Below are 99,472 nucleotides of genomic sequence, written 5' to 3'. Positions count from 1 at the left end.
GCGATCGGCGACGCCGACCACGGCGCCAACATGCACCGCGGGATGACCGCGGTGGGGGGGGGGGGGGGGGGGGGGGGGGGGGGGGGGGGGGGCGGCGGGGGGGGGGCCCGCCCCCCCCCCCCCCCCCCCCCCGACCGGATCGACGGCCTGCAGATGAGCGTGCAGTCCTGCGCCACGCCGTGGACGAAGGCGGGCGGGGGCTGGTCGTGCGGCGGCGCCGTGACCGACTTCTACGCCGGCCCGATCGTCATGGACGAGGCGCTCGCCGGCGCCGCGAGCCTGCGGCCGGGTGGGGTGGACCACCTGCTGACCACGGTCTCGTTCCCGTCGACGGCCGGTGACGAGCTGCGCCGGCAGTCCAGCACCTTCACCTTCACCTTCACCGCGACGCAGCGCGACGGCGCCGCGCGCTGACCCGGCGACCGCGCGGCGGGTACCGGGCCCACGGGGGGCCCGGTCCCCGCCCGCGCGGCTGTCCGCAACCGCCCGTTGCGGACGGTCCCGATCCGGTGCGCGGGCCTGTCGGCGCGCCGCGCGGGACGCCGGATGGCAGAGTGACGCAGGTGAAGACCTGGCTCGACAGCTGGCCGGTGTACCGCCAGCTCACCGGCTCCGACCCGCTGGGCCGTGGCAAGGCCGCGCGCAGCAAGGCCACCGAGGCCACCGTGTCGCGCACCGCCACCGCTGACCGCGTCGTGAAGAGCGTCTGCCCGTACTGCGCCGTCGGCTGCGCGCAGAACGTGTACGTGAAGGACGAGCAGATCGTCCAGATCGAGGGCAACCCCGACTCGCCGGTCAACCGCGGGCGGCTGTGCCCCAAGGGCAGCGCGAGCAAGCAGCTGGTCACCAGCCCGACCCGGGTCACCACGGTCAAGTACCGCCGTCCGTTCGGGACGGAGTGGGAGGACCTCGACCTCGACACGGCGATGGAGATGATCGCCGACCGCGTCCTGGAGGCACGCCGCAAGGGCTGGCAGGACGAGGACGGCGGGAAGCGCGTCAACCGCACCATGGGGATAGCGAGCCTCGGAGGGGCGACCCTCGACAACGAGGAGAACTACCTCATGAAGAAGCTCTACAGCGCCCTCGGCGCCATCCAGATCGAGAACCAGGCGCGCATATAGCACTCCTCCACGGTGCCCGGTCTGGGTGCCTCGTTCGGTCGTGGTGGCGCCACGAACACCCAGCAGGACCTCGCGAACGCCGACTGCATCGTCATCGAGGGCTCCAACATGGCCGAGTGCCACCCGGTGGGCTTCCAGTGGGTGGCCGAGGCCAAGGCGCGCGGCGCGAAGATCGTGCACATCGACCCGCGGTTCACCAGGACCAGTGCGATAGCCGACCTGCACGTGCCGCTGCGGATGGGCAGCGACATCGCCTTCCTCGGCGGCCTGATCAGGTACGTGCTCGACAACGAGCTGTACTTCAAGGAGTACGTCACCGCCTACACGAACGCCGCCGCGCTCATCGGCGAGGAGTTCGTCGACGCGGAGGACCTCGGCGGCCTGTTCTCCGGCTTCGACCCGGAGACGAGCACCTACGACGAGACCAGCTGGCAGTACGAGCTCGAGGAGCCGGCGCAGTCGGGTGCCGACGACCCGGCCGAGGCCGCGGAGCAGGACCGGACCGACGACGACCCGTCGGTCACGAGGGCCGACCGCGCGCAGGCGGCCGGCAGCGGCGGGCCGCCGATCCCGGGCAAGCCCAAGCGCGACGAGACGTTGCAGCACCCGCGCTCGGTGTTCCAGATCCTCAAGCGGCACTACGCCCGCTACACCCCCGAGATGGTGTCCGAGGTCTGCGGCATCGAGCCGGAGGTCTTCGAGCAGGTCGCGCGGTGGGTCACCGAGAACAGCGGCCGCGACCGGACGACGGCGTGGGTGTACTCGGTGGGCTGGACGCAGCACAGCGTCGGCGCGCAGTACATCCGCACCTGCTCGATCCTGCAGCTCCTGCTGGGCAACATCGGCCGCCCCGGCGGCGGGATCATGGCGCTGCGCGGGCACGCCAGCATCCAGGGCTCGACCGACATCCCGACGCTGTACAACATCCTGCCGGGCTACCTCCCGATGCCCCACGCGCTGCAGCACGACGACCTCGACGACTACGTCGCCGACGCCGCCGGCAAGGCGGGCTTCTGGGGCAACAAGCGCGCCTACATGACCAGCCTGCTCAAGGCGTGGTGGGGCGACGCGGCGACGGCGGAGAACGACTTCTGCTTCGACTACCTGCCCAGGATCAACGGCGACCACAGCTCCTACCGCACGATCGCCGACATGATCGAGGGCAAGGTCTCCGGCTACTTCCTGGTCGGGGAGAACCCCGTGGTCGGGCACCCCAACGGCCGGATGAACCGGTTCGGCCTGGCCAACCTCGACTGGCTGGTCGTCCGCGACCTGCAGTTGATCGAGTCGGCGACCTTCTGGCAGCAGGCGCCGGAGATCGAGACGGGGGAGCTTTCCCCCGATTCGATCGGTACCGAGGTCTTCTTCATGCCCGCGGCGACGCACGTGGAGAAGGAAGGCACCTTCACGCAGACCCAGCGGATGCTGCAGTGGCGGGACAAGGCGGTCGAGCCGCCGGACGACGCGCGCAGCGACCTGTGGTTCTACTTCCACCTCGGCCGCATCCTCCGCGAGCGGCTGAAGGACTCCACCGACCCGCGCGACCGCCCGCTGCTGGACCTGACCTGGGGCTATCCGGTGCACGGCGAGCGGCTCGAGCCGGACGCCGACGCGGTGCTGCGCGAGATCAACGGCTTCGGCCCCGACGGTCAGCTGCTGAACTCCTACATGCAGATGAAGGACGACGGCTCGACGACCGGCGGCTGCTGGATCTACTGCGGCGTCTACGCCGACGGCGTCAACCAGGCCCGTCGGCGCAGGCCGGCGGCCGAGCAGGGCCCCGCGGCCCCCGAGTGGGGCTGGGCCTGGCCGCTCAACCGCCGTGTCCTCTACAACCGTGCCTCGGCCGATCCCGACGGCAAGCCGTGGAGCGAGCGCAAGAAGTACGTGTGGTGGGACGAGGCGGCCGGCGAGTGGACCGGTCTCGACGTCCCCGACTTCGAGAAGAACAAGCGCCCCGACTACGTGCCGCCCGACGACGCTCGGGCGCAGGACGCGCTGCGCGGCGACGACCCGTTCGTCATGCAGGGCGACGGGAAGGGCTGGCTCTACGCGCCGGCCGGCCTGGTGGACGGGCCGCTGCCGACGCACTACGAGCCGGCGGAGTCGGTCGTCGGGAACGCGCTGTACGAGGTGCAGGCGAACCCGACGATCGAGCGGATCCCGGGTCCGTGGAACCGGGAGAACCCGTCGCGCAGCGACGTCTTCCCGTTCCAGGTGACCACCTACCGGCTCACCGAGCACCACACCGCGGGCGCGATGAGCCGCACGCTCCCCTACCTGGCGGAGCTGCAGCCGGAGTTCTTCGTCGAGGTGAGCCCGGAGCTGGCCCGGCTGCGCGGACTGGCCAACGGCGAGTACGCGACGCTGGTCAGCGCCCGGACGGCGATCGAGGCGAAGGTGCTGGTCACCGAGCGGATGCGGCCCATCAAGCTGCGCAACGGCACGGTCGTGCACCAGATCGGCATGCCGTACCACTGGTCCTACAGCGGCATCTCCACCGGGGATTCGGCCAACGACCTGCTCGGCATCGTGCTCGACGCCAACACCCACATCCAGGAGGACAAGGTCAGCACCGCCGACATCGTGCCGGGACGACGCCCGCGCGGCCCGGAGCTGCTCGACTTCGTGGAGAGCTACCGCCGGCGGGCCGGGGTGGAGTCGGGCCGGGTGGGGCTCAACGGCCGCGACCCGGTGGCCGCCGAGGCCGGCGAAGGATCCACGCAGTGACCGGCGGGATCGCGATGATCAGGTCAGCTGATCGTTCCGGGTCCTGGCTCAGCGCCGGTCGTGAGCCAGGACCCGCCATGGTGAGCCAGGACGACGTGCGGGAGGGAGTGCGATGACGATCAGCTCGGCCAGCCCGGCCTTCACCGGCCGCGACCCGGAGAACCGGCTGTTCGGCCCGCTGCCCGACGTCACGGCCGAGGCCGGCTACGAGGAGGAGCACCCCAAGCGGGTGGGCTTCTTCACCGACACCTCGGTCTGCATCGGCTGCAAGGCCTGCGAGGTGGCGTGCAAGGAGTGGAACACGCTCCCGATGGACGACTCCCACGGCGTCCGCGATGCCCTGGGCCTGTCCGGCATGTCCTACGACAACACCGGGCAGCTGGGCGCGAACTCCTGGCGGCACGTGGCGTTCATCGAGCAGAGCCGCGCCGTCGACCTGCCGATGCCCACGTTCGGCCGGCCGGGCGACGACCGGCAGGGCAGCGGACCGTCGCCGGCGGTCGCCGGGGACGACGTGAGCCTGGCGAACGCCCAGCAGAGCGTGCTCAACGCCGAGGCGCTGAGCGAGTTCGACCCGCAGACCGGCCAGACCGGCGCGGACAAGCAGATCCGCTGGCTGATGAGCTCCGACGTCTGCAAGCACTGCACGCACGCCGGGTGCCTCGACGTCTGCCCGACGGGGGCGCTGTTCCGCACGGAGTTCGGCACCGTGGTGGTGCAGGGTGACATCTGCAACGGCTGCGGCTACTGCGTGGCGGCCTGCCCCTACGGCGTGATCGACCAGCGCAAGGACGACGGCCGGGTCTTCAAGTGCACGATGTGCTACGACCGGCTCACCGACGGGCTGCAGCCGGCGTGTGCCACGGCGTGCCCGACGCAGTCGATCCAGTTCGGTGACCTCGACGAGCTGCAGGAACGCGCCGACGCACGGCTGGCGACGCTCAAGGCGCAGGGCGTGGAGACCGCCCGGCTCTACGGCCGGGACGAGAACGACGGCGTCGGCGGTGACGGGGCCTTCTTCCTGCTGCTCGACGAGCCGGAGGTCTACGGCCTGCCGCCGGACCCGATCGTGACGACGCGGGACCTGCCGGCGATGTGGAAGGCGGCCGGCAAGGCCGCGGCGATGATGGTCGGGGTCGCCGTCACGGCGATCCTCGGCTCGCGGCGGAGGTGACATGACCGGCGGTATCACCAGCCCGGGCTCGGGGTGGCGCCAGGCCGACCAGGGCCCGGCGGTGCAGCGGACGGGCAAGAAGCGCCGCAAGCGCGGCGGGGGCCGGGGTCGCGGCGAGGTCGCGATGGTCGACGACGTCGAGTTCACCTCGTACTACGGCCGGCAGATCGTGAAGACGCCGGTGTGGAAGACGCCGGACGTGCCGCTCTACCTGTTCCTGGGTGGGGCGGCCGGCTCGTCGGCGATCCTCGGCGCGCTGGCCGACGTCACCGACCGCCCGGCGCTGACCCGGGTGTCGCGGTACACCGCGGGCGCCGGGTCGATCCTGTCGGTGGTCTTCCTCATCCACGACCTGGGCCGGCCGGAGCGGTTCCTGCACATGCTGCGGGTGCTCAAGCCGACGTCGCCGCTGTCGGTGGGCACCTACATCCTGGCGCCGTTCAGCGCGGCGGCCGGCGCGACGGCGGCGGTGGAGCTGCTGGGCTGGTTCCCGCGGCTCAAGCGCTTCGGCGGTGCGGTGGCCGCGGTGTTCGGTGGCCCGCTGGCGACCTACACCGGCGTGCTGCTGGCCAACACCGCGGTGCCCTCGTGGCACGCGGCGCACACCCAGCTGCCGTTCGTCTTCGGCGGCTCGGCGATGGCCGCCGGTGGGGGCATCACGATGGTGTTCACGCCGGTGGAGGAGGCGGCGCCGGCGCGGAAGATGGCGATGGCCGGGGCGGCGATCGAGCTCGCCGCGATGCACAAGGTCGAGAACGACCACGGCATCCTCAGCGAGCCGTTCCACGAGGGGCGGCCCGGGAAGCTGATGCGCGCAGCGCAGGCGTGCACCGCGGTGGGTGCCGGGCTGACGGCGGTGGCCGGGCGGAAGCGGTGGGGCGCGGTCGCGTCCGGGACGCTGCTGGCGGCCGGCTCGCTGCTCACCCGGTTCGGCGTCTTCGAGGCGGGCATCGCCAGCACCAAGGACCCGAAGTACGTCGTGATCCCGCAGAAGGAGCGGCTCGCCGCCCGGCAGCAGGAGCACGCCTCGACGACCACCCGGTAACGGGTACCCGCCCGGCTGCTCCGGTCCGGCCGCGGAGCCGGCACCGGCCTGTGCGCGCGTCTACGATGCCCTGGCTCACCCGGAGCGGCCGGAGGACCCGGCGCGAGGCCGTGCAGCGGGTACCTCGACGAGACCACCGGGGCTGGAGGATGCCGTGCGGATACTGTCCGTGGTCACGCTCGGCAGCGCCACCGGACGCTTCGGTGGCCCGTTCGAGACAACCCTGCACCAGGCGCAGATCATGGCCTCGTGCGGGCACTCCGTTCGGCTGCTGTTCGGTACCGAGCCGGGTGACGAGCCGGTGCTGGAGGCGACCCCGGGCCTGACCGCCGTGCCGGTACGCGTCCGGCCCCTCACCCGACGGTGGCCCTTTTCCTCGCTGTTCTCCTGGGCGGCTCTCCGAGAGGCATGGCGGCAGTGCGCGGACGCCGATGTCGTGCACGTGGCCATGGCACGCGACCTGGTTCCGGGCGCCGCGGCCGTGGCGGCGCTCCTCCGCGGCCGGCGGCTGGTCCTGCAACCCCACGGCATGCTCACGACGACCTCGGCCGGTGCCGGGCCGGCGGACGCGCCGGTCGGCCTCCTGCTGCGCCGGGCCCATCGGCTGATCGCGCTCACCGACCGCGAGGCGGGGGAACTGGTCACCCGGTACCGCGTCGACGCGGACAGGGTGACGGTGCTCGGCAACCCCGTCGACCCGCGGGCGGCCGCGCAGGAGCGGCCGCCCGGGCACCGGCTCGAAGCGCTCTTCGTCGCCCGGTTGCACCCCCGCAAGCGACCGGAGGACTTCGCGGCCGCGGCACGAACCGCCAGCGAGGCCGGCTGGCCCGAGCGGTACGTGCTGCTGGGGCCGGACGGGGGCATGCTCCACCGCCTCCGTCCCGACATCGAGGCGATCGACACCCTGGAGTACGCGGGTTCCGTCCCCGGTGCGGCAGTCGCCGCACGGGTGGCACGCACCGGCGTGTTCGTCCTCTGCTCGGAGGAGGAACCCTGGGGCAACGTCCTCGTCGCGGCGCTGGCCATGGGGGTGCCCTGCGTCGTCACCGCCTCGAGCGCCCTGGCCGACCGCCTGGCCGCTGCGGGTGCCGCCGTGGTGGTCCCCGACCGGGACGCCGCGGCGCTCGCCGCCGCCGTCCACGAGGTGCTCGGGTCCGCCGACCTCCGGGACGACCTGGCCCGGGGTGGCCGCCGCTTCATCGCCGACCACCTGTCCCCGTCGCGTCAGGCCGGCACCCTGCTCGAGGTCTACACCCGCTGATCGACGGCTCGGCCACCGCGACGACGCAGGACGTGCCCGATGACCTCGAGCTCTGCGGTGAAAGCCCGCCGCAGCACGACCACGGCGGCTGCGGTCACGAGCCCGCCGGCGCCGCCTGCCAGGAGCAACGTCCCGAGCACGAGGTCCCAGGAACGGGTGAGCGCGGCGACCGCGTACACCGCGCCGAACACCACCACGGCCAGGGGCAGGTACTTCAGCGCGTACAGGCGGATCACCATGCCGACCAGCCCCTCGGCCACCCGGCCGGAGAAGTGCAGCATGACCAGGAAGTGCGCCAGGATGGCCACCGACGCCCCGATCGCCACCCCGTCGATTCCCCACCGCGAGCCGATCAGGCAGCCGGCGACGACTTCTGCGGCGTACAGCCACTGCCGCCACGCGGCTCGGTAGACGGCGCCGGTGGCCCGGGTCAGCGAGCCGCTGATCTTGTACGAGGCCCGCGGCACCAGGACGAGCGCGAACACCTGGAGCGGCAGCACGACGGCCGACCAGCTGTCCCCGAGCAGGACCGCGACCACCTCGGGCGCGAGCACGAACAGGATCGCGCTGCCCGGCACGCCCACCAGCGCGACCAGTGAGCTGGCCCGCAGGAACGCCGTCCTGAGCCGGTCCCCGTCGTGCTGCACCTTCGACATGGCGGGGAACAGGACCTTGTCGACGGCGCCCCCGATCAGGTTGGCCGGCTGGGCGAGCAGCTGGTAGGCCCGCCCGTAGATGCCGAGCGCGTACGTGCCCAGGACGTTGGCGGTGATCAGGTTGTCGGCGTTGAGCGCCGTCCAGTTGCCGAGCTGCGAGAGCGAGTAGCCGCTCCCGAACGTCAGCAGGGGGCGGACCTCCCGGCCCATCGCCCGGATGCCGAGCGGACGCAGGGCGGGGCGGGCCACCACGGTGTACCCGACGGCGGTGATCGCGGCGCTGGCCACGGCTCCCCACACGATCGACCACGCCCCGAAACCCAGGGCGGCGAGCAGGACGCTCACGCCCATGGCGCCCGGCCCGGCCGCGAGGGCGTCGACGACCGACATGGCCCGGAACTGCAGGCGGCGCTGCAGCAGCCCCGTCGGCACGGCGGCGAGCCCGGCGAGCGGCAGCGCGACCGCGAGCAGGTGCAGCAGATCGTTCTCCCGCGGGAGGCCGACCAGGCCGTTGATCCACGGGGCCAGCACGAACAGGAGCCCGCCGAGGCAGGTCCCGAGGGCCAGGGAGAAGCACCAGGCCGCCGTCTCCTGCTCGGTCCGCAGGGTCGCGCGCTGCACGACGGCCGGGCCCACACCCAGCTGGCTCACCAGCGTGGCGAGCCCGACGACGAGCGCCGCCGCTGCCGCGGCACCGAACTCCGCGGGGGTCAGCAACCGGGCGAGCAGCACCATGGTGGCGACCGACAGCAGCGCCTGCGACACAGCGCCCCCGAAGGACCACACGAAGCCGCGCGCCGTCGTCCGCGTCAGCGAGTTCGCCTCGGGCGCGGCTCCGTCCGGCGCCGGGGCCCTCCGGCGGCTCGTCACCGACCGCGCGCCAGCCGGCGGACGACCCGCCGCGCCGCGCGGAGGTAGCGCCCGGCGGGCGAGGCGAGCAGCCGCTTGGCGGCCCTGCGCGGCAGGGCCGCACCGTGCAGGCGCACGTACCAGACCAGCTGCACGGTCGCCGCCCGGAGCCGGATCGCCGGGGTCGGGGCGGCCAGCAGCGCCGCGACGGGCAACCCGGTCACCGCCGGGTGGAACGCCGCGTTCCCGACCGGTCCGAGCAGCCACTCGCGGATCGGGGTGTCGTAGGCGCCGCCGGCGTCGGGTGCCCCGCGGAAGGTGTACGAGTCCAGCAGCGGGGGGACCGGGCCGGCGTACTCCTGCAGGAACTCCAGGTCGACCACCCGCAGGCCGGCCCGCGGGTCGGACAGCAGGTTCTGGGTGGACAGGTCAAGCAGGAACAGGCCGCGTTCGTGCAGGTCCCGTGCCAGACGGGCCAGCGCACGCGCGGCCGGGAGTCGCAGTTGCACGTCCCCCGAGGTCGGCAGCTGGCGGAGGACGTGACTGCGGTCGTCGGTGTAGAGCGGCGTCACGAACCACCGCTCGCCGGCCTCGAGCAGCTCCGGCATCCCGGGGATGTCGCACAGTTCGGTGCGCGCGCGCAGCTCCCGCTCGAAGAAGCGCACGGCGCCCGGCCGGAAGACCTTGCACACGCTGGCCCCGTGCACGGGGTGGTCCACGATCGCCACCTGCGCCCGGCGCGCCTCGCCCGAGAGCATCCGCAGGACCGGGTACGGGAAGGCGCACCCGTCGACCAGCCGCTGGGAGAGCCCGCGCACCTCCGCCTCGAAGCCCGGATCGCCCAGTGCCTCCAGGTAGTCCAGCGCCTGGCCGCCGTTGTCGGAGGAGTGCACCGGGTTGTACCGCGCCTCTCGCGGGACGTCGCGCAGCAGCCGGTCGCGCAACCGTTCCTTGGCGGCGGGGATGCGCACGTTGACCTCCCGCCCGCCACCGGCCGGTCGCACCAGCCGGGGTGCCACGTCGTAGGCGACCAGGTACACGGACGGCGCTCCGCCGCTGACCGGCCACGGTCCCTGCTCCCAGTTGCCCCCGCGCAGCCGGTGCGCGGCCGCTTCCCGCTGCGCCGCGTCGAGCTGCACCACGTCGAGCACCTCGAAGCCCTGCCGGTCCAGCTCCCGGCACGCCTGGGCGACGCTCCCTGCCGCCCGCTCCCGCAGCACGAAGACGGCGAGCCCCCGCCACACCTCGTCGACCTCCGCGTGGTCGCCGAAGAACCGATCGAGGAGCCACGGGTTGGTCGGCACCAGCCGTTCCAGCGTGTCCAGCGGCGGGCGCAGGCCCTTCCCGTGCAGGTACAGGTCCAGGGCGTCCAGCGTGGGGAGGACGGCGATGCCGAGCTCGGCCGCGAGACCGGCCAGCACCGCCTCGTAGTCGTGGTCGGTCGTCTGCCGGGGCCGCTCGGACCGCACGCCGTCGGGCAGGCCCGAGGTCCAGCCCTTGTGGTAGACGGCGTGGTAAGCCAGGGAGTCGAAGTACACCTCGGGGCCGGGCACCTTCACCCCGCCGGGAGAACGCACGGCGCCGGCCAGGACCCGCCGGGCGAAGCGCGGCGGGTAGTACGGGATGCCCTCGTAGTCCGTGCCCGGCAGTCCGCTGACGGTGTAGACGTCGAACTTCTGGCTGCCCCGGAGCGGCCGCCGATCCACCAGGAGGGTCGAGACGTACGCCAGGTCCTCGTCGGCGACGAGGATGTCGACGTCCTCCCCCTCGTCGACGTGCGGCAGCGACTCGAACCAGCGGAGGACGACGTAGGACACCTGCTGCTCGTCGAGCAGCCGGAAGAACGAGACCAGGTCGATGCCGGGCGCCAGGTAGCGGCGGGCGGGGCCGCCGGAACCGAGCAGGAGTTCTCGCGCCGCTCGTCGAGCTTTCGTAACGGCCGTGACCACTCGTCGTCCTCCCGGTGCGGGCGGGCCCGTGGCGGCCCGGGTCGTGGTGGGCGGAGGACCCGGCAGGTGCGCCCTCACGACGGGGCGGGCACGGCCACGGCCGCGGGTGAGTGGACCAGCGACGGCCTGTCCGCGTCGACCGGCCGGCCGCCGGTGACCCACAGGATGCCCAGGAAGAGAGCGGGGAGGGGGTTGGCGAACAGGTACGTGGCCGCGGGGAAGGCCTCGATCAGCCCGCAGGCGGCGAAGACCAGCAGGATGATCCGCCCGGGCTCGGGTCTGCGGAGCTCCCGGGACAGGATCCGGAGGAAGAACGCGAGGAACAAGGCGAGCCACACGAGACCCGCGACGCCGAACTTCAGCAGCAGGTAGGTCGTCAGCAGGTGGACGTCGTCGACGCGCTCCAGGTCCCGCCCCGAGGCGGTCAGCGTGTCCGCGTCGGGGGAGCCGGACAGGTCGACGGTCGCACCCGGTCCCAGGCCGATGAGCTGCGCGGCCAGCGACTCCTCGGCTCCCTCCCGGACCATCGCCGTCTCGTAGCTCCGGTGGGAGAGCGTCACCTCCTCGCTGTCGGTCGAGGTGCCGGTCAGCAGCGGGACCAGCCCCAGCCAGACCGCGGCCATGCCCACGACGACCGGCGCCGCGTACACGGCCGCGAGGCGGAGCGCGGGAGGCAGCACGGTGAGGAGGAGGACGACGGTGCCGAGCGCCAACTGCCCGAGCGTCGCGTCGCTCACCGGCTTGGTGTCCACCGACGCCCAGTAGACGAGCCCAGCGGAGGTGGCGAGCGCGAGCAGCAGGTGACGGCCGCGGTGGTGCCGTTCCCGGATGGCCAGGTACAGCAGTCCCAGCGCGGTGGGCACGGTCAGCGCGGCGAAGGGGTTGAAGCTGCGGTCCAGCACCGCTGCGGCCGCGCCGAAGAGGAAGACCACCGCCAGCAGGGCCCGGGTGTGGCCGTCGGTCCAGTCGCGGGCGAGCAGGCCGGCGCGGGCGATCACCAGCAGGCCCGCGAGCATCGCCAGGCCCTGGGTCAGAGCATCGAGGTCCAGGGGCCGGGAGGAGAAGAACACCTCCATGGTGGTCGTGGCACCCAGCAGCACGGCCAGCGCCACCCACCACACGGGGTACTGCCCCGCTCGGGTGCGGGTACCCAGGGTGACGAGCGCGAAGGCGACGTAGGCGATGGGCAGCACGACGCGCTTGGCCACGCTCGTGACGGCGAACGTCTGCAGTCCCTCCCCGCCGCCGACGAGGACGAGGGACGTGGCGGCGGACAGCGCCAGGAGCCACCAGGTGACGCGGATGATGTTGTCCGGGACCGACCGGCGGCCGACCGACCCGCCGGTCGCGGCGTCACCGGGCGGGCTCGTCGGCCCGTCCGCCGGCGACGTCGCGTCGGGTGCCGGTGCCCACCGCCGGGCAGGTGCGCTCATCGGTCGCCGCCGGCCGTCACCGGCGCCCGTACTCGTGCACCAGCACCCCGAAGCGGGACGCGACCACACCGACGCCGTAGAAGAACCGCTGGAAGGGGCGCGCCTGGACGCCTCGGCCCCGCAGCACGCCCCACGCCAGGCCGCCCGCCCCGGCTGCGATGCGGACGCCGCCGAAGGCGAGCAGGTAAGGGACGCCGTGCCGCCGGCGGAGGATCCGGCCGTGGGCGATGCCCATGCGCGTCCAGCGCCGCCGGATCCAGCGGGCGGTCAGGCGGTTGCTCGGTGCGTCCTCGTAGACGATCGCCGAGTCGCAGAACTCGATCAGCTTCCCGGCCTCGGTCAGCCGGCCGAAGAACTCGGTGTCGCTCCCGCCGGTCGAGGAGAAGCTCTCGTCGAACGTGGGCGACCCGGCCGACCGCCAGCTGGCGTATCGCAGCAGGGTGTTGTTGGTCGCCGCCGTCCAGTGCCGGGTGCCGGACGGGAGGGCGGGCATCCGGAGGAAGCCGCCGCGGACGATCCACCCGGGGGCGTCGGGCGGCAGCAGGGTCACGACGGGGCCCGAGACGACGTCGGCCGGGGTCGAGTCGGCGTACGACACCAGGGCGGACAGCCAGCCGGGCGCCACGAACTCGTCGTCGTCGACGAAGATCAGCGACTCGTACGCGCCCCCGGCGAAGATGCGGAGCGTGTGGTTCCGTGCCGCCGCGATGCCCGGTGTCGGTTCGACGGAGTAGCGCACGGCGGCCCCGAACGGCTCGACGACCGCGCGAGCGGACCCGGCGGGGTCGTTGTCGATCACGTAGAGGTCCGTGACGAAGGGGGCGGCACCGGTCCGGCAGCGGTCGAGTTCCGGCATCAGCGACTCGAGCAGCCGGGTGAGGTCCTGGGCTCGCTGGTACGTGGCCACGCCGATCATCACCCGCCGCCCCGGGTCGTCGGACCGCGGCTCGTCGCCGGCCCTCACCATGGCACGTCGTTCAGGACGACACCGATGGTCCGGACGCCGAGGAGGTCGAGGGCGTCGCGGCTCTCGACCAGCTCGTCCCTGCCGGTGTGACCGTGCCGGACGCACAGGATGACCCCGTCCACGTGCGTGGCCAGCGCGCCGGCGTCGGCGACCGGGAGGAGCGCCGACGCGTCGATGATCACGACGTCGTGCTTCCACCTCAGCTCGTCGATCGCCTTGGCCGTGTTCTCCGACGCGAGGAGACCACCGGGGTTCTCCACCGCCGGTCCGGCGACCACCACGGTCAGGGGCAGGTCGGCGTGCCTCTGCAGGATCTCCGCGAGCTCGGCGGTGCCGCCCAGGACGTCGGAGAGGCCGGGGCCGGCGCCGATGCGGAGACGGCTGCCGACCTCCGGATTCCGCAGGTCCGCGTCCACGAGGGCGACCTGACGTCCGGCCTCGGCGAGGCTCAGCGCCAGGTTGACCGCCGTCGTGGTCCTCCCGTCGGCCTCGGCGGCGCTGGTGACCATGATGGTCTTCGGTGGGTCATCCGGGTGCAGGCGCTGCAGGGTCGTGCGCACCTGGCGATAGCTCTCGGCGACCGCACCCCTGCCGAACGGGTCGATGACGTGCCGGGTCGGCAGCCCCGGGTCGTGCGGGACCGAGCCGATGACCGGCTTCCCGGTCAACCGGGCGGCCTCCTCCACGGTGCTCACCGTGGAATCCAGACGCGCGCGTAGCACGGCCGCACCCGCGCCGGCCACCGTGCCGACGATCAGACCGAGCCCCACGTTGCGCACCGGTTGGGGGGTCTGCGCAGCGGTGGGCAGGGTGGGGGCGTCCGTCACCGTGACGTCCACCGGCGCCGGGCCGCCCACGGCGGGCGCCTCCAGGTCGGACACGAGGCGGCGGAACTCCTCGGCCAACGCCGCGGCGATGGCCTGCGCCCGCTGAGCGGACGTGTCGGTGACGGACACGTCGATGAGCACCGTGCCGGGGACGGCGGAGGCGGTGACGCCGTCGTTCAGTGCGCCGGCCGACATCGGCAGCCGCAGTCGCTCGACGACCCGGCCGGCCACCTCGTTGCCCTGCAGGAGCTCTGCGTACGACTCGACGCGGCCCTCCGACAGCTGGCTGCCCTGGAAGGCCGATGCCGTCGTGCCGGCGTCCCGCGTGGAGACGAAGAGCTGCATGTGCGAGGTGTACTGCGGAACCTGCAGGAGGGTCAGCAGCAGCGCCGCGACCACCCCTCCGACCAGACCCAGGACGGGAAGCCACCAGGCGGCACGCAAGGCCGCCAGCCCTTCTTTCAGTTCCACGCCGTTCCCCGTCCGTCACACGCGACAGCGCCCGTAGCCACGTCGCCGCGGTGAGCCAGTGCGTTCCTGGAGGGGAGGAACATAATTCACCAGCGGCCCTGCGAGGGGGTCTCGTGCGCGCCTCTCGCCGCATCCCATCCGGGGGAGCGCCCAGGCCGTGGTCGCGGGACCGCGTTCACGTCGCATCCGCGGTGGTGGGCGGGAACCGCGGCCCCACGACCGTTCCCGCCGGCTGGCCGAACACCGTGGCATCCGGGACGACGCCTGCCACCACCGTGCCGGCCTGCACGAGCGCGGACACCCCGACGTGGCTGCCGCCCAGGACGATGCAGCGGGCGGTGATCCACGCCCCGTCCTCGATGACGACCGGCCGGGTGATCAGCGCCATGTCCCGACGGTGTGCGTGGGACCCCGTGGTGATGAAGGTGCCCTGGGAGACCACCACGTCGGAGCCGATGGTCAGCCGGTCCTGGTTGTGGAGCCAGACGTCCTCACCGATCCAGCTGCGATTCCCGATGACGAGCTTCCAGGGAGTCCGGACGCGGAGCCGGGGGCGGAGGATGACGCCGTCACCGATCTGCGCACCGAAGGCGCGCAGGGCCGCGCGCCGCAGCCGCGTGCTGATCTGCCACGGATTGCTCACGAGCAGCAGTTCCACGGCGCCCCAGGCGTACACCTTCCAGGCCGGCGCGTCCCACCGTTCCCCGGCACCGGGCGCCTTCGCCAGATCGATCACCCTCGGTCGAGGCACCGCGCGAGGATACGGTGTGTCCCTTCGAAAATGGGCACATTCCGGTGCCGCAGCAGAAGGATGGGCCGATGCCGCGTCGTCGGGACAACCGCGCCACCGCTGGGCACGTGCTCGTGCTCGGGCTGAACTACGCGCCGGAGACCACCGGGATCGCTCCGTACACGACAGGGCTCGCGCGCCACCTGGCGGCCAGCGGTCTCGAGGTGACGGTGGTGACCGGGTACCCGCACTACCCGGAATGGGCCAGGCGCCCCGACTACCGGACGGCCCGGCAGGTGGAGGTGGAGCACGGCGTCCGCATCGTGCGCGTCTCGCATCCCGTGCCACGGGACCCGACCGGCCCGGCGAGGATCTGGATGGAGGTGGTCTTCGCCGCCCGCGCGGCGGTGCAGCTGCTCCGGCGCCGTCCGGACGTCGTGGTCGTCGTCACCCCGGCGCTCCTCTCTCTCGTACCTGCGGTCCTCCTGCGCCCCCTGCGCGGTTACCGGGTCGGGGCGGTGGTCCAGGACCTCTACGGCGCCGCGCTGTCGGAGACCGGCCTGGGCGGCGGTGCGCTCACCCGGGCGACGGCCCGGCTCGAAGGGGCCCTGCTGCGGCGGGTGCGCGGTGTCGCCGTCATCCACGAGGTGTTCCGCGCGCGGCTGACCGCCGCGGGCGTACCCGGTGACCGGATCGAGGTCATCCCGAACTGGGCGCACGTGACCATGCCGACCGGGGACGACCGCGACGCGATGCGCCGCGAACTGGGCTGGGCGGCGGACGAGGTCATCGCGCTGCACGCCGGCAACATGGGCGTGAAGCAGGGCCTGGGTGGCCTGCTCGACGTGGCCCGGCTCGCCGAGCAGCGGGGCAGCAGCGTGCGCGTGGTGCTGCTGGGCACCGGTTCGCAGCGTGCGGCACTCGAGCGGGACGCGCGGGGGCTGTCCCGGATCTCCTTCCTGGACCCGCTGCCCGACGGTCGGTTCGAGCGCGCCCTGGCCGCCGCCGACTGCCTCCTGCTGCACGAGAAGCCGGGGGTGGTGGAGATGTCGGTGCCGAGCAAGCTCACCACGTACTTCGCCGCCGGCCGGCCCACGGTCGCGGCCACCGACGCCCGCAGCGGCGCCGCTGCGCTCATGGCCGCATCGGGAGCGGGGATCACGGTGCGGGCTGGTGACCCGGCGGTCATCCTGGCCGCGATCGAGGCGATCACCGCGGACGAGGCGGACGCCGCCAGGTTCGGCGCGGGCGGGCGCCGCTACGCGGAGGCCCACCTGGGGAGCACGGCGTCCCTCGCCCGCCAGGAGGCGTGGGTCCGCTCGCTCGCCGGGGCGCCCCCCGGTCAGTCGCCGGCGTAGACGGCCAGGTCCGGCTGCTGGCTGCGCACCGCGTCGGCGAAGGCGCGGGCGATGATCTGGTGGCCGGCCTCCGTGGGGTGCACGCCGTCGGAGGACATCTGACCCGGGTCGCCGGGCAGCCAGGACGACGGCGCCAGCGCGTCGAAGTACACCGCGCCGCTCTCCGTGGCCGCCTGGCGGAGGGCCTCGTTGAGCGCAAGGATCTCCGGCGGTACCAGGTCCGACGTCCAGATCGGTCCGATGACGAGGAGATGTGCCTCGGGGAGCCCGGCCTTGAGCGTCGTGTACAGCGAGCGGGCCGCCGCCCCGACGGTGCCCGGCGCGCTACCCATGTCGTTGCGGGTCCCGTTCACCACCACGATGTCGGGGGCGACCGCGATCACCCCGCTGGCCCGGGACATGTAGTTGGTCTCCGCGGGGGTGGCGTAGCCCGTCCCGCCCACCGCGAAGACGTCGGCCGGGGCCCACCCGAGCATGCGGGCGGACACCCGGGCGAACCCCTTGGTGGCGCTGTCCGTGCCGGTCCCGGCGGCGTAGGAGTCGCCGAGGAACGCGACCGAGAGCGGCTCCGCCGGCTCCTCCTGCGCCACGGTCGGTGGCGCGACGAAGGAGGGGGAGGGCCGTGCGGCGAAGGCGAGCGGCGCTAGGACAGCCGTCGCGACGAGCCCGACGCCGACCGCGACCGCCGCCCACAGCGGTGCTCGGCGCAGCCGTGTCGCCGAGCGTCTCCTGACCCGGCCCGGCGACCCGGATCCCCCGGACGCGTCCCGGCGTGCCCTGTGCTCCATGGCGGGAAGGTACGCGAGGTCCCGCGGGAAAGGGACTCATCGGCCGCCGGTTCCGGTCCGTCGACGGTAGGGTCCCGCGCGTGTCGCCGTCGCCGCCCGAACGCAGGCGCCGGCCGATCTTGCCCGTCGTCGCTGCCTGCGCCGGGCTCGTGGCCGTCGCGGTGCTCTCGGTCGTGCTCTTCACGCGGATCGTCGACGGGGAGGACGCGGGGCCGGCGGTCGGGGCGACGGATGTCGCCTCCCGTACCGATGACGGCGCGCCGCCCGGCACGGACATCCGCGACTTCGGGGCGGTGTGCGACGGCCGGCACGACGACCGGTCGGCGCTCCAGGACGCGGTGCGTGCCGCTGCGGACAGCGGCGGCGGGGTCGTCGTCGTGCCGCCGGGCCGGTGCCGGATCGTGGCCACGTCCGAGGACGCCTTCGTGCGTCTGGGCGACGACGTGACCCTGGTCGGGGCAGGCGCCTCGCGGTCCTTCCTGGAACTCGACGCGGACGACGACGGCTACCGGGAGCTGCTGCGCACCGACGGCTCGAACATCTCGGTCTCCGACCTCACGCTCACCCGGGCGGGCGGTGTCTACGGGGTCCTGGTGCGGATCGAGGAGGGGCGGAACATCAGCCTGCGCCAGCTCCGCATCGACGGTCGCCGCCGCGACTTCCCGGGCAGCACCGTCCACGGCCTGACGGTGGCGGACCGGGGTTCGATCGAGAACGTGCTCCTGCAGAACATCGAGGTGCGCGATGTGCAGTACGGCTTCCTGCAGACCAACCAGGCCGAGACCGAGCTGACCGGCGTCATGGTGGACCGCTCGGTGTTCGAGGGGAACTCGGCGGAGGACCTCAGCTTCAACGCCCCGAACGGCGACATGACGGCCGTGACCGTCCAGAACAGCCGGTTCACCGGTGGCGGCGGCTTCGCGGTCTCCCTGGCGAACGTGCACGGTGCGGTCCTCCGCGGCAACACCTTCGACGGCTATGCGAAGGAGTTCGTGCACATCGAGGACCGCAGCAGCGAGGTGCAGGTCGTCGACAACACGTTCTCCGGGAAGCAGCGCAACACCGACGAGTGGTACAGCTACGTCATGGTGATCAACGCGTCGACCGACGTCACGATCGCCAGCAACCGGTTCGAGATCACCGAGTGGGACGAGCGCTTCCGCTGCGTCTACGTCGGCCCCGGGGGGTCGGGCTTCCCGGCGCCGACGGAGATCAGCATCGTCGACAACGAGGTGGATGCGCACGGCGCCGTCACGCTGGTGGACACCTACGGAGGTGCCGACGTGACCGTCCACGAGTAGCGGACGGTCACCTCGTCACCGGGCGCCGGTCAGGCGGGAGCCGACTCGCTCGCCGCGCGGCGCTCGACGCGCCGTTGCAGGAGCCGGACGAGGGGATCGCTCAGGTGCGGGTCCCCGAAGTGGAACAACGCGGTCGCCCGGAGCTGATCCGGATCGCAGCGGTCGTTCCCGTGCAGCGTCCGGTAACCGCAGAAGACGTAGAGGTTCCCCGGGGCCAGCTCCAGCCGCTGCGGAGGGCGCACGGCGCGGAAGCGGTGCGAGCCGACCAGCCGGACCGTCGCGGGATTCTGGTAGAGCGCCTTGTCGGCCAGGTTCGCCAGGGCCCGGCGCCGCACCGGCCGGCGATTGGGGTAGTACAGGAAGTCCCCACGGTTCCCGGTGGTCGGGATGGCGATGGGCAGCAGCGCGGTGATCGCGAAGCTGTCGAAGTGGAACCGCAGCGACTGGGTGGCCCCGGTGCCCCTTCAGGCACCGCAGGGCGGGGTGGACCGCCTCCTGTGGTGACGGTGGGCTGTCGACGGATTCCTGGTACAGCGCCGACAGCAGACGGTGCAGCTCCGGGGACCGGCCCAGGTCGCCGATGGCCGTCCCGGTGAGGGCCTCCAGCGTCAGGTAGCTCTCCGTAGTTTGCTTGCCAGTCACCGGCAGGCCCACCAGAGGTCACTTGTTCGCTATGTTGCGCGGGTCCGGCGAGGACTCGCCGGCCAGGCCCCTCCGGTCCCGGCGACGGGACGCATCCGGAGGTGACCGGTCCGTCTGGCGGGGCACCGCTCGGCGTGACTGTGCGTGAGGGGGCGTGCGTGACTACGGTCGGCCAGGCGAAGGCGACGGTGCGATTCCGGCGCGGGGCCATCCGGTCCGCGTGGCTGCGCGGCGCTGGTACCGAGGCGCGGAGGGCGTGGCGGGGCGCATACGTGCGCCGGATCGCCGTGGGCGATGCGCTGGGTGCGCTCGTCGCCGCGCTGGTGGGCTACCAAGTGCGCTTCCGTTCCGGTGAGCGTGTCGTCCTGGTCAACCCGGGCGCGCTGAAGCTCATGGTCGTGGTCCTGCCGTTGCTCTGGGTGGCTCTCATGCTGCTGACCCGGTGCTACGAGGAGCGCTTCCTCTGGGTGGGGCCCGAGGAGTTCCGGCGGGTGTCCTTCGCCGCCATGCTGCTCCTGGCAACGGTCGGCACCATCTCCTGGGCGTTCCAGCTCGAGCTCGCGCGGGGGTTCGTGGTCATCGCGGTGCCCCTGGCCACCGTGCTGACGCTGGCGCAGCGGTACGCGCAGCGTGCAGTCCTGCACCGGCGACGAGCGCGGGGGCACTTCCTGCAGACCGCGATCATCGTCGGGCACCGGAACGGTGTCTCGGCGCTGCACGAGCAGATCAACCGCGAGCTGACCCACGGCTACCGGGTGATCGGGTTCTGCATGCCTGGCGGGCAGCGCTCGGCGTCCGGCTACGAGGGCCTGCCGGTGCTCGGGGACCTCGATCACGTCGTGGAGGTGGTCAAGGAGCACGAAGTGGACACCGTGGCCGTCCTGCCGTGCCCCGAGCTCGACGGACCCGCGCTCCGGCGGCTGGGGTGGGGGCTGGAGGAGACCCGCGCCGAACTGCTGCTGGCCCCCGCCATGACCGAGATCGTCGGGAGCCGGGTGCAGATCCGTCCGGTCTCCGGGCTGCCGCTCCTGCACATGGAGCGGCCCGAGCTGCGGGGGGTCCGCCGGCTGACCAAGGAGACGTTCGACCGCACCGCGGCGGCGGGCGCGATCATCGTGCTGCTGCCGGTCCTGCTGGGGATCGCCCTGCTGGTCGGCCTCACCAGCAGGGGTGGGGTCCTCTACCGCCAGGACCGGGTCGGCCGCCACGGGCGCACCTTCCGGATGCTCAAGTTCCGCACGATGGTGGCCGGTGCGGACGGCATGGTGCAGCAGCTGGCCGCGCGGGACGACGGCAACGGAGTGCTGTTCAAGCTGCGGGACGATCCCCGCGTCACCCGGGTGGGGAGGTCGCTGCGCCGCTACTCGCTGGACGAGCTGCCGCAGCTGCTGAACGTGCTGGCCGGCGACATGTCCCTGGTCGGACCGCGCCCCCCGCTGTCGTCCGAGGTCGAGCAGTACGGCTTCGACATGCGCCGTCGGTTCCTCGTCAAACCCGGGATCACCGGGCTGTGGCAGGTCAGCGGGCGGTCCGATCTCACCTGGGACGACTCGGTGCGGATGGACATCCGCTACGTCGAGAACTGGTCGCTGGCGTACGACTTCATGATCCTGTGGAAGACGGTCGGTGCGGTCGTCCGCGGCTCCGGTGCGTACTGAGGTGGCAGACCGGCCGGCCCGGCTGCTCGGTCTCGCGCTGATCGGGTGCGCGACCGTCGTCAGCACCTCCTGCGCCGCCGGGACGCAGCCGGAGGGGGCCGGCACCGCCGCCGATCCCCCGGCCGGGTCGTCGGTCGCCGGGCCCTCCGTCGCCGGGCCGTCAGCGACCGGGGGCGCCACCGCCGCACCCCCCTCGGGATCGGTCCACCCGGTGACGACGGTCGTCGTCAGCGACGACCCGGTGATCTCCGCCGGCGGGCAGCCGGCCGCCGATGGCTGGCCGGCAGTGCTCGCGTCGTCCCTCGCCGCCGCAGGCACCCCGCTGGAGCTGGCGGTCGCAACCGCGGACGACGGGGGGTACGCGGGGGATCCGCCCTTCGCGGACCTGGTCGAGCGAGCGGTCGTCGACTCCACCCAGGTGGTCGTCTTCCACGAGACCGAAGTCGGCCCGGCGTCCGCGGACGCCGTCGGCGAGGGGGCGGAGGAGGCGTTCGCGGCGGTCGAGCGGCGGGCACCTGACGCGGTCGTCGTCGTCGTGGCCCCGTGGGCGCCCGGCGGTGCGCCCGCGTCCGACGACGAGGTGCACGACGCCGTGCGCGCCGCGGCAGACGGCGCCGAGGTGTCGGTGACCTACATCGACCCGGCCGGCGAAGGCTGGGGCCAGGGCGCGACGCAGCGCCAGATCGCGGACCGGGTGCACGAAGACGTCGCCGACCTGGTCGCAGCGCTCGCGCACTCCGGCGCCTTCGACTGATGGGTCGTTGCGTCACTGTGGATAGCCGCTGGTCGGCGCGCTGTGACGGCGGGCCGGAGGCGCGGTCCGGGCAGGATCGGCCGGCGTCAGACGGTCCCGGCGATCCCTAGGCTGCGCTCCGCCCATCCGGCCTTCCGGTCACGTGGCCACCCGGTCGTTCGGCCGCCTCTTCCAGGGGACTCCCATGCAGCAGAACCGCGTGCAGTCAGTGTCCGGATCCTCGCGGCGGGCACGGGTCCTCGTGCTGCTGGTCGCGCTGGTCGTCGGCCTGGGATCGGTGCAGGCCTTCGGCGCGGGTGAGGCGGGCGCAGCCGAACCCGTTCCGCAGATGTACCAGGGGCCGCCCTTCGCCGACGCCGGCCCGGCGCCCACGGAGGACAAGCCGCAGAGCAAGCTGTGGTTCAACGACGGTGCCTGGTGGGCGCTCATGCGGACCAGCGGCAACGGCGCCGACGGCAATCCCGACGTGACGATCCACCGCCTGCTGCCCGATCACACCTGGCAGAACACCGGCACGGTCGTGGACGGGCGAGCGGCGAGCACCGGGGACGCGTTGTGGCAGGGAGGGACCCTGTTCGTCGCGAGCCGGGTGACCAGCGGCACGATCCAGGCGGCGCGGCTGAGCTACGACGCGGGCACGCAGACGTACGCGATGGATGCCGGCTTCCCGAAGTCGGTCGCGACCGGATCCGTCGAGTCGGTCACGATCACCCGGGACAGCCTCGGGCGGCTGTGGGTCACCTACACCGACGACGACCAGGTGTGGGTCGCCCACTCCACGACGGACGACACGACCTGGACGGCGCCATTCCCGGTTCCCGTGTCGGACAACGACATCAGTTCCGACGACATCTCCGCGATCGTGGCCTTCAGTGGCCGGATCGGGGTGATGTGGTCGGACCAGGGCTCCCAGGTCATGCGGTTCGCCGTGCACCAGGACAGCTCCCCGGACGCCAGCGGGTGGACGATGGAGACCGCCCTCAGCGGTACCCGGAGCGCGGACGACCACGTCAACCTCAAGGCGCTCGTCGAGGACGACCAGGGGCGGGTGTACGCGGCCATCAAGACCTCGCGCGGCGACTCCTCCAGTGACTCCTCGTCCGACCCGAGCATCCGCGTGCTCTCCCGGTCCTCGTCGGGCACGTGGACGGCGACGACGGCGGCCACCGTGGGGGAGAACCTCACGCGCCCGCAGCTGGCGCTGGACGCCACCAACCGCCGCCTGTACGTGGTGATGACGACGGAGAGTGGAGGCGACGTCTACTACCGGCACGCGCCGCTGGGCGCGAGCCTGTCCTTCACGCCTCGGGCCACCCTCCTGACGTGGCCCGGCGCGTCGCTCAACAACGCGACGACGGCCAAGGCCCCGGTCACCGCCGCGTCGGGGCTGGTCGTGCTCGCCAGCGACGACGACGAGACCGACCGCTACTACCACGCCGAGCTCGCGCTCAACGGTGCCGCGGCGGACACCACGGCACCGTCCACGCCCTCCGGGCTGACCGCCACCGCGAACAGCTCCGGTCAGGTGACGGTGAGCTGGACGGCGTCCACGGACGACGTCGGGGTCACCTCCTACCGGGTCACGCGGAACGGCACGGTCGTGGGTCCCACGGTGACCGGCGCGACATCCTTCGAGGACACGATGGTGGCCCCGTCGAGCACGTACAGCTACACGGTGTCCGCCGTCGACGGCGCCGGGAACAGGTCGGCCGAATCCGTCGCCGTGTCGGTGACCACGCCGGCGGCGCCGGTCGGGGTGCCGGCGAGCAGCTTCACGTCGTCGGTGGCCGGTGGTGAGTCGCCGGTGGAGGTGGCGTTCACGGATACCTCGACGGGGTCGCCGACGTCGTGGGCGTGGGATTTCGGGGACGGGTCGACGTCGACGGAGCAGCACCCGGTGCACACGTTCGTGGCGGCGGGGTCGTTCGTGGTGACGTTGACGGCGTCGAACGGGGCCGGGGCGGGTGCGCCGGCGTCGCAGACGGTGACGGTGACCGAGCCGGCGGGTCCGCCGCCTGTGGGTGGGGAGGTCGTGGCCGGGGCGTCGGCGCAGGCGGTGAGCACGGCGGCGGTGACGTCGGTGACGATCGGCAAGCCGGCGGGGGTGGCGACGGGGGATGTGCTGATCGCGCAGTTCACGGCCAACGACGCGCCGTCGGTGACGTCGGTGCCGGCGGGCTGGTCGGCGGTGGTGGAGCCGTTGGCGATCCGGTCGTTGGCGACGGTGTTCGTCTACTACCGGGTGGTCGCCGATGCGGCGGCGGAGCCGGCGTCGTGGACGTGGCAGCTGTCCTCCGCGCAGAAGTGGAATGCGGTGGTGACCGCGTTCGGCGGGGTGGATGCGGGCAACCCGTTCGACAGCGATGCCGGAATCCGGGTGAACAGCTATCGGAGCAAGGCGCTGAACGTCCCGGGGGTCACGACCCTCACGCCGGGGGCGATGCTGGTCGGTGGGGCGGGCGCGGACAGCGGCAGCGTGGCGATCACCGAGGCGGCCGGGTGGACCGAGGCGGCGGAGGGCTCGGGGGCGCAGGTGAGCCAGCTGGCCTACCAGCCGCGGCCGCAGGCCGGTGACACCGGTACCGCGGCGATGACGCTGAGCACCTCGCAGTACGCCGGGGGCTGGCAGCGCGCCCTCCGCCCCGCCGCGCCCGGTGAGGAGCCGCCCCCCGTGACCGGGGAGGTGCCGGCGAGCAGCTTCACGTCGTCGGTGGCCGGTGGTGAGTCGCCGGTCGAGGTGGCGTTCACGGATACCTCGACGGGGTCGCCGACGTCGTGGGCGTGGGATTTCGGGGACGGGTCGACGTCGACGGAACAGAACCCGGTGCACACGTTCGTGGCGGCGGGGTCGTTCGTGGTGACGTTGACGGCGTCGAACGGGGCCGGGGCGGGTGCGCCGGCGTCGCAGACGGTGACGGTGACCGAGCCGGCGGCGCCGGTCGGGGTGCCGGCGAGCAGCTTCACGTCGTCGGTGGCCGGTGGTGAGTCGCCGGTGGAGGTGGCGTTCACGGATACCTCGACGGGGTCGCCGACGTCGTGGGCGTGGGATTTCGGGGACGGGTCGACGTCGACGGAGCAGCACCCGGTGCACACGTTCGTGGCGGCGGGGTCGTTCGTGGTGACGTTGACGGCGTCGAACGGGGCCGGGGCGGGTGCGCCGGCGTCGCAGACGGTGACGGTGACCGAGCCGGCGGGTCCGCCGCCTGTGGGTGGGGAGGTCGTGGCCGGGGCGTCGGCGCAGGCGGTGAGCACGGCGGCGGTGACGTCGGTGACGATCGGCAAGCCGGCGGGGGTGGCGACGGGGGATGTGCTGATCGCGCAGTTCACGGCCAACGACGCGCCGTCGGTGACGTCGGTGCCGGCGGGCTGGTCGGCGGTGGTGGAGCCGTTGGCGATCCGGTCGTTGGCGACGGTGTTCGTCTACTACCGGGTGGTCGCCGATGCGGCGGCGGAGCCGGCGTCGTGGACGTGGCAGCTGTCCTCCGCGCAGAAGTGGAATGCGGTGGTGACCGCGTTCGGCGGGGTGGATGCGGGCAACCCGTTCGACAGCGATGCCGGAATCCGGGTGAACAGCTATCGGAGCAAGGCGCTGAACGTCCCGGGGGTCACGACCCTCACGCCGGGGGCGATGCTGGTCGGTGGGGCGGGCGCGGACAGCGGCAGCGTGGCGATCACCGAGGCGGCCGGGTGGACCGAGGCGGCGGAGGGCTCGGGGGCGCAGGTGAGCCAGCTGGCCTACCAGCCGCGGCCGCAGGCCGGTGACACCGGTACCGCGGCGATGACGCTGAGCACCTCGCAGTACGCCGGGGGCTGGCAGCGCGCCCTCCGCCCCGCCCTCCGCTCCGTCGTTTGATCCGTCGCCGTCCCCGCCGGGATCGTCCCCGGCGGGGACGTCGACGGTGCCCGCCGGATCCGCGTCCGCGCTGCCGACGGCACGATGCCACCCCGCCTGCTCGACGGCAGGCGGGGTGGCATCAGGCGTCGGGGGTCAGGCGTCGATGCGCACCAGCCGGCCGCACCGCTCGTCGTCGAGCAGCTTGATGTCGGCGTCCACCATGATCTCCACCAGCTCGGGCGTCAGCACCTTCGGCTCCCAGCCCAGTTCGTGCTTGGCCTTGGAGTAGTCACCGATCAAGGCGTTCACCTCGGTCGGCCGCTCATAGCGCTTGTCGTGGACGACGTAGTCCTCCCACGCGAGCCCGACGTGGAGGAAGGCCATGCGGACGAAGTCGCGCACCGTGTACGCCGTGTTGGTGGCGAGCACGTAGTCCCTCGGCTCCGACTGCTGCAGCATGCGCCACATGCCCTCGACGTACTCGGGCGCGTAGCCCCAGTCGCGGACCGCCTCCAGGTTGCCCAGGTACAGCTTCTCCTGCAGGCCCGCCTGGATCCGCGCGACGGCACGGGTCACCTTGCGGGTGACGAAGGTGGCCCCGCGCCGCGGCGACTCGTGGTTGAACAGGATGCCGTTGACGGCGTAGGCGTCGTAGGCCTCCCGGTAGTTGCGGGTGGCCCAGTACGCGTAGAGCTTGGCCACGCCGTACGGACTCCGTGGGTAGAAGGGCGTGTCCTCGTCCTGCGGTGGCGGCGTCGCGCCGAACATCTCGGACGACGACGCCTGGTAGATCCTGGTGCGGACGCGGGCCGCGTGGACGGCCTCGAGCAGCCGCATCGCGGCGATGCCGGTGACGTTGCCGGTGAACACCGGCTGGTCGAACGAGACCATCACGTGCGACTGGGCACCGAGGTTGTAGACCTCGTCGGGGTTCACCTCCCGCAGGAGGTTCGTGAGCGCGGTGCCGTCAGCGAGGTCTCCGTAGTGGAGGAACAGGCGTCGGTCCGGGGCATGGGGGTCCTGGTAGATGTCCTCCAGACGTTCGGTGTTGAAGCTCGATGACCGGCGGACGATGCCGTGCACCTCGTAGCCCTTGTCGAGCAAGAACTCGGCGAGGTACGAGCCGTCCTGGCCGGTGATGCCTGTGATCAATGCGGATTTCGACATCGCACGTACCTCTGGCTGTCGGCCCGGAACCGGTACATCCGGCTCCTGAGGGGCGCTAGCCTGGCAGCCCGGCGGCGGAAAGGGAACGGCCTTGTCCACGACTGTTCATTCTCGAGACACCTCGACGTTCATCGCCGGCCACCGAGGCCTCGTGGGCGGTGCCGTGCTGCGGCACTTCCGGGCGGAGGGGTTCACCAACCTCGTGACGCGGACCTCCGCCGAGCTGGACCTGCGCGACCGGACCGCGGTCGAGGAGTTCTTCGCCGCGGAGCGGCCGGCCACCGTGGTGATGGCGGCGGCCAAGGTCGGCGGCATCCTGGCCAACAGCGCCTACCCGGCCGACTTCATCTCCGACAACCTGCGCATGCAGGTCAACGTGTTGGACGCCGCCGCCCGTCACGGCACGACCAGTCTGCTGTTCCTCGGCTCGAGCTGCATCTACCCCAGGCTCGCGCCCCAGCCGATCCGTGAGGACAGCCTGCTCACCGGGCCGCTCGAGGAGACCAACGACGCCTACGCGATCGCCAAGATCGCGGGGGTCCTCCACGTGCAGGCGCTGCGCCGGCAGCACGGCGTCCACTACATCTCCGCCATGCCGACCAACCTGTACGGGCCCGGCGACAACTTCCACCCGCAGCACTCCCACGTGCTGCCCGGGCTCATCCGTCGGTTCCACGAGGCCAAGCTCGCCGCCGCGCCGTCGGTCGTCGTGTGGGGCACCGGCGCACCGCTCCGGGAGTTCCTCCACGTCGACGACCTCGCGCGGGCCTGCCTGTTCCTCCTCGAGCACTACGACGAGCCGGAGCCGATCAACGTGGGGGTGGGCGCCGACCTCTCGATCCGCGAGCTCGCGGAACTCGTCGCCGACGTCGTCGGCTACGAGGGGCGTCTGGAGTTCGACACCTCGAAGCCGGACGGCACACCCCGCAAGCTACTCGACGTCTCGAAGCTGCACGGCCTGGGCTGGCGTGCCCGGATCGATCTCCGGACGGGGCTCGAGGAGACCTACGCCTGGTACCAGGAGCAGCTCGCCGCCGGCGCTGTCAGGGCCGCGTGAGCAGCGCCGGCGGTCCGGTACCTACGCGCCGGCCGGGTTCGTGACCTGATCCGTGCGGCGGGACGCCGGCGGCCGCCATCCGGTGGTGTCCCGGCGGAACGGCTCCGCGAGCGCCGGCTCGGCCGGCTCGACGAGGACGCCGCGGGTGGCTGCCAGGTCGGCCGGGTCGACGGTGATCGAGCGGAACACGCCGTGGTCCAGGGCCGGTGCGAGGTCCGGGCGGGCCGCGTACACCTCCGCCTCCGCCGTCCGCACGACGAAGACGCACGGGGTGCTGGCGGGGGAGCCGAGGTAGGGCTGGGAGGTCGCGCCCGCCATCGTGTGCCAGGGCAGGCCCATCGCACGCACCAGCCGGTGCACCCGGTCGTCGAGGATGGTGACCATGCCGGGGATCCCGCAATTGCGGGCGTACCGCCAGATGCCGTGGCACAGGGCGACGCTGACCTCCGCGCCCGCGGCGCCGGCGCGGTACCGGGGGTCCACGGCGAGGCTCGCCACGTCCCACACGGTCCCGGGCTCGAGGCCGACGGCGCCCAGGCTGTCGGCCACGGGCAGCCGCCAGGGGCCACCCGCCACGTCGACCAGGGTCTTCACCGGGCTGTCGCCGGCGGTGATCAGCCGAGCGGTGCCGAGGGCGGCGCCGCTCTCCTCGTCGATCACCGCGACGAACCGCGACCGCGCCTCGTAGTCGCCGTACTCCTGCTCCAAGAGCTCGGGCGCGTTGCCGAAGGCCTGCAGGAAGACGTCGGCCTCGACCTGGCGTGCGGCGTCCCGTTCGGCGGGGGAGTGCGCCACCAGCAGACGGAGGGCCATGTCAGAAGGACTTCGCGACGACGGTGCGGGCGGCGAAGAAGTCGGCGGTGAACGCCACGGCGACGTCGGGGTCGAACGCCTTGCACGTGTAGATGTCGACGGAGAAGAACAGCCGCGGCTGCTCCCAGGCGTAGAAGTGCGCGCCCGAGGTCTCCCAGTGGATCCAGCCGGCCCAGCCGTAGAGGTCGGAGCGGTGCGTCACCGGCTCGAGGAGCTGGACCATGTCCACCTCGCGGGAAAGGGCCGAGAGGTACGTGCGGATCTGGGCGTCGTCCACGGGCGCGGCCGGGTAGCCCTCGATCACGAGTCGCTGCCGGAGGATCTCCGGAGCGAGGTCGCGCCAGGCGACGGGGGAAGCGAGCAGGTCAGGGGCAGGGGAAGGCGGCGTCACCCGCTCATAGTCCACAAACAGCAACGCTGCGTGGTGATCGTGGTCGGCGTGTCGCCCGGTCGCGCGTCACCCCGGAGTGTCCTCCTCACCCGGCGGAGTCAGTCGGGGGTCCACCCCCGGCTGAGCTGCGGGATCAGGGCCGCGTCGACGAGCCCGGAGTCGGAGGCGGCCAGCCAGTCCAGGAAGTCCTCGACCGGCATGGGGCGCGCGAGGGCGTACCCCTGCGCGACGTCGCACCCGAGGCGGGCAAGCGTGGCACTCGTCGCCAGCGTCTCGACCCCCTCGGCCACCAGGCTCAGGCCGAGGGCGTGGGCCAGCGCGACTGTGCTCTGCACGATGGCCGCCGCCCGCGGGTCGCGGTCGACGTCGGCGGTCAGGCTGCGATCGAGCTTGAGCTCGTCGGCCGGGAGGTGCCGCAGGTAGGCCAGCGAGCTGTACCCCGTGCCGTAGTCGTCGATGGAGGTGCGCACGCCCGAGGCGCGCAGGTCGGCGAGCACCGTGCGGCCGCGCTCGGGATCGGCCATGAGGGTGTCCTCGACGAGCTCCAGCGTGAGCGCCCGTGCGGGCAGGCCGTGTCGGTGCAGCGCGGCGGTGACCTTGCCGGCCAGGTCGAGGTCGGTGACGTTCGCCGCCGACAGGTTCACCGACACCGGCACCTCGCGCTCGGGCCACCAGCGGGCGGCCGCGGTGAGCGCCAGTTCGAGCACCCGGTCGGTGAGCGGTCGCAGCAGCCCGGCCTGCTCGGCCGCCGGCAGCAGGTGGGCGGGGGAGAGCAGCCCCCGGGTGGGGTGGTTCCACCGGACCAGCGCCTCGGTGCCCACGATCCGGCCGTCGCGCAGATCCACCTGCGGCTGCAGGAAGACGCAGATCTCGTCCCCGTCGAGGGCGGTCCGCAGCTCCTCCATGGTGCGCAGGCGGTCGCTGCCGGCGGTGCCGGTGACGGGGTCGGGCACGTAGACGTGCACCCCCTCGCGGGCGCGCTTGGCGCTGTACATGGCGACGTCGGCGCAGTGCAGCAGCTCCTCGACGGTCGCCGCCGGGGCCGGCGTGGTGGCGACGCCGATGCTGACGCCGACGTGCAGCCGGACGTCGGCGACCGTGAACGGCGCGAGCAGCAGCTCGCGCAGCCGTTCGGCGAGCGCCCGCGCCTCGTCGGCCGCCGCGGCCGGCATCAGGACGGCGAACTCGTCGCCCCCGAGCCGGGCCAGGACGTCGCCGGCGCGCAGGGAGCCGAGCAGCCGCGGCCCGATCTGGCGGAGCAGGTCGTCGCCGGCGGAGTGGCCGAGGCTGTCGTTGATCTCCTTGAACCCGTCGAGGTCGAGCAGCAGGAGGGCGGCGGGCTGCTCTGGCGTGGCCGAGGCGACGACCCGCTGGGCCCGTTCGATGAGCGCCCGGCGGTTGGCGAGGGCGGTGAGCTCGTCGGTGCGCGACTCCAGCTTGACCTGGTTGTACCCGCGCACCTCGCGGAAGGTGACGGCGATGCGGACGACGCCGGCCAGCACGCACCCGATGGCCAGCCAGCCGGCGACGTCGGGCACGGGCTGCGACCAGGGGCTGAGCACGACGAGGCTGGCGACCAGGCAGGCGAGCGGCACGGCGAGCAGCCGCCAGCCGGTGCGGGAGCCGCCGCTGCGGAGGAGCCGGGGCGGTTCGACCGCGCCCGCGGCGGCCGCGGCGGCCAGGACGACGGAGAGGAGCCAGCCGAGCTCCAGCGGCCCGCCGTCGACGTAGGTGCCCTGCACCTTGAGGCCGAACAGGATGAGGTCCGACAGGCAGATCAGGCCCAGCGCGGCGCCGAGCAGCACGAAGGTGCGGTCGAGGCGCACGCCGAGGATGCCGCCGACGGCCATGACCATGCCGATGAGCAGGATCGTCGTGATCGGTGCCGCGAGGTCGACGGCCGCCACCGGTCTCTCGCCGGGGGCGGTCAGCAGGTAGGGGCCCAGGAGGAAGGCGACGCCGGCGGCGAGGCTGCCGAGGGCGGCCACCACCCCGTCGAGCCACATGCTCGGGTGGAAGCGCGGCACCCGGGTGCGGATCAGCACGACGACCGGCACGTACATGGCCAGGTAGGCCACCAGCATGACCGCGTGCGAGAGGGTGGACGACGGTTCGTTGCCCTGCAACCCGGCGGAGAGCACGCGCAGCACGTTGCCGAGCGCGCCGAGGGCCAGGGCGACGGCGAGCGTGCCCCAGGCGATCCGCTCCGACCGCACCCGCCGGGCCGCCATGACGCAGACGGCCGCGGCGGCGAGGTAGGGCAGGTTGTAGAGGACGACGTCGTAGGTCCGGTCCCACGCCGCGCCGGCCGGGCGCGGCCCGATGCCGGTGGCGAAGAGCGCGACCAACCCGATGGTCAGGAGCAGCGCGCGGCCGGGGCGCCGCCGCAGGGCAGCGTCCTGGTCTGGCTGGTGCATGGCAGGGGCATCGGCCTCGGGACGGCGCGGGTTCACCCGTCCCGAGGCCCGGATCACCCGGAGGGGGGAGCCGCCGCGCTGTCGACCGGGCAGCGTCACGGACGCAACCTCGGCTGCCGATGAGATAGGTGTGGGGCAATCCGATGAGCATGCAGCGGTAGTGCCGTGGACGGTGGATCACGATGCCGACCCGGCGACGATGAGCGCCACGGTCGTCCTCCGCAGTTCCGGAGCCGAGAGCTACGGCCGCCACGCCGCGCCGGCGTCCGCGTACGGACCGGCCGACGTCCACCGCTTGGCGCCCGTGCCACCTCCCCGTCTCCGTCCGGCGGTGCAGGCCGAGGCCGAGGATCCGGCGGGGGCGGCTGCCGACGACGCGGCGGAGCCCGAGGCCCGGGACCGGTCCTCCCGTGAGGGGTCGATGACGAGCACCGGCTTCTGGGCCCGGCTGCGCCTGCTGCCCAGGGTGGCGTAGCGCGCCGCGCAGGTCTGCCGGTCAGCGCGGCTGCCGGCGGAGTCGCCCGATCGAGGGTGCCGATCCGTCGGCACGTGCGTGATCTACCTCACGGCACCATGTCGCACAGCCGATCGGATCACGGCTCGTGGTAGGCGCCCGGCCTTCTTCGAGCGGTGAGCCGAGGCGTGGCGGGCGAGTCGTCGGTGGCGGGTCGTCCGGATCCGCGCACCGTCCACGAGATCGACAGGGCACAACTCGTTCGTTCGCGCCTGCATGTGTGCCGTGCTGCTGCATTCCCACCGCAGCCCACCACGCTTCTCGGTTCGGCGCAGACCGTGGGATCTCGCGGTCGAGCCACCTCGGACCAGCCGGCACGTCCTCGCACCACTGCTCCTACCAGCCGGTTCTCCTCGGGGTGGGTGCGCCGGCCCGGACCGGGTGGGAGCGCCCGAAGGGGGCTCCGCAAGGGCGGGGAGGCGAGCGAGGGGAATGGTCGATGAATGCGCGAGGGGCTCGGGGGAAATGCGACGAAAAAGGCTCGTGCGGCAGGAACTGAGAGTAACGATGCCAGGCTCGCGCGGCCCGGCGCACGGTCGACTCGGGGGTGAACCCGCACGTCACGCGGCTGTGGCTGAAATGTGGCAGTAACTCAGCGTAGTCAGTTGAGCGCACAAAGATCGCACCGGTAAAGCCTTTCCCGACCACCCTTCCCCGTCATACGTTCTCGGCGCCTGCTCTCGTTGCCGCGGTGAGGAGGAACGTGCGGGATGAAGATCCGTGAGCCCGAGGCGCACTTGCCGGGTCGCTCGCGGCAATCGGGGGGATCCGGTGGGAACTGCAGGAATCGAGGGCGCTCGCACGCATCCTGTGGACGGCCTCGGCCCCGCCGCGGAAGCGCGCACGACGTTCGCGCCGGAGATCCCCCGGCAGTACCGCTTCGAGTCCAACGCCGCGGTGCTGGCGCCGGCCGAGACCCCGCGCACAGCGCCGGAGCCCGGCAGGGGCGCCCATCGCCGGCAGGCGCGCGTCACGGCGGTCATCCCGGCGCACAACGAGGAAGTCGGCATCGCGCAGACGATCGCGAGCCTCCGCCGGCAGACCATGCCACCCCAGCGCATCCTCGTTGCGGCCGACAACTGCACGGACGGCACGGTCGAGATCGCCCGGGCCTTGGGCGTCGACGTGCTGGAGACCCGGGGCAACACCGCCAAGAAGGCGGGCGCGCTGAACCAGGGGCTGGCGCTGGTCCTGGCGGCGCTCGAACCCGACGACGTCGTCCTGTCGATGGACGCCGACAGCCGGCTCAGCCCCGACTTCATCGAGCGCGGGATGCGCTACTTCGAGGCCTACCGGAAGCGCGGTGGCATCAGCGGCTCCTACGAGGCCGCTGACCACCCGTCGCGGATCGGGCTGCTGCAGAAGATCGAGTACGCCCAGGGGCTGCGGACGGTGCACCGCCGCGCGGGCCGGATCCACGTGCTCTCCGGGGCGGCCACCATGTTCACGGCGGAGGCGCTGCGGGCCGTGGCTGCCGCCCGCGGCTCCGCGCTGCTGCCCGGCGTGCCGGGGCAGGTCTACCACGAGGCGTCGCTCACCGAGGACTACGAGCTGACCGTCGCCCTGCAGCGGCTCGGGTACGACCCCCGGTGCGCGCCGGACTGCACGGTGGTCACCGACATCATGCCGACCTGGTCGGACTGGCGGACACAGCGGCTGCGCTGGCAGCGGGGCACGCTCGAGACGCTCATGACGTACGGCTTCGTCGAGCACACGCGCAAGGCGTGGCTGGTCCAGCTGTGGACCTACTTCCGCAGCCTCGTGCCGCTGCTCATGATCGCTGCCTGGTCCTACGCGCTGGCCCTCGAGGAGCCGTCGCTGCACCTGGTCTGGCTGGTGATCATCCCGGTCTTCGTCCTCGACCAGGTGCTGGCGTCGTGGAAGGCGGGCCGGCGGGGCCGCATCTACGCGGCGTTCCTGCTCCCGATGGTCGTCTACGACATGGCCCAGTCGATCGTGAACTGGCAGGCGCTGTCCCGCGCGCTGCACGGCGCCGAGCCCGAGTGGATCACCTGATGGACGCCGGATTCCCCGCTCTCCTGGAGCAGGTGAGCCACGACGGGTTCATGGGCGCCACCGCCGTCCTGACGGCGGTCACGGTGCTGATGCTGTCCCTGGCGGTGCGACGCATCCTCCCGAAGAAGGACCGTGACGGCACCCTGCCGGCGCGCGAGGAGGGACGGCGATGACCGTCACCCCCGCCGCGCCCTCGGGCACCTACCGGGCACCGCACTGGCACGACGCAGTGCTGCTGTCCCTCCCCGCACGCCTGGTCCGCCCGGCGAGCCGCCGGTGGATCGCCCGGCTCCCACTCGTCCTGACGGCCGTCGTGCTCGCGGTCCTGGCGCTGCGGCTGCGCAACGGCGCCTCGGCCGACGAGGCGCTCGCCGTCAACACCGGCCGGGACGTCATCGGGCAGTGGATCGCGCAGGCAGCGGCCGGCGTGCCCGTCGAGGCGCTGCCCGGCGCTCCCTTCCTCTACCCCGTGCTGGCCGCCGCGCTCGACAGCGTCGGCGGGCTGTTCCTCGTTCGCGCGTTCGGGCTGGCCTGTGTGGTCGCCGCGATGGTGCTGCTGTCGGGCGCGGTCGCGGCGTGCTTCCCGCACCGGGCGGGCGTCCTGACGGCGGTCGCCTTCGCGCTGAGCGCGCCGGTGGTGTTCGTCGCGGGGCTCGGGACGGCGGACGCCGTGGCGCTGGCCGGCCTGGCGGCCGCCCTCTGGGCGATCGCGGCGCGCGGCGGCGCCGCATCGGCGCTGGGAGCCGGCGCCCTGCTCGCCCTGGTGCCGGTCCTCCAGTACTCCACCGCCCTCCTCGTCCCGTTCGCCCTGGTCGCGGGGTCGGCCCTGGCCGGTGCCGGTGCGCTCCGCCGGACGGCTCTCGTCGGCGGCACGGCGGTGCTCCTGACGGGCATGGTGCACCTGCTCGGAGCGGGGCCTGGCACGCGGGCGTGGACCGACCTCCTCGGCAACGTGCCGCTCAGCCCGCACCCGTGGACCGGACTGGTCGGGTGGCTCGTGCTCGACATCGGGATCCTCGTGCTGGTGGCCGGCGCCGGGGCGGTGCGGCTCGCCGGCACGGGCAGGTCGAACGCGCTGCTGGCGGCGGTGCTGCTCGCCGCGAGCGCGGTGTTCCCGGCCGCGCAGCTGTGGACGGGATCGGCGGTGGCGTTCGACCGCAACCTGGCGTACTCGGCGCTCTTCCTGGCGCCCCTCGCCGGCCTCGCGCTGACCCGGCTGTCGCGGGGCACGTGGCGGCTGGGGCCGGTGCTGCTGATCCTGCCCGTGCTGGTGCTGTTCGGCGTCTCCCGGTCGGGGGCGGTCTACGCGGCCTGGCCGGACGTGCGGCCGGTCGTCGCCGAGATCCTCGACGACCCCGCGGCGGGGTCCTACCTGGCCAGCGGCACCGCCGCGGCGGCGCTCGAGTACTACACGAACGACCGGCCCGCGGTGCAGTGGGCCGACACCTACGGGCTCTACGCCCGCGGCGAGGACGCCGTCCGGGTGGCCATCGAGGACCTCGACTACGAAGCGATCGTCCTGCACACGGCCAGCACCGGCTCGCCGGCCGAGGACGCCATGGAGGAGGTCATCCTCACGGCGCTGCACGACAACTACACCGACTACGAACTGGTGGCGACCATCCCGGCCTCGGGCGTCGCCGACGCCGACGTCTGGCTGCTCTACCGGCAGGTGGCCCGGTGAGCCGCCGGCGGCGGATGCTGCTGGTCGCGCTGGCGGTCGTCCTGGGGCTGACCTTCACCGGCTACCGGGTGGTCTCGGACGTGTCGGGGAGCGAGGTGGCGTCGGCCGCACCGGCGTCGGCGGGTGAGCCGGTGGAGCTCCGCCCTCTCACCAGCGACTGCTCCGGCGGGTACGTCGTCCTCAGCTTCGACGACGGCCCGCGGCAGCACACCGGCGCACTGCTGGACCGGCTCCGCGACCTGGGCCTTTCCGCCGTCTTCTTCTGGAGCGGGCACAACATCGAGGGCCGGGGGGAGCTCGTCCGGCGAGCCGTCGCCGAGGGGCACGTCCTGGGCAACCACACCCAGTCGCACGCGAACCTCACCACCGGGGAGCTGCCCTCCGGCGAGCAGGTGGCGCCGTGGGGCGACGCGCAGATCCGCGAGGAGCTGCGTCGGGCCAACGAGCTGCTGGTGGCCGAGGGCGCCCCGGTGCCCGACCTCTACCGGCCGCCGTACGGGGCGGTGAACCAGCAGGTGGACGACGTCGCGCAGGCGCTCGGGCTGCGGCTGGTCATGTCCTTCGGCCGGGACGCGAGCGACAACCTGGTCGACTCGCACGACACCGAGGGGATCTCCGCCGAGGAGATCGCGGCCAACGTCGTCGGGCCGATGCGGGACGGCTCGATCATCACCATGCACGACGGCCTGGGGCAGGCGACGCTCAACTCGATCGAGGCCCTCCAGCCGATCGTCGACGCGATGAACGAGCGCGGGCTCTGCGCCACCACCGAGGTGCGGCCCGATGCGACCGGCCGGATGCTGGAGCCCGGGCCGACCGCGGTTCAGGTGCCGAGCTCGGCGCCGAAGGCCTCGGCGAACGGGTAGCCCTCCGCGCTCTCGATCGTCATGTCCCACACGTAGGCGCCACGCACCCGGACTCCGGCGTCGGCGAGGGCGCGGTAGGCGGCGAGGTACTCCTCGACCGGCATCTGCCCCGGGTCGCCGAGCGCGGAGCCGGCATAGGTGGTGCCGATCGTGAACCGGGACGGTTCGAGTCCGCGGTCGACCAACCGCTGCGCTGTGGCCACGATGTCGGCCCGGCGCTTCTCGGGGGTCTGGGGGAAGTCGTAGAACTGCGGCCCGTAGAGGTCGCAGACCCGGCCACGCCACGTCCGGCCGTCCACGGTGGCCTCGCCCTCGGCCAGGGCGAAGTCCTCGTACAGGCGCAGGCCCGGCTCGGCGGAGACGGTGACGGCGAAGTCGGCTCCCCGGCTCGCCTTGAGCCGGGCGCTGGCGCTGACCAGAGCCCGTAGGTCGGTGCCGGCGCCGCCCTGCTCGAGGTCCCAGTCGACGCCGACGCAGCCGTAGGTGTCGCAGATCCGCTCGATGCTGCTGACGACCTCGTCGACCTGCTCGTCGGTGCGCACGACGATCCCGCCGTCCTCCGCGCCGCCGACGGAGAGCAGGACCGCGGCGCCGCGGGCCTGCACGGCCGCGATGTCGGCGCGCATCTGCTCGGGGGTGACGCCGCTGCCCTGGTCGGGGGCGAACTCGAGCCGGCCGGTGCCGGGCTGCGCGCTGGTGGCGAAGGCGAGGAAGAAGACGGTGACGCGGTGGCTGGCAGTGGTCAGCCGGGGCGAGCCGTCGGCCCGCCAGTACTCGGCGACGACCGCCCGGGGGAGGGGATCCACCACGGATGCCCCCTCGGGCTCACCTGTCGAGCGCACTGCGGTGACCACTCCGATCGCGACGGTCAGCGCGACGACGCCGACGAGGAACGGCACCGCCTTCCGGCGGCCAGGAGAGAGCACCGGCACCCCCTCCTGCAGTCGTCCGCGCCCGGGGGTGCCCGGCAGGTGTGCGCGGGCACCCGCTGGGGCCGATCCTAGGAGCCCTGCCGGGCGACCCGGATCCTTCGGGAGGTCGCGTGCCCCCTGTGCCGCGCGGCCCGTGCCGTCACTGGCAGACGGGGACGGCGAAGTCGGTGTTGTGCAGGTACGGGCCACCGGGCGGATCGCCGTTCATGTAGGAGTTCGCCGGCGTCCAGAGGCCGTTCCACGGCTCGGTCTCGACCAGGTACCAGAAGCCGTCGGGGCTGACGCTGGGCACGCTCGGCGCGTAGTAGCGGCAGCGCACCAGGATCCGGGTGTGCGGCGGGATGGCCGGGCCGCGTCCCGAGAGCGTGCGCGGGTCGGCGAAGGTGTTGGCGCCGATGCTGCCGGCCTCCTCCTCGACGAGCGTGCCGTCGCCGGTGCTGGGCAGCGGCACGTCGACCAGGTCGGTGGTGGTGGCGGAGTCCGCCGCGGTGCCGCGCTCGCCGATCACGAAGGCGGTGAGGGCGGAGGAGAGGACCGCGACGAGGACCAGGGAGGCAGCCATCAGCGCCCAGGTGGGCAGCCGGCGCCGGGGCGGTGCCGGGTCGGCGCCCTCGGCGGCGGGCTCGGGAGCCGGATCGGCCGGGGCCACCGGAGCGGCGGGGGCACCGCGGTAGGGCCCGCAGGACTCGACGAGAGCGGGCACCCCGGCCGCCTCCGGGTAGCCGGGCATCTCGGCCCGCGCCCACGTGTCGAGCTCGCGGACGGCGCCGGTCACCTTGGTGCGTGGGTAGCTGCTGGCCATCCAGTTGTCGAGCGTGCGCGCGCTGACCAGCCCGCCGGAGCGCTGGACGAGCTGGTCCTTCCCGCCCGCCGCCGCGATCAGCCAGCCCACCTGCGCCACGAAGGGATCGAAGGCCGGGGTGGTGGCCGCCGGCTCCCGCGGTTCGCCCGTCGACCCGCTCATCCGGCCACCCCCGTAGCTCCCAACCGGTTGCCGGGCAACCTAGCGCAGCGGGGAGCGTTGACGCGCAGACGTGCGCAGATGGTGCTGCGCTCAATCTGCGGGCGGCTTGCCCCCCGCCCTCGTTGCCGTGGCGGCGCGCTGCGGGTTCAGTACGAAGTCGTACCGCATGGCGGAAGGGGCGGAGTGTGCACGCCGTCCTCGCCTCGGCCGAGCTGACCAGCACGGGGGTGGTCAGCTCGGCCCAGCGGACCGATGGGAGCGGCGCAGTGGCCCTGACCCCGCCGCTGCGCCCACTCGGCGGGGGACGGCCGGGTTCGTGCAGCTGTCGCCGCATGCGCCGGGCGCCCGTGGGCGGTCAGCGCAGCCGGCTGTCGATCGACTGCTGCCAGGCCAGCTCGTCGATGACGGCGCGCTTCTCGACGTCGTCGAAGCGCACGTCCTTCCACCGGCGGCGCTGCTCGTCGCCGAAGGCGCCGCCGCGGTACCACTCGCCCTTGCGGGTCAGGAACCAGGAGCGGCCGTGGTAGTCCGGCCCCTCGAAGGCCCAGCCGGTCAGCCGGGTGAGCCCGGTGCGCCGGGTCTCGGGCTCACGCGCGTAGGGGAGCAGGTAGAGGCAGACGTCGGTGAACTGGGCGGCGGTGAGCCGGCGGAGCACGTGGACGGCGGAGCGGACCTGCTGCTCGGTGCGTGCCTCGTCGCGGGCGTAGAGCAGCCAGACGGCGTCCTCGTCGGCGAGCTCGAGCAACGTGGTGCGCTGCCGCAGGCGCTCGGCCTCCGCGGCGGCGGCCTCCTCCTCGCGGCGCTTCTCCTCGGCGACGGCGGCCGCGCGGGCGCGCAGGCGGGCGTTGGCGAGGTCGCGGTCGCACACTCGCCAGCCCTGCCACAGATCGGAGTGGTCGGCGCAGACGGCGCGGGTGCATTCGGTGCACTCGCCGATGGCGGGCTCACCGCAGCGGCAGGTGGCGGCATCCTCGTCGCGGGTCTGGATGTAGACGGTGCCGCAGCGCTGGGGGACGGCCGGCGCCGGTACGGCGTCCGTGCCGGAGGGGGCACCGACGAGCTGGTCGACACGGGCGTCGGCGTCGCACCGCCAGTAGCCGGGGAGGATCTGGGTGCGCGCGGCCGTCGCCCCACAGGAGGGACAGGGCACGCCGCGAAGCGTAGGAGTTGGCGCCGCGGCGGACGGCGTATCTGAGCCGTGTCGGACGCGCCCGTCCCCCGCTGTCACAGCCGCCCCGGCCGTTCGCCGCCGGGGACTTCCGCCGGTCGGCTAGGGGGCCCGAGGGTCTGCGCCGGCACCGGCATGGGTGTGGAGAAGTTGGATGCGGTGCACCTAGCTGTCGTGACCGGACAGGTTGCTCTCGCGGCGAGGCGGCTGATCGGCGGCTGACCTTCGAAAGCGGAGTGGCTGCGGGCAGTGTTGTAGTGCTCCAGCCAGCTGTACAGGGCGGCGGTGCGCTGGTCGTTGCCGCTCCAGCCGGTGGCGTAGGCCCACTCGGTCTGCAGGGTACGGTTGAACCGTTCGGCCTTGCCGTTGGTTTAGGGGCGGCCGGGCTGGATGAACCGGCGGCCGATGCCCAGCTGGGTGCAGGCGGCGATCCAGGCTGCGCCGCGGCGGTAGCTGAGCGCGTTGTCGGTCAGTACCCGCTCGACGGTGAGGCCGTGCCCGGCGAACAAGGCCGCCGCCCGGGTGAGGAAGCCCGCGCAGGTGCTGGCCTTCTCGTCGGGCAGGATTTCGGCGTAGGCCAGCCGGGTGTGGTCGCCGATGGCCACGTGGACGTAGTCCTAGCCCAGGCCGCGACCGCGAACCTCTTCGCTGCGGCCGTGCACCCGCCAGCCACCGCCATCAGGAATGCGGCCGAGCTTCTTCACGTCGACGTGCCGCAGCTCCCCGGGACGTTCGCGTTCATACCGGCGGTCGCTGTGCCGCCGGCCGCGCAGCGATTCCCCGGTGAGCCATCCACCTCGGCCAGCCGCGGCATGCCGGCGCGGGCCAGGACCACGGCGATGGTCGAGGCCGCGATACCCAAGATCGCCGCCAGCCGCACCGGCCCAGCGTGGTGCTCGGTACGGGCGGCCGCGATCGCCGCGGCCGTCTCCGGAGCTGCTTGGCCACCTCACCGGGCCGGTGACCGGCCAGGACACGAGCGACCATCAACTTGCGGGCACACAGCGTCGTGCGGGCATTAGCGTGGGCCACGGAGACCTCCGGTTCGGATAGGCGACGTCAAGCACCGCCACTCCTTCCGGAGATCTCCTTCGTGATCAGGCCACCACGCCGACTGTCAATAACGTCCGTGGTCCATACACGTAGGGCAAGCCCGGCACATCATTTCATCGAGGTGCTAGCGCGGTCCGACGCCCGTTCACGGTTCGCCCTTGACGAGGTACAGAGTCCGTCAGCGCGGATGCTCGCGCGCTGGGCGCGAGGCTGGTTGGCGCGCGGCATGGTGCACCTCAGGCCGGAAAGGTGCGTGCATCGGCCTCACGGCTGCCGGTGACAGTCGCCACGCTGGACACGCGCGCAACTGACGGCCCTTGTCTCTCGGGTGTCCCGCAAGATCGCCGGTCCACACCTAGTCTGGCGTTGGTGAAGAGTGGATCGGCCATGCTCCGCGTCATCGCGGTGGTAGCCACTGGCAGCCTGCTCCTGGCCGGGTGTTCAGACGCGGAGCCCGCAAGCGACGTATCCGTCCGCCAAGGAACAGCGGCCATCGACGGTGTGCCTACCTCGCCCTCTCCGAGTGGAGACGCGACCACCGACCAGAACCACGTGTCGGAACCGTCGAGATCCCCCGCGACTGACGACCGCAACGTGGAATCGCGTGGACGGAATGACATAGGCATACCGCCCTCGGATGGTGAGCTCTCCGCACCGGAGTTCCCTATGTCCCCTCAGTTCCCGGCCCAGGCTGCGAAGCCAAAGGACGAACCCCGGGCGGAGGAGTACGTCTATCTCCGCGGTGTCAACACGCAAGGCGGTGGCGGTTCGCAACACGACCCTAGTCGGGTCCCCGGCACGCGAAGCACTGACTATCACTGGAACAGCGCCCGATTTTACGACTACCTCTACTCGCGCGGTCATCGGATGGTTCGCCTGGATTTCCTTTGGGAGCGGGTGCAGCGTTCCTTCCGGGCTCCTCTGCACCCGGAAGGAATCGCGGAGTTGCAGCGAGCGGTGCAGACGGCGAGCGACGCGGGTCTCTTGGTGCTCCTGGACATGAAGAACTACGGTAGGTACTGGTTGCCGAACGACGAACAAGTCATGTTCGGAGCGGGCATCTCGGCGGAAGACTTCGCCGATGTCTGGCAGCGGCTAGCGACGGTATTCGCGGATGATGGGGCTGTCATCGGATTCGGACTCATGAATGAGCCGTGGGGCCTACCGCCCAGTCCGTCGGGCAGTGAATCGACAGTATGGAAGCGATTCAGCCAGGCGGCCGTAGATGCCATTCGCACAACGGGCGACACGCGCGCCATCTTCGTCGCTGGTGACGAGTGGGGTGGCGCGTGGAACTGGTCTGGGATCAATGGAGAACCGTGGATCTCCGACGCAGTGCAGAACATTGTCTACGAGGCCCATGTGTACTTCGATTCCGACACGTCTGGAACATATGCCAATTCGTACATCGACACGGAAATGGACGCTGTAGCACGAGGCTGGCCTACGCTAGAAGCTCGTGTTCGTTCAGAGGTCGAAAATTTCACCACCTGGCTCGACACATATGACCAGCAGGGGTTCATTGGCGAAATCGGCTGGCCGAGCGGCCCAGAGGCCGAGTCGTGGAACGACGTCGGGAACATGGTTTATGAGCTGCTCAACGAGGCGAACGTTGGAGCGGCATACTGGGCCGCGGGTGAGTGGCTGTCCGAGGGGGCGCTGATGTATCGCCTGGACGCGTACGATCGCGCATATCTGCGGCCGCAGACACAAGCGGCGATCATAGAGGCTCCCTCGAATCTCTCCATTCGGCGATAGTGTTGCGCGGATAAGGTGCGCGAGAGTGGGAGCCGATTGCGGACACCATCGACAGGCGACCTTGGGAGCAGTACCCCCTCGCTATGGCTCGGCCTATTGCGCATCGTGCTGACAGGGTGGACGCAGAGTTTAAGGGATAGCCGCTAGACGGACGACTCCCCGCCTTGGCCATCTGCGGCGGCCACTGTCCGTAGACGCGCAGTTCCATTCCAGACTGTTGGCCTGGCATTCGAGACGTCGTCTCATCTCCGATGGCAGTTGTCAGGGCAGGGCACGGCGAACTCCAGCCCCTCGCCCGGATAGTGGGCGTAGACGAGCATCAGTGCGATCCGTCCACGGAGCGATCGGCACTCCGGTGGCGTCGTCGACCCCCGAGGCGAAGAGTGGGGCGCCGTTGTTCCGGCGCGTGCGCTCCCCGATCGAGCGGCGCTTGCAGTGCGCGCTGTCGATATTGTCGCTAGGCGACTGGCAGTGCATGGCCTGAAGGGCCTTCGGGCCCAGGCGGGGCAGTCGTGCGCGGTTCAACGTCACCTGGCCCAATGTGGGAGGGATGGCGTCGCGGCTCCACGATCCTCGGCCGGTCGCAGCGCCCCCCATAAAGAGTCAACGGCGACATCGATCGTCTCCACCTGCTCCGTCCCTGGGCTAGTCTGCAGCCGTCTAGGGTGAGTGGACTGTCTGCTCACCCGCATGACGCTCGGCTGTCGTCACAGCTGCGGCGACTATGGGGGGGCAAACTGTACTCGGATGTGACAGTCGTAGGTGCCGGCGCTGTGGGGATCGTGGTCGCGCGTCACCTGGCGCGTGCAGGATTCAGCGTCACGCTGCTGGAAGCCGGTGGTGCTCACCAACGTGCGACTGTCGAGACCGTGCATCCCGAGCGGTCGCACCGAGGGGTGGTCGAGGGCTGGGCGACAGGATTGGGCGGTACGACTCAGCGCTGGGGTGGCCAGCTCTGGGCCTGGGAAGATTACGAATTCCAGCCCCGACCGTTCATAAACGCGCCAACCTGGCCAATTGGTCGCGAAGCCCTGCAGCCATACTACCTGCAGTTCCTAAAGCTTGTGGGCGCCAGTGAGGGATTGCAAACGACGCTCCTGGGTGGTCGGCCCGACGCGGGATCTCCGATCAGCTTCACAAAGTACTCAGCCTGGCTGCCATGGGCGACGAGGAACTTCTACAGGGCCTCACGACATGAGCTTCGAAAGCTGCCGGTCGCGATCGTCACCGATCGATTCGCGACCCGCATCGAGTCGAGCAGCCCGGAGCGTGCCACGGTTTGGGCGGAGGGTCGAGACGGCTCATCCCTACGAGTATCGAGTCGGCTGGTCGTGCTGGCCGCCGGCGTACTAGGCAACGTTCGTTTGCTGCAGTTGAATGGGCTTTCGGACTCCCCGTGGTTGGGGCGCGGCTTCATGGACCATGTGTCGGGGCGGTACGCATCCTTCTCTGTTCGTGATCCGCTCCGGTTCGCGCGAACGGCCGGCTCCAAGTACCTGGGCAGAACGCTCTTGACGCCACGGTACGTGACGCAGCCGTCGTACACGAAGCGGAACGGACTGGTCAACGCCTTCGCTCACTGGGAATTCGACCTCTCACCCGATACCACGCACTTCATCGCGCGCAACCTGCTGCGAACGTTCCAGAGGGGCAAGCTCCGTGTAAGCCGGGCCGACCTTGGCGTGCTGCTGCGGTCCGGGCCACGGGATGCAGCGTCGGCCGCCTACTCTGTGGCCGCTCTCCGGCGACGTCCGGTACCCCGTGGAGCGCGAGTACATCTGGTGGTCGATGTGGAGCAACCGCCACGCTTCGACTCCAGTGTGGATTTCAGGGATAGACCGGACGGCTCGCTGTTGCGGACTTCATGGACAGTTGGCTCGGAAGAGCAGGAGGCGTTCCATCGCTTCGGTCAGGACGTCCTCGGCTCACTCGACGTCGCGCAGCTCGGACTCGAGCAAGCTCCGTCGCCGGATGATGCCCATCAACTCACGGACACGTATCACATGATGGGTGGGGCACGCTTCGGTTCCGACGTCTCGGAAGGGGTCGTTGACGCAGACTCGGTGCTCTTCGGAGCGAAGAACGTGATCGTCGCCGGCGCCAGCGCCTTCCCGACCGGAGGCGTGGCGAACCCCACAATGACGGCCGCAGCACTCGCGTTGCGCGCCGTCGACCGCGCCCAGGAGCGGATATGAGTCTCGTGAGCACGCGTCTGAGTTTCGGCATGGCAACCCTCATGCGCGAGCCCGCGCGCGGACGTAGGCGGACGATGCTCTCGGAGGCCTACGACCTCGGTTTCAGGCACTTCGATGTCGCTCCCCTCTATGGTCTTGGAGCGGCCGAGAGCGAGTTAGGAGAGTTCGCGGCTCACAGGCCCGATTGCATAATTACGACTAAGGTCGGTCTGGCGCCAGGGCGATTTGGGCAGGTTCTCTCCAGCGTCCAGCGCCCACTCCGCTGGGGGCTGCAGCGGTCGCCGAGACTCCGTCAACTGGTGAGGGCGCGTGGCGGTAGCGGCGGGACCAACGTCACTCTGACGCCAGAGAGCGTCCGGAGCAGCGTCGAGTCGAGCCTGAAGCGGCTCCAGGTCGAACGCCTGGATTACTTGCTTTTGCATGAACATCCTGCCAAGGAAGTCGCGGACGATGTCTGGGACGTGGTGCAGAGATTGATCAGCCGCGGCGATATCGGATCATTCGGTGTTTCTGGGTCGCCCGCTGTCATCAACTCGAGCGACGTCAACTCCCACCCCCCGATCAGGGTGATCCAAACGTCGGACTGGCTAAGGCCGGAGGTGAAAGTCGTGCGTCCCGACGTCCAATGGCGCCACTATGGCGTGATAGCTCCACACATGGACACGGTTACCTCACTGCTCGGAGATCGCGTGAGGTCGGATGCCATCGAGCGAGTGCTCGACCGAGCCCTACGCACCGAGTCGGACGTGGTCAACGTTCTGGTATCCCTATCTGTTACGGCCCGGAAAAACGCCATGGCCCTGATCGGCACGACACGCCCCGACCATCTTCGGTCTATAGCGAGCTTCGTCGACGGGGGCTTGCCGGATCCCGCTGCGGCCGGCCGAGCGCGTGCGCTGATTGCGGGCGCGCAGGATTAGGCGACCCGGAAGCAGCACCCCGACGAGTCATGTGAGGCTCCTCAGAGTCGGTGCGCCCTCAGGAGCCAAGTAGGATCCGCCAGTCAGGTCTGCCCCCGGGAAGACACCAAGCCAACATGCAGTGCTCGGTGACGAGCCTTTAGGAGATCACTGGTGACCAACGGCGCTGGCGCCGAGGCGACCATGCAGGGTGCAACTCCCGTCCCGCGCCGTAGGCGGTCCGCGAGCGGCCCCAGTCGAAGGCTAGTAGTCGCCTTCATGGCAGCGTTGCTCCTCCTGCCAGCCGGAATCGCTTTTGTGGTGGCATCGCTGCGACCGGACACGTATGCGGCGCGGGCCGAATTCCTGCTAGACGACGGAACTGGCAGCGGCACCGTGGAGCAACAGACGGCGACGTTGCTCAGCCTACTCAGCACTCGGTCGGTACTGGCTCCGATCGCGGAAGGCCACGGGATCACCGTAGAGGAACTCGAAAACAGTATCGAAATCGAGCAACTGGAGGCGGGCAACGTCGTCCGGATTACGGTCGCCGACGAGGACCCCGATGTCGCCCGGGCAATAGCCGAAGACTTGGTCGATTCATACAGCGACCTCGTCGCTGGACTGCGGGGCGGAACGGCGGAACTAAATCTACTTAACGAGCGTCTTGCCGACTTGGTTGCCCGCCAAGGAGTTATTCGCACCGAGTTGCAGCAGCTGGCGAGTAGCTCGGCTCAAGCAGACGTCGAACGGGCGCGGCAACTCCAGTTGGAAAGCGATCTGCTGCAACAGCAGATCTCGGAACTCCAGGGTCGAGCCGTCGACTTGGAAGCCGAGGTGCTGGCTGCGCGGGACGCCATCAAGCTGATCGGCTCTCCGTACGTGCTGGACGCCCCAGTGGCCCCTCAGCCGGTGCGTGCCGCAGCTATCGGACTTCTGATCGGCATTGTATTGACAGTCGGCACGGCGTTGGTCGTCGGCCGGTCGCATACGACGCGTACATGAAGGGGCGGCGGCCGCGATTGCAGAAAGGGACTACGGATCCCTCGTTGACGGCCGTGGTGCCAGCGGCGCCGGGTACTACGACGGGCACGGCCGCCACTTCTGCGCGCGCGAGCCTGTCGGTCGCCGGCTGGACTCTGGTCAGCCGAATAACCGGTTTGCTGAGGGTGGCGGCGATCGCAGCCGTGCTCGGTCCTACGTACCTCGGCAACATCTTTCAGGCGACTAATCTCCTACCGAACATCGTCTTCGATCTGCTTGCTGGATCTCTCTTCACCTCGTTGCTGGTGCCAGCCCTGGTCAGCCACTCCGACAAGGGGAACCGACAAGCGCTGGAGCGGCTGGCCGGGGGCTTCCTGGGCGTGGTCCTTGCGCTCTTCTTCGTCATTACCCTCGTGCTTGTCAGCTTGGCCCCTCTGGTGGTGGGGCTCTTCTCGCTGGGGGTGGACGACCCCGCGGTGGCCGCCGCGCAGGGGCGGACGGGGACCTTCCTACTCCTGCTCGTAGCGCCCCAATTGTGTCTGTACGGGCTGGTGGGAACAGCCTGGGCGGTCCAGAACGCGCAGGGCCGATTCGCCTTCCCTGCCGCAGCGCCAGCTATAGAGAACGTCTTGACGATCGGGGTCATGATTGGTTACGCGATGCTGTTCCAGCAGACGGATCTTGAGTCCGTAGAGACCGGCCAACTGCTATGGCTCGGGCTCGGCAGCACCTTGGCCGTCGCGGTCCATGCAGCGGTGCAGTGGTATGGCGCACGTAGGTCCGGAGTGACCCTGATTCCGCACCTACGCATGCGGGACCCCGAGATCATCCGCATCCTCCGTCTGTCCGTTCCGTCGCTCGGCTTCACGGGTTTGAATGCGGCTCGCATGATGACCGTCTTGATCGTCGCATCAAGTGTGCCAGGAGGTGTCGTCGCCTTCCAGATCGCATATAACTTCTACAGTCTTCCGGAGGCGCTTGTCGCCCGTCCTGTAGCCCAGTCGTTCCTCCCTGAACTGTCTCGCAGTAACGCGGCCGAAGTTAGCGTGCGGTTCGTTCGGACGCTAACCGCTGGCGGCTCGCTGGCCGTCTTCTTCATAGTCCCCGCCGCCGCAGGCCTGCTGGCTCTCGGAGACGCGTTGGCCGCGGTAGTGTCTAACGGGAACATGGACAGCGCGGACGGTCGCGATCTAGTCCAAGCGGCGATCATAGGTCTCGCGCTGGGGTCCTTGGCTCAAGCGCTAATCTTCGTCGGCAGCAGTGCTTTCTTCGCCCGCCAGACTGCTCGGACGCCCTTCTGGGCAAATTGTCTTCGCGCCTTGATGGCGATGGCTGGCCTTATCGTCTACTTCGTCCTCGACGAGGAAATATCTCTTCTAGTTGTAGGCCTCATCGTGTCCGTCGCCGACCTAGCTGGGCTACTACTGATGGTGCTGCTCTTGGGTCTGCAGGGACTCGCAGATGTCAGAGCGTTAGGCGTCGGCCTCATGCGCGCATCGATGGGGGCGCTGCTTATGGGCCTTGCCGCTGATCTGGCTGTCGACCGTCTGGGGAGCGTCGGGACGCCCAGCGCGTTCTCTTTGGTTGTCGGGGTCGCGGTCGGGCTCGTCGTGTATGTCACGTTCCAGTGGGTGACCCGCTCCCCTGAGATCCGTGTCATGTCCAGTGCGATCCGCTCAAGCGCCAAGTGACGGACGAGGTGGGTTGGGTGGTCGTGCAGGCTCGGTCAGATGGTTGAGCAACTTCGGACGTCGGGCACTGAGGCCTTCAGGTATGTGGCGAGCCGGCCTAGCATCGTGGCTGTCAGCTTGGCGGCGGCCGCCATTCTTGGCGTCGTGGTTGGGACGGTACCCCTAGCCGGAGTGGCGGTTGTTGTCGCTGCTGCGGGCCTGTGGCTGACCGCGGAAGTGGCAGCCAAGCCACATTGGGCGGCCCTCATATACGCGGGAGCGACCCCGCTTTTGGTCGGTCTTCAACGGGGTCTGCTTATCCCTGTCGTGCGTCTCAACGAGGCGCTCCTCGCGCTACTCTGGTTTGGCGTCCTCCTCGGGCCCGTGAGGCGCTGGGCGCTGGGTGGCTACCATCGACCGCTCATTCACACGCTCGATATCGCGGTGGTCGCACTGGCGTTCTTCAGTTCCGTCACCACGTTGCTGTGGATGTATGGACGGGGGGTCGCGGCAACGCTCGACGATCTGTTGTACGCGCTCAACATCTGGAAGTACGCCGCCGTCTACTTCCTGTTCCGCCTCGCCGTGAGGACGGAGCAGACTGTCCGGCGAGTCGTAGACATTGTCGTATGGGCCTGTGTCCCAGTGGCCATTCTCGGCTTGCTGCAGGCGCTCGGCGTCGAGCAAGTCCTGTCCCTGCTGCAGCCTTTCGCGTCGGAGGAATTCCCAGAGACCATCGCGAACCGCCGCGCTTCGTCCACCATCGGGGCGCCGATCCCTTTCGCAGACGTCATGGTCATTGCGCTGGCGCTGGCGGTGGGCCGCATTGTCTTCATCGGTTCACGAACGCCTCTAGACATCAGTATGCCGTTCCTGTTCGGCCTCGCGGCCGTCGCGTCGGGGCAGGTTTCGGGGGTGCTGACCTTGGTCATCGCGGTACTCGCTATCGGAAAGTTGCTGAACCGACTGGGGTTGGCCGTCGGTGCGCTCGCCCTCGGCGGAGTGGGAGCGGCCGTCCTTCTTGCGCCGGTGATATCCGCGCGACTGGCGAGCGATGGCGGGGGGATCCCATCAGCCTGGACCGGTGAAAGTGGGCGGCTGGGCAACCTGGCGACGTACGTGTGGCCCGAGCTCAGTAGCGGGCTGAACTGGTTGTTCGGTGTACGTACGGCGGCCCGCATCCCCGCGCCCGAGAGCTGGCGCGACTGGATCTACATCGAGAGCGGCTACGCATGGCTGCTCTGGAACGGCGGCGTGCCCTTGCTGCTCGCCTTTGTAGCCTTTGCGTATTACGCGTTCAAAGCTAGTCGGCCTGCCGGAAGGAAGGCACCTCCAGGCATCGCATCCGTACGCCTCGCAGCGGTCTCAATACTGACGGCGTTCGTCGTCCTGATGGCTGTGGATACGCATCTGACCCTTAGGGGGGCTGCCGACATGCTGTTTCTTCTGCTAGGAATATGCGTGAGCGTGGGTGGTGTCGATGCCCTTGAAGTCGACGGCCGTCCAGAGGCCACCATGTCGCCTTCGGTGCCGAGGTGAGGGCCCGTTCGGTGTCAACAGTTTGATGGAGCCCGGCGCCGTGTCGCGTGGCCGGTCTTGTTAGGAGGTCTGCGGTGAAGCACTGGCACCGAGCGAACTCACCTTGCCGGCTCATGCTCGTGTACTCGCCTGGAGGGCATCGGCGCGAGTTGGAGCTTGCCGTTCGCGGCCTGCGGCCGCGCGTGGTCCTCTGTGCAACTTTCGCACCCGCTCAAGCGGTGACGTTCAAGGAAGCGCCGGCGCAACAACGGACGGTGGTGTTGATGCATCCAAGGCGACGAATAGGTCGACTCCTAGTCAACGCCATCCAGTCGGCGTATTACCTACTCTCGTTCCGTCCGTGCATCGTGGCTAGCAGTGGAGCGGATGTGGCCGTGCCTAGTGTTATCCTGGGCAAGTGGGTTTTCCGGCGGGCCACTCTCTTTATTGAGAGTGCTGGGACTCTGGGGCCAACGCTGACAGGGCGTCTATGCAGGCGTGCCGCGGACTTGATGATCGTGCAGTGGCCCGAGCAGGCGAAGGCATACCCTGAAGCGTCTTTGCTTGAGGAGCCCTTGATATGAGCTTCATGGTCCTCGTCGGGACGACTCCCTTCGGCTGGGACGGGTTGGTCCGAGCCGTGGACGCTGTGGCAGACGAGTTGGGTCACGTTGGGATTGCCCAGGTCGGGAACGGTGCGTACCGGCCGAGCGCACTCAAGTCCGTCAGGTTCATGCGCCATAGCGAGGTCGTGAAGCAGATGGAAGACGTCGACTTAACCATCCTTCATGGTGGTCTGGGCAGTATCGGGGATGCGCTGAGGCATGCCCAGCGCTTCGTCGTAGTGCCGCGTGACCGAGGGGTCGGAATGCGAGGCCGACAGGAAGCGCCGAACGATCAGTGGCCCGTTGCTGAACGTCTAGGTGCGCGCTACGACTTCGTATGCGTCAGGCTGGCACACTTGCGCGAAGGAATTCTGACTGCACTCGCATCGGACGCCAGGGAACCCGTGTCGCCCCCGGTCACGGCGCATGCTTGTATCCGCGATTGGCTCGATACGCGAGGAGTGAAGTTGTCGTGAGCATGCGACCGGTTGTCGTGGTCATAGTCACGTACAATAGTGGCAAGGTCATAAATGAGGCGCTAGCAGGTCTTGCTGGGTACAGCGTCCAAATAGTCGATAACGGGTCGGTGGACGACACCCTAGAGATAGCGGCGAAGTACGATAATGTCTCCGTGCTGAGATCGCCGCGGAACCTGGGCTATGGCGCGGCGGTGAATGTCGGAGCGGCATTGCACCCCGAGTCGGATGTGTTTGTGCTGAACCCGGATGTAGTCGTGCCGGCGGGTGCGATCGAGCGGTTGGCCGAGTGGTCTCAGATGACCGGGACCGGTCTGGTTGCTCCGCGGTTGGTGAACTCGGATGGTTCCCTCCAGTTCTCAGCTCGTAATCCGCAGCATCTGCTCGTAGTACTCGCCAGTCGGACGCCTCTGGGTCGCACGAGAGTTGGGAAGCGCCTGAGGGATTGGCATCACCTCCCGTCGATGGCGGAGCGGCCGCAATCGGTGCCCTGGGTTACCGGTGCTGCGATGTTGGTGGTTCGAGAGGCGTTCGAGGTAGTTGGAGGCTTCGATGTCTCGTACTTCATGTACCACGAAGACCAAGACCTGTGCCTCCGGCTCTGGCGCGCGGGCTGGAGGGTTGTGTACGTACCAGAGGTGGTCTTTCAGCACGGTCATGCCAGGGCTAGCCGGACAAACTGGCTCGCGGCCAAGCGCCACCTGGTGAGTACGCTCAAATTCTATCGGCGCCACCCGAGTGTACTGCTCGGACCGCGGTTCGCGGCGGTTGGGACGGCAGCTTGGACTTCCCCCAGGGGCTCTGGCGGCGACGAGGCACCTAGCCTCGGAAGTGTAACCGTAGGAACTGCGAAAACCATGGATGACGCAGACGGCTGAGTGTACTCGGAACTCTCGGGGGCATTCGTGCATGCCAGATGATCGACCGCGCAGCGACATTGTCGCCGGCGACCCATCTGATTTGAGCTGCTCACAGGATCCCTGGATTGACATCCGTTTCGGTCGCATGGCTGCACCTTCCGGAATGCCGTCCCGAGCCGGGCGTCTTATGCGCAGCCCACTGGGATTGGGGTCGGATGCGTCGGGGATGCGGTTCCCCTCGGGGGGGGGGCATTAGTCGCTTCTTGGTCGGGTAGCCGACCGGCCCCGTCGACGACCCGGTCCCCAAGCCGGCAGCGTGCTCGGACATCAGTCAGTTTCAGATCCCGGGCGTGACAGGCTCTCGTCACTCGAAGAACGGGCATGAAGCCAGCAGGGTTGGCCCGTCCCTAGATGAAGGTCATCGAACTACTCGCTCTAGTCGGGCGCTCCTCCAACCCCATATGGTGCTTGTCGGCTGGGCCGCTGTCGAAGCTAGCCGGTCAGCGAGGGACGTCGGGCAGGGCCTCGTCGGCGAACTCGTCGGCGTTCTGGCCGAGCGAGTCGTTGCGCAAGTACTGCCACATGCGGCCGGCGGTCACGTCGTCCAGGTAGACTACGCTGGCCTCTCCCTCTGTGCCGAGGCCCATCACCGGCGCGGTGAAGAACTCGATGTCGCCGGGGGTCACGTTGCGCATCGAGTAGGCGAGGCTCACTAGGTCGGCGTTGCCCAGGGTGTCGTCGACGCTCACCGCGCTCGTGATCGCGAGCATGGCCGCGTCGAGCTTCGGCGGGCTGGAGAAGGTCTCGGAGCTGAACAACTTGTCGAACATCGCTCGTAGGTACTGCTGCTGCCGCTTCACCCGGTCGAAGTCCCCGCCGGGCAGGCCGTAGCGCTGCGCGAGGTACCAGCGGGCCTGGTCGCCGTCGAGGTGGTTGACGCCCTCGGTGAAGGTGTACGGGCCGTTCTGCGTCGTCTCGGCGACCACCACGTCCACGCCGCCGAGGTCGTCGGTCACCTGGATCAGGCCCTCGAAATCGATGGCGACGTAGTGGTCGATGCGCACCCGCGTGAGCTGCTCGACGGTCTGCACGAGCAGTGACGGACCACCGAACGCATAGCTCGCATTGATCTTGTTCATGCCGTGGCCGGGGATCTCCACCCACGAATCGCGGGGGATGGAGATCAGCTGCGCGTGCTGTCGGTCGGCGGAGAGGCGGGCGAGCATGATCGCATCGGATCGGCCGCCGGGGTCGACGCCCTGCTCACCTTCGCTGCGGGTGTCAGACCCGACCAGCAGGAAGGTGACCGGCTCCTCGCCGGCGCTTTGCTGCGGGGTGGCCGGCACGGGGCGCGCGTCCTCCTCGATGTCGGCGAAGACATCGGAGACGCGATCGATGTTGCCGGCCCAGCGGTCGGCGAGGAACCAGAAGCCGCCGCCGATGAGCAGTACCAGCGCGAGTGCCAGGATCCCGAGGCCGATCAGCACCCGCCGCAGCCCGCGGTGACGGGGGCGTCCCTCTGCCATCTCGTCCGCGTGGTCGCCGTCGGCCACGAGGGGGATGGGGGAGGTGTCACCCGTACGCCCGCTGTCGCGCACGCCGCTGTCGCCGCTCTGCATCGCCTGACCCCCGTCGCCGTCGAACCCGGCCGAGGGTACGGCGACGTAGGAGAGGGCGGGGTTGGCCCTGCCTCGCGGGGGTGAGGCTCAGGCCAGGCCGCGCTCGCGATCGGTCGGCGCGCGCTCGGGGGCGGGGATGCAGTGCCCGATGGCCGGGTGCCCGGATGGGCGCGGCCTGCGTTGGGCCCCCTCTGCCGCGGCCGCGCCCGGGAGCGGCCACGCCTCGTCGGCGGCCGGCTCGTCGTCCGGGCCGGCATGCAGGGTCGTGGCTGCGGCGTCCTCGTCGTCTGCCAGGCGGATCCCGCGCCCGATCACCAGGGCCACGGCGATGCCGGCCGCCACCCACAGTGTGATGAGGATCAGCACCCAGCTCATGGGCTCTTCCTTGGTGTCGCCGGCTCGTCGCCGGATACGCGGGAAACTACCCTGCTTCGTGACCGTGATCACCTACCCCGACGGTACGCCTGCATACCGGCCGGGCGGATCACAGCTGCGCATCGTCAGCATCCCCCGGATCCGGTGAATGTGCCGGGCGGGGGGCGGCCAGCGCCTGTGTGTCGCGCTACCGCTTCTGGACGTGACCGCCGCCGCCGGTGCTCACCGGTAGCGACCCCCCGCGCAGCCGCCGCTCCAGCGGCTTCTCGACAACAGTGAACAGCACGTAGGCGCTGGCGATGGATCCGACCAGGGCCAGCACCGAGGCGCCGAGGGCGCCCGGCACGGTGGTGGGCTCGAGCACGTAGTCCACCGCCCGGATCACCAGCTGGTGGGTGAGGTAGAAGGCGAACGACCACTCGCCGAGCTTCACCAGCACCGGGTGGCGGAACACCGACCGGCGCCCGTCGAGGTCGGCCTGCGCGGCCGTCGCGATGGTGAGCGCGAACGGGATGAACGGGATCGCCACCCAGATCAGGTAGGCGGGCGCGAACGCCGCAACGACGTAGGCGACGGCGACCAGCGCGAGCGAGCCGCCGAGCCCGATGCGGCGGACCCGGGCGCCCTCCTTGATCCACAGCGCGATCAGGATGCCGAGGCAGAACTCCCACAGCCGCTGCACCGGGAAGATGAAGATCGCCCAGTCGGCCACCGTCTCGCCGTGGGTGAGCGGCGCCAGCACGATCGGGGGCACGATCACCAGCACGCAGAGCACCCCGGCGACCCACCACCGCGCCCGCTGCGACAGGCGCATCGCCTGCACGATCAGCAGCGGGAACAGCGCGTAGAAGAACATCTCGCAGGAGATCGACCACGTGACGCCGTTCCCGGCCCAGTAGTAGTCGGAGTCGGGGATCCACGCGTGCAGGCCGAGGAACTGCGGCGCCATGTGCAGCAGCAGCGTGCCGGTCTCCTCCGGGCGGGCCAGTGCGTTCAGCGGGATGAACGCGATCACCGCCACCCAGTACGCGGGCGCGATCCGGGCGAACCGCCGGCGGTAGAACGGGCCGGCCCGGTCACCGGGGCGGTGGGTCCAGGTGAGCACGAACCCGCTGAGGATGAAGAAGAAGCTCACCCCGGCCGCGCCCGGCTCCAGGTACGGGTAGACCGTGTCGGCCACCGGCGTGAACTCGAACGTCGCGATCAGGTGCGAGCCGAAGACCAGCAGCGCCGCGACGAACCGCAGGCCGGTCAGCGAGTCCAGCCGCGCGGTCGGCTTCGCCGGGGTCGGGCCGGACGACGACGCCCGCGGACGCGCCGGCAGCGCCGCCGCGCGGCGCGACTGCCGCTCACCCGCCCCCTGGCCCGCCGGCCGCGTGGCGGCGCTGCGCGATGTCGTGCCGGGGCGCGGTGCCGACACCGCTAACCCACCCGAGGTGCGCCGGGCACCTCGGGCTGCTCGTCCACGACACGCCCGGGGAAGATCATCGCTACCGACAATAAGGGCTGCTCGGCGTCCCCGCTGCGCATCGGGGAACACGGGGCATGAACACCTCGTTTCCACGTGCGTGGCGGTGACCCTGCGGTCACGAGCTCTCGATGAGTAACCTCGGGCGGCCCGCCCGGGGCTGCCCGGGTCGGGCTCGTGCCGGGGGGAGCAGGCCGTCGTCCGGGGCACTGCCGCCCACCGCGCCGAGACCAGGACCAAGAGGGAACCGCAGTGACTCGAGGACGACGACGGCTCCCGCTCGCCCTGGCGGTGGCGGCGTCGCTGGTCCTGAGTGCCTGCGGCTCGGGCGACTCCGACGACGGCCAGGAGGAATCCCCGCACGCCACCGCGCAGCCGACGTCGACCCCGATCGAGAGCACCGCCATCCCGCGGGCCGAGCTCGATCCGGTCCCGACGACGGGGGACCGGTTCACCACCTCCCGGTCGAGGTCCTCCGCCACCTCGGGATCGACGTCGTCGGACCAGCCGGCGGAGCCCGAGCAGGTGTGGAGCTACGCCGACGGCGACTTCTCCGACTGGAGCGAGGTGCAGGCTGCCCGGCCCGAGCAGGTGCGGGTCGTCGACGAGCCGGTCCGCCCCGGGTACGAGTACTCCGCCGCCTTCTCCGCCCGCCCGGGCGACTTCACCTTCGGCGTCGACACCACCATCCGCGGGGAGGTGCGCTCGACCATCGAGGAGGCCGGCGCCCCCCGCGAGGGCGACGTGCAGTGGTACTCGTGGTCGACGTACTTCCCCGAGGACTTCCTGTGGGACGGCGGCGGCGAGTTCCTGATCTACACCCAGTGGCACCAGACGGCGAACGAGGGGTCGCCCAACGTCGACCTCTGGGTCACCCCGGGGCCGCAGCCCGAGATCCGGCTCTCCGTGCGCGGCGGGCTGCAGGGCCGCGAGTCCGCGCAGTACGTCGCCACCTACGACCTCGGCCCGCTGGAGCGGGGCGAGTGGCTGGACCACACCGTCCGCATCGAGTGGTCCACCGACCCGGAGAAGGGCGGCGTGCAGGTGTGGATCAACGACGAGCGGCTGGTCAACGCCGTCGCGGCGACCCTGTTCGAGGGGCAGAGCGTCTACTTCAAGCAGGGCATCTACGCGGCGAGCAACACCCGGCGCGAGCACACCCTCTACTTCTCCGACGCCCGCTGGGGCGAGTCGCGGAAGAGCGTCGCGCTCGACGCGGCGGCGGCCGACTGACGGCTACTGCGCCGTGGACGCCGGCGAGCCCAGCGGGTTCTTGCCGGTCGGGGCGTCCTCCAGGACCTCGACGGCCTCGTCGCCGGCCGTGCCCTCCTCCGGCGGCGGGGTCCTCGGCACGACCCGGACGGCGACCAGCCAGCTCACCAGCGACATCGTCGCGGCGGCGATCACCAGCCCCGCCATCAGGCCCGTGCGGCCCCAGACGGCGGTCAGCGCGACGGGCAGGAGCACCGCGATCGGCGCCACCGCGATCCGCACCTTCAGTGCGGCCCCGGTGTTGCGCGAACCGCGCATCGCCAGCAGCGCTCCGTGCGTGATGCCGAACAGCACCATCTGCACGCTCACCGCGGCCACCAGCCAGCCCGAGCCCCACGACTCGCCGAACAGCGCCTGCCCGACGCCCTGCGGCAGCAGCACGAGCACCGTGCCGTACACCACGGCGACCCCGGCCAGCGCCAGCGAGGCGAACCGGCCGATGCGCAGCGCCCGGTTCCGGTCGGACTCCACCGCGCTCGCCACCATCGGCAGGCAGATGACGCTCGCGGCGGCCACGGTGATGTTGAGCGGGCCGTTGGCCACCTGCGCGGCCTTCAGCGAGCCGAGCAGCGCGGTGCTCGCCACCAGCGGCAGCACGAAGATCGTCAGCTGGCCGGAGCCCGAGGAGAGCGCGAAGTCGCCGAGCAGCGGGCCGGACACCGGCCACATCGCCCGTAGCCGCGCCCGCAGGTGCAGGGGCTCGCGGCGCAGCCGGAAGGCGACCAGGCCGATCACGTCGGCCAGCAGCGCGCCGAGGATCCACAGGCCCAGGACGACGGCGGTGCCCGAGATGACGTCGGTCAGGGCCAGCACGGTGGCGACGATCATCACGACCAGCCAGACGCCGTCCAGCAGCACCGCCCGGCCCGGCCGCTGCTCGAAGAAGCCGACGTAGCGGAGCGCGTCCTGCACCAGCAGGGCGGGCAGCCCCAGGAAGAACACCACCCAGGCGACGTCCAGGGGGGTGGCCAGCAGGAGCAGGCCGACCGGGATGCCGATGGCCCCGACCGCCGCCGCCGACGCCACGGCGACCAGATGCACCGGCGCGCCCTTGAGCACGTTGCGCTGGGTGATGAGCAGCGGGTCGAGGACCGCGGCGCGGGTTCCGCCCAGCAGCAGCCAGTAGATGCTGTAGATGATCGCGAACTCGCCGAAGACGCTCGCGCTCACGCCGGAGGCGATCGCCACCGACAGCAGCATGTTGCTGGCGCTGGAGATCGCCTGGTCGGCGACGGTGAGCCCCCGGCTGACCAGCTTCCCCCCGCGCAGGGCGCGGCCCAGCCGTCGGATCACCATCGGGCGGCGCGGAGGGTCAGCGGCACGGCAGACGAGATCGGCGGATCAGGGGGTCAGCCGGCGCGGCGGCCGAGCGCCCGGTAGGTCCAGCCTGCGGCGGTCCACTCGCTGCGGCTCAGCGCGTTGCGGCCGTCGAGCACCCGCTTCTGCGACACCACCCGGCCGAACGCCACCGGGTCCAGCTCGCGGTACTGCTTCCACTCGGTGAGCACCAGCACGGCGTCGGCGCCCTCGGCCGCCTCCTCCGGTGTGGCCGCGTAGTCCAGCTGCGGCCACTGCCGGCGGCTGTTCTCGATGGCGGCCGGGTCGGTCACCCGGACGACGGCGCCCTGCAGCTGCAGCTGGGCGGCGACGTTCAGCGCCGGGGAGTCGCGGATGTCGTCGCTGTCGGGCTTGAACGCCGCACCCAGGACGGCGACCTTCTTGCCCAGCAGCGAACCGTCGCAGACCTCGCGGGCCAGCTCCACCATGCGGATGCGCCGGCGCATGTTGATGTTGTCGACCTCGCGCAGGAACGTCAGCGCCTGGTCGGCGCCGAGCTCCCCGGCGCGGGCCATGAAGGCGCGGATGTCCTTGGGCAGGCAGCCGCCGCCGAAGCCGAGGCCGGCGTTGAGGAACTTGCGGCCGATCCGGTCGTCGTAGCCGATCGCGTCGGCGAGCAGCTTCACGTCGGCGCCGGTCGCCTCGCACAGCTCGGCCATGGCGTTGATGAAGGAGATCTTGGTGGCCAGGAACGAGTTGGCGGCGGTCTTCACCATCTCGGCGGTGGCGTAGTCGCTCTCCACCTTGGGCGTGCCCCGCGCGACGATCGTGGCGTACACCTCGTCCAGCAGCTTCCGGGCCGTCTCGGCGTCGGGCCCGACCGGCAGGCCGTAGACCAGCCGGTCGGGGTGCAGCGTGTCCTGGACGGCGAAGCCCTCGCGCAGGAACTCGGGGTTCCACGCCAGCAGGGCGCCGGGCACCTTCTCGTCGATCAGCTCGGCCAGCCGGGCCGCCGTCCCCACCGGCACGGTGGACTTGCCGACGACGAGCTCGCCGGGGGAGAGGACCTCGAGCAGCGACTCGACGGCGCCCTGCACGTAGCGCATGTCGGCGGCGTACTCGCCGCGCTTCTGCGGGGTGCCGACGCAGACGAAGTGGACGGCGGAGCCGGCCGCATCGGCCATGTCGGTGGTGAAGCGCAGCCGCCCGGTGGCCAGGGTGCGCTCGAGCAGCTCCTCGAAGCCCGGCTCGAAGAAGGGCGCCTGGGCCTTGGCCAGCGAGTCGATCTTCGCCTGGTCCACGTCGATGCCGACGACGTCGTGACCCAGCTCGGCCATCGAGGCGGCGTGCACCGCGCCCAGGTATCCGCAGCCGATGACCGAGATCTTCACGCAGTGCTCCTGTAGTCCGAGTGGGGGGAGTGGTCGGGCAGGTCTGGCCCCGGCGTTCCCCGTCCGTCCGTTGCAGGCCTCCGTCATGTTCGACCACGCACCACCCGGAACGCCAGCCGGACGGCGACGGGGAGGGACAGAATCCACCGTGCAGGTGGCGGTGGCCCCGCGGCCGTGTGACGGCAGCCATACCCAGGCGTCGCCCGGCCGGGGGGTCGCGGCGGCGTGGCATTGTCGGAGCACCGGTACGCGTGGAACGCTCGCGTCGGACCAGCGGGGACCGTATCGCCCGGAGCGAGCGGCCCGTGGCGTGGAAGGGGTCGGGGTGGGTGACGCGCTGACCAGGACCGTGCCCCGCTCGCTGCTCGTCTGCGTGCTCGCCGTCGTCGGGCTCACCGTGGCGGCGTCCTACCAGCCGGTCCCGGTGCTCCTGCTGGTGGTCGGCGTCCCGGTGCTCGTGTGGGGCTGCCAGCACCCCAAGCGCTTCGTCGCGGCCGCCGTCCTGATCAGCCTGTTCAACAAGTCGGCCGCCCAGGTGAGCGGCATCGCCCAGGTGGACTACCTCGACGAGGCGGCGATCGGGGCCACGCTGCTCGTCTGCGTCGGGCCCCGGCTGCTCCGCGGCGAGCCGCTCCGGACCTTCCCGGGGCTGGGCTGGTTCGCCCTCTACGGGGTACTGGGGGTGGTCAGCGGGCTGGTCGCGAACGTGCCGCTCGTCGTCCTGGCCTCGGGCGCGGCGCTGGCCGGCAAGGGCATCCTGCTCGCGCTGGCCGTGGCGCAGCTGCGCTGGTCCAGCGCGGACGTGCGCCGCCTGGCCAAGGGCGGCGTCGCCGTCCTGCTGGTCATCATCGCCTGCTGCCTGGTCAACCTCGCCATCCCGCAGACCTGGCAGAGCACGGTCGGCAACATCGACCAGCTCAGCTACCGCGCGGCCATCCCGTCGCTGATCGGGCCGTTCGTCGAGCCGGGCACGCTCGGCATCATGGCCGCCCTGGGGTTCCTCGGGGTCGTCGCCTGGAACACCAGCATGGGCGCGACCCGCTTCACCTGGCTGCTGTCGGCCGGCATGGCCCTGGTCGCCGTCCTCTCCTTCCGGCGCAAGACCTGGCTGGGGATGATGGGCAGCTTCCTGTGGCTGAGCTCCCGGGCCGGCCGCGCCGGCGTCTTCCCGGCGGCGCTCACCGTCGTCGCCGGCATCGTCATCGTGTTCTGGTCGACGCTGCTGAACGCGCTGCAGGGCATCGTCGCCACCTACGTGGACCAGTCCGAGGGCACCGCGGCGCGCACGCTGATGACCCGCGACTCCTTCTTCGTCGCCCAGGACTACTTCCCGCTGGGCGCCGGCTTCGGCCGGTTCGGCTCGGACACGGCCTCGGAGTTCTACAGCCCGCTCTACCTCGAGCGCGGCTACCAGTACGTCTGGGGGCTCTCCGAGCGCACCGGCAACGCGATGTTCCTCACCGACACCATGTGGCCGGCGGTGCTGGGGGAGTCCGGGTTCCTCGGGATGCTGGCGTTCCTCGCCGCGCTCGTCGCCGTGTGGCGGACCGCGAGCCGGCTGTCGCGCGACGCCGAGCCGGTGGCGCGGTTCCTCGGGCTGACCGGCATCGCCTGGCTGGTCCAGTACCTGCTGGAGTCCACCGGCAACCCGGTGTTCGTCTCCCCGCCCTCCTACATCCCCCTGTTCGTCCTGATCGGCCTGCTGGGATCGTTCGGTGCACGGTCCGCCGAGGAGGACGGGGCCGCCGGCGAGCGGCCGGGCCGAGCGCATCCGGACCGGCGGCGTGCGGAACCGGCGCGCGCGGACATGGCGAACGTCACCTAGCCCATCCCCGTCCGCTGCCGGCAGCCACCCCAACCGGCGAATCGGCGCGCGCGGGAAAGGCTCCGTCCCCGCGCCCCATTACGCTGCGGGAGTGCCACCACGACGGGATCGAACCGAACCGGCAGGTGAGAGGGTGGAGCTGTCCGCGGCGCTCAGCGGCAAGCGCGCCCTCCTGGTCGCCTCGACCGGTGGTCACCTCGCGCAGATCGTCCGGTGGGCCGAGCGCTTCGCCCTCCGGCCGGACTCGGTCTTCGCCACGTTCGAGTCCGAGCAGAGCCGGTCGCTGCTCGGCGGGCGTCGCGTGGTCGCTCTCGACTACGTGCCTCCGCGAGGCCTGGCACCGGCGGTCCGCGCTGCCGTCCGGCTGCACCGGGAGACCCGCCGGGAGCCCTTCGACGTCGTCCTGAGCACCGGTGCCGCGGTCGGTCTCTCCGCCTACGCGATCGCGCAGCTGCGGCGCCTCCCGTTCGTCTACATCGAGAGCGTGTCCCGCTTCGACGGGCCCTCGGCCACCGGCCGCATCCTCGAGCGGCTGCCACGGGTGCAGCGCTACTGCCAGCACGCCACGTGGGCCGACCGCCCCGGCTGGCAGCTGGGCCCCTCGCTCCTCGACGACTACACCGCCGTCCCCGCTCCCGACGGCCCCGCCCCGAGCGGCGGGGGACGCCGCGTCTTCGTCAGCCTCGGCACCATCAAGCCGTTCCGCTTCGACGCGCTGGTCGACGCGGTGCGGGACGGGGTGCGGCCCGGCGACACCGTCACCTGGCAGCTGGGCGCCACGACGCGCGACGACCTGCCGGGGGACGTGAACCAGGAGATGCGCGCCGAGGACTTCGACCGCCTGGTGGCCAAGAGCGACGTCTTCGTCACCCACGCCGGCGTGGGCACCCTGATGCGCGCCCTCGAGCTCGGTGTCCGGCCCGTCGTCGTCCCGCGGCTGGCCGAGCGCGGCGAGCACGTCGACGACCACCAGCTGCAGGTGGCCCGTGAGCTCGCCGGGCGCGGGCTGGTCCTGCTGCGGGCGCCCGGGGAGCTGACCGCCGCGGACCTCGACCCCTCCGGCGTGGTGATCCGCCGAGCCGGGGACATGTCGGCGTGAGCCGCCCCCCGCGGCCCGCGCTGCGCGTCACGCAGATCGGCAACGCGTCGCAGGGGCGCGGCGGTGTCTCCTCCGTGGTGCGCACGATGAACACCTGGAGCGGGGACGACCTCGTCGTGCGCGAGTGGCCCTCCTACTGGCACGGCGACCGGCGGCGGACCATCGCCACGTTCGCCCGGACGGCGTTGAAGGTCCTGCTCAGCCGGGCGGAGCCCACCGACGTCTGGCACTTCCACCTGACCCAGCACGGCTCCTTCCTCCGCGAGGGGCTGCTGCTCGGCATCGCCCGCCGGCGCGGGATCTGCTGCACCGCACTGGTGCACGGCTCGCAGTTCGTCGCGTTCGCCGAGGGCAACCGCCGGCTGGCCCGGCTGGTGCTGCGCTGGCCCGCGATGGTGTTCGTGCTCACCGATCCGGCGGCCGAGGTCGTGCGCTCCCTCGGCATCGACGCCGTCCGGGTGGCCAACTCCGTGCCCATCGAGGAGAGCCCGGTCGCCGACGGCCGCTCGGGGTTCGTCTTCGCCGGCGAGGTCGGGCAGCGCAAGGGCGCCGACGTCCTCCTCGACGCGTGGTCGGAGGCGCGGCTGGACGGCCAGCAGCTGATCCTCTTCGGCGACCTCGCGCCCCAGTTCCGGCTGCCCGCCCCGCTCCCCGACGGAGTGGTGTTCGAAGGGCCCGTCGCGCCGGAGCAGGTGCGCGCCCGGCTGCGGACGGCGCTCGCGCTCGTGCTGCCCAGCCGGGCGGAGGCCATGCCGATGATCATCCTCGAGTCGATGAGCCTGGCGACGCCGGTCATCGCCAGCGACGTCGGCCAGATCGCCGAGGTGGTCGACGACACGGGGATGGTCGTGCCCCCGGCCGACTCCGAGGCGCTCGGCGCGGCGCTGCGCCGGATGGCCGATTCCCCGGAGCTCGCCCTGTCGCTGGGGCGCCGCGCCTGGGAGCGCGTGCGGGCCCGGCACTCGAACGACGTCGTGCGGCGCAAGTTCGTCGAACACTGGCGCAAGTGCGTCGGCCATGGCCCGTCCGGGTGAACCCTCCCCCCGGATCCCCCGCACGATATCTAGCCTGGACGGCCCAGCAACTGCTTGAGTCGGCAGAACCGGGAATGTGCGGGCCCGCGCGACGTCCGCGACCGCCTGGAGCTCACGCCCGTGAGCGTCGATCACCGGAGACGAGGAAGTAGTGGAACTCAGAGACACCATCGCGGCCTTCCGCGCCGGGTGGTTCCTGCCCGTGATCGGGGTGCTGGTGGGCGGCGCGGTCGGGGCCGGTACCGCCCTGGCGATGACGCCGACCTACACGTCGGGGACCCAGCTGTGGGTGACCTCGACGGACGCGACCACCACCACCGCCGCCTTCCAGGGCAGCCAGTTCTCCCAGAACCGGGTGGCCTCGTACGTCCAGCTCCTCACCAGCGAGCGGCTGGCCAACGGCGTCGTCGACCGGCTCGACCTGGACCTGGCCGCGCCGGCCGTGCAGGGGAAGATCGAGGCCTCGGTCGTGCCCGACACGACCGTCCTCGACATCGTGGTCACCGACACCTCGGCCGAGCGGGCGCGCGACCTGGCGGCCGCCGTCGCCGCCGAGTTCACCGACCTGGTGGAGGAGGTCGAGGCGACCACCACGACGCCGACCGATCCCGAGGTCGAGCCGGTGACGAGCATCCCGGTGAAGGTGACCGTCCTCGACACGCCCGAGGTCGCGCAGGAGCCCGCCTCCCCGAACCTCGTCGCCAACACCGCCGTCGGCGTGCTGGTCGGCCTGCTGGTCGGCCTGGCGCTGGCCTACGCACGGGTGCGGATGGACCGCTCCGTGCGCGACGGGACGGTCGCCGCCGCGGCGGCCGGCGCCCCGGTGATCGGGACCATCGCCCGCGATCCCCACCTCGCCTCCCAGCACGTGCTCGAGCGGCACAGCCGGTCGGGCAACGCCGAGGCGTTCCGGCAGCTGCGCACCAACCTGCAGTTCCTCGACGTCGACGAGCCGCCGCGCGTGATCATGGTGTCGAGCGCGGCCGCCGCGGAGGGGAAGACCACCCTCGCCATCAACCTGGCCGTCACCCTGGCCGAGGGCGGCCACCGGGTGGCGCTGGTCGAGTCCGACCTGCGGCACCCCCGCGTGGTCAAGTACCTCGGGCTGGTCGACGGCGCCGGGCTGACCAGCGTCCTGGCCGGTACCGCCGACCTCGACGACGTCCTCCAGCCCTACGGCAACGGCCGGATGTCCGTCCTCGGCGCCGGCTCCATCCCGCCCAATCCCAGCGAGCTGCTGGCCTCCAGCCAGCTGCGCAACGTGGTCGACCGGCTGCGGGCCACCCACGACTTCGTCGTCTTCGACACCCCGCCGCTGCTGCCGGTCGCCGACGGCAGCGCCGTCGCGGCGGCCATGGACGGCGTGCTCCTCTCGGTCCGCCAGGGCAAGACCCGGCGGGACGAGGTGGAGCGGGCCGCGGCGCTCCTCGACCGGGTCGGCGCACGGATGCTGGGGGTCATCCTCAACCTCGCCCCGGCGTCGGCGCTGCCGCACGCGTACGGCTACGCGGGGGAGGGCCCCACGGAGTCCGACGAGCCGAAGCCCGGGCCCGTCGTCGCCGAGCAGGAGCCCCCTGCGGCGTCGGGCGTCATGCCGGGGGGCGACGGACGGACCGAGCCGGCGGGGGCGACCCGGATCGAGATCCCGCCGACGGCCGAGCCCGCCGGTGCTGAGCCCGCCCGTGTCGAGCGGTCGGACTTCCCGAGCCGGAGCTGAGCGCGGTCGCCGCCCCCCCGGGGCGCGGTTGTGACCAGGGTCGCTGACTGATTGTAACGAAGGATCTCCGTTACGTACTGTTATGTCGTGGCCGAGACATTTCGGCCCTGAGCCGTTAACGTCGTGTCCGGCGGCTCGACCGGCCGGTGCAATGGCGCCCGGCTGCCCATGCGTGCTCACTCTCCGTACAGGTGAGCGAGGCGGTGTGTTGGCGGGTTCGCCACCACGACGACCAGACGCACCCAGGGGGCTCGGTATCTCGATGCAGGTTGCTCACGAACAGACGACTCGTGAGGTGCTGCCCGCGAAGGTGCGGACCCGCTTCTACGGCCTCCGCCGCCTGCGCGGCGAAGGCACCGAGGCCCGACGGGCGTGGCGCTCGGCCTACGTCCGCAGCATCGTCCTCGGGGATGCGGTCTGCGCCGTGCTCGCGGCCACGATCGGCTACTTCGTCCGGTTCGGCACCGAGGTCGACGGCGCGGCCCAGTACTCGCTGTGGGCCGCCCTGCTCATGCCCTTCCTGTGGCTGGCCGCCATGCACGTCGGCCGCAGCTACGAGGAGCGCTTCCTCTGGGTCGGCGCCGAGGAGTTCCGCCGGGTCCTGCACTCCGCCGCGGTCCTGCTGGCCGTCGTGGCCGTGGTCTCCTGGGGGATGGACCTGCGCGTCGCCCGCGGCTTCGTCGTCGTCGCCCTCCCGCTGGCCACGGTGCTCACCCTGCTGCACCGCTACGTGCGCCGGCAGGCGCTGCACCGGGCCCGCACCGGTGGGGCGTTCCAGCAGACCACCGTCATCGTCGGGCACCGCAACGCCGTGGCCTCGCTGCACGCCGAGCTCGACCGCGCCGCCTACCACGGCTACCAGGTCATCGGGTGCTGCCTGCCCGACGGCAAGGCGGCCGACGTGCCCACCGACTTCGACGGCCTGCCCGTCCTCGGCGGCCTCGACGAGGTGCTCGACGTGGTGAAGCGGTACGAGGTCGACACCGTCGCCGTCATGCCCAGCCCGGAGCTGGACGGCTCGTCGCTGCGCCGGCTCGGCTGGGAGCTGGAGAAGACCGAGGCCGAGCTGCTGCTCGCCCCGGCCGTCACCGAGGTCGTCGGGCCGCGGGTGGCCATCCGCCCCGTGTGCGGGCTCCCGCTGCTGCACGTCGAGCGGCCCGAGCTCCGCGGGGTGCGCCGGCTGGCCAAGACGGTGGTCGACACCTCCCTCGCCGCCGTCGCGCTGCTCCTCACGCTCCCGCTGTTCCTCGTCATCGCGCTGGCCCTGAAGACGACCAGCCGCGGCCCGGTGTTTTTCAAGCAGACCCGCGTCGGCCGCGACGGGCAGACGTTCTCCATGCTCAAGTTCCGCAGCATGGTGCAGGGCGCCGACCGGATGGTCGAGGTGCTCGAGTCCGACAACGACGGCAACGGAGTCCTCTACAAGCGGAAGGCCGACCCGCGCGTGACGCGGGTCGGGCGGGTGCTGCGCCGGTACTCCCTCGACGAGCTGCCGCAGCTGATCAACGTGCTGCGCGGCGACATGAGCCTGGTCGGCCCGCGCCCGCCGCTGCCCAGCGAGACCGAGCGCTACGGCTTCGACATGCGCCGCCGCTTCCTGGTCAAGCCGGGCATCACCGGGCTGTGGCAGATCAGCGGCCGCTCGGACCTCTCCTGGGACGACTCCGTGCGCATCGACGTGCGCTACGTGGAGAACTGGTCGCTGAGCTTCGACATGATGATCCTGTGGAAGACCCTCGGAGCCGTCCTCCGCGGTCGCGGCGCCTACTGACGCCCGGCCGGGCGGCCCCGGGTCAGCCGGCGGCCGCCTGCCACAAGGCGCGGATGTCGGCGTACATGGAGCGGGCGTCGAATCCCGCCTGCCACGTCGCGTAGGCCGCCTGCGCCATCGCGTCGCGCAGCTCCTCACCACCCAGGAGGAGCCGCAAGTGCTCGGTCAGGGCGTCGACGTCGCCGGGCGGGACGAGGTAGCCGTTGGCGCCCGAGGTGACCAGCTCGGCCATGGCGCCGACCGGGGTCGTGACGGCTGGGATGCCCCGGCTCATGGCCTCGATGACCACCATCGGCAGGCCCTCGGCGTGGCTCGGCAGGGCCAGCAGGTAGGCCTCTCGCAGGAGCTCCTGCGCCTGCGCGCGGGGGAGCGACCCCGCGTAGGTGATGCGGCCGGGGCGGGCCCGGACCGCCTCCTCCACCAGTGCGACGACGCGGGGCTCGGCCGGGGGACCGGCGAGCACCAGCTCCGCGTCGGGGACGTCGTCGAGCCGCTCGAACGCGCGCAGCAGCTCGGGCACGCCCTTGCCCTCGTCCATCCGGCCGAGCAGGAGCACCTGCTTGGTGCGACCGGCGGGCCACGGCACGACCGGCGGTGCGCCGTCCGCCACGCCGTTGTGCACGACGTGCACCCGCGCGGCGGGGACGCCCAGCTCCTCGCAGACCAGCCGGGCCCACGGCTTGCCCAGGGCCACCACGAACGCCGCGCGCTGGAAGAAGCGCTCGACCCGGCGCTTCGCGGCCGGCGAGAGCGTCGCGAGGAAGTCCCGGTACCCGGCGCCGTGCAGGTGGATGCCGTAGGGCAGGCCGCGCACGGCGCAGGCCCGAGCGATCGCCAGCTTGCGCCAGGTGCTGCCGCGGCTCGCCACGTGCAGGTGGACGACGTCGGCGCGCGCCGTGCCGGCCGTCAGCAGGCTGCGGGCGAACGCCACGGCCCGCTGCGGGACGGGGCCGATCCCGCCGGAGTCCACGACCCGCAGCTGCACGGGGGTGGCGCTGAGCCGGTTCTGGGTCTCCAGCTCGGCGACGACCGAGGCCATGCCGCCGGGCTGCCCGCCGGTCGGGCCGACGCTCAGGACCCGGAGCGCGCCGCCGGCGTCGTCGTGGTGGCCGGGGCCCGTCGTTCCGTTCCGCATCGTGCCCGGCTCACCGGCCCGAGACGTCGTCGAGGGCGGGCAGCGTCCACTGCTCCCCGAGCCAGGCGTCGAAGCTGTGCGGCTCGAACGGCAGCACACCCCCGCCCGGGTAGGGGGTGAACTCGCTGAACCAGATGGTGCCGTCGACGTTGTAGAGGTCGACCCGCATGAAGTCGAAGTCGCGGCCGAGCACCTCCGCCGCGTGGTTCAGCTCGGCCAGGTTCTCCGGCGGCGGGCCGGGCTCGCCGCTGCCCAGGGCGGTCGCCACGTGCAGCGGTTCCCAGTCGGCCGTGTAGAAGGTGCGTGAGTGCTGCTTGGTGAACCGGCCCGTATCGACCGACACCGCGGCGATCTTGCCGTCGAAGACCAGGTACTTGTAGTCGTCGGGCGGCGTCACGCCGTCGCCGATGGCCTCCTCGATGACGTACAGGGGGCGCGCCTCGCTGTACGCCCACTCGCCGAGCAGGACGCTCTGGTCGTCGCGCAGCCAGGTCCTCGTCTCCGCGATCGTCCGGGCGTCGACCGTCTCCTTCTCGCTGCCGAAGCGCACCAGGCCGCTGCGGTGGTTGGGCTTGAGCACCCAGGGCCGGTCGAACATCCGGCCGGCCACCTCGGTGAGGTCCGTGCCCGACCAGAAGGTCTCCGGCACCGAGATGCCGGCCTCCTCCTGCACCTGTGCCGCGTGGTCCTTCATCGCCAGCTTGTCGCAGGTCCAGGCCAGCAACGGGCGCCGGTCGTGGAGGATGCGCCAGTTGATCTTCTCGCCGAACGTCTGCGGATCGCGGAGCCGCGGCAGCCGCCCGTGCCCGGCCAGGTACAGGTATCGCCGCCGGAGAGGAAGGGGCATCAGGCCGGCGACCCTGCGGTGAGCCGGCTGGAAAACGTGTCGGAGGCTCTCGTTCAAGCCGCTCCGGGGCATGCTGACCCCTTCTGGTGTGAGACGTGGGCACGCCGGCTGTGTCGGTTCCCGGCGCGCCGTCCGGCGTCCGGTGTCGCGGGCGAGCCTAGTACCCGGCGTTCCGGATCGACCTCCCGCGCAGCGCAACCACCCCATCGGAGGTGTCCGGGAACGGCCCGCACCGCCCACACTGGGTGCCGTGCCCGACCCGCATCCGCCCGCGAACCCCGTCACCGTCCTGCTGGTGTGCACCGGGAACATCTGCCGGTCGGCCCTGGGGCAGGGGCTGGGGCGGGCCTACCTGCACGAACTCCTCGGGCCGGCGGTGTCCGACGTCCGGCTGGTCAGCGCGGGCACGCGTGCGGTCGCCGGCTCGCGGATGCACCCGCACAGCGCGCTGGTCCTGTCCGGGCTGGGCGGGGACCCCGAGGGGTTCGTGGCCCGTCAGCTGGAGCCCGGGATGGTCGCCGACGCCGACCTGGTCCTCACCCTGACCCGCGACCACCGCCGCGACGTGCTGGGGATCGTGCCCCGGGCCCTGGCGCGCACCTTCACCCTTCGGGAGGCCGCGGCGCTGCTCGACGCGCTCGACGACCGGCAGCCCGCGGGGGGCGGCTTCGCCGACCGGGTCCGCGCGCTGGTCGCCGCCCTGGCCGCGGCGCGCCCCGGGCGCAGCGGCGGGGAGGACGACGACATCGCCGATCCGATCGGCCGGCCCCTGCAGGGTCACGAGGAGATGGGGCAGGCGGTGGCCGAGGCGCTGCTGCCGGTGCTGGCCGCGCTGGCCGCGCTGCACCCGTCCCTGCACGACGCGGCCGTGCCCGATCCCCGGGGGGGCGCCGCGCACGTCGACCGTGGCGGTGCCCATGCGGCCGAGGGCCGGCCGTCCGGCGAGGAGGGCCCGACCGCGGGTGGCTCCGCACCGGCGGCGGATCGGCCCGGGCGTCCCGCGCGGCGTTCGTTCGGCGTCCTGGGCCTCCGCCGGCGCGCCGGCTCCGGTTCCTAGCGCGGGGTGATCGGGGAGGTCGTCCACTCCGCGGGCACGAAGTCCGGCACCGGCGGGGTGCCCGGAGTCTGCCGGCGGTCGGCCACGCGGACCGCCTGGCCGATGACGAGCGCCAGGAGGCCGGCCAGCGTCATCCAGGCGGTCGCGAGGACCAGCAGCCATGTCATGGGACCTTCCTAGGCGGACCGCTGCGAGCGGACCGGGTCCGACGCGGGCAGAACCTGCCGAAAAATCTTCTCGCCGCATGTGCGGGTGTCCGCGCAGGTCGGGCCGCGAGTCGATTAGCAGAGCCGAGGCCGACTCGGCGCGAAGCCCGAGAAATTCACTCGATCGGGCTTGGCGTTACGTAATCGTGACGCTACCTTCTGTCGCGTGTCACGAACCGCTTACCGACAGTTGCGAAACCACCGGCCCCGCCGCAGGCGTCTCTCCCGACGTCGGCTGGCGCAGCTGTCCCTCGCCCTGGTCGGCATCCTCCCGCTCAGCTACCCACTCGTGCAGAACCAGGGGGCCGACGTCGTCGCGAGCCAGTCCCCGCAGCCCGCGGAGACCCGGGACTCCCGCCCCGCCGCGCAGCCCCCCGTCGGTGCCCCGCCGGCCGTCGACACCCCCGCCCCCGCCGGCACCCAGGCGCAGGCTCCGGTCCCGAACGAGCAGCCGGCCCCGGTCGCCGATTCCCGGACCGGCACGCGCCCCACCGGCCCGACGACCACCGCTCCCACCGCCCCTGCCCCGGCTCCCGCGCCCACGCAGCCCGCGACCACCCCCGCGAAGCCCGTCGCCGCTCCCGCGAGCGGCGCCCTCAGCTGGGCCCCGCCGGCCGGCTGGCAGAACTACCCGGTCACCAACGTCACCCCGAGCAACTCGGTCACGACCATCGGGGCCCGGGGCGGCGACGTCCTGGTCAAGCTGCCCGCCGACCGCCCGGCCGGGCCGATCACCATCGCCAACTGCCGCAACGCGGTCATCATGGGCGGGCAGATCACCGTCGCGCCCACCGCCCGCTTCGGCAACGACGACCAGCGCGCCATCTACGTGCACAAGTGCACCGGCACCGTGCACATCGAGGGCGTCCTCATCAACGGCAACGTCCCGGGCTCCCAGGCCGACGGCATCGCCGTGAACGCCCCCGAGGCCACCGTGCAGATCCAGAACGTCCGCATGGAGGCCCTGCGCGGCACCTACTCGGTGAACCACGCCGACGTCTTCCAGCCGTGGGGCGGGGTGCGCGAGTACCGGATCGACCGGCTCAGCGGCACGACCAACTACCAGGGCATCCAGGTCCGCCAGGACCTCGGCGCCATCGGCAAGGGCACCATCCGGAACACCAACGTCGGCAGCTCCGAGGTGAACCCGATCGAGCGGGGCGGGCAGTTCATCCGCATCGACTGCAACACCTACCCGCTGGCCCTCGAGAACGTCTACCTCGACCCGCGCTCCGGCCGGGACATGGGCTACAGCGTGTGGCCGCAGACCGATGACCGCAGCTGCCCCGCGAAGATCAGCAACGGCGTCGTCTCGTGGCCGTCGATCGGGAACCTGACCGGCACCCTCACGCAGGGCAAGCCCGCGTCGGGTGACTTCGTCCCGGCCGGCTCCGTCGGCATCGGGTACGTCAGCCCCGGTTATCGCTGACCCGACCGTGAGGGGCGGGTGCCGCGCGAGACGCGCGGCGCCCGCCCCTTCGGCGTCTCAGTACGCACCGCGACCGGTGAGGACCGCCCCCACCGTCCGCCACAGGATCATCAGGTCCAGCATCAGGGACCAGTTCTCCACGTAGTGGATGTCCAGCCGCACCGAGTCGGTCCAGGACAGGTCGGACCTGCCGCTCACCTGCCACAGCCCGGTCAGGCCGGGCTTGACCACCAGCCGGCGGTGCATCTCCACCCCGTACCGCTCGACCTCCGAGGGCAGCGGCGGGCGGGGGCCGACCATCGACATCTCCCCGCGGAGGATGTTGATCAGCTGGGGCAGCTCGTCGACCGAGTACCGCCGCAGGACCCGGCCCACCCGCGTCACCCGCGGGTCGCGCCGCATCTTGAACAGCACGCCGTTGCCGTCGCTCACCGGGGCCAGGCGGGTGACCAGGCGGTCGGCCCCGACGTGCATGCTCCGGAACTTCAGCATCGGGAACCGGTGCCCGTCCCGGCCCACCCGCACCTGGCGGTAGAACACCGGCCCCGGGCTGTCGAGCTTGACGGCCAGACCGGCGACGACGAGGACCGGGGCCAGCAGCAGCAGGAGCAGGACGGCGCAGAACCGGTCGAAGGACTCCTTCACCAGCCGGTGGAGGCCGCGCAGCTCGGGCCGCTCCATCTGCAGCAGCGAGAGCCCGCACACCGGGCGCACCCGGATGCGCGGACCGGCGACCTCGGAGACCGACGGCGCGAGCAGCAGGTCGGCCTGCGTCTTCTCCAGCTCCCAGCCCAGCCGGCGCAGCGCCGCACCGTCCAGCTCCGGGCACGGCAGGACGGCCACGGTGTCCACCTCGTACCGCTCGACGACGTCGACCACCTCGTCGAGGCCGCCGAGCACCGGCAGACCGACGGAGCCGCCGCGGGTGCCGGAGCGCGCGGGCAGGCAGCAGCCGATGACGGAGTAGCCCTGGTCGACCTCCCGGTGCAGCTGCTCCCGGAGCGCGGCCACGCCGTTGCGGTGGCCGACGAGCAGCGTCGTCTGCTGGAAGCGGCCGCGGGCCCGCTGCCGGCGCAGCCACGACCGGTGCGCCTGGCGGTGGGCGAGGGTGAGCGCGGTGGCCAGCGGCAGGGCGACGACGACGAAACCGCGGGCGACCTCCAGCTTAAGCGCCCAGGAGACGGTGCCCACGAGGGCGAGCAGCAGCGCGGCGGCGAAGAAGACGCGGCGGAACTCCTCCGGCCCCTCCCACAGGTAGCGGCTCTCGTAGCTGCGGGCGACCACCATGGCGAACAGCCAGACGCCGGGCAGGGCGACGGCGATGGCCAGGGACGCGTTGGTGGCACCGACGTCCGGCGGGTGGAAGCGGGCGAGCAGACCGCTGCCGGCGGCGACGGACGCGCAGACGGCGTCCCACACGACCAGGCGGCGGACGTAGGGACCGCGCCAGGCGCGGCGGGCGGCGGTGCCCGCCCCGCGCAGCCGGTCGGCCCGCGTGAGCCGTGGAGGCGGCGCGGCACGGTGGTGGGTGAGGTGTTCGGACGGGATGGCTTCACTGCTCATCGGGTGAGTTCCCTGCGGTGCGAACGGCGATCCGGCGCCCGGTGGGGAGAGAGGCACACCGGGGGCGGGACGCGCGTGCGGAGTCATGGACTGTTCGACGAGCCGATCGACGGACCGGCGGGGCGGGCGAAGAGGGGAGCGTGCGCCCGTCAGTCGGGGCTGGCGCCCGGCTCCTCGACGCGGCCGAGGAGGGCGGCGTCGTTCCCGCGAGCGGTCCGGATCGAGCCGGCGAGAGATGCGGGGAAGCCCGCGTCGAGCACCGCGAGCACGCAGTCCGCGTGGTCGGTGTGGCCGGCGCCGAACCCACCGCTGCCGGACGCGGTGGCCGACGCGGGGCCGCCCGGGCCGCTCGCGGGCACCGGTGCGACCGGCGCCGCCGGAGGGCCGTGCTGGCCCGGCGGGCGCACCGGTGCCGGTGGCGGGGCCGGGGGCGGCGGGCCGGGGGGCTGCGGGGTCGCGGTGAGGGTCGGTGTGACCGGCTGGGTGGTGCCGGCCCCGCGCGCGGACGGGGACGCGGAGGCCGCCGCCCCCGTCGTGGTCGTCTCCGCGGCGGCGGGGAGGCACGGCGGCGCGGTGGCGTCCGGCGTCGGCGCGCTCTGCGGCAGCGCCGTCGGCGGCTTGGTCGCCGAGGTGGCCGGAAGTGGGGCGTTCGCGGGCTGAGTGTCGGCGAGCTCCGTGCCGGCGAGCTCCGTGCCCGCCTTGGTGGGCTCGGTGGGCTCGGTGGGCTCGGTGCCGCCGGGCTCGCTCTCGGTCGGTTCGCCCTCGGTGGGGCCGGCGGGCTCCTCGTCGCTGGGTTCGCTCTCGGTCGGTTCGCCCTCGGTGGGGCCGGCGGGCTCCTCGTCGCTGGGTTCGCCCTCGGTGAGGTCGCCCTCGGTGGGGCCGGCGGGCTCCTCGTCGCTGGGTTCGCCCTCGGTGAGGTCGCCCTCGGTGGGGCCGGCGGGCTCCTCGTCGGTGGGCTCGCCGTCGACGGGTTTGCTGTCCGGCGGCGACTGATCGATGGGTGCGGGGTCGATGGGTGCGGGGTCGATGGCTGCCGGGTCGACGGGTGCCGGGTCGGCCGCAGGCGGGGTGACGTCCGGTTCCGCGGGTGGCGGCGTCGGCGCCACGGGCGGGGGGACGTCGCCGTCGGCCGGGGTGGTCGGTGTCGGCCCGGGCACGGCCGGGGTGGCGGGAGTAGCCGGGGGCCCCGCCGGCGGGGGGTCCGTCGGGACGTCGGGCGGGGGGTCTGCGGGGACGTCGGGCGAGGGGTCCGCCAGCACGTCGGGCGGGGGGTCTGCGGGGACGTCGGGCGAGGGGTCCACCAGCACGTCGGGCGGGGGGTCTGCGGGGACGTCGGGCGGGGGGTCCGCGGGGACGTCGGGGGGCGGCTCCTCGGGGCCGGGCGGCGCGACCACGGAGGTGTCGCCCTCCGTGTGGCCGGCGGAGTCGGCCCGCGCCGCGTCGGCGGAGACGGCGAGCAGCAGCCAGGCGCCCAGGGACAGCAGGGCGGCCAACAGCAGGCGGCGCGGCCACGCCCCGCGCCCGGGGAGGCCGGCGTGCGGCGCGACGAGGGCGTGCGGTCCCGACAGCGCTCCCGCCGCCCGGCCGATGGACACGCGCCTCCTCCTGTTCCTCGCCCCGTGAGACACCTTCGGCCCAACTCGCGGCGAGGGGAACCGGGATCGGGTGGCGTGCGGGTTAACAGCGGCGGCGCGCGGCCCGGCCTCACTGTCGGTTACGTGACCGATCGGTATCGCGGCCATGTGGTCGAGGTCCGGCGCGAGCGGGCGCCTCCCTCGATCGGGGTCGCCGAGGCCGGGAACCGGCGATGAGCACCCCCTGGGGCGACTACCGTCATGCCCTGCACGACGGCCCGCCGCGGCGCGGGCACCGGGCGGGGTCCTCGTCCGGTCGCGATCCACGGCGGAGGTTCAGCAGGCGATGCGCATGCTCGTCACCGGGGGTGCCGGCTTCATCGGCGCCAACTTCGTGCACCAGACGCTGCGCGAGCACCCTGAGTACGAGGTCACCGTGCTCGACGCGCTGACCTACGCGGGGAACGAGGCGTCCCTGGCGCCCGTCCGCGACGACATCGAGTTCGTCCACGGCTCGGTCGCCGACGCGGAGCTGGTCGACCGGCTGGTGGCCCGCTGCGGCGTCGTCGTCCACTTCGCGGCCGAGAGCCACAACGACAACTCGCTGCGCGACCCCTCGCCGTTCCTGCAGACCAACGTCGTCGGCACGTTCACGCTGCTCGAGGCGGTGCGCCGGCACGGCGTCCGCTACCACCACATCTCCACCGACGAGGTCTACGGCGACCTGGAGCTGGACGACCCGGCGAAGTTCACGCCGGAGACGCCGTACAACCCGTCCAGCCCCTACTCGTCGACCAAGGCGGGCTCGGACCTGCTGGTGCGGGCCTGGGTGCGCTCCTTCGGCATCCACGCCACCATCTCCAACTGCTCCAACAACTACGGGCCCTACCAGCACGTCGAGAAGTTCATCCCGCGGCAGATCACCAACGTGCTCGCCGGGCTGCGCCCCAAGCTCTACGGCGCGGGCGAGAACGTGCGCGACTGGATCCACGTCGACGACCACAACTCCGCCGTCCACGCGGTGCTCGACCGGGGACGCTCCGGCGAGACCTACCTGATCGGCGCGGACGGGGAGAAGAACAACCGCGAGGTGCTGGGGCTGATCCTCGAGCTGCTCGGCCGGCCGGCCGACGCCTTCGACTCGGTTCCCGACCGGGCCGGCCACGACCTGCGCTACGCCATCGACGCCACGAAGCTGCGCACCGAGCTCGGGTGGACGCCGCGCTACACCGACTTCCGCGACGGCCTGGCAGCCACCATCGACTGGTACCGGGAGAACACGGTCTGGTGGCGCCCGCTCAAGGACGGCGTCGAGGCGCAGTACGCGGCCCAGGGGCAGTGAACGCCGTCATCGTCGGCGCCGGCGGGCAGCTCGGCCGTGCGCTGCGCGGAGCGTTCCCCGGCGCCGTGGCGCTGGACCGGGCCGCGCTCGACATCACCGACGCCACCGCCGTGCAGGCCTTCGACTGGACCGGCGTCGACGTCGTGCTCAACGCCGCCGCCTGGACCGCCGTCGACGCCGCGGAGAACCCGGCGAACCTGGCCGCGGTGCGCGCGGTCAACGTCGACGCCGTCGCGCACCTCGCGCACGCCGCCGACCGGGCCGGCGCGGCGCTGGTCCACCTCTCCAGCGAGTACGTCTTCGACGGCACCCATCCCGGCCCGATCCCCGAGGACCTCCCGCCCACGCCGCTGTCGGTCTACGGCCGCAGCAAGGCCGACGGCGACGCCTGCGCCGCCGCCGTCGAGCGGCACTGGCTGGTGCGCACCACCTGGGTGGTGGGGGAGGGCGGCAACTTCGTGCGCACCATGGCCGGCCTCGCCGACCGTGGGATCAGCCCCTCGGTCGTCGACGACCAGATCGGCCGGCCCACTACCGCCGCCGACCTCGCCGCCGGCATCCGCCACCTGGTCGGCACGGGGGCGCCGTTCGGCACCTACAACCTCACCGGCGACGGCGAGCCCGCGTCCTGGGCCGACGTCGCCGCGCTGGTCTTCACCGCCCGCGGCCGCTCCGCCGACGACGTGCAACGCGTGAGCACCGCCGAGTACTTCGCCGGGCGCACCGGCGTCGCGCCGAGACCGCTGAACTCCGTGCTGGACCTGGCGAAGATCCGTGCCGCCGGCTTCCGGCCGGCGCACTGGCGCGAGGCCCTGCGCGACCACCTCAGCCGCCTCAGCTGACCCCCGCGCCCCGTCGCCCCCGACACGGAGGACGGATCGGTCAAGGTCTGCCCCCCGCCTGCCGATGATCACCGTGTGTGGTGGGCGTGGATCATCGGCGGACTGGTCGTCTGGATGGCGATCGCCGCCGTGCTCGGCGTCGTCATCGGCCGGACGATCCGGCACGCGGACGAGCGCGCGGCCGCCTCCTGGGTGGAGCCGGCTCGCGCACCGCAGCCCGCCGCCGCGCGCACCCGTCGCCGTGCCGTCCCGCTGCCCCCGGTGGGCGTCGGGCTGGCCGCCGCCGCGTTGGCGCTCATGGCCAGCGGCTTCCTGCTGCGCCTGACCGGGGCCACCGGCACCGCTGCCCGCGCCCTCTCCATGGACGCGCCCTTCTCCCTGCCCCGTCTCTTCGTGGCGGGGCTGTTCGCCGTCGCCGCCCTCGCCGCCGTCGCCGGCGCCGCCCGCAACCCGGGCCGGCGCACCTGGTGGCTGGCCGTCGGGCTGGTCGCGGCCGGCATCGCCTCGGTCAAGGCCGGGGGCACCGTGCACGCCGACACGGTGACCGCCCTGGACGCCGCCGTCGGCCGGCCCGCCGCCATCACCCTGAGCGCCCTCGTCGCCCTGGCCGTCGTCGGGGCGCTGTTCTTCCTCAGCCGCACCGAGCGCCGTGACCGGCGCCGCGTCCTCGGCAGCCTGGCCGGCTACGGCGTCGCCGCGGTCGGGCTCTCCGCCCTCTCCGTCGTCGCCCCCGACTCGCTCCGGGCCACCGCCACCTTCGTCGAGGAGTCCGGCGAGGCGCTGGCCGGGGTGGCGTTCCTGGTCGCCGTCCTCATCGGTGTCGCGCCGCGGCTGGTGCTCCCGGCCGACTGGGCGCTGCGCCGGACGGACGACGCCCACTCCCTGGAGCTCGTGCAGCCGCTGGAGGAGCCCCTCCGCTGAGCCGGGCGCCCGCGCCTCAGAGCGAGGGGCGGACCTGCCCGCAGCGGCAGGCGTAGAGCGACGAGCCGCTGAAGGCGTCCTCGCTGCGCCAGCGGAACCAGTGCACGTGCCGCGCGGAGGGGCGCTTCGGCTCGGGCGCCGGGGCGAGCCGTGTGCCGTCCGGCGCGTGGACCTGCTGGGTGGACACGGGCTGGGCCACCTCCGAGCACCTCCATCCGGATCTGCCGCGCGTTCGCGCGGGCGCCGAGACTGTCCGGGCACCGGTGTACCCACGTTCCCGGGCGGGCGGGCGTCCGCCCGGTGAACGGTGCGCGACAAGACCGACCACACGCGTGGTCGTCACGATACGCATAGGTTCCCTAGCGCGCCGTGGTCACCGATCAGCCGGCGGTCCAGGCCAGCAGGTCCTCGGCGGACCTGGTGTTGATCACCCGCTCCACAGGGACGCCGCACTCGACCGCCCGCTCGCAGCCGTTGTACTGCCAGTCCAGCTGGCCGGGGGCGTGCGCGTCGGTGTCCACGGCGAACTCGCAGCCCAGCTCCACCGCCAGACTCAGCAGCCGCCGCGGTGGGTCCAGCCGCTCGGGGCGGGAGTTGATCTCCACCGCGGTGCCGTGCTCGACGCAGGCGGAGAACACCGCCTCGGCGTCGAACTGGCTCTCCGGCCGCGGCTTCTGCGTCCCGTCGCGTTGCCTCCGGCCGATGACCAGCCGACCGGTGCAGTGACCGAGGACGTCGGTGTGCGGGTTGGCGACGGCGGCGAGCATCCGCTCGGTCATCGCCGAGCGCTCGGCCCGCAGGTCGGAGTGCACGCTCGCGACGACGACGTCCAGGCGGCCCAGCAGCTCCTCGGTCTGGTCCAGCGAGCCGTCGACGTTGATGTCGCACTCGATGCCGGTGAGGATCCGGAAGGGCGCGAGCTCCTCGTTCAGCGCGGCGACGACGTCGAGCTGCTGCTCCAGGCGTTCGGGGGAGAGCCCGTTGGCCACCGTGAGCCGGGGGGAGTGGTCGGTCAGCGCCAGGTACTCGTGGCCCAGCGCGATCGCGGCCTCGGCCATCTCGCGGATCGGGCTGCCGCCGTCGGACCAGTCGGAGTGGGCGTGCAGGTCGCCCTTGAGCGCGGCGCGGAAGGCGGCGACGTCCTCGGTTGCCGGCAGCTCCCCGGCGTAGGTCTCCTCCAGCGCGGCCAGGTACTCGGGCACCTCGCCCCGGTGGGCCTGGGCGACCGCCGTCGCCGTCTTCGGGCCGATGCCCTTGAGGTCCTTCAGCGTGTTGGTGCGGATGCGGCGGTCCAGCTCGGCCTCGTCCAGGCCGTCGACCACCGCCGCGGCGGTGCGGTACGCACCCACGCGGTAGCTGGCCTCGCGGGCGCGCTCCAGGAGGAAGGCGATCCTCCGGAGCGCGGCCGCGGGCGGGAGCGGAGCGCTCAGCGAAGCGCCTTGAGGGCGCCCTTGCCGGTCTTCTTGCCGGCCTTGCGGGAGGCCTTCTTCTGCGCCTTGACGGCGCGCTTGGAGGCCTTCTCGTAGTTCTTCTCGGTCGCGTCGGCGGCCCGCTTCGCCGCCCGCCTGGCGCGGTAGCCCACCGACGGCTTGCCCTCGGTGTCGACGGCGGCCAGCAGCAGCCCGCCGAACAGGCCGGTGTTCTTGAGGAAGTTCGAGAGCTGCCCGAACTTCTCCTTCGGGTCGTCGTGCTCCCAGAACCGGTGCCCGGCCAGCGTCGTCGGGACGACCGACGCCGACAGCGCGATGGCGGTCAGCCGCGGGAACTTGTTCAGGGCGAACAGCGAACCGGCGGCCACCTTGATGGCGGCGTCGACCTTGACCCACTGCTCGACGTCACGGGGCAGCTCCACCGGGAGCTGCTTGTCGGCGGTCTCGGCGATCTTCTCCACCACGGGGGTGGCGCCCGGCACGCGGTCCTGCGGCTGGCGCAGCGTGCTGATCCCCCCGTAGATGAAGGGCGCGGCGAGCAGGGGCCGGGCGATCCGGCGAACGAGCATGGTGACCTCTTTCCTCGATGCCACTGGGCAGTCGCAGCGTGCACTGCCCGGAAGATCCATCCGGCAATCACGCGGCGCAACTCGGGCGTCCCGTCTCCACCTGCCGCGACGTGCCCGGCTACCCCTCGGCCCGGGTCGACCGGGCGTCACCGCAGCGGATCAGTCCCGCGTCCTCCGCCGCATGGCGGCGTCGATCGCGACGCCGACGGCCAGGCCGATGCCCGCGCCGACGCCCGGGTTCTCGAACAGCGACAGCCCGAGCCCCGCGCCCAGGGCCAGCCCCAGGGCCAGGCCGGTGCCCTGCTGCCAGTCCTTCTCCGGGGGCTTCGTCGGCTCCGCCATGGTGCGGACCGTACCGGTGCCCCGGGGTGCACGGGCTGCTCGTCGGCGGCGCGCGGGGACTCTGCGGTGCCGGAAATCCGGATCGCTGCCCTAGGGTCACCTGGTGCCCGTCGCCGCCGCGATCCGCCAGGTCGTCGCCATGCTCGCGGTCGCGGGCCTGACCGCGGCCCTCGCCGGCGGGGTGTGGGCGGTGGTGGCCGACGAGGGGTTCCGCAGCCGCTTCGCGCTCTCGCTGATGGTGGTCGCCGGCCTGCTGGCGCTCGTCGGTGGCACGCTCGCGCCTCGCTTGGCCACCGCCGAGGCGCGCGCCTTCCTCGGCCAGGGGCCGGGCCAGGAGGAGTCCGGCGGCGACGAGCCGCTGACGGCGCTCGGGGTCTTCCTCTTCGTGGCGCTGCCGCTGTTCGCCGTCGGCCTGATCACCTACGGCAGCGGCTGACCCGGGGGTTCACTGGAGGTCGACGAACCGCTCGACGTCCCGCGGCCGGCCGGCGATCACGATCGTCGAGCCGTAGGTGAGCACCGTGTCGACGGCGGCGTGCGTGTAGGCCTCGTCGCCCTCCGGCTTGACCGACACCACGGTGACCCGGTGCCGCCTGCGCAGCCCGGTCTCCCCGAGCGGCACCCCGACGATCTCCCGCGGCGGCTTCGTCTTGGCGAACACCCACTGCGGGTCCAGCTCCACCCAGTCCAGCAGCCGGCCGGAGACCAGGTGCGCGACGCGCTCGCCCATCTCGTGCTCGGGGAACACCACGTGGTGGGCGCCGATCCGCTCCAGGATCTTGCCGTGCTGGCTGCTCAGGGCCTTGGCCCAGATGTCGGCGATCTCCAGCTCGACCAGCAGCGACGTCGTCAGGATGCTGGCCTCCAGGTCGGTGCCGATGGCCACGACCACCCGGCGGAACTCGCCCACACCGAGTTGCCGCAGTGCGTCCAGGTCGGTGCCGTCGGCGACGACCACCTGCCCCAGCTGGCCGGAGAGCCGCTGGACGATCTCCGGCCGGTGGTCGATCGCCAGCACCTCGGTGCCGCCGCCGGCCAGCTCCGTGGCCAGGGCGGTGCCGAACCGGCCCAGCCCGATCACGGCGACCGGGTCCCTGTGACTAGCCAACGATGGTCCTCTCCTCGGGGAGCTGGTAGGGCCGGGCGCGGTCCCGCAGGGCCAGGCCAGAGGCCAGTGTGAGCGGGCCGATCCGGCCGACGAACATGAGCAGGACGACGAGCAGCTGGGCGCCCGGCGGCAGGGCCGCGGTGATGCCCGTGGAGAGGCCGACGGTGGAGAACGCCGAGACGGTCTCGAACAGCACCTGCTCGAAGGAGAAGTCGGTCAGCGCCTCCATCGCGAACGTGGCGACGGTGACCACCCCGATGCCGAGCAGCGCCACCGCCAGCGCCTGCCGCTGGTTCGTCGGGGGCACCCGGCGGCGGCCCACCTCGACGTCGACGTCCCCGCGCAGCTCCGCCCAGAGCACGTAGGCCAGCAACCCGAACGTCGTCACCTTGATCCCGCCGGCGGTGCCGGCGCTGCCCCCGCCGATGAACATCAGCGCGTCGGTGAGCAGCAGCGTCTCCGGCTGCAGCGCGGCGATGTCGAGGTTGTTGAACCCCGCCGTGCGCGGCATCACCCCGGCGACGAAGGCCGCCATGACGGTGTCGCCGAACCCGAGCGGACCGAGCGTCCGGGGGTTCCGCCACTCGGCGAGCAGGTAGCCGGCCGTGCCGACGACGAGCAGCGCGGCCGTGACGATCACCGTGATCCGGGTGAGCACCGACCAGGTCCGCGGCCGGCGCCATGACCGGACCAGCTCGAACACGACCGGGAAGCCCAAGCCGCCGACGATGACCGCCGCCGCGATCGTCAGGCTCACCCAGGGGTCGCCGACGTAGCGCACCAGGCTGTCCGCGTGGAGTCCGAAGCCGGCGTTGTTGAATGCCGAGATCGCGTGGAACACCCCGCTGTACAGAGCTGCGGGGGCCGGCTGGTCGTAGCCGAGGGCGAACCGGGTGGTCAGCACCGCCGCCGCCACCGCCTCGCAGGCGAGGCTGAACAGCACGACCCGGACGATCACCCGGCGCACGTCGGCCGCCGACAACGACTTGGTCTCGGCCTGCGCGATCAGGCGTGCGCGGAGACCCAGCCGCCGGGAGAGCAGCAGCGCGACCAGGCTGGCCAGGGTCATGATCCCCAGCCCACCCGCCTGGATGAGCCCCAGGATGACGGCCTGCCCGAAGCCGGACCAGTAGGTGCCGGTGTCCACGGTCACCAGCCCGGTGACGCAGACGGCGGAGGTCGCGTGGAAGAGCGCGGTGAGGAGGTCGGCGCGGCCGGGCCCCGGCGTCGCCAGCGGCAGCGACAGCAGCGCGGTGCCCACGGCGATCGCGAGCAGGAACGCTCCGGCGATGACCCGCCCCGGGTGCCGGAAGCCCCGGGCGATGGCCCGCTGGGGCACCGGTGCGCGGTAGCCCTGCGTCACCGCGGTCCTCCCGTCAGCGCCTCCGACGGTCGGTGGGCGAGCCACCTTCGCACACCGCCCGTGGGCTTCTCACGCAGCCGGTCCGGCGGGTCATCCGGCCCGGCCGCTCAGCGCCGGACGCGCCGGCCGGCCGCGGCGACCGCGCCGCCCACCGCGAGCCCGGCCAGCACGTCCCCGGGGTAGTGCACGCCGACGTGCACCCGCGAGTAGCCGATGGCCAGCGCCAGCGGGGCGAGCCCGGCTCCGGCCGCGGGTGCTTCCAGGGCCAGCCCGGTGACGAAGGCAGCGGCCGAGCCCGAGTGCCCGCTGGGGAAGGACAGGCTCCCCGGTTCGCGGCGCAGCCGGCGTTCGGTGCGAAGGTTCGCCAGATCCGGGCGCACCCGGCCGAACGCCGGCTTGAGGACGGCGTTGACCACCGCGCTGGTGACCAGCATCGACCCCACCCCGCGGAGGGCGCCGCGCCGCAGCCGGCCGGGGCGGCCGCCCAGCGCGAGCGCGAGCAGCAGCCACAGCTTTCCGTGGTCGGCCGCGGCCGAGAGGTGGCGCAGCCAGCGGTCGGCCGGGGTGGTCGGGAACCCGCCGATCCAGGCGTGCAGCCGCGCGTCGACGTCGCGGGGGATGGGCACGCCCGGACGCTAGCCGCCGCGTCGATGATCAGCCCACCTGATCGTTCCGGGTCCTGGCTCGGTGTCGATGGTGAGCCAGGACCCCGAATGACCAGGTCACCTGATCATTCGGGGCGGGGTCAGGACCTCCGGCGGGCCCGGTAGGCGGCCACGGTCGAGCGGCTGGCGCAGGTGTTGGAGCAGTAGCGGCGGCTGGCGTTGCGCGAGGTGTCGACGTAGACGTCGTCGCAGCCCTCGGCCGAGCACACGCCCAGGCGCTGCCAGCCGTGCTGCACCACCACCTGCGACAGGCCCATCGCGACCGTCGTCGTCAGCTGCTCGAGGGCCGGGGCGTCGGGGCGGGCGTAGTGCAGGTGCAGGTCGCCGTCGTGGTCGGTGGCGTAGGGACGGGGCCGGGCCAGCGCCAGCAGCTCGTTGAGCCGGGCGAGGACGTCGGGCTGCGACTCGGCCAGCGCGACGGCGCGCACCAGCTGCGCCGTGGCGGCGGCCTTCTGGGCGTCGGCCGGCGTGAGGTCCAGCGAGGTGCCGGGCGTGAACCACTCGTCGTGGGCCGCCAGGAAGCGCGCCATCCCGTCCTCGGGCGCCAGGTCGGCGTTGGCCAGGGCGATGGCCAGCTCGACCGCGGTCGACCCGTAGGTGTCGTAGTCCAATTGACTCCCTACTCATCTGTCCCTAGTCTCGGGACTGCGTAGGCGGTCAACGCTCTTTGACCGCCTACTCTTCCTTCCCCTGCAGTGCGAAACGAGTGCAAGCGTGCGTGCCTACCTCGCCGTCTGGCGGCTTCCCTCCGCCAAGGTGCTCCTCCTCGCCGGCTTCGCCGGCCGTCTGCCGTCGTCCATGGTGCCGCTCGCGCTGCTGCTCATGGTGCAGCAGCAGACCGGTTCCTACGCGATCGCCGGCCTGGCCGCGGCCACCCTCGGCATCGCGTCGGCCGTGATGGCGCCGGTCCTCGGCCGCCTCGCCGACCGGAAGGGACCCCGCCGCATCCTGCTCGCGCAGTCGGCGCTCTACCCGCTGCTGCTCGCCCTGCTGGTGGCGGTGACCCTCGGCGGCGCGCCGGACACCGCCGTCGTGGCCGCCTCCGCCCTGGCCGGCGCCAGCACGCCGCTGGTCTCCGGCACCGTCCGCGCCCTGTGGTCGCGCACCGACCCGCGCGTCCGCTCCACCGCCTACGCCCTCGACGCCACGGCCACCGAGCTGGTGTTCGTCGTCGGCCCGACGCTGGTCGCCGCGCTGGCGGTGCTGGCCGCGCCGGCGTGGGCCGTGGGGCTCGCCGGCGCGCTGGCCGTCGTCGGCGCGCTCGGCGTCGCCCGTGCCGCCCGGTCGTGGGTGCCCGCGGCGGCGCCCACCGCCGGCCTCTTCAGCACCGTGCTCGCCCCCGGCATGCCCCGGGTGCTGCTCAGCGGATCGGCCGTGATGCTGGGGTTCGGGGCGCTGGAGGTCGCGATCCCGGCGTTCGCCGGCTCCACGGGCTCCCCGGGCCTCTCGGGGGTCCTGCTGGCGGTCTGGTCGCTGGGATCGGTCGCCGGTGGCCTGTGGTTCGGGGCGCGGGTGATGAGTGCGTCGCTGCCCCGGCAGTACCGCTGGCTGCTCTTCGGCGTCACGATCGGCCTCGCGCCGCTGGCCTGGGTGTCCAGCCCGTGGGCGCTGGGCGTGCTGCTGTTCCTCGGGGGGACGGCGATCGCGCCGACCCTGACGGTGCAGAACTCGCTGGTCGGCTCGCTCGCGCCGGTGCACGCCACCACCGAGGCGTTCACCTGGCTCTCCACGATCACCGTCGGCGCCTCGGCCATCGGCGCGGCCCTGGGTGGTGCGCTGATCGAGACGTCGTCCGGGGTGCCGGGGGCGCTCCTGCTGGCCTGCGCCGGGGCGGCCGCCGCCGTCGTCGTCACCCTCGTGCCCGGCCGCAGCCCGCTGGCCCCCACCCGCTCGCGGGAGACGGTCGCCGCCTGACTGCTGCGTCGAGTGCGACGAACTCGTGGTGCTCGCGGCCTGGTGGCCACGAGCTCGTCGCACTCGTCCGTGCGGCCTGGCGCGGCACCCCCCGGGAGACCCGGGCCCGGCGGCGCTGGTAGTCTCTCTCCTCGGTGGTTACGAGGTGACTCGAGCCCCGGGAGGCTTCGCCTAGTCCGGTCTATGGCGCCGCACTGCTAATGCGGTTTGGGTTAATCCCCATCCCGGGTTCAAATCCCGGAGCCTCCGCGCACGACAACTGAACACAGGCACCCGTAGCTCAACGGATAGAGCATCTGACTACGGATCAGAAGGTTAGGGGTTCGAATCCCTTCGGGTGCACGTCTGGTTGAGACACCGATCTGCCGCGCAGCCCCGACGGGGGCGGCGCGGCAGATTCGTTTCCGGGCCGGAATCGGGGGACGGATGTGGCCTGCTTCCCGTCCGCCCCTGTTGAGCCAGTACTCCCGCCGCCCCAGCTCGGCCCGCTCCTTCGCCTCCGGGGAGGTGAGCCACGCGTGGCGAGGGCGTTCTGGTGCAGCCGCTCCCGCTCCATCGACTCGTTGAGGCGGCGGTTGCCGCGCCACAGCGCCCAGCCCAGGACCCCCACTAGTACGCCCAGCCCACGACCCCCATTAGTACCTGTGCCCCAGCGCCCGAGCCGTGCGCCGGCGCTGCGCCTCCTTACGGGCCTCCGGGGAGTCCAGATAGTTGCGGTACCGCTCCGCAGCCATCTCCTGCTCCGCCTCGCGCCGCAACGCGGCGTACCGCTGCCTGGCCCCCACGGTCTTGTCGTACACCGACGCCGCCGTGCCGACCAGCACGAAGAAACCCACCGTGCCCAGGAGGGTGGTCTGGTCCGGGAAGATGAGGCTCCCGACGTACAGCACGAGGACGGTGACCGCGGCCAGCGCCAGCCGCCCGGGGATGGAGCGGAGCCGCCTGCGGCTCTGTCGGCGACGCTGCACGGCCTGGGACGGCGGGGCCACCGCCCGCCCCTCCTGCCTGGCCCGTCGCACCCCGTGGGGTAGCTCGGAGTCCGGCAGCACCCCGTACCAGACGGTGCGGAAGGTTTCCCGCTCACCCCTGAAGGACCGCTTGCCGACGTAGAAGGCCAGCTTGTGCAGCTCGTCGCGCAGCTCCCTGGTGTGCTCCTTGTAGTGCTGCACGACCTCGTCGCCCTTGAGGGACTCGATGGGCACCCCGCAGGGGCAGTTGTGGCTCTGCAGCTCCGCCTTCAGCTCTGCGTACCGCGCCTCGTTGCCCTGCCGCCACTCCTGCCCCGCCTGCTCCTCGCGGGACCGCTTTGCGGCCGCCTCGGGGGCGGTGAGGAAGCCCTCCGCGCGGAGCGTGGCCTCGTCCACCGACAGTCCCAGCATTCGGAGGAACGCCGTCGCGGTGTCGATGGTCACGTCGTGGTTGCAGTCACCCACGTCCACCGGCGAGGCGAGGTTGGCGAGGTTCTCCATCATGACGACCTTGCCGTCGCCCAGCTTGACCTCGTAGCCAGCGGTCCAGAAGCCCTCTCCTGCCACCGCCACCCCGAAGTGGATGAACGGCAGCGACGGCACCCGTGCGTCCACGGCGGCGGCCTTGAGGAGCTGCGCGGCCTGGCGGGCCTGGACGTACGGGTTCTTGTCGCCGGCGAAGTCGGCCGGCTCCCCGCCGATCGTCCACGGCCCGTTGAGCGCCGGGATGAGGTGGCCCTTCATCTGGGTGGCCTTGCCCTCGATGACCGTGATGCGGTGCGGGGTGATGGCGATGCCGTCCAGCTCCCGGGTGCGGCCGCCCTGGGACACGAACGGGCACAGGATGAGGAGTCCCTGCGACCCCGCCAGAGTCGGCCCGAACTGCCCCTCGGTGCGGCTCGGCTTGTTGGCCTCGACGATGTGCACTGATGCCCTCCTGTGCGCTCGCTGGACAGGGCTGGTCCGTGGTTGGGGGACAGGCCTCCGGAGGAAGCGGCCCGCCGTCGGCGGAACCGGTCAGTCCACCCGTCGGCACGTGAAAGACGCAGGTGAAGGCGCTGTCGTGCGGTGCGGCGCGGTTCTCCCCCGTCCGGGTGAGGGCACGGGGCGGACCCTGGCCGGGCCTCGATCAAGATCAGGGACGGGCTCAGGGGTTTCCCTGATGTTCGGTCCTGCCTCCTCCGGAAGTCTCTCCGCCGACGAGCCGCGCCCCGACGGTCGGGCCGCCCCGACCCCCGCCCGACCAGCTGGCGGGATGGGCGCGCGCGCTCGTGACCAGCAGGTCGGCCTGCGGACACCCGCACTCGGACAGGAGACGACGATGGATGGATCCCGCAACCTCGCGGGACGGGTCGGACGCTGGAGCGCCCGGCACCGGAAGACGGCGGTATTCGGCTGGCTGGCCTTCGTGGTGGCCGCCGTCGCCCTCGGCTCGTTCGTGCCGCAGGCCCAGCTGACCTCGGCCGAGCAGACCCTCGGCGAGCCCGCCCGGGCCCAGCAGATCCTCACCGACCACGGCTGGGAGGAGCCGGCCGCGGAGATGGTCCTGGTGCAGCGCGAAGCCGACGTCCCCGAGGCCGCGGGCACCGCCGCGCTCACCGACCTCGTCGACGGGCTGCGAGGCACCCCCGAGGTCACGAACCTGGTCAGCCCGCTCGACGGCGCTCCGCTGGTCTCCGCCGACGGCCGCTCCGCCCTGGTCACCTTCGACCTCGCCGGCGACCCGGACGACGCCGCCGAGCGGATCGCCCCCGTGCAGGCCGCGGTCGCCGCGGTGGCTGCCGAGCACGACGACGTGCGCGTCGAGCAGTTCGGCGGCACCAGTGCCGACCTCGCGCTGAACGAGACCCTGGACGCCGACTTCCAGCGCGCCGAGCTGCTCTCCATCCCGATCACGCTGGCGGTGCTGCTGCTGACCTTCGGGGCGCTGGTCGCCGCCCTCCTCCCGCTGGTGTTCGCGCTGACCGCGTTCGTCGGCGCCCTCGGGCTGCTCAGCCTCACCAGCCAGATCTGGCACGTCGACCAGACCGCGCAGATCGTCATGCTGCTGATCGGCCTGGCCGTCGGCGTGGACTACTCGCTCTTCTACCTCAAGCGGGAGCGCGAGGAGCGGGCCAAGGGCGCCGGCCCGGTGAACGCCCTCGACATCGCCGCCGCGACCTCCGGGCACTCGGTGCTCATCTCCGGCATCACCGTCATGGTCGCGATGGCCGGCATGTTCCTCACCGGCTTCTCGGTCTTCACCGGCGTCGCCTCCGCCACCATCCTGGTCGTCGCCTGCTCGGTGCTCGGCTCGCTCACCGTGCTGCCGGCGATGATGGCGTGGCTCGGTGACCGGGTGGAGAAGGGCCGGCTGCCGTTCCTGCGCCGGCGCGCCGCCGACCGGCCCGGCCGCTTCTGGCCCGTCGTCCTCGGGGCGGTGCTCCGCCGGCCGCTGGTCGCCGCCGTCGTCGCCGGTGGTGTCCTCGTCGGGCTGGCCGTCCCGGCGGCGTCGATGGACCTCCGTGCCGAGGGCGTCCAGGACCTGCCGCAGGACCTCGCGGTGATCCAGACCTACAACCGGATCACCGAGGCGTTCCCCGGCGGACCCTCACCGGCCGAGGTGGTCATCGAGGCGCCCGACGTCGCCGCCCCGCAGGTGCAGGCCGCGATCGCCGAGCTGCGCGAGCGCGCCCTGGCCAGCGGGGAGATGAACGAGCCGATCGCCGTCGAGACCAACGAGGCCGGCACGGTCGCCGTCGTAGGGGTGCCGCTCACCGGCGACGGCGAGGAGCAGGCCTCCCGCGACGCCCTCGCGACCCTCGCCGACGAGATCGTGCCCGAGACCGTCGGCGCGCTGGACGGCGTGACCGCGGTCGTCAGCGGCGGCACGGCCTACTCGGTGGCCTTCGACGAGCTCATGGCCGAGCGCACCCCGTGGGTGTTCGGCTTCGTCCTGGTGCTGGCCTTCCTCCTGCTGCTGGTCTCGTTCCGCTCGGTGACCGTCGCGATCACCGCGATCGTGCTCAACCTGCTGAGCGTGGCCGCTGCCTACGGCGTGATGGTGCTCGTCTTCGAGGAGGGCATCGGCGCCGCTCTCATCGACCTCGACCGGACCGGGGCGATCGTGAACTGGATCCCGCTGTTCCTGTTCGTCATCCTCTTCGGCCTGTCGATGGACTACCACGTGTTCATCCTCAGCCGGATCCGCGAGGCCCGGGACCGGGGGCTCGCCACCCGGGACGCCGTCGCCCAGGGCATCACGTCCTCGGCCGGGGTCGTCACCAGCGCCGCGGTGATCATGGTGTTCGTCTTCCTGACCTTCGTGACGCTGTCGATGACGAGCATGAAGCAGATCGGGCTGGGCCTGGCGGTGGCGGTGCTGCTGGACGCCACCGTGGTCCGGGCGCTGCTGCTGCCCGCGGTGATGCAGCTGCTCGGCGAGCGCAACTGGTACCTGCCGCGGTGGCTGGGGTGGCTGCCGACCGTCCGGCACGAGCCGGCCGGCGAGCTGCCGGCCGTGGTGCCGGTCCCGCGGCCGGCGCCTGCGGCGCCGCTGGTGCCGGCGGGGGACTGACCGCGTTCGCTCCCCGCTCTGGGGGTCGAGCACGCGCTCCGGGGGTCCTGCAGGGCCCGCAGATCGCGAACTCGGCCCCCAGAGCTGCGTTCGGGGCGGAGGCGGCTCTTTGCGATTGTGTGACAGATCGGTCCGCCGGCTGGCACTTCGCACCTCGCGGGGTACCGAGGAACACGGGTCCGCTCCGCGTGGGCGCCGCCGTTGTCGCCTGTGCCGAGGAGTTCCGTGTCGCCCCGTCCCGTCTCCGGAGGTCTGCCCCTGCCCGGGGTCGAGGAAGCGCCCGCCCGGCGCCCTCGCCGGTGGCGCGCGCTGCTGGGCCTGGCGATGGCGGTCGTGCTGGCCGGTGCGCTGCTCGCCGGCTTCGCCCTGCCGCTCGTGGGCGGCGCCACTCTCGCCACCCGCGCCGGCACCGACCTGATGCGCCCCGTCGACGACGAACTGCTGGACCGCACCCCGGCCGGCAACACCCGCATGCTCGCCGCGGACGGGTCCCTCATCGCCGAGTTCTACCGGCGCAACCGCACGGTGGTGCCCTCCGAGGCGATCGCCCCGGTGATGAAGGACGCGCTCGTCGCGATCGAGGACAGCCGGTTCTTCGACCACAGTGGCGTCGACGGCAAGGGGCTCGCCCGTGCGCTGGTCCGCAACATCTCCGCCGGCGAGGTGGTCGAGGGCGGCTCGACGCTGACCCAGCAGCTGGTCAAGCAGATCCGCCTGCAGTCGGCCACCGACCCCGACAGCCGGCAGGCCGCCACCGACGAGAGCGTGGCCCGCAAGCTCCGGGAGGCCCAACTGGCCCTCGCCCTGGAGCAGGACTACACCAAGGACGAGATCCTCACCCGGTACCTCAACCGGGTCTACTTCGGCGCCGGTGCCTACGGGGTCGCCGCCGCGGCCGAGACCTACTTCGGCGTGGCGCCGGACGCACTGACCCTCGCCCAGGCGGCCACGCTCGCCGGCCTGGTGCAGAGCCCCGCGCAGTACGACCCGTTCGTGGCCCCCGACCGGGCCACCCAGCGCCGCGACGTCGTCCTCGCGCGCATGGCGGAGCTCGGGATGGCTGATCCCGCCGCGGTCGAGGAGGCCCGGAGCGAACCGGTGGTCCCCACGCCCGGCGAGGGGCCACCGCGGGGCTGCCAGGAGGCCCGGATCGGCGGCTTCTTCTGCGACTACGCCATGAGCTACCTGACCGGCACGCTCGGGCTCGACGAGGAGGCGATCGAGACCGGGGGGCTCACCATCGAGACGACGCTGGACCCCGCCGTGCAGCAGGCCGGGGACGCCGCCGTCCTGGCGACCCTGGCGCCCGACGACCCGCGCGCGGGCATCTACACGGCCGTGGAGCCGGGCACCGGCCGGGTGCTGGCGATGTCGGTCAACCGGACCTACGGCGCCGACGAGGGCGACCCCACCCAGACGATGGTCAACCTCAACGTCGCGGCCGGGCAGGGCACCGGGTCGACGTACAAGGTCTTCACCGCCGCCGCCGCGCTCGAGCAGGGTCTCGGCCTGGAGCACCGCATCACCACCTCCGACCTCTACGAGTCGACGGTCTACCGGGACGGCGACGGCCCCTACGACGTCGAGAACGCCGGCCGCTACCGGGCGACGCTGGACATGGAGCAGGCGCTCTACATGTCCTCCAACACCTACTTCCTCGCGTTGTCCGACCAGCTCGGCAGCGTGGAGGCGCCGGTGCGCATGGCCCAGCGCCTGGGCCTGCGCTCCCTCGACCCCGTCGCCGACCAGATCGTCGCCGAGAACCGCGGGTCGTTCACCTTCGGCGCCGAGGCCACCAGCCCGCTGGACCTGGCGAACGCCTACGCCACGCTGGCCGCGAGCGGTACCCGCTGCGAGCCGATGCCGGTGCAGCGCGTGCTCGACCGCTCCGGGGAGCCGGTGCTGGGCGAGGACGGGCAGCCGCTCGGTGGCCCGCGCTGCGAGGAGGTCGTCGCCCCCGGGCTGGCGAACACGCTGAACCAGGCGCTGCGCAAGGACGTCGAGCCGGGCCACCCCGGGCAGACCGGCCGCCGCGCGTACGTGCCGGGCCACCAGATCGCCGGCAAGACCGGGACGACGCAGGACAACTTCTCCATCGCGTTCGTCGGCTACACGCCCCAGGTCTCGGCCAGCGTGATGGTCTACAACCCGGTGGAGAACCAGGACGTCGGCGGCTTCGGCGGCGGCAAGGGTGCCCAGATCTGGCACGACGCCATGCAGCCGGTCCTGAGCACCCGGGAGCCGGTGCCCTTCCCGCCGGCCGACCCGCAGTTCGTGGAGGGGACCCGGGCCGGGGTGCCCGCCGGCTGCCCCGGCCGGTCCGCCGCCGGCTGCCGCCAGCTGCTCGCCGCCCGGGACCTCGGTGCCTCGTTCGTCCGCGTCAGCAGCGCGCTCCGCCCGGGCACCGTCGTCGGCGTCGACCCCGCGCCGGGCACGCTCCTCCAGCGCGGTGACACGGTGACGGTGCTGGTCAGCAACGGCGCCCGCTGGAACCCGCCGCGCCCCACGCCGACCCCGGCGCCGCGGCCCGCGCCCGAGCCGTCCCCGGCCCCCGCTCCGCCGCCGCCACCCGCGCCCAGCCCGGAGCCGCCGCCTCCGCCGCCGAGCCCGGAGCCGCCGCCTCCGCCGCCGAGCCCGGAGCCGCCGCCTCCGCCGCCGAGCCCGGAGCCGCCGCCTCCGCCGCCTCCGCCGCCGACGGAGCCCGACCCGCCGACGACGCCGGAGCCGCCGCCCCCGCCGCCGACGAGGCCGGAGCCACCGCCTCCGCCGCCGACCGAGCCCGACCCGCCGACGGAGCCGGAGACGCCGACGGAGCCGCCCGCGGAGCCGCCGACCCCGGAGACGGCGGACCCGCCGCCGGACGCGGTGCAGTAGGAGTGGGGGCGGGGGGCCGGTCCTGACGGTCTGGCCGCGTTGGTCGGTCTACCCAGCAGTGGGTAGCCACTGTTTCCCGGCTGCCCCCGCCCGGTTCCCACTGTGACCCAGGCCACAGGCGGCGTCAACCCGCGGCGCCGGAGCGTCCGTCAGCCGACGCGGCGCAGGACCTCCGGCGTCAGCTGGTCGACGGCGGTGTGCCCGGTCAGCCCCAGCGTCAGGTCGAACTCGCCGACGACGTCCTCGACGACCTGCCGCACACCCGCCTCGCCGGCCAGCGCGAGACCCCAGGCGAACGGCCGGCCCAGCAGCACCGCGCGGGCACCCAGGGCGACGGCGGTGAAGACGTCGGCGCCGCTGCGGATGCCGCTGTCGAGCAGCACCGGCGCCCGGTCGCCCACGGCCGCGACGACGTCGGGCAGCGCGTCGAGCGCGGCGATCGACCGGTCGACCTGGCGCCCGCCGTGCGTGCTCACGACCACGCCGTCCATGCCCTCGTCCAGCGCGCGCCGCGCGTCGTCGGGGTGCAGCACGCCCTTGAGCAGGATCGGCAGCTTCGTGCGGGAGCGCAGCCAGGCCAGGTCGGCCCAGCTGATCGACGGCCGCGAGTAGATGGCCAGGAAGGTCTCCACGGCCGCGCGGGGCAGCGGTGAGCGCAGGTTGTCGCGGAACGACCCGGGCCAGGCCCGCGCCATCGTCACCAGCGCCTTGACCGCCGCCGGGGTGGGCCGGGGCTGTGGTTCGCGGGGGCCGGCGGCCGCGGCGCGCTCCTCGACCAGGCGGCGGAACACCGGGTCGGAGGTGTACTGCGCGATGCCCTTGCCCAGGGCGAACGGCAGGTGCCCGAGGTCGAGGTCGCGCGGGCGCCAGCCGAGCATCGTCGTGTCGAGGGTGACCACCAGGGCCTCGCAACCGGCGGTCTCCGCCCGGTGGACCAGGCTCTCCACGAGCTCGTCGGACGTCGACCAGTACAGCTGGAACCACCGCGGCGACCCGCCCATCGCGGCCGCGCACTCCTCCATCGACCGCGAGCCCTGGTTGGAGAAGACCATCGGCACGCCGGTGGCGGCGGCGGCGCGGGCGACGGCCAGGTCGGCCTCCGGGTGCACCAGCTCCAGTGCGCCCACCGGGCCGAGCAGCAGCGGGGCGGGGAGCCGGCGCCCGAACAGCTCCACCGAGGTGTCGCGGACGCTCGCGTCGCGCAGCACCCGCGGCACCACGGCCCACCGGTCGAACGCTGCCCGGTTGGCCCGCTGGGTCACCTCGTCGCCCGCTCCGCCCGCGACGTAGGCGTAGGCGCGGGCGTCCAGGACCCGCTTGGCGCGCTCCTGCAGCCGCCGGACGCCGACCGGCACCCGCGGGGAGCGGCCGTACACCCCGGCCCGGTACACCTCGTTCTGCCGCCGTCGGCCCGCACCCGCTTCGTCCACGCGGTCACCGTAGTGACCATGCTCATGGCGGCAGGAGGAGGGGCGCGGTCGCGCCGGGGCTCGTTGCCTGGTCCGCACCCGGTCCTGGCCGACCGGAGGCCCGGGGCGCGTGGTGGCGGGCGCCGGGGTGGCGAAGTCCCGTGGGTGAGGAGCGGGGGATCCGGGTAGTGCGCGTGCTCGCCGGGGATGACGAACGGGCGTCCGGCGGTTCCCCCGAACGGGTGGACGGCGGGTCGATCCAGACACGCCGCACGACACGCCCGACACGCGCGTAACGGGCTAGCAACGAAGCGTCACTTCCGTCATCATCTGGAACTCGAGTGCATCGCAAAGGGGAGAGCGGGCTGAACGGCAGCTTCGAGCGGATCACCGGGCAGACGCGGACGACGTCGGCCCGGGTGGTCCGCGGCGCCCTCCCCGCCGGTGTCGTGACCGGCCTCCTCGTCGTCCTGCTCGGCCTCGCCGTCTCCACGGCTGCCCCCGCGCAGGCGCTCGACGACCCCACCCGGCCCGACGCCCGCGTCACCCACGGCCCCAGCTGCCACCCGGGCGGGATCGTGGTGGAGGTCGTCGCCGGCACCGCTCCCTACAGTGTGCGCCTGGCCACCACCCGGACGCCGTCCGGTGAGGACGAGGCCACGCTCGCGCCCCTGGGCAGCGTGGTGCTGCGCACCGACGACGTCGCCCCCGGCGAGACGATCGACCCGCGGCTGGAGTTCACCGCGCGCGACGGGTCGGGCCGGACCTACGTCGACGAGCTGGCGGACTACACGCTCACCCGGCCCACGGTCGAGGACTGCCAGGTCGCCCTGTCTCCGCCGCCGCCCCCACCGGCGCCGCCGACGGCCACGGTCGAGCCGTCCGAACCGGCGCCCACGACCAGCGGCGCCCCGACCACCGGCGGCCCGACCACGGGATCCACCCTCCCGGGGACCACCGCGCCGCGGACCCCCGGCACCACGACGACGCCCGGTTCCCCGCCGAGCACGGGCACCCCGACGGGCTCCGGGACCACGACCACGGGCACCCCGACGCGCACCTCCGGCGACGTCGGGGCGTTCGCGGCGGGCGGACCGGGCGGCGGCCTCCCCCAGGTCCAGCCCGGTGGCACGGTGGTGCTGCGCGGCGCCGGCTTCAACCCCGGGGAGCAGGTGAGCATCGTGTTCCACGGCGGCGAGACCGTGCTGGCCACGGCGACCGCGAACCTCGCCGGCGAGGTCCGCGTCGACGTGCGCATCCCCGAGGGCGCCGCGGCGGGCCCCGCCACCCTCGACCTGGTGGGCGCCGACTCCGCGGTGCGGACCGGCGTCGCCCTGCAGGTCGCCGCCGCCGTGGAGGAGGCCGCGCCCGCCCGGGGCGTGGTGTCGCTGGCCTCCCTGGCGGTCGCAGCGGTGGCGCTCGTGGCCACCGCCGGCGGGCTGGTCTCGGTCGCCGGGCGCCAGCACGCCGGGCGGCGCGCCGTGGGCTCGATCTCCGCCGTCTGAGTTCGGTTTCACCGGCGCGTGATCCGGGGAGTCTGAGCGGGTGCCACGGTCCGAGGACGCGCTCGCGCGCGGTGTCCCCCGGGATGCTGCCGCTCTTCCCGGAGTCGCTCCCCGCCCCGCCGAGACCTGGTTGCGCATCGTGCAGGTGCACGACCGCATCACCCGGCGGGTCGACTCGGCGCTCCACCGCCACCACGACCTCTCCCTCACCGGCTTCGAGGCGTTGCGCCGCATCGCCGAGTCGCCGGGGGAGCGGGCCTCCATGGGGGAGGTGGCCGAAGCGGTCGGCCTCTCCCGGCCCGGGGTCACCAGCACCATCAACCGGCTGGTCGCCCAGGGACTGGTCATCCGCGAACGGGTGGAGGCCGACAAGCGGCTGCTGCACGCCCGGCTGACCACCGCGGGGCGGGAACGGGTGGCCGCGGCCCGCACCACGCACGACGAGCTCGTCGCGCACCTGCTGAGCCTGCTGGGTGACGACGCCGCCGTCGTCACCGATGCCCTCGCACGGGTCTCGGCCGCCACCCGCACCCGCCGCTGACCCGTCCGTCCGGACGCTGCCGGCCCGCGTACGGTGCCCCCTATGGGTGCCCAGCGTGATCCAGCCCACGTCCGCACCGGCCGCGCGGGGGTGGTGGCGTGAACGGCGCCCGCGCCCTCATCCGCACGCTCGTGGACGGCGGGGTCGACGTCTGCTTCGCCAACCCGGGCACCTCGGAGATGCACTTCGTCGCCGCGCTCGACGCCGTTCCCGGGATGCGGGGCGTGCTCTGCCTGTTCGAGGGCGTGGCCACCGGGGCCGCGGACGGCTACGGCCGGATGGCCGACCGGCCGGCCGGCGTCCTGCTGCACCTCGGCCCGGGTCTCGCCAACGGGCTGGCCAACCTGCACAACGCCCGCCGCGCGGCGACGCCGATGGTCACCGTCGTCGGCGACCACGCCGGGTACCACAAGGAGTACGACTCCCCGCTGGAGTCGGACATCGACGCGCTCGCCGGCACGGTGTCGGCGTGGATGCGCCGCTCCGGCCGGGCGGCGGACGTCGGAGCCGATGCGGCGGAGGCGATCGCCGCCGCCCGCACGGCCCCCGGCGGGATCGCGACGCTCGTCCTGCCCGCCGACGTCTCCTGGTCCGAGGGCGCTGAGCCCGCCGCGACCCCCGAGCCGGGCAGGCCGCGGGCGGTGCCGGACGACGTCGTCACCCGGCTCGCGGGGCTGCTGACCTCCGGTGAGCCCTGCGCGGTCCTCGTGGGCGGAGCGGCGACGCGGGCACCGGGGCTGCGGGCGGCGAGCCGGGTCGCCCGTGCGACCGGCGCCCGGCTGCACTGCGAGACCTTCCCGGCCAGGCTGGAGCGCGGGGCGGGCCTGCCGCCGGTCGAGCGCCTGCCCCGGGCCGGGCAGCAGGTCGCCCAGCGGCTGGCCGGCGTCCGGCACCTCGTGCTCGCCGGCGCCCGGCCGCCGGTGGAGTTCTTCGCCTACCCCGACCGGCCCAGCAGCCTGGTCCCCGAGGGGTGCCAGGTGCACGTGCTCGCCGAGGGCGCGGACGACGTGGTCGACGCCCTGGCCCGGCTCGCCGACCTCGTCGGCCCGGCGGAGGAGCCGGAGGAGCAGCCCCTGGAGCGGCCCGACCTCCCCACCGGCGCGCTGACCCCCGACACAGTGGGCGCGGTGCTCGGCGCCCTCCTGCCGGAGGGGGCGATCGTCGTCGACGAGGGGGTGACGTCGAGCCGGCAGATGCCGGTGCCGACCACCGGGGCACCGCGCCACGACTGGCTCACCCTCACCGGCGGCGCGATCGGGCAGGGGCTCCCGGTCGCCACGGGTGCGGCGATCGCCCGCCCCGGGCAGCGCGTCGTCTGCCTGGAGGGCGACGGCAGTGCCATGTACACCATCTCGGCGCTGTGGACGCAGGCCCGGGAGTCGCTCGACGTGACGACGGTCGTGTTCAGCAACCGCTCCTACCGGATCCTCGAGGGGGAGCTGCGCAACGTGGGGGCGGAGGCCTCCGGGCCGCGGTCGAGGGACCTGCTGGAGCTGGCCCGGCCGGACCTCGACTTCGTCGCGCTGGCCGCCGGGATGGGCGTGCCCGGCGGCCGGGCGACGACCGCGGAGGAGTTCGCCGCGCAGTTCCGCCGGGCGATCACCGAGCCCGGACCGTACCTGATCGACGTCGTCCTCCCGGTGCCCTGACCGAGTCCGGATCGTTGTCTTTTCGGGGCGCTGGCCACCCACCCCTGTGCTTGTATCCAGGTGATCCGGACCACCGCCAGGCGTGTCCGGCGGAGCGATCAACGGCGATCGTTGGGGGAGAGACATGCGCATCTCGTCAGGCATCGCGGCCGTCGCGCTGGTCGGACTCGTCGCCGCGTGCGGCGGGGACGACGGCGGCTCCGGCACCACCGGCGAGGACGGCGGTGGCGCGGCGTCCTACCCGACCGAGTCGATCCGGATGCTGGTGCCGTACGGCGCCGGCGGGCCCACCGACCTGACCACCCGCACCGTCGGGGCCTGCCTCGAGGAGGAACTGGGGCAGGCCGTGGTGGTCGAGAACCTGCCGGGCGGCTCCGGCGCGCTGGCCACGACCGAGCTCATCGCCGCCGAGCCCGACGGGCACACCCTCTCGCTGGTGACCGCGGGCACCATGGTGCTGACCCCGCTGGCCAACGAGGTGGGCTACACCAAGGACGACATCGCGCCGGTGGGGGTCATGGCCGAGGTGCCGTCGGTCCTCGCGGTCGGGCAGAACTCGCCGTACGCCTCCGCGGAGGACTTCTTCGCCGCGGTCGAGGCCCAGCCCGGCACGGTCACCGTGGGCACGCCGGGCGCCTCGACCCCCCAGGCCATCGAGCTGCAGCGGCTGGCCGACGAGCACGGGGTGCAGGTCACCGCCGTCCCCTTCAACGGCAACGCCGAGATGACCACCGCCCTCCTCGGCGGCAACGTGGACGCCGTGCTGATCAACGCCTCGATCGACGTGGTCGAGAACATCGAGTCGGGCGACTTCGTCCCGCTCGTCGCCTCGCCCGAGGAGCGGCTCTCCTGGCTGCCCGACACCCCCACCTTCGCCGAGCTCGGCTACGACGGCCTGACCCTCTCCGGCTCGACCTTCGGCCTGGCCGGCCCGGCCGGGCTCCCGGACGACGTCGTCTCGACGCTCGAGGAGACCCTGCAGACCTGCCTGGAGAAGCCGGAGGTGCAGGAGCGGATCGGCGAGCAGTACGTCGCGGAGGAGTTCGCCGGCGCCGAGGAGCTCGCCGAGGTCCTCGACCGGACCCAGGAGGTCTACGAGCCGATCCTCGGCTGACCCGATCCCCGCACGACCCACCCCCGACCACCGGAGGAACCCATGCGCCGTACCCGCTCGACCTGGCCCGCGCTGATCGCCGCGTCCGTGCTCACCCTCGCCGCCTGTGGTGGTGACGACGGGGGCGACACCGGCGGAGGGGGCGGTGGCGGCGACGCCGCCGCGTCGGACTACCCGACGGAGAACATCACCCTGATCGTCCCCTACGCCGCCGGAGGCCCGACCGACCTCGCCGGGCGCACCATCGGCAGCTGCATCGAGGAGGAGCTGGGCCAGACCGTCGTCGTGGAGAACCGCGAGGGCGCCTCCGGCTCCGTCGGGATGCAGGCGATGCTCGCCGGTGGGAACGACGGGCACACGCTGTCGCTGATCGCGGTGCCGGCCTCGGCCACCAACCCGCTGCAGCAGGACGTCGGCTACACCAACGACGACTACGTCCCGATCGCCGCCGTCACCGAGATCCCCTCGGCGCTCGTCGTGGGGCCGGACTCCCAGTTCTCCACCGCCGAGGAGTTCTTCAGCTACGCCGAGGAGAACCCCGGCGAGCTCAACGTCGGCGTCCCCGGGACGACGACGTCGCAGGCGATGGAGCTGCGGCGGCTCGCGGAGGAGTACGGCGTCGAGGTCACCGCGGTGCCGTTCACCGGCAACGCGGAGATGACCACGGCGATCCGCGGCGGCAACGTCGACGCCGTCTTCATCAACTCCTCGCAGGACGTCCTGGAGAACATCGACGCGGGCGACTTCGTCCCGCTGGCGGTCAGCCCGCCCGAGCCGGTCGACTACATCGACGCGCCCACGCTGGCCGAGTCCGGGTACCCGGAGCTCACCAACAGCGTGTCGGTCTTCGGCCTGGCCGCCCCGGCGGGCGTCCCGGACGACGTGGTCTCGACCCTCGAGGAGACGGTCGACACGTGCCTGCAGAAGGACCAGGTGCGTGAGCAGCTCGGCGAGCAGTACGTGCCCGACGAGTTCATCGGCAGCGACGCCTTCTCCCAGCGGATCGACGAGATCGTCGAGGCCTACGGGCCGATCCTGCAGGAGTGAGCCATCCTGTCGGGGGGGGGGGGGGGGGGCCCGGCCCCCCCCCCCCCCCCCCCCCCCCCCCCCCCCCCCCCCCCCCCCCCCCCCCCACCCACTA

The 99,472-nt window shown here is 72.4% G+C and carries 77 protein-coding genes, 2 tRNA genes and 2 pseudogenes; 45 read left to right on the top strand and 36 right to left on the bottom strand.

Going from position 1 to position 99,472, the window contains the following annotated elements; all coding sequences use genetic code 11:
• Window positions 1-153: 153 nt before the first annotated feature.
• The 5 genes and pseudogenes from ACI799_RS12605 to ACI799_RS12585 all read left to right on the top strand — a co-directional run bounded on the left by ACI799_RS12605 (window position 154) and on the right by ACI799_RS12585 (window position 7,334).
• On the top strand, window positions 154-414 hold the full coding sequence (locus tag ACI799_RS12605) for a hypothetical protein (protein ID WP_456588305.1): 261 nt from the start codon (window positions 154-156) through the stop codon (window positions 412-414).
• Between the two features lie 140 nt (window positions 415-554).
• Window positions 555-3,854: pseudogene (fdh, locus tag ACI799_RS12600) on the top strand (formate dehydrogenase).
• Window positions 3,855-3,966: 112 nt separating this feature from the next.
• A complete protein-coding gene (locus ACI799_RS12595; protein WP_456592878.1) occupies window positions 3,967-5,028 on the top strand; it encodes a 4Fe-4S dicluster domain-containing protein in 1,062 nt (353 codons plus the stop codon).
• A 1-nt stretch (window position 5,029) separates the two neighbouring features.
• Complete coding sequence (gene nrfD / locus ACI799_RS12590) at window positions 5,030-6,073, top strand: NrfD/PsrC family molybdoenzyme membrane anchor subunit (RefSeq protein WP_456613213.1); 1,044 nt, start codon at window positions 5,030-5,032, stop codon at window positions 6,071-6,073.
• Between the two features lie 154 nt (window positions 6,074-6,227).
• Window positions 6,228-7,334: a glycosyltransferase family 4 protein gene (locus ACI799_RS12585; protein WP_456613212.1), complete on the top strand. Its 1,107-nt coding sequence runs from the start codon at window positions 6,228-6,230 to the stop codon at window positions 7,332-7,334.
• On the opposite strand, the gene ACI799_RS12580 is transcribed toward ACI799_RS12585, so the two are convergent.
• From ACI799_RS12580 to ACI799_RS12555, 6 genes are all read right to left on the bottom strand, one after another.
• The gene (locus tag ACI799_RS12580) at window positions 7,322-8,860 is read right to left on the bottom strand and encodes a lipopolysaccharide biosynthesis protein (protein WP_456613211.1); all 1,539 of its coding nucleotides are present in this window, start codon (window positions 8,858-8,860) and stop codon (window positions 7,322-7,324) included. The two genes, ACI799_RS12585 and ACI799_RS12580, sit on opposite strands and share 13 nt — an antisense overlap.
• Window positions 8,857-10,788 (bottom strand): hypothetical protein, encoded by a 1,932-nt coding sequence (locus tag ACI799_RS12575; protein WP_456613210.1) that lies wholly within the window; start codon window positions 10,786-10,788, stop codon window positions 8,857-8,859. Before ACI799_RS12575 ends, ACI799_RS12580 begins: the two co-directional genes overlap by 4 nt.
• Before the next feature lie 74 nt (window positions 10,789-10,862).
• Window positions 10,863-12,221 carry a hypothetical protein gene (locus tag ACI799_RS12570; protein ID WP_456613209.1) on the bottom strand — a complete coding sequence of 453 codons (1,359 nt, stop codon included), beginning with the start codon at window positions 12,219-12,221 and terminating at the stop codon, window positions 10,863-10,865.
• 16 nt (window positions 12,222-12,237) lie between these two features.
• Window positions 12,238-13,188 carry a glycosyltransferase family 2 protein gene (locus ACI799_RS12565; protein WP_456613208.1) on the bottom strand — a complete coding sequence of 317 codons (951 nt, stop codon included), beginning with the start codon at window positions 13,186-13,188 and terminating at the stop codon, window positions 12,238-12,240.
• Window positions 13,182-14,486, bottom strand: coding sequence for a polysaccharide biosynthesis tyrosine autokinase (locus ACI799_RS12560; RefSeq protein WP_456613207.1), 1,305 nt, complete (start codon window positions 14,484-14,486; stop codon window positions 13,182-13,184). The genes ACI799_RS12565 and ACI799_RS12560 overlap by 7 nt, the downstream gene beginning before the upstream one ends.
• A gap of 175 nt (window positions 14,487-14,661) precedes the next feature.
• Window positions 14,662-15,237, bottom strand: coding sequence for a hypothetical protein (locus ACI799_RS12555; RefSeq protein WP_456613206.1), 576 nt, complete (start codon window positions 15,235-15,237; stop codon window positions 14,662-14,664).
• A gap of 68 nt (window positions 15,238-15,305) precedes the next feature.
• Here ACI799_RS12555 and ACI799_RS12550 point away from each other — a divergent pair, with 68 nt between their 5' ends.
• The gene (locus ACI799_RS12550; protein ID WP_456613205.1) at window positions 15,306-16,574 is read left to right on the top strand and encodes a glycosyltransferase; all 1,269 of its coding nucleotides are present in this window, start codon (window positions 15,306-15,308) and stop codon (window positions 16,572-16,574) included.
• Here ACI799_RS12550 and ACI799_RS12545 read toward each other — a convergent pair.
• A complete protein-coding gene (locus ACI799_RS12545) occupies window positions 16,559-17,362 on the bottom strand; it encodes an SGNH/GDSL hydrolase family protein (RefSeq protein ID WP_456613204.1) in 804 nt (267 codons plus the stop codon). The genes ACI799_RS12550 and ACI799_RS12545 overlap by 16 nt on opposite strands.
• 80 nt (window positions 17,363-17,442) lie before the next feature.
• On the opposite strand from ACI799_RS12545, the gene ACI799_RS12540 reads away from it, so the two are divergent.
• On the top strand, window positions 17,443-18,663 hold the full coding sequence (locus ACI799_RS12540) for a glycosyl hydrolase family 28-related protein (RefSeq protein WP_456613203.1): 1,221 nt from the start codon (window positions 17,443-17,445) through the stop codon (window positions 18,661-18,663).
• A 29-nt stretch (window positions 18,664-18,692) separates the two neighbouring features.
• On the opposite strand, the gene ACI799_RS12535 is transcribed toward ACI799_RS12540, so the two are convergent.
• Window positions 18,693-18,998, bottom strand: coding sequence for a hypothetical protein (locus ACI799_RS12535; protein ID WP_456613202.1), 306 nt, complete (start codon window positions 18,996-18,998; stop codon window positions 18,693-18,695).
• 579 nt (window positions 18,999-19,577) lie between these two features.
• Here ACI799_RS12535 and ACI799_RS12530 point away from each other — a divergent pair.
• From ACI799_RS12530 to ACI799_RS12520, 3 genes are all read left to right on the top strand, one after another.
• Window positions 19,578-20,963: a sugar transferase gene (locus ACI799_RS12530; RefSeq protein WP_456613201.1), complete on the top strand. Its 1,386-nt coding sequence runs from the start codon at window positions 19,578-19,580 to the stop codon at window positions 20,961-20,963.
• Window position 20,964: 1 nt separating this feature from the next.
• Window positions 20,965-21,717: a hypothetical protein gene (locus tag ACI799_RS12525; RefSeq protein WP_456613200.1), complete on the top strand. Its 753-nt coding sequence runs from the start codon at window positions 20,965-20,967 to the stop codon at window positions 21,715-21,717.
• 199 nt (window positions 21,718-21,916) lie between these two features.
• Window positions 21,917-25,570: a PKD domain-containing protein gene (locus ACI799_RS12520; RefSeq protein ID WP_456613199.1), complete on the top strand. Its 3,654-nt coding sequence runs from the start codon at window positions 21,917-21,919 to the stop codon at window positions 25,568-25,570.
• A 135-nt stretch (window positions 25,571-25,705) separates the two neighbouring features.
• Here the strand turns inward: ACI799_RS12520 and gmd are convergent, their stop codons facing one another.
• A complete protein-coding gene (gene gmd, locus ACI799_RS12515) occupies window positions 25,706-26,719 on the bottom strand; it encodes a GDP-mannose 4,6-dehydratase (RefSeq protein ID WP_456613198.1) in 1,014 nt (337 codons plus the stop codon).
• Between the two features lie 91 nt (window positions 26,720-26,810).
• Between gmd and ACI799_RS12510 the strand changes: the two genes are divergently transcribed.
• Window positions 26,811-27,776, top strand: coding sequence for a GDP-L-fucose synthase family protein (locus ACI799_RS12510; protein WP_456613197.1), 966 nt, complete (start codon window positions 26,811-26,813; stop codon window positions 27,774-27,776).
• A 21-nt stretch (window positions 27,777-27,797) separates the two neighbouring features.
• Here the strand turns inward: ACI799_RS12510 and ACI799_RS12505 are convergent, their stop codons facing one another.
• The 3 genes from ACI799_RS12505 to ACI799_RS12495 form a co-directional block, all read right to left on the bottom strand.
• Window positions 27,798-28,589 (bottom strand): hypothetical protein, encoded by a 792-nt coding sequence (locus ACI799_RS12505; RefSeq protein WP_456613196.1) that lies wholly within the window; start codon window positions 28,587-28,589, stop codon window positions 27,798-27,800.
• Between the two features lies 1 nt (window position 28,590).
• Entirely contained in the window at window positions 28,591-28,980 is a 390-nt protein-coding gene (locus ACI799_RS12500; protein WP_456588331.1) for an S-adenosylmethionine decarboxylase, read from the bottom strand.
• Between the two features lie 98 nt (window positions 28,981-29,078).
• The gene (locus ACI799_RS12495; protein WP_456613195.1) at window positions 29,079-31,397 is read right to left on the bottom strand and encodes a putative bifunctional diguanylate cyclase/phosphodiesterase; all 2,319 of its coding nucleotides are present in this window, start codon (window positions 31,395-31,397) and stop codon (window positions 29,079-29,081) included.
• A gap of 199 nt (window positions 31,398-31,596) precedes the next feature.
• On the opposite strand from ACI799_RS12495, the gene ACI799_RS12490 reads away from it, so the two are divergent.
• The 5 genes from ACI799_RS12490 (at window position 31,597) to ACI799_RS12470 (ending at window position 36,477) form a co-directional block, all read left to right on the top strand.
• Window positions 31,597-31,872: a hypothetical protein gene (locus ACI799_RS12490; protein ID WP_456613194.1), complete on the top strand. Its 276-nt coding sequence runs from the start codon at window positions 31,597-31,599 to the stop codon at window positions 31,870-31,872.
• 810 nt (window positions 31,873-32,682) lie between these two features.
• Complete coding sequence (locus ACI799_RS12485; RefSeq protein WP_456613193.1) at window positions 32,683-33,927, top strand: glycosyltransferase; 1,245 nt, start codon at window positions 32,683-32,685, stop codon at window positions 33,925-33,927.
• The gene (locus ACI799_RS12480; protein ID WP_456613192.1) at window positions 33,927-34,100 is read left to right on the top strand and encodes a hypothetical protein; all 174 of its coding nucleotides are present in this window, start codon (window positions 33,927-33,929) and stop codon (window positions 34,098-34,100) included. Before ACI799_RS12485 ends, ACI799_RS12480 begins: the two co-directional genes overlap by 1 nt.
• Window positions 34,097-35,611, top strand: a complete 1,515-nt coding sequence (locus ACI799_RS12475) for a hypothetical protein (RefSeq protein WP_456613191.1) — start codon at window positions 34,097-34,099, stop codon at window positions 35,609-35,611. The genes ACI799_RS12480 and ACI799_RS12475 overlap by 4 nt, the downstream gene beginning before the upstream one ends.
• Window positions 35,608-36,477, top strand: a complete 870-nt coding sequence (locus ACI799_RS12470; RefSeq protein ID WP_456613190.1) for a polysaccharide deacetylase family protein — start codon at window positions 35,608-35,610, stop codon at window positions 36,475-36,477. The genes ACI799_RS12475 and ACI799_RS12470 overlap by 4 nt, the downstream gene beginning before the upstream one ends.
• Here ACI799_RS12470 and ACI799_RS12465 read toward each other — a convergent pair.
• The 4 genes and pseudogenes from ACI799_RS12465 to ACI799_RS12450 all read right to left on the bottom strand — a co-directional run.
• Window positions 36,435-37,403: a hypothetical protein gene (locus ACI799_RS12465; RefSeq protein WP_456613189.1), complete on the bottom strand. Its 969-nt coding sequence runs from the start codon at window positions 37,401-37,403 to the stop codon at window positions 36,435-36,437. The genes ACI799_RS12470 and ACI799_RS12465 overlap by 43 nt on opposite strands.
• Before the next feature lie 145 nt (window positions 37,404-37,548).
• Entirely contained in the window at window positions 37,549-38,373 is an 825-nt protein-coding gene (locus ACI799_RS12460) for a hypothetical protein (RefSeq protein WP_456613188.1), read from the bottom strand.
• 355 nt (window positions 38,374-38,728) lie between these two features.
• On the bottom strand, window positions 38,729-39,523 hold the full coding sequence (locus tag ACI799_RS12455) for a hypothetical protein (protein WP_456613187.1): 795 nt from the start codon (window positions 39,521-39,523) through the stop codon (window positions 38,729-38,731).
• Window positions 39,524-39,741: 218 nt separating this feature from the next.
• Window positions 39,742-40,573 (bottom strand): annotated as a pseudogene (locus ACI799_RS12450) (integrase core domain-containing protein); the annotation flags it as partial.
• Between the two features lie 408 nt (window positions 40,574-40,981).
• Between ACI799_RS12450 and ACI799_RS12445 the strand changes: the two are divergent.
• From ACI799_RS12445 to ACI799_RS12415, 7 genes are all read left to right on the top strand, one after another.
• A complete protein-coding gene (locus ACI799_RS12445; protein ID WP_456613186.1) occupies window positions 40,982-42,352 on the top strand; it encodes a glycoside hydrolase family 5 protein in 1,371 nt (456 codons plus the stop codon).
• A gap of 665 nt (window positions 42,353-43,017) precedes the next feature.
• The gene (locus tag ACI799_RS12440) at window positions 43,018-44,547 is read left to right on the top strand and encodes an FAD-dependent oxidoreductase (RefSeq protein WP_456613185.1); all 1,530 of its coding nucleotides are present in this window, start codon (window positions 43,018-43,020) and stop codon (window positions 44,545-44,547) included.
• Window positions 44,548-44,576: 29 nt separating this feature from the next.
• A complete protein-coding gene (locus tag ACI799_RS12435) occupies window positions 44,577-45,467 on the top strand; it encodes an aldo/keto reductase (RefSeq protein WP_456613184.1) in 891 nt (296 codons plus the stop codon).
• Between the two features lie 258 nt (window positions 45,468-45,725).
• Entirely contained in the window at window positions 45,726-46,451 is a 726-nt protein-coding gene (locus tag ACI799_RS12430) for a hypothetical protein (RefSeq protein WP_456613183.1), read from the top strand.
• A gap of 53 nt (window positions 46,452-46,504) precedes the next feature.
• The gene (gene murJ, locus ACI799_RS12425; protein ID WP_456613216.1) at window positions 46,505-48,121 is read left to right on the top strand and encodes a murein biosynthesis integral membrane protein MurJ; all 1,617 of its coding nucleotides are present in this window, start codon (window positions 46,505-46,507) and stop codon (window positions 48,119-48,121) included.
• 39 nt (window positions 48,122-48,160) lie between these two features.
• On the top strand, window positions 48,161-49,639 hold the full coding sequence (locus tag ACI799_RS12420) for a hypothetical protein (protein WP_456613182.1): 1,479 nt from the start codon (window positions 48,161-48,163) through the stop codon (window positions 49,637-49,639).
• Between the two features lie 1,062 nt (window positions 49,640-50,701).
• Window positions 50,702-51,577: a glycosyltransferase family 2 protein gene (locus tag ACI799_RS12415; RefSeq protein WP_456613215.1), complete on the top strand. Its 876-nt coding sequence runs from the start codon at window positions 50,702-50,704 to the stop codon at window positions 51,575-51,577.
• Window positions 51,578-52,059: 482 nt separating this feature from the next.
• Here the strand turns inward: ACI799_RS12415 and ACI799_RS12410 are convergent, their stop codons facing one another.
• The 3 genes from ACI799_RS12410 to ACI799_RS12400 form a co-directional block, all read right to left on the bottom strand.
• Entirely contained in the window at window positions 52,060-53,178 is a 1,119-nt protein-coding gene (locus ACI799_RS12410; RefSeq protein ID WP_456613181.1) for an LCP family protein, read from the bottom strand.
• An 87-nt stretch (window positions 53,179-53,265) separates the two neighbouring features.
• Window positions 53,266-53,625: a hypothetical protein gene (locus tag ACI799_RS12405; RefSeq protein WP_456613180.1), complete on the bottom strand. Its 360-nt coding sequence runs from the start codon at window positions 53,623-53,625 to the stop codon at window positions 53,266-53,268.
• A 115-nt stretch (window positions 53,626-53,740) separates the two neighbouring features.
• On the bottom strand, window positions 53,741-54,973 hold the full coding sequence (locus tag ACI799_RS12400; RefSeq protein WP_456613179.1) for an acyltransferase family protein: 1,233 nt from the start codon (window positions 54,971-54,973) through the stop codon (window positions 53,741-53,743).
• Between the two features lie 300 nt (window positions 54,974-55,273).
• On the opposite strand from ACI799_RS12400, the gene ACI799_RS12395 reads away from it, so the two are divergent.
• A complete protein-coding gene (locus ACI799_RS12395; RefSeq protein ID WP_456613178.1) occupies window positions 55,274-56,254 on the top strand; it encodes a heparin lyase I family protein in 981 nt (326 codons plus the stop codon).
• A gap of 3 nt (window positions 56,255-56,257) precedes the next feature.
• Here the strand turns inward: ACI799_RS12395 and ACI799_RS12390 are convergent, their stop codons facing one another.
• Both ACI799_RS12390 and ACI799_RS12385 read right to left on the bottom strand, forming a co-directional pair.
• Window positions 56,258-57,589: a hypothetical protein gene (locus ACI799_RS12390; protein ID WP_456596990.1), complete on the bottom strand. Its 1,332-nt coding sequence runs from the start codon at window positions 57,587-57,589 to the stop codon at window positions 56,258-56,260.
• A 53-nt stretch (window positions 57,590-57,642) separates the two neighbouring features.
• Window positions 57,643-58,962: a UDP-glucose dehydrogenase family protein gene (locus ACI799_RS12385; RefSeq protein ID WP_456613177.1), complete on the bottom strand. Its 1,320-nt coding sequence runs from the start codon at window positions 58,960-58,962 to the stop codon at window positions 57,643-57,645.
• Window positions 58,963-59,287: 325 nt separating this feature from the next.
• On the opposite strand from ACI799_RS12385, the gene ACI799_RS12380 reads away from it, so the two are divergent.
• The 5 genes from ACI799_RS12380 to ACI799_RS12360 all read left to right on the top strand — a co-directional run bounded on the left by ACI799_RS12380 (window position 59,288) and on the right by ACI799_RS12360 (window position 66,408).
• Complete coding sequence (locus tag ACI799_RS12380) at window positions 59,288-60,787, top strand: O-antigen ligase family protein (protein ID WP_456613176.1); 1,500 nt, start codon at window positions 59,288-59,290, stop codon at window positions 60,785-60,787.
• A 133-nt stretch (window positions 60,788-60,920) separates the two neighbouring features.
• Window positions 60,921-61,886, top strand: coding sequence for a glycosyltransferase (locus tag ACI799_RS12375; RefSeq protein ID WP_456613175.1), 966 nt, complete (start codon window positions 60,921-60,923; stop codon window positions 61,884-61,886).
• Entirely contained in the window at window positions 61,883-62,920 is a 1,038-nt protein-coding gene (locus ACI799_RS12370; RefSeq protein ID WP_456613174.1) for a glycosyltransferase family 4 protein, read from the top strand. Before ACI799_RS12375 ends, ACI799_RS12370 begins: the two co-directional genes overlap by 4 nt.
• 151 nt (window positions 62,921-63,071) lie before the next feature.
• Window positions 63,072-64,637, top strand: a complete 1,566-nt coding sequence (locus tag ACI799_RS12365; RefSeq protein WP_456613173.1) for a polysaccharide biosynthesis tyrosine autokinase — start codon at window positions 63,072-63,074, stop codon at window positions 64,635-64,637.
• 262 nt (window positions 64,638-64,899) lie between these two features.
• Window positions 64,900-66,408 carry a sugar transferase gene (locus ACI799_RS12360; RefSeq protein WP_456613172.1) on the top strand — a complete coding sequence of 503 codons (1,509 nt, stop codon included), beginning with the start codon at window positions 64,900-64,902 and terminating at the stop codon, window positions 66,406-66,408.
• 22 nt (window positions 66,409-66,430) lie between these two features.
• Here the strand turns inward: ACI799_RS12360 and ACI799_RS12355 are convergent, their stop codons facing one another.
• Both ACI799_RS12355 and ACI799_RS12350 read right to left on the bottom strand, forming a co-directional pair.
• Entirely contained in the window at window positions 66,431-67,543 is a 1,113-nt protein-coding gene (locus tag ACI799_RS12355) for a glycosyltransferase family 4 protein (protein WP_456613171.1), read from the bottom strand.
• Window positions 67,544-67,553: 10 nt separating this feature from the next.
• A complete protein-coding gene (locus ACI799_RS12350; RefSeq protein ID WP_456596998.1) occupies window positions 67,554-68,390 on the bottom strand; it encodes an ATP-grasp fold amidoligase family protein in 837 nt (278 codons plus the stop codon).
• 250 nt (window positions 68,391-68,640) lie between these two features.
• On the opposite strand from ACI799_RS12350, the gene ACI799_RS12345 reads away from it, so the two are divergent.
• The gene (locus ACI799_RS12345; RefSeq protein WP_456613170.1) at window positions 68,641-69,447 is read left to right on the top strand and encodes an arsenate reductase/protein-tyrosine-phosphatase family protein; all 807 of its coding nucleotides are present in this window, start codon (window positions 68,641-68,643) and stop codon (window positions 69,445-69,447) included.
• Here ACI799_RS12345 and ACI799_RS12340 read toward each other — a convergent pair.
• Window positions 69,444-69,614, bottom strand: coding sequence for a hypothetical protein (locus ACI799_RS12340; RefSeq protein WP_456613169.1), 171 nt, complete (start codon window positions 69,612-69,614; stop codon window positions 69,444-69,446). The genes ACI799_RS12345 and ACI799_RS12340 overlap by 4 nt on opposite strands.
• 205 nt (window positions 69,615-69,819) lie before the next feature.
• Between ACI799_RS12340 and ACI799_RS12335 the strand changes: the two genes are divergently transcribed.
• Window positions 69,820-71,082 carry a hypothetical protein gene (locus ACI799_RS12335; RefSeq protein ID WP_456613168.1) on the top strand — a complete coding sequence of 421 codons (1,263 nt, stop codon included), beginning with the start codon at window positions 69,820-69,822 and terminating at the stop codon, window positions 71,080-71,082.
• A 57-nt stretch (window positions 71,083-71,139) separates the two neighbouring features.
• On the opposite strand, the gene ACI799_RS12330 is transcribed toward ACI799_RS12335, so the two are convergent.
• Window positions 71,140-72,645, bottom strand: a complete 1,506-nt coding sequence (locus ACI799_RS12330) for a sugar transferase (protein WP_456613167.1) — start codon at window positions 72,643-72,645, stop codon at window positions 71,140-71,142.
• 149 nt (window positions 72,646-72,794) lie between these two features.
• Window positions 72,795-74,240 (bottom strand): hypothetical protein, encoded by a 1,446-nt coding sequence (locus ACI799_RS12325; RefSeq protein ID WP_456613166.1) that lies wholly within the window; start codon window positions 74,238-74,240, stop codon window positions 72,795-72,797.
• Window positions 74,241-74,565: 325 nt separating this feature from the next.
• On the opposite strand from ACI799_RS12325, the gene rfbB reads away from it, so the two are divergent.
• The 3 genes from rfbB (at window position 74,566) to ACI799_RS12310 (ending at window position 77,324) form a co-directional block, all read left to right on the top strand.
• Complete coding sequence (gene rfbB / locus ACI799_RS12320; protein ID WP_456613165.1) at window positions 74,566-75,561, top strand: dTDP-glucose 4,6-dehydratase; 996 nt, start codon at window positions 74,566-74,568, stop codon at window positions 75,559-75,561.
• The gene (locus ACI799_RS12315) at window positions 75,558-76,403 is read left to right on the top strand and encodes an SDR family oxidoreductase (protein WP_456613164.1); all 846 of its coding nucleotides are present in this window, start codon (window positions 75,558-75,560) and stop codon (window positions 76,401-76,403) included. The genes rfbB and ACI799_RS12315 overlap by 4 nt, the downstream gene beginning before the upstream one ends.
• 75 nt (window positions 76,404-76,478) lie before the next feature.
• Window positions 76,479-77,324, top strand: a complete 846-nt coding sequence (locus ACI799_RS12310) for a hypothetical protein (RefSeq protein ID WP_456613163.1) — start codon at window positions 76,479-76,481, stop codon at window positions 77,322-77,324.
• 16 nt (window positions 77,325-77,340) lie between these two features.
• On the opposite strand, the gene ACI799_RS12305 is transcribed toward ACI799_RS12310, so the two are convergent.
• The 4 genes from ACI799_RS12305 to ACI799_RS12290 all read right to left on the bottom strand — a co-directional run bounded on the left by ACI799_RS12305 (window position 77,341) and on the right by ACI799_RS12290 (window position 79,665).
• A complete protein-coding gene (locus tag ACI799_RS12305) occupies window positions 77,341-77,523 on the bottom strand; it encodes a hypothetical protein (RefSeq protein ID WP_456613162.1) in 183 nt (60 codons plus the stop codon).
• A 181-nt stretch (window positions 77,524-77,704) separates the two neighbouring features.
• Window positions 77,705-78,754, bottom strand: a complete 1,050-nt coding sequence (locus ACI799_RS12300; protein WP_456613214.1) for a PHP domain-containing protein — start codon at window positions 78,752-78,754, stop codon at window positions 77,705-77,707.
• The gene (locus ACI799_RS12295; protein ID WP_456588395.1) at window positions 78,751-79,323 is read right to left on the bottom strand and encodes a DoxX family protein; all 573 of its coding nucleotides are present in this window, start codon (window positions 79,321-79,323) and stop codon (window positions 78,751-78,753) included. Before ACI799_RS12295 ends, ACI799_RS12300 begins: the two co-directional genes overlap by 4 nt.
• Before the next feature lie 159 nt (window positions 79,324-79,482).
• Window positions 79,483-79,665: a hypothetical protein gene (locus tag ACI799_RS12290; protein WP_456588396.1), complete on the bottom strand. Its 183-nt coding sequence runs from the start codon at window positions 79,663-79,665 to the stop codon at window positions 79,483-79,485.
• A gap of 103 nt (window positions 79,666-79,768) precedes the next feature.
• Here ACI799_RS12290 and ACI799_RS12285 point away from each other — a divergent pair, with 103 nt between their 5' ends.
• Window positions 79,769-80,101 (top strand): hypothetical protein, encoded by a 333-nt coding sequence (locus tag ACI799_RS12285; protein WP_456599801.1) that lies wholly within the window; start codon window positions 79,769-79,771, stop codon window positions 80,099-80,101.
• A gap of 9 nt (window positions 80,102-80,110) precedes the next feature.
• On the opposite strand, the gene ACI799_RS12280 is transcribed toward ACI799_RS12285, so the two are convergent.
• The 4 genes from ACI799_RS12280 to ACI799_RS12265 form a co-directional block, all read right to left on the bottom strand.
• Window positions 80,111-80,773: a potassium channel family protein gene (locus tag ACI799_RS12280; RefSeq protein ID WP_456588398.1), complete on the bottom strand. Its 663-nt coding sequence runs from the start codon at window positions 80,771-80,773 to the stop codon at window positions 80,111-80,113.
• Window positions 80,766-82,136, bottom strand: coding sequence for a TrkH family potassium uptake protein (locus ACI799_RS12275; RefSeq protein WP_456588399.1), 1,371 nt, complete (start codon window positions 82,134-82,136; stop codon window positions 80,766-80,768). Before ACI799_RS12275 ends, ACI799_RS12280 begins: the two co-directional genes overlap by 8 nt.
• A gap of 107 nt (window positions 82,137-82,243) precedes the next feature.
• Entirely contained in the window at window positions 82,244-82,762 is a 519-nt protein-coding gene (locus tag ACI799_RS12270; protein ID WP_456599800.1) for a phosphatase PAP2 family protein, read from the bottom strand.
• Window positions 82,763-82,881: 119 nt separating this feature from the next.
• Window positions 82,882-83,412 carry a CGNR zinc finger domain-containing protein gene (locus tag ACI799_RS12265; RefSeq protein WP_456613161.1) on the bottom strand — a complete coding sequence of 177 codons (531 nt, stop codon included), beginning with the start codon at window positions 83,410-83,412 and terminating at the stop codon, window positions 82,882-82,884.
• Window positions 83,413-83,515: 103 nt separating this feature from the next.
• On the opposite strand from ACI799_RS12265, the gene ACI799_RS12260 reads away from it, so the two are divergent.
• The 3 genes from ACI799_RS12260 to ACI799_RS12250 all read left to right on the top strand — a co-directional run bounded on the left by ACI799_RS12260 (window position 83,516) and on the right by ACI799_RS12250 (window position 85,057).
• Window positions 83,516-84,715, top strand: a complete 1,200-nt coding sequence (locus ACI799_RS12260; RefSeq protein ID WP_456588402.1) for an MFS transporter — start codon at window positions 83,516-83,518, stop codon at window positions 84,713-84,715.
• Window positions 84,716-84,875: 160 nt separating this feature from the next.
• Window positions 84,876-84,964 (top strand) — tRNA-Ser (locus ACI799_RS12255).
• Between the two features lie 20 nt (window positions 84,965-84,984).
• Window positions 84,985-85,057: transfer RNA gene (locus tag ACI799_RS12250), tRNA-Arg, on the top strand.
• 293 nt (window positions 85,058-85,350) lie between these two features.
• On the opposite strand, the gene ACI799_RS12245 is transcribed toward ACI799_RS12250, so the two are convergent.
• Window positions 85,351-86,610: a nuclease-related domain-containing protein gene (locus ACI799_RS12245; RefSeq protein ID WP_456613160.1), complete on the bottom strand. Its 1,260-nt coding sequence runs from the start codon at window positions 86,608-86,610 to the stop codon at window positions 85,351-85,353.
• A gap of 394 nt (window positions 86,611-87,004) precedes the next feature.
• Between ACI799_RS12245 and ACI799_RS12240 the strand changes: the two genes are divergently transcribed.
• Together ACI799_RS12240 and ACI799_RS12235 are read left to right on the top strand one after the other, a co-directional pair.
• On the top strand, window positions 87,005-89,239 hold the full coding sequence (locus tag ACI799_RS12240) for an MMPL family transporter (RefSeq protein ID WP_456613159.1): 2,235 nt from the start codon (window positions 87,005-87,007) through the stop codon (window positions 89,237-89,239).
• A 225-nt stretch (window positions 89,240-89,464) separates the two neighbouring features.
• Window positions 89,465-92,113, top strand: a complete 2,649-nt coding sequence (locus tag ACI799_RS12235; protein ID WP_456613158.1) for a transglycosylase domain-containing protein — start codon at window positions 89,465-89,467, stop codon at window positions 92,111-92,113.
• 149 nt (window positions 92,114-92,262) lie between these two features.
• On the opposite strand, the gene ACI799_RS12230 is transcribed toward ACI799_RS12235, so the two are convergent.
• Complete coding sequence (locus ACI799_RS12230) at window positions 92,263-93,543, bottom strand: alpha-hydroxy-acid oxidizing protein (RefSeq protein ID WP_456613157.1); 1,281 nt, start codon at window positions 93,541-93,543, stop codon at window positions 92,263-92,265.
• A 320-nt stretch (window positions 93,544-93,863) separates the two neighbouring features.
• Here ACI799_RS12230 and ACI799_RS12225 point away from each other — a divergent pair, with 320 nt between their 5' ends.
• The 5 genes from ACI799_RS12225 (at window position 93,864) to ACI799_RS12205 (ending at window position 99,378) form a co-directional block, all read left to right on the top strand.
• Window positions 93,864-95,027 carry a hypothetical protein gene (locus ACI799_RS12225; RefSeq protein ID WP_456613156.1) on the top strand — a complete coding sequence of 388 codons (1,164 nt, stop codon included), beginning with the start codon at window positions 93,864-93,866 and terminating at the stop codon, window positions 95,025-95,027.
• A gap of 40 nt (window positions 95,028-95,067) precedes the next feature.
• On the top strand, window positions 95,068-95,568 hold the full coding sequence (locus ACI799_RS12220) for a MarR family winged helix-turn-helix transcriptional regulator (RefSeq protein ID WP_456613155.1): 501 nt from the start codon (window positions 95,068-95,070) through the stop codon (window positions 95,566-95,568).
• Window positions 95,569-95,666: 98 nt separating this feature from the next.
• Window positions 95,667-97,217, top strand: coding sequence for an acetolactate synthase large subunit (locus ACI799_RS12215; protein ID WP_456613154.1), 1,551 nt, complete (start codon window positions 95,667-95,669; stop codon window positions 97,215-97,217).
• 124 nt (window positions 97,218-97,341) lie between these two features.
• The gene (locus ACI799_RS12210) at window positions 97,342-98,331 is read left to right on the top strand and encodes a tripartite tricarboxylate transporter substrate binding protein (RefSeq protein ID WP_456613153.1); all 990 of its coding nucleotides are present in this window, start codon (window positions 97,342-97,344) and stop codon (window positions 98,329-98,331) included.
• 42 nt (window positions 98,332-98,373) lie between these two features.
• Window positions 98,374-99,378, top strand: a complete 1,005-nt coding sequence (locus ACI799_RS12205; RefSeq protein WP_456613152.1) for a tripartite tricarboxylate transporter substrate binding protein — start codon at window positions 98,374-98,376, stop codon at window positions 99,376-99,378.
• Window positions 99,379-99,472 lie beyond the last annotated feature (94 nt).

This window comes from Blastococcus sp. SYSU DS0753, from assembly GCF_054051175.1.
The sequence above is the reverse complement of the archived record's forward strand: the minus strand, read 5'-3'. Positions and strand labels throughout refer to the sequence as shown.

Bases quoted from the DNA above. Each gene is read 5' to 3' on its own strand.
- ACI799_RS12605 (WP_456588305.1), top strand. From the start codon at position 154: ATGAGCGTGCAGTCCTGCGCCACGCCGTGGACGAAGGCGGGCGGGGGC.
- ACI799_RS12595 (WP_456592878.1), top strand. From the start codon at position 3,967: ATGACGATCAGCTCGGCCAGCCCGGCCTTCACCGGCCGCGACCCGGAG.
- nrfD (WP_456613213.1), top strand. From the start codon at position 5,030: ATGACCGGCGGTATCACCAGCCCGGGCTCGGGGTGGCGCCAGGCCGAC.
- ACI799_RS12570 (WP_456613209.1), bottom strand. From the start codon at position 12,221: ATGAGCGCACCTGCCCGGCGGTGGGCACCGGCACCCGACGCGACGTCG.
- ACI799_RS12565 (WP_456613208.1), bottom strand. From the start codon at position 13,188: ATGGTGAGGGCCGGCGACGAGCCGCGGTCCGACGACCCGGGGCGGCGG.
- ACI799_RS12550 (WP_456613205.1), top strand. From the start codon at position 15,306: ATGCCGCGTCGTCGGGACAACCGCGCCACCGCTGGGCACGTGCTCGTG.
- ACI799_RS12545 (WP_456613204.1), bottom strand. From the start codon at position 17,362: ATGGAGCACAGGGCACGCCGGGACGCGTCCGGGGGATCCGGGTCGCCG.
- gmd (WP_456613198.1), bottom strand. From the start codon at position 26,719: ATGTCGAAATCCGCATTGATCACAGGCATCACCGGCCAGGACGGCTCG.
- ACI799_RS12505 (WP_456613196.1), bottom strand. From the start codon at position 28,589: ATGGCCCTCCGTCTGCTGGTGGCGCACTCCCCCGCCGAACGGGACGCC.
- ACI799_RS12495 (WP_456613195.1), bottom strand. From the start codon at position 31,397: ATGCACCAGCCAGACCAGGACGCTGCCCTGCGGCGGCGCCCCGGCCGC.
- ACI799_RS12490 (WP_456613194.1), top strand. From the start codon at position 31,597: ATGAGCGCCACGGTCGTCCTCCGCAGTTCCGGAGCCGAGAGCTACGGC.
- ACI799_RS12480 (WP_456613192.1), top strand. From the start codon at position 33,927: ATGGACGCCGGATTCCCCGCTCTCCTGGAGCAGGTGAGCCACGACGGG.
- ACI799_RS12475 (WP_456613191.1), top strand. From the start codon at position 34,097: ATGACCGTCACCCCCGCCGCGCCCTCGGGCACCTACCGGGCACCGCAC.
- ACI799_RS12460 (WP_456613188.1), bottom strand. From the start codon at position 38,373: ATGAGCGGGTCGACGGGCGAACCGCGGGAGCCGGCGGCCACCACCCCG.
- ACI799_RS12445 (WP_456613186.1), top strand. From the start codon at position 40,982: ATGCTCCGCGTCATCGCGGTGGTAGCCACTGGCAGCCTGCTCCTGGCC.
- ACI799_RS12435 (WP_456613184.1), top strand. From the start codon at position 44,577: ATGGCAACCCTCATGCGCGAGCCCGCGCGCGGACGTAGGCGGACGATG.
- ACI799_RS12430 (WP_456613183.1), top strand. From the start codon at position 45,726: ATGGCAGCGTTGCTCCTCCTGCCAGCCGGAATCGCTTTTGTGGTGGCA.
- ACI799_RS12420 (WP_456613182.1), top strand. From the start codon at position 48,161: ATGGTTGAGCAACTTCGGACGTCGGGCACTGAGGCCTTCAGGTATGTG.
- ACI799_RS12415 (WP_456613215.1), top strand. From the start codon at position 50,702: ATGCGACCGGTTGTCGTGGTCATAGTCACGTACAATAGTGGCAAGGTC.
- ACI799_RS12410 (WP_456613181.1), bottom strand. From the start codon at position 53,178: ATGCAGAGCGGCGACAGCGGCGTGCGCGACAGCGGGCGTACGGGTGAC.
- ACI799_RS12390 (WP_456596990.1), bottom strand. From the start codon at position 57,589: ATGGTGATCCGACGGCTGGGCCGCGCCCTGCGCGGGGGGAAGCTGGTC.
- ACI799_RS12360 (WP_456613172.1), top strand. From the start codon at position 64,900: ATGCAGGTTGCTCACGAACAGACGACTCGTGAGGTGCTGCCCGCGAAG.
- ACI799_RS12355 (WP_456613171.1), bottom strand. From the start codon at position 67,543: ATGCGGAACGGAACGACGGGCCCCGGCCACCACGACGACGCCGGCGGC.
- ACI799_RS12350 (WP_456596998.1), bottom strand. From the start codon at position 68,390: ATGCCCCTTCCTCTCCGGCGGCGATACCTGTACCTGGCCGGGCACGGG.
- ACI799_RS12340 (WP_456613169.1), bottom strand. From the start codon at position 69,614: ATGACATGGCTGCTGGTCCTCGCGACCGCCTGGATGACGCTGGCCGGC.
- ACI799_RS12330 (WP_456613167.1), bottom strand. From the start codon at position 72,645: ATGAGCAGTGAAGCCATCCCGTCCGAACACCTCACCCACCACCGTGCC.
- rfbB (WP_456613165.1), top strand. From the start codon at position 74,566: ATGCGCATGCTCGTCACCGGGGGTGCCGGCTTCATCGGCGCCAACTTC.
- ACI799_RS12295 (WP_456588395.1), bottom strand. From the start codon at position 79,323: ATGCTCGTTCGCCGGATCGCCCGGCCCCTGCTCGCCGCGCCCTTCATC.
- ACI799_RS12290 (WP_456588396.1), bottom strand. From the start codon at position 79,665: ATGGCGGAGCCGACGAAGCCCCCGGAGAAGGACTGGCAGCAGGGCACC.
- ACI799_RS12240 (WP_456613159.1), top strand. From the start codon at position 87,005: ATGGATGGATCCCGCAACCTCGCGGGACGGGTCGGACGCTGGAGCGCC.
- ACI799_RS12210 (WP_456613153.1), top strand. From the start codon at position 97,342: ATGCGCATCTCGTCAGGCATCGCGGCCGTCGCGCTGGTCGGACTCGTC.
- ACI799_RS12205 (WP_456613152.1), top strand. From the start codon at position 98,374: ATGCGCCGTACCCGCTCGACCTGGCCCGCGCTGATCGCCGCGTCCGTG.